This window comes from Nocardioides daedukensis (assembly GCF_013408415.1).
Taxonomy (GTDB): Bacteria; Actinomycetota; Actinomycetes; order Propionibacteriales; family Nocardioidaceae; genus Nocardioides; species Nocardioides daedukensis.
Map to the genome: position 1 here is coordinate 1,184,046 of NZ_JACCAA010000001.1, position 114,498 is coordinate 1,298,543.

Genomic DNA, 114,498 nt, shown 5'->3' on the forward strand with positions numbered 1-114,498 from the left:
AGAAGCGGCCGTCGGTGATCAACAGGACGTCCTTGCCGAGACCGGCACCCTTGATCGCACCGGTGATGGCGAGCATCTCGCGCATCCCCGGACCACCCTTGGGTCCCTCGTAGCGGATCACGACGACGTCGTTGGCGACGATCTTGCCCGCGGCCAGGGCGTCGAGCGCGGCGCGCTCGCCGTCGAAGACTCGCGCGGTGCCGGTGAACACGTCGTTGTCGAACCCGGCGCTCTTCACGACCGCACCCTCGGGGGCCAGCGAGCCCTTGAGGATGGTCAGGCCACCGGACTTGTGGATCGCGTTGTCCATCGTGTGGATCACGTCGCCGTCGAGTGCCGGCGGCTCGATCTCGGCCAGGTTCTCGGCCATCGTCCTGCCGGTCACGGTCATCACGTCGCCGTGCATCAGGCCGGCCTCGAGCAGCGCCTTCATCACCATCGGGATGCCACCGACCCGGTCGACGTCGGTCATCACGTACTTGCCGAACGGCTTCAGGTCGGCCAGGTGCGGGACCTTGTCGCCGATCCGGTTGAAGTCATCGATGGTCAGCGGCACCTCGGCCTCACGAGCGATCGCGAGCAGGTGCAGCACCGCGTTGGTCGAACCACCGAGCGCCATCACGACGGCGATGGCGTTCTCGAACGCCTCCATGGTCATGATCTGGCGGGCGGTCAGGCCCTTGCGCAGCATCTCGACGACGGCCTCGCCCGACTTCACCGCGAAGGCATCGCGACGGCGGTCGGGGGCCGGCGGCGCGGCCGAGCCCGGGAGGCTCATCCCCAGCGCCTCGCCCACCGAGGCCATCGTGTTCGCGGTGTACATGCCGCCACACGCTCCCTCGCCCGGACAGATCGCCTTCTCCACGCGGGTCACCTGGTCGCGCGAGATCTTGCCGGCCAGGCAGGCACCGACGGCCTCGAAGGCGTCGATGATGGTGACGTCCTCACCGTCGAGCTGGCCCGGAAGGGTCGAGCCGGCGTAGAGGAAGACGGAGGCCAGGTCGAGGCGCGCCGCGGCCATCAGCATGCCGGGCAGGGACTTGTCGCAGCCGGCGAGCAGGACAGAGCCATCGAGGCGCTCGGCCATCATCACGGTCTCGACGGAGTCGGCGATGACCTCGCGCGAGACCAGCGAGAAGTGCATGCCCTCGTGACCCATCGAGATCCCGTCCGAGACGGAGATGGTGCCGAACTCGAGCGGGAACCCGCCGGCGGCGTGCACGCCCTCCTTGGCTGCCTTGGCCAGGCGGTCCAGCGAGAGGTTGCACGGGGTGATCTCGTTCCACGACGAGGCCACACCGATCTGCGGCTTCACCCAGTCGTCGTCCCCCATCCCGACGGCACGGAGCATTCCGCGGGCAGCGGCCTTCTCCAGTCCATCGGTGACGTCGCGGCTACGGGGCTTCATGTCAGGGGTGTCGCTCATGCCCCCAGATTAGTCCCGCGTCCGTGCCGGCCGGTCGGGTGTCCGGACCTCAGTCCGGACCTCAGGCCGGGTTCACGCCGGGGTTCACTCGGCAAACGCCGGCGCGGTCCTCAGCGGGTGCGGGCCCCAGCGCCGGGTGAGCTCGGCGGCGAGCGATCCGGCGTACGTCGTCAGGGCGGCGGGTCCACGCAGCCGTGAGGCCAGCTCGAGACGGCTGAGCACCATCGTCCGGCGGCCCGGTCGCTTCGCGGAGTCCTCGTTGTCCGCCTCGTCATCCAGGGCGCCGGGCAGGAACATCGTCGAGCTGATCAGGCACCACAGCAGGGTGGCCGCGACCAAGTCGTCGTCGAAGCCGGGCTCGGCGATCCAGGGCAGGTGCGCGGCTGCGCCGGTGCGGTACGTCGCCAACGCGGCCTCGGCCCGGCGCTGCGGCACCTGCCACGCACACCAGCAGGTCGGCCACGGCACGGTGAGATAGGCCGCGTCCCAGGCCGGGTGCCTGACCTCGGCGAACTCGAAGTCCAGCAGGTGTACCACGCCGTCGACGAGCAGGTTGTTGTCCGGGCAGGTGTCGCCCGGCGTGACCACCCACCGTTCCTCGCGCTCCAGCGGCGCCGCCACCTCGACGAGCAGCGCGGCCAGGTCGTCGACCACGGGCAGGTCGTGCTCGGCGGCCAACCCGGTCAGTCGTTGCGGCAGCCCGGCGATCTCTCCCGCGATCACCGAGCCGGGCAGGTCATCACCGAGGTGCGCACGGAAGGTCTCGGTCCGGTCGGTGGTGTGCACGTGCAGGTGGGCCAGCGCCACCGCCCAGGCGCGCAGCGCGCCTGCGGCTGCCTCGGGATCCCGGCCCAGCAGGTGATCGGCCAGGCTCCAGCCGTGACCCAGGTCGCTCATCACCACGAGGGCGGGCTCCTCGACGAGTGCCAACAGCTCGGGACATCCGGACCCGCGGACGGCAGCGAGGCCGGCCCCCTCCCGACGCCAGGCGTGGCCCTCGGAATCGCGATAGGCCTTGACCACGAACTGCTCGGCCCCATCGGTGACCCGCCACAGGTCGGTACGGGCTCCGCCGAAGCGTCTCCCGATCGACCGCAGCCGCGGCACGCCCAGTGCCCGGGCCGCGACCTCGAGCGCCGCGCCCTTGTCGATTGCCGGTCCGGAGGTCATCACAGAGCCGTCATCTGGGAGCCGTCATCTGGGAGCCGTCATCGCTCAGGCGGGTTGCTCGGCAGCCCGCTTGAGCTGGGCGAGCCCCTTCTCGAAGTCCTTGCCGATCATCTTGTCCATCGGGAAGAACCTGGCGAGCAGGCTCATCGGGAACTTCTGGTTCCCCACCATCGTCCAGGTCACCTCGGTGCCGCTGGCCACCGGTCTGAGGTCGAACCTCACCTGGTTCGTCGCACGGAACGGCGTCTGGAAGACGAGCGAGACGTCGATCCGGTCCGGCGTCGAGGCAGTGATCTCCATGCTGCCGGCCCCGGCCCTCCTGTTGCCGACCCAGGCATAGCGGGCACCCTGGCCCGTCTGGGCACCGCTGTAGTCGCGCTTCATCGAGGGATCAACCCCCTCCCAGGGCGACCACCGCTGCCACTCGCGGAAGTCGTCGATCAGCCGGTGGATCTGCTGGGGGTCGGCCACGACATCGACCGACCGGGAGACCTCGAACGTCGACATGGTGGGATCGTGTCAGATCCACGGTCCGACGGGAAGGAGGCAGATGCGTCGCGCAGTCTGGCTGGTGCTCGCCAGCATCGCCTCCGTCCAGCTCGGGGCAGCGATCGCCAAGGACCTCTTCGATCGCATCGACCCGACCGGGATGGTGCTCCTGCGCCTCGCCACCAGTGCGGTCATCCTGCTCGCCCTGGCCCGGCCGAGCCTGCGCGGCCGGTCCCGCACGGACTGGCTGGTGGTCGCCGGATTCGGTCTCAGTCTCGGCACGATGAACTGGGCGATCTACCAGTCGTTCGCGCGCATCCCGCTCGGTGTCGCGGTGACGATCGAGTTCGTCGGACCGCTCACCCTGGCCGTCCTGGGATCGCGCCGGCCACGCGACCTCGCCTGGGTCGGCCTTGCCGCCCTCGGGGTGCTCCTGCTCGGTTTCGACCCGTCCGGCCTCAACCTGGCCGGCGCCCTCTTCGCGCTCCTCGCCGGCGCGGCCTGGGCGTCGTACATCCTGCTCAGCGCCAGCACCGGACGGCGCTGGCCGGGCCTGGACGGACTGGCCGTCGCCAGTGTGGTGGCCGTGACGGCGCTGATGCCGTACGCCGTGGCCGCGGGCGGGCGCGACCTACTGCACCTCGACATCCTGCTCATCGGAGCCGCGGTCGGGCTGCTCAGCTCCGTGATCCCCTACAGCCTCGAGCTCACTGCCCTGCGCAACCTCAAGCCCGCGGTCTTCGGCATCCTGATGAGTCTCGAGCCGGCCGCGGCCGCGCTCGCCGCGGTGATCGTCCTGCGCGAGCTGCTCAGCCCGCTCCAGGTCGTCGCGATGCTCCTGGTGATCGTTGCCTCCGTGGGCGCGACCCGGACTGCCCCACCGCAGGTGGAGCCGGTCCCCGACTGAAGCGAGCTGAACCGGGCTGAACGCGACTGAGCCACGCTGAACCGCCGCGCACCAGTTCACCCATGCTTCACACGACGTTGACCACCAGGACACGGCGGCGGCCTAGGTTCGAGGCTGACCACATAAGAGCCAGCCAGCGAGATCGGGGTCGACCATGCTCCTGCGTTCCGCCTTCCGGATCTTCGACGACTGGTCCGTCCGCTCCCAGCTCCGCGCGCGGCGCAACGCGATGGTCGCGGCCACCGCGCTCGCCCAGCGAACCGCGGAAGCGCGCGAGGTCGACGCCTACCTGGCTTGTCGGCACCGGCACCCGAGCCTCACCGCCGAGCAGGCTCCCATCACTCTGCGCGCCTGAGGCTTGCGTCACGTTTCCATCTGCTGGGTGACCTGGTGGGCGAGAATCCGCGCATGGCTGCCGTCGTCCCTCCCGGGCCCACCACCGAACTCTCCTCAGTCCCCGAGGTCTTCTACTTCGACGTCGTCTCCGCCGACGGCACCAAGCTGCGCGGCTGGACCAATGACCCCGACTGCCTGATCGACGGACCGACGGTGCTGCTCTGCAACGGGCTCGGCACCAACCCGTGGACCACGCCCTCGGTACTGGCACCCGACTCGGGGATCCGGGTCGTGTCCTGGAACCACCGGGGCACCGGCGGCTCGGAACGGCCGCAGGATCGCACCCACGTCGGGGTCGACTCGTTCGTCGAGGACGCCGTGGCAGTGCTCGACCACATCGGCGTCGAGCGAAGTGTCCTGATGGGCTGGTCGATCGGCGTCAACACCATGTTCGAGCTCGCCTTCCGGCACCCCGAGCGGGTCGCCGGACTGTTCGCCTTCGCCGGGGTCCCCGGTGACACCTTCGCCACCATGCTGGCGCCGCTGCGACTGCCCCGCGTCGTCGCCCGCGGGATCTCGGTGAACATCACCCGCGCGGTCGCGCTGGCCGGCCGGGCGATCACCCCGATCACCACCCGACTGCCGATCTCGGAGCGGACCGTCGGCCTGCTCAGCCGCACCGGCTTCATGTTCCCGGTCGCGGACCCCGCACTGGCGGCCCACGCCGTACGTGAGTTCCTGTCCACCCCGGTCGACTGGTACTTCCACCTGGCCCTGACCACGTCTCGCCACGGCCGGGTCTCGCTCAGCTCGATCAAGGTGCCCACCGCGTTCGTCGCAGGCAAGTGGGACATCCTCGCCGGGAGCCGCGACATGGCCACCGCCGCGGAACGCATCGAGGGAGCGACGTACGTCGAGCTGGTCGGCTCACACTTCATCGCGATGGAGCAACCGCAGCGATTCCACGAGCTCCTCCTCGAATTCCTCGACCGGGTCGAGCAGGCCGAGGCTTCGTCGACCCCGGCCTGAGTCACCCGCACTAGAGTCGGGCCCATGAGGTCCGTCGCCACAGCCCTGGTCCTGTCCCTCGCTGTCCTGGCGGCATGCTCGTCCGAGGGGGACGACTCGCCCACCGATGGCCGGTCCGGGTCCTCGCCGACGGGCCAGTCCTCCAACCAGTCGCCCAGCCAGTCGCCCTCCGACGTACTAACCGCGACCCCCGCTCCCAGCGACCCCAAGTCGGCCACGGTCACCCGCACCGTGGTGAGCGGTCTCGAAGCCCCCTGGGGCCTGGACTTCCTACCCGACGGCACCGCCGTGGTCACCGAGCGCGACTCGCGCCGGGTGCTGGTCATCGAGGACGGCAAGGCCCGGGAGATCGGTACCGTCACCCAGGCCGCTCCGGGCGAGGAGGCCGGCCTCCTCGGCGTCGCGGTCTCCCCCGACTTCGAGCAGGACAAGACCCTCTTCCTCTACCTGACCACGCAGGAGGACAACCGGATCGTGCGCACGACGTACGACGGGAAGCGCCTCGGCGAGCTCGACCCGATCGTGACCGGCATCCCTCGGGGAATGATCCACGACGGTGGCCGCCTGGCCTTCGGACCGGACGGGCTGCTGATCGCCTCCACCGGTGACTCCGGCGACCAGGGCACCGCCCAGGACGAGGACTCGTTGGGCGGCAAGATCCTGCGGATGACGCCCGAGGGGAAGCCGGCACCGGGCAATCCCAATGACGACCTGGTTCTCTCGCTCGGTCACCGCAACGTCCAAGGCTTGGCCTTCGACTCGACCGGGCAGCTGTGGGCCAGCGAGTTCGGCTCCCAGGAGTTCGACGAGCTGAACCGGATCGAGGCGGGCAGGAACTACGGCTGGCCGCAGTTCGAGGGCGAGGGCGGCACCGATCAGATGACCGACCCCCAGGTCGTGTGGAGCACCGACGAGGCTTCCCCGTCCGGGCTGGCGTTCGCCGAGGGGCACCTGTGGATGGCGTCGCTGCGCGGTGAGCGCCTGTGGCGCGTCGACGTCGCAGGCGGCAAGGCCTCCGCGCCGAAGGACTTCTTCGTCGGCGACTACGGCCGGCTGCGCACCGTGGCGCTCGCACCCAACGGCAAGCTCTGGCTGACCACCTCGAACCGGGACGGTCGTGGAGACCCGGCCAAGGGCGATGACCGCATCCTCGAGGTCACCCTCAAGTGAGCTGACCTCTTCGCGCGGTGACGTGCGGGGCTCGACTGCTGACGTCTGGACTTCAAGACATCACGCAGGATCGAGCTCCCGCACGGCACTGCCTGACACCTGGTGTCAGGTGAGCTTCTCCAGGATGAGCTCGCGCACGCGACCAGCGTCGGCCTGACCGCGCATCTCCTTCATGACCGAGCCGATCAGCGCCCCGGCCGCGGCGAGCTTGCCGTCGCGGATCTTGTCGGCCACACCCGGGTTCTCGGCGATCGCCTTGTCGACCGCGGCGCCCAGGGCACCGTCGTCGGAGACGATCTCGAGCCCGCGGGCCGCGACGATCTCCTCCGGCGTTCCCTCGCCGGCAAGCAGGCCGTCGAAGACCTGGCGGGCCAGCTTGTCGTTGAGCCGGCCCGCGTCGACCAGCGCCTGTACGGCGGCCACGTCGGCCGGCGTCACGCCGAGGTCGGCGATCTCGACGCCCGAGTCATTCGCGCGTCGTGCCATCTCCGAGAGCCACCACTTGCGCGCCGACTGCGGGGAGGCACCGGCGGCGATGGTCTCCTGGACCAGCCCGAGTGCGCCGGCAGCGACGGTGTCGCGCATCTCCAGGTCGGTGAAGCCCCACTCCGCCTGGAGCTCGGCGCGCTGCTCGCGAGGCAGTCGGGGCAGCGTGCCACGCAGCTCCTCGACCCACTCCCTGCTCGGGGCCACGGGCACGAGGTCCGGCTCCGGGAAGTAGCGGTAGTCGTCGGCGTCGGACTTGGGGCGACCGCTGGTGGTCACGCCGGTGTCCTCGTGCCAGTGCCTGGTCTCCTGCAGGATCGATCCACCGCCGTCGAGGATTGCCGCGTGGCGCTGCATCTCGTAACGGACGGCACGCTCGACCGAGCGCAGGGAGTTCACGTTCTTGGTCTCGGTGCGGGTGCCCAGCTCGCCGGTCCCGACAGGCGCCATGGACAGGTTCACGTCCGCACGGATCGAGCCCTGGTCCATCCGAGCATCCGAGACACCGAGGGCGACGATCAGCTCGCGCAGCTGCGCGACGTAGGCCTTGGCGATCTCGGGTGCCTTCTCGCGAGCGCCCATGATCGGCTTGGTGACGATCTCGATCAGGGGGATGCCGGCGCGGTTGTAGTCGACCAGCGAGTGCGAGGCACCATGGATACGTCCGGTGGCGCCACCGACGTGCAGTGACTTGCCGGTGTCCTCCTCCATGTGGGCGCGCTCGATCTCGACCCGCCAGATCTCGGGACCGTCCTCGCCGGCGATCTCGACGTCGAGATAGCCCTCGAACGCGATCGGCTCGTCATACTGCGAGGTCTGGAAGTTCTTCGGCATGTCGGGATAGAAGTAGTTCTTCCGCGCGAACCGGCACCACTCGGCGATCTCGCAGTTCAGGGCGAGCCCGATCCGGATCGCCGATTCCACGGCCTTCGCGTTGACCACCGGCATCGCGCCCGGCAGGCCCAGGCAGGTCGGGCAGACCTGGCTGTTCGGCTCGCCGCCGAAGACGGCCGGGCAACCGCAGAACATCTTGGTGTTGGTGTTCAGCTCGACGTGGACCTCCAGGCCCATGGCGGGGTCGAACTTCTCCAGCGACTCCTCGAGGGAGAGCAGGGTGTCGGTGCTCATGCGTCAGCTCCATCCAGGGCCGGGGCGCGATCCAGCAACGGACCGCCCCACTTCTTCTCGAGCAGGGTCTCCAGGGCTGCGCCCACGCGGTAGAGCCGGTCGTCGGCCAGCGCGGGGGCCAGGATCTGGAAGCCCGCGGGCAGGTCGTCCTCATCGGCCAGGCCACTGGGCAGCGAGATTCCCGGGACACCGGCCAGGTTCGCGGGGATCGTGGCGAGGTCGTTGAGATACATCGCCACCGGGTCGTCGAGCTTCTCCCCCAGCTTGAACGCGGTCGTCGGCGCGGTCGGCGACACGAGCACGTCGACCTGCTCGAAGGCCGCCTCGAAGTCGCGGCTGATCAGGGTGCGCACCTTCTGCGCCTGGCCGTAGTAGGCGTCGTAGTAGCCGCTGGACAGGGCATATGTGCCGAGGATGATCCGGCGCTTGACCTCGTCACCGAAGCCGGCGTCGCGCGAGGCGCGCATGACGTCCTCGGCCGACGGCTCTCCGTCCGGGACCACTCGCAGGCCGTAGCGCATCGCGTCGAACTTGGCGAGGTTCGAGGACGCCTCCGACGGCATGATCAGGTAGTAGGCGGCGAGCGCGTGGACGAAGCTCGGGCACGAGACCTCGACGACCTCGGCGCCGGCCTCGACGAGCAGGTCGAGCGACTCCTGGAACCGGGCCAGCACGCCTGCCTGCCACCCAGATCCGGACTCGGCGTCGCCGCCGAGCTCCTTGATCACACCGACGCGTACGCCGCTCAGGTCTCCGCTCGCGCCGGTTCGGGCTGCTTCGACCAGGGCCGGGAGGGGCTGGGCGATGCTGGTGGAGTCGCGCGGGTCGTGCCCGCCGATCAGCTCGTGGAGCAGTGCGGAGTCCAGCACGGTCCGGGTCACCGGGCCGACCTGGTCGAGCGAGTTGGCCATCGCCACCAGGCCATAGCGCGAGATCCCGCCATAGGTGGGCTTCACGCCGACCGTTCCGGTGACGGCGCCGGGCTGGCGGATCGAGCCGCCGGTGTCGGTGCCGATGGCGAGGGGTGCCTGGAAGGCCGCGACCGCTGCGGCCGAGCCGCCGCCGGAGCCGCCGGGGATCCGGTCCAGGTCCCAGGGGTTGTGGGTCGGGCCGTAGGCCGAGTGCTCGGTGGAGGACCCCATCGCGAACTCGTCCATGTTGGTCTTGCCCAGGATGGGCAGGCCGGCTTCCTTGAGACGGGTGACGACGGTGGCGTCGTACGGCGGGATCCAGCCCTCGAGGATCTTCGACCCGCAGGTGGTCGGAAGTCCCTCGGTGGCCAGGACGTCCTTGACCGCCACGGGTACGCCGTCCAGCGGGGAGGCAGGGCTGCCAGCGGCACGGCGCTCGTCGGAGGCCTTCGCCTGAGCCAGGGCGCCCATGGCGTCGACGTGGAGGAAGGCGTTGACCTGTCCGTCCACAGCGGCGATGCGGTCGAGGAAGAGCTGGGTCAGCTCGACGCTGGTGACCTCACCGGCCTCGAGGGCGGCAACCAGGTCGGCTGCGGAAGCGCGCAGGTAGTCGACACTCATCAGTCCTCCTCCAGGATCCGCGGCACCGAGAACCGCTGCTGCTCCGACTCGGGAGCGCCGGCAAGTGCCTGCTCGGCAGTCAGGCCGGGGACCACGACGTCTTCACGGAAGACGTTGGTCAGCGGGAGCGCGTGCGAGGTGGGCGGGATGTCCCCGGCCGCGACCTCGCTGATCGAGGCGACCGACTCGAGGATCACCGAGAGCTGCGGCGCGATCTGGCTCAGCTCCGCTTCTGACAGGTCGATGCGGGCGAGGTCGGCAAGATGAGCCACCTCGTCACGGGAAATCTCAGGCATGGCCCCGATCCTATGCTGGCCCCATGACCCACTTCGACATCGCCGTCATCGGTGCAGGTTCCGGCAACTTCCTGATGAACCGCTCGCTGTCCGACCAGCAGTTCGCAGTGATCGAAGAGGATCGTTTCGGAGGCACCTGCCTCAACGTCGGATGCATCCCGACGAAGATGTTCGTGCACGCCGCCGAGGTCGCCGCCCAGGTGCGCGACGCCGCCCGGTTCGGCGTCGATGCGACCGTCGACCAGGTGCGTTGGACCGACATCCGGGACCGGGTCTTCGGCCGGATCGATCCCAACTCCGCATCGGCTCACCAGCACCGGGAGAACGGTGAGAACACCACGGTGTTCACCGGGCACGCCACCTTCACCGGCGACCACTCGCTCAGTGTCACCACGGCGGGCGGGTCCGAGGAGGTGATCGCCGATCGGATCGTGGTCGCCGCGGGGGCCAGGCCCACCGTACCCGCCGAGATCGCGCAGGTGCCGCACCACACCAGCGACACGATCATGCGGATCGATGCGCTGCCTCGGTCACTGACCATCCTGGGTGGCGGGGTCGTGGGCACCGAGTTCGCGCACATCTTCTCGGGCCTGGGTGTGGAGGTGCGCATCGTCAACCGTGGCACCAGCATGCTGAGGAAGATCGACACCGAGATCTGTGACCGGTTCACCGCGCTGGCACGCGAGCAGTGGGACTGCCACCTCGGCCAGGGCGTCGCGCGTGCCGAGACCACCGACGTCGGAGTGTCCCTGGTCCTCGCGGACGGCACCCGGGTGGAGAGCGAGATGCTTCTGGTCGCGACCGGGCGAGTTCCGAATGCCGACCGTCTCGGGCTGGAGAACACCGGGATCGAGCTCCACGACGACGGCCGGATCCACGTCGACGAGTTCGGTCGCACGACGGCCGACGACGTCTGGGCCCTGGGCGACATCTCCTCTGCGCACCAGCTCAAGCACATCGCGAACCACGAGGCCCGGACCATCGCCCACAACCTGGCCCACCCCGAGGACCTCCAGGCCTTCGACCACCGGTTCGTCCCCGCCGGGATCTTCACCAACCCCCAGATCGCCACCGTTGGTCTGACCGAGGACGAGGCGCGTCGTGCCGGCCACAGGATCACGGTTTCCAGCCGCGCCTACGGCGACACCGCCTATGGCTGGGCCCTCGAGGACACCACCGGGATCTGCAAGGTGGTCGCCGATCAGGAGACCGGGCTCATCCTGGGCACGCACATCCTCGGCCCGGATGCCTCCACCCTGATCCAGCCGGCCATCCAGGCGATGAGCTTCGGTCTGACCGCGCGCGAGATGGCACGCGGCCAGTACTGGATCCACCCCGCGATGACCGAGGTCCTCGAGAACGCCCTGCTCGGCCTGGGCCGCTGACCGGCTCGACGAGGCGGACTCGCCACGGGCGCAACAGGTTCACTGGCATGCTTGTGCCCATGCACATCCTGCGTCCCGCGACGGCCTGCCTGCTGGCCGCCGCATTCCTGTTGGGTGGTTGCACGCAGGAGGATCCCGAGCCCCCCAAGCGGACCACTTCGTCCTCGGAGTGGCGCGAGAGTGGTTCGCCGGGCACCACGGAGTACGTCGCCCTCGGCGACTCCTACGCGGCCGCCCCCGGAGTGCCGACCACCGACGTGAACAACGCCTGCTTCCCGTCCTCCAACAACTACCCTGCGCTGGTTGCCAAGGCGCTCGAGGTCGATCGGCTGATCGATGCGAGCTGCGGAGGGGCAAGCACCGCAGACCTGCTCGGCTCCCAAGGTCCCGGCCGACCCCCACAGCTCGATGCCCTCAGCACCGACACGACGCTCGTGACACTCACCGTGGGCGGCAACGACAACGGCGTCTTCGCCAAACTGCTCACCGACTGCGTGGCGGCCGCGGACCTCGATCCCACCGGGTCCCCGTGCCGCGACGGCAAGGAGTCGCAGGCCGACCAGAGCCTGCTCAAGCGTCTCGACAGGTCGGCCGACAACGTGGACCGGGTCCTCGCGGAGATCGAGGAGCGAGCCCCGGAGGCGTTGGTCGTGGTCGTGGGATATCCGCAGATGCTGCCGGCCAAGGGGACCTGTCGTGACCGGTTCCCGATTGCCGAGGGCGACTTCGCCTATGCCCGGGAGATCAACCAGACCTTCAACGAGAACCTGAAGCAGGCCGCCAAGGAACACGACGTCGAGTTCGTCGACATGTGGTCCCTCAGCCGCGGGCACGACCTGTGTTCGGACGACCCGTGGGTCAACGGCTCGACCAACCTCCCGGACAAGGCAGCGCCGTACCACCCGTTCGCAGCCGAGCAGGAGGCTGCCGCACAGGCGGTCGTGGAGCTGGTCAGGAAGTCGGGCTGACCCCTTCGGGTCCTTCGGCCAAGAGCTTCTCGAAGCCCTCCTCGTCGAGGATGACCAGACCGAGCTGCTCCGCCTTCTCCGCCTTCGAGCCGGCGTTTTCCCCGACCACGACGAAGTCGGTCTTCTTCGAGACCGACCCCGAGGCCTTGCCGCCGCGGGCGATGATCGCCTCCTTGACCGAGTCGCGTGTGTAGCGCTCAAGGGACCCGGTGACCACCACGGTGAGCCCTTGCAGGGTGCGCTGCACCGACTCGTCGCGCTCGTCCTCCATGGTCACGCCGGCAGCGGCCCACTTGTCGACGATCGCGTTGTGCCACTCGGCGTCCTCGCCGTCGAACCAGGCACGAACGGAGGTGGCGATGGTGCCGCCGACGCCCTCGGTGTCGGCAATGCGCTCCTCGTCGGCGTCGCGGATGGCCTGCAGGGAGCCGAACTCGGTGGCCAGGGCGCGGGCTGCGGTCGGACCGACATGCCTGATCGAGAGCGCGACCAGGACTCGCCACAGTGGGACGGCCTTGGCCTGGTCGAGGTTGGCCAGCAGCCGCACACCGTTGGCGGACAGGACCGGGTGGTCCCCCTCGCCCTTCTTGGGAGCGCGGGTGAAGAGCGGTGCCTTCAGGAGCGCCGCCTCGTCGAGATCGAAGAGGTCGCCCTCATCGATGATCGATCCAACCTCCAGGAGTGCGCCGGCTGCCTCGGACCCGAGGCCCTCGATGTCGAAGGCACCGCGGCCGGCGACGTGGAAGACCCGGTCGAGCAGCTGAGCAGGGCACTTCCGGTGGTTCGGGCACCGTCGGTCCTTGTCACCCTCCTTCTGCTCCACCAGCGGGGTGCCACAGGACGGGCAGCTCGTGGGCATCGTCCACTCGGCCAGGTTCTCGGGCCGCAACGCCAACACCGGACCGACGACCTCGGGGATCACGTCGCCGGCCTTGCGCAGGATGACCGTGTCGCCGGGACGGACGTCCTTCCGCTTCACCTCATAGCCGTTGTGCAGCGTGGCGCGCTCCACGGTCGAGCCCGCAACCTTCGTCGGTTCCATCACGGCGAAGGGGGTGACCCGACCGGTCCTGCCTGTGTTGACCTCGATGGCCAGGAGCTTCGCGTTGACCTCCTCGGGGGGATACTTGAACGCGATCGCCCACCGGGGCGCACGGCTGGTCGAGCCCAGGCGCCGTTGGAGCGTGACGTCGTCGACCTTGATCACGATGCCGTCGATCTCGTGCTCGACGTCGTGGCGGTGCTCGCCGTTGAACTCGATGAACTCCCGCACTGCGGCCAGGTCGGGCAGCACCTTGACCCGCTCCGAGGTGGGCAGACCCCAGGCGCGCAGTGCCGCATATGCAGTGGATTGCGCACCCGGCTCGAAGCCCTCACGCGCACCGATCCCGTGGCAGACCATGCCCAACGCGCGACTGGCGGTCACCTTCGGGTTCTTCTGGCGCAGCGATCCAGCCGCCGCGTTGCGCGGGTTGGCGAAGGGCGGCTTCCCGGCGTCGAGCATGGAGTCGTTCAGCCGTTCGAAGGCCTCGACCGGGAGGAAGATCTCACCCCGGACCTCCATCAGCGCCGGAACCGGGAACTCCTCGGTCCCGCTCAGCCGGTGCGGGATGGAGGAGATCGTCTTGACGTTGGGAGTGACGTCCTCGCCGGTACGGCCGTCACCGCGGGTCAGCGCACGGACCAGTCGTCCCTGCTCATAGAGGAGGTTGATCGCCAGGCCGTCCACCTTGAGCTCGCAGAGCAGATCGGGATTGTCGATCCCGTCGCGCGCCAGGCGGGCGTGCCAGGTGGCCAGCTCGTCGTAGGAGAACGCGTTGTCCAGGCTCTCCATCCGCTGCAGGTGGTCGACGGCGGTGAACTCCGTCGAGACCGCTCCCCCGACCTTCTGGGTGGGCGAGTCAGGAGTGCGCAGCTCGGGGAACTGCTCCTCGAGCGACTCCAGCTCACGCATCCGCTGGTCGAAGTCGGCATCGGACAGCGTCGGGTCGTCAAGGACGTAGTAGCGCCACCGGGCATCCTCGAGTTCCTCGGAGAGTTCGCGGTGGCGATCACGCGCCTCGCTCGTGGCGCTGGAGACCTCGTCTGTGCTCATGGTGCCTATCTTGCCGTGCACCGCTGACACCCACGAGGTCCCACACCCATCCAAAGGACCACTTGGCTCCGAAGCGCATGATGGGGACAGCGCTGAGCAAGCCGCACGGAGGGCGAGCGCCCGACTTGTGTGCCCCACACCCGAGAAGGAGCACCATGCCCAACCCGTCCCTCACCCGCGCCGGCACAGCCGAGTCCGCGCGGGCCGTGGTCCTGATGCTGCACGGCGGCACCCAGCGCTCCCACGACGCAGTCACCGCCCGGAGCGCCTCGTGGCAACGAATGCTGGCGATGCAGCGGGCGATCTCTTCAACCCTGGCCAAGGAACAGACCAGCACCTGGCTGCTTCGCTACGCGCAGCGTGGGTGGAATGACCCGAGCGCGCCGTCGCCGGTTCCCGACGCCCGATGGGCACTGGGCAGGGTGCGTGAGGAGATCGGAGACGTCCCGGTGGTGCTGCTCGGCCACTCGATGGGCGCACGGACTGCGGTGCGCGTCGCGAACGACCCCAACGTGGTCGGTGTGGTCGCCCTCGCCCCCTGGTTCTCCGCCGGAGACCCCGTCGTCGGCCTGAAGGGCAAGAGTCTGTACGCCGCACACGGGTCGACGGATCGGATCACCAGTGCACGGGAAACCCAGCGCTACATCAGTCGTGCTGCCGGCGTCGCGGAGCTGAGTGAGTTCACCGACATGGGGCCTGTGGGCCACTACATGCTGCGCCGTGTCGGAGCGTGGAACTCATTCGCTCTCCGCAGCACGTCGTCTCTCCTGGAGACGCACTGTCGTCGCTGACAAGCGATGCACGGCCCCGACCGGGCTGCGAAAAGCGTTCAGAAATGCGTAAAGGCCACCCCCGAGGGGGTGGCCTTTACTGAAGTGTTGTCCGGCGACGTCCTACTCTCCCACAACCTCCCGGTTGCAGTACCATCGGCGCTGAGAGGCTTAACTTCCGGGTTCGGAATGGGACCGGGTGTTTCCCTCTCGCTATGGCCGCCGAAACTCTATGGAGTTTTGATCAGTCAAGCACCACACACCAGCCCAACAGTGTTGGGGGGTGTATGGGTTTGTGTTCCCGATCATTACTCGGGAGCCACACAGTGGACGCGCAACATCTTTGAGGGACAAGCCCTCGGTCTATTAGTACCGGTCAGCTAGGCATTACTGCTGTACACTTCCGGCCTATCAACCCAGTAGTCTACTGGGGACCTTACCCGGTTAACCCGGTGGGAAACCTCATCTTGAAACGTGCTTCCCGCTTAGATGCATTCAGCGGTTATCACTTCCGAACGTAGCTAACCAGCCGTGCTCCTGGCGGAACAACTGGCACACCAGAGGTTCGTCCACCCCGGTCCTCTCGTACTAGGGGCAGCCTTTCTCAAGTTTCCTGCGCGCGCGGCGGATAGGGACCGAACTGTCTCACGACGTTCTAAACCCAGCTCGCGTGCCGCTTTAATGGGCGAACAGCCCAACCCTTGGGACCTACTCCGGCCCCAGGATGCGACGAGCCGACATCGAGGTGCCAAACCATCCCGTCGATATGGACTCTTGGGGAAGATCAGCCTGTTATCCCCGGGGTACCTTTTATCCGTTGAGCGACGCCGCTTCCACATGCCAGCGCCGGATCACTAGTTCCGACTTTCGTCCCTGCTCGAGTTGTCACTCTCACAGTCAAGCTCCCTTGTGCACTTACACTCGAAACCTGATTGCCAACCAGGCTGAGGGAACCTTTGAGCGCCTCCGTTACATTTTAGGAGGCAACCGCCCCAGTTAAACTACCCATCAGGCACTGTCCCTGATCCGGATAACGGACCTAGGTTAGATATCTAGTACGACCAGAGTGGTATTTCAACGTTGACTCCACCCAAACTGGCGTCTGAGTTTCACAGTCTCCCACCTATCCTACACAAGCCGAACCAAACACCAATACCAAACTATAGTAAAGGTCCCGGGGTCTTTCCGTCCTGCCGCGCGTAACGAGCATCTTTACTCGTACTGCAATTTCGCCGAGTCCATGGTTGAGACAGCGCCCAAGTCGTTACTCCATTCGTGCAGGTCGGAACTTACCCGACAAGGAATTTCGCTACCTTAGGATGGTTATAGTTACCACCGCCGTTTACTGGGGCTTAAGTTCTCCGCTTCGACCCCGAAGGATCTAACAGGTCCCCTTAACCTTCCAGCACCGGGCAGGAGTCAGTCCGTATACATCGTCTTACAACTTCGCACGGACCTGTGTTTTTAGTAAACAGTCGCTTGGGCCTGGTCTCTGCGGCCATCAACGCTTCCCCCAGCAAGTGGGTTCACGCATCAGGCCCCCCTTCTCCCGAAGTTACGGGGGTATTTTGCCGAGTTCCTTAACCATGGTTCACTCGATCGCCTTGGTATTCTCTACCTGATCACCTGAGTCGGTTTGGGGTACGGGCGGCGCATAGCTCGCTAGAGGTTTTTCTCGACAGCATAGGATCATCCACTTCGTCCCTACGGACTCCCCATCAGGTCTCAGGCACATGAACGGCGGATTTGCCTACCGTTCGCCCTACACCCTTAGCCACGCAACAACCATCGGCGTGGTTGGACTACCTTCCTGCGTCACCCCATCGCTTGACTACTACTAGATCGGGTCGTGCGCTCTGCTGCCATCGTCCCCGAAGGGATCACAGGCAGTTTCGGGCACTTAGCATCACTAGCCTCGTCATGGGCGCTATTTTGCCGGTACGGGAATATCAACCCGTTGTCCATCGACTACGCCTGTCGGCCTCGCCTTAGGTCCCGACTTACCCAGGGCAGATTAGCTTGACCCTGGAACCCTTGATCATTCGGCGCACGTGTTTCTCACACGTGATTCGCTACTCATGCCTGCATTCTCACTCGTGTGGCCTCCACGACTGGATCACTCCGCCGCTTCACTGCCCACACGACGCTCCCCTACCCATCCATACACCTGAACCAACCTCAAGGGCGGCTTAGCTAACGTATGAATGCCATAGCTTCGGTGGATAACTTGAGCCCCGCTACATTGTCGGCGCGGAATCACTTGACCAGTGAGCTATTACGCACTCTTTCAAGGGTGGCTGCTTCCAAGCCAACCTCCTGGTTGTCTATGCGACTCCACATCCTTTTCCACTTAGTTATCGCTTAGGGACCTTAGCTGATGGTCTGGGCTGTTTCCCTCTCGACAATGGAGCTTATCCCCCACTGTCTCACTGCCGCGCTCTCACTTACTGGCATTCGGAGTTTGGTTAACGTCAGTAACCTTGTCGGGCCCATCGGCTATCCAGTGCTCTACCTCCAGCAAGAAACACGCGACGCTGCACCTAAATGCATTTCGGGGAGAACCAGCTATCACGAAGTTTGATTGGCCTTTCACCCCTATCCACAGGTCATCCCCTCAGTTTTCAACCTAAGTGGGTTCGGTCCTCCACGCGGTCTTACCCGCGCTTCAACCTGCCCATGGATAGATCACTTCGCTTCGGGTCTTGAGCGTGCTACTCAAACGCCCTATTCGGACTCGCTTTCGCTACGGCTACCCCACACGGGTTAACCTCGCAACACACCGCAAACTCGCAGGCTCATTCTTCAAAAGGCACGCTGTCACAAGACACAAGGTCTCGCTCCAACGGTTTGTAGGCACATGGTTTCAGGTACTATTTCACTCCCCGCCAGGGGTACTTTTCACCTTTCCCTCACGGTACTTGTCCGCTATCGGTCACCAAGGAGTATTTAGGCTTAACGGGTGGTCCCGCCAGATTCACACGGAATTTCAGGGGTTCCGTGTTACTTGGGGTAACGTCACAGAGCCATCGCCTTACATATACGGGGGTATCACCCTCTATGCCGGGACTTTCCAATCCACTTCAACTTCAACGATGGTTTCTTACTCTGCGTTCCAACGGCAGTCAGAACAAGACGGCCCCACAACCCCCACATCGCAACGCCTGCCGGCTATCACACGACCTGGGTTTGGCCTCTTCCGATTTCGCTCGCCACTACTCTCGGAATCACTTTTGTTTTCTCTTCCTGTGGGTACTGAGATGTTTCACTTCCCCACGTTCCCTCCAACTGTCCTATGTGTTCAGACAGCGGTAACTGGACATGACTCCAGCTGGGTTTCCCCATTCGGAAATCCACGGATCAACGCTCGGTTGCCAACTCCCCGTGGCTTATCGCAGGCTCCAACGTCCTTCATCGGCTCTTGGTGCCAAGGCATCCACCATGTGCCCTTAGTAGCTTGTCTTGCTACAAAGATGCTCGCGTCCACTGTGTAGTTCTCAAACAACAATCGGCACCACCCCACACCCCACACCCACCCCCAACAAGGAGCGGTATATGGAAGGAGCAGCCCACCAAGCAACCAAACCATACGGTCTGATCCCTCAGGACCCAACAGTGTGCCAAGCAAAACCCACCACCAACACCCACGTTCCACACCACACCGATCCAAAGGACCAGGGGTAGTACTGAAAGACGCTGATGAGACGTTCCACCAACTAATCGACGTTCCACTAATGAGCAATGCCTGCCGCGACACACACGGCCACGAAACAGACACCATGAACAACCACCAACACACAAAGTGTCGAGGTTGCTACGAGCTCCTTAGAAAGGAGGTGATCCAGCCGCACCTTCCGGTACGGCTACCTTGTTACGACTTCGTCCCAATCGCCAGCCCCACCTTCGACGGCTCCCTCCCACAAGGGGTTGGGCCACCGGCTTCGGGTGTTGCCGACTTTCGTGACGTGACGGGCGGTGTGTACAAGGCCCGGGAACGTATTCACCGCAGCGTTGCTGATCTGCGATTACTAGCGACTCCGACTTCATGGGGTCGAGTTGCAGACCCCAATCCGAACTGAGACCGGCTTTTTGGGATTCGCTCCACCTTACGGTATCGCAGCCCTTTGTACCGGCCATTGTAGCATGCGTGAAGCCCTGGACATAAGGGGCATGATGACTTGACGTCATCCCCACCTTCCTCCGAGTTGACCCCGGCAGTCTCTTATGAGTCCCCACCATTACGTGCTGGCAACATAAGACGAGGGTTGCGCTCGTTGCGGGACTTAACCCAACATCTCACGACACGAGCTGACGACAGCCATGCACCACCTGTATACCGACAAAAAGGGGCACCATCTCTGATGCTTTCCGGCATATGTCAAACCCAGGTAAGGTTCTTCGCGTTGCATCGAATTAATCCGCATGCTCCGCCGCTTGTGCGGGCCCCCGTCAATTCCTTTGAGTTTTAGCCTTGCGGCCGTACTCCCCAGGCGGGGCGCTTAATGCGTTAGCTGCGGCACGGAACTCGTGGAATGAGCCCCACACCTAGCGCCCAACGTTTACGGTGTGGACTACCAGGGTATCTAATCCTGTTCGCTCCCCACACTTTCGCTCCTCAGCGTCAGGTAATGCCCAGAGAACCGCCTTCGCCACCGGTGTTCCTCCTGATATCTGCGCATTTCACCGCTACACCAGGAATTCCGTTCTCCCCTGCATACCTCTAGTCTGCCCGTATCGGAAGCAGGCCAGGTGTTAAGCACCTGGTTTTCACTCCCGACGCGACAAACCGCCTACGAGCCCTTTACGCCCAATAATTCCGGACAACGCTCGCACCCTACGTATTACCGCGGCTGCTGGCACGTAGTTGGCCGGTGCTTCTTCTGCGGGTACCGTCACTTGCGCTTCGTCCCCGCTGAAAGAGGTTTACAACCCGAAGGCCGTCATCCCTCACGCGGCGTTGCTGGATCAGGCTTTCGCCCATTGTCCAATATTCCCCACTGCTGCCTCCCGTAGGAGTCTGGGCCGTGTCTCAGTCCCAGTGTGGCCGGTCACCCTCTCAGGCCGGCTACCCGTCGAAGCCTTGGTGAGCCATTACCTCACCAACAAGCTGATAGGCCGCGAGCTCATCCTCCACCGCCAAAACTTTCCACCATCACCCCATGCAGGGAATGGTCGCATTCGGTATTAGCCACCGTTTCCGGAGGTTATCCCAAAGTGAAGGGCAGATTGCTCACGTGTTACTCACCCGTTCGCCGCTCGTGTACCCCCGAAAGGGCCTTACCGCTCGACTTGCATGTGTTAAGCACGCCGCCAGCGTTCGTCCTGAGCCAGGATCAAACTCTCCATTGAAGAATCCAAACCCCAGCAAAAAACAAACCCCGACAAAAAATTGTCAGAATTATTGTCTCTTACCAAAGGAACCATCAAACCAACCAAACAACCAACCACCCAAAGGCAGAAGACCATCCAGAAAGCCCGACGGGTACAACAATATTAATTCGTCGACTTTTGACACACTGTTGAGTTCTCAAGAATCACACACACCCACCACCAACCCGAACCGGGCATCGCTGCGGGGCAACCTGCAAAAACTTACCGGAGTGATTTCGGCCTGTCAATTCGGCCTCAACCTCTCGGTTTCCCCCTCACGTCACGCTCCAGTGGAACCGTCCAGGGCCGCATCGTGGCGCACACCCAGAAGTTCTTCGGAACCGAGAGAGGGATGGCCGCCGGGCCCTGGCTCCGGACCTTTCGGTCTGGCTCCCGGCGCTTGCGGCGACAGAGAGAACATTATGCGAAGCCCCCCAGACGGTCAAATCGAGATGACGTAACCGCGACCACACTTGTGTTTTCGCAGGTCAGGACAGGTTTTGTGCACATCGCGTCAGATGGGCGAGGGTCCGCCTGGCCTGCTCGGGGCCTACCGTGGCGAGTCCGCAAGCGGGCGTGAGGAGCAGGTTTTCGCCCGGTTCGAGGCCCAGGAGGTCGAGCAATCGCAGCACCCGCTCCGTCGTACGCGCCTCGTCCAGCTCGGCGGCTCGAGCGGGCACCACGCCGAGAAGCACGTGCTCCCCCGCATCCATGGCGGCCGCGAGCTCATCGAACCCACGTGCGTCGAGCAGGTCGAGATCCACCGCGATGCCCTGGGCGCCGGCGGTGCGGACGAGGTCGATCGGGAAGTTGGGTGCGCAGCAGTGGACGACAGGGACCGCGCCCTGGGCCGTGATTGCTGCCAGCACCGGTTCGAGTCCGGCCGAGATCTCCGGCGGGTGCACCGCCCGGTGCTTGCCCCACCCGGAGGTGGTCGGGATCTGCGCTGCCATCACCGCGGGCAGGGCCGGCTCGTCGATCTGGACGATCAGTCGAGCCGCGTCCGGCACCCGACGCTGCAGGTCGGCGACGTGGGCAACGATCCCCTCCGTCATTGCCTCGGACAGCTCGCGACGCGCACCGTGGTCGGAGAGCAACTTGTCGCCGCGCGGCTTCTCGACCATCGCGGCCATGGTCCACGGCCCGGCGAGCTGGGTCTTCAGGGTGCCGGTGAACCCCTGCGTCAGCTTCTCCACGCAGTCAAGGTCCTGGGCCAGCAGCGAGCGGGCCCGTCGCTGGTCCATCCCCGAGGCCGAGGTCAGGCGCCAGCCGAACGGCTGCAGGTCGGCTGGCAGGGCGTCGAGTACGCCGAGGGTGCGGCCGATCATGTCGGCGACAGCACCGCGGCCGGGCAGCTCGGGGACAGCGATCACGTCTGGGAGCTCCCCCACCACGATCGCGGTCGCATCGCGGTAGGCGCGAGTGTTGTCGGCCTCGGGGTCGCGCGCTCCGCCTCCCGGCATGGAGCCGATCCCGGTCGCCCTCACCATCGTGGTGTCACACCAACGCTTCGCTGCGTGCCGTCGCCGAGATCGTGGCGGATCCGACCACGCGCGAACCGTCATAGATCACTGCGGCCTGGCCCGGGGCGATCCCCTCGGCCGGGTCGAGGAGCTCGATCTGGACGAGGTCACGGACCGTGCCGTCGCTGGAGGAGGTGGTGATCCGGGCTCGGTGCTCGGCACCGTGGGCCCGCAGCTGCACGGTCCCGTCGAGCCGCTCGGGCACGGTGCCGCACCAGCGTGCGCGCACTCCGCTGATCCGGTCGATGCGCAGCGCCTCACGCGGTCCCACCGTGACGGTCCCGGAGACCGGCTCGATGTCGAGCACGAACCTCGGCTTCCCGTCCGGCGCAGGACGCCCGAGTCGCAATCCCTTGCGCTGGCCGATCGTGTAGGCCGTGGTGCCCTCGTGCTGTCCCAACACCTCGCCGGTGCCCTGGTCGACGATGTCGCCGCCCTGGTTGGGAGCCCGGTCGCCGAGCTTCTCCTTGAGCCAGCCGGCATTGTCACCGTCGGCAATGAAGCAGATGTCGTGCGAGTCGGGCTTGTTGGCGACCATCAGCCCGCGGCGCTCCGCCTCTTCTCGCACATCCCCCTTGACCGAGTCGCCGAGTGGGAACAGCGAGTGCGCCAGCTGCTCCTGGGTCAACACCCCGAGCACGTAGGACTGGTCCTTGGCCATGTCGACGGCCCGGTGCATCTCGATCAGTCCGTCGGGGCCGGTCTCGAGCTGCGCGTAGTGGCCGGTGACCACCGCGTCGAACCCCAGCGCCATCGCCCGGTCCAGCACGGCTGCGAACTTGATCTTCTCGTTGCAACGCAGGCAGGGATTGGGCGTGCGGCCGGCAGCGTACTCGTCCATGAAGTCCTCGACCACCGCCTCGTGGAACTCGTCCGACATGTCCCACACGTAGAACGGGATGCCGATCACGTCGGCTGCACGCCGAGCATCGTTGCTGTCCTCGATGGTGCAGCACCCTCGGGCACCGGTCCGGTAGGACTTCGGGTTTCGTGACAGGGCCAGGTGGATGCCGGTGACGTCGTGGCCGGCCTCGGCGGCGCGGGCCGCGGCGACTGCGGAGTCCACTCCACCCGACATGGCTGCAAGCACTCTCATCTCACAGCCCCCGCTTCGCGCCCGCGGCCCGAGCGCGCTCGACGACCGGGCCGATCGCCTCAACCACCGCGTCCACGTCTGCCTCGGTGCTGGTGTGCCCCAGGGAGAACCGCAGGGAGCTGCGGGCCTCGGTGTCGGTGCAGCCCATCGCGAGCAGGACGTGCGATGCCTGCGGCACGCCGGCGTTGCAGGCGGAGCCGGTGGAGCACTCGATCCCGCGCGCGTCGAGCAGCATCAGCAGCGAGTCGCCCTCGCATCCGGGGAATCGGAGGTGGGCATGGCCAGGAAGACTGTGCTCGGGGTCGCCGTTGACGATCGCCTCGGGAACCGCGCCGCGGATCCCCGCGACCAGTCGCTCGCGCAGGGCGCGCAGGCGGGCCTCGTGCTCAGCCTGGTGCTTGACGGAGGCCTCGACCGCGGCAGCGAAGCCGACGATGGCCGGGGTGTCGATGGTGCCCGAGCGGATGTCACGTTCCTGCCCGCCACCGTGCAGCAACGGGGTCACCTCGAGCTCACGGCGTACGACCAGGGCACCGACGCCGAACGGGCCGCCGATCTTGTGGCCGGTCAGGGTGAGCGCGTCCACTCCCGAGCCCGCGAAGTCGACCAGCACCGAGCCCACTGCCTGCACCGCATCCGTGTGCACCGGAATGCCGTGGCGCGCTGCGATCGCGACGACGTCCTCGATCGGCTGGAGGGTACCGACCTCGTTGTTGGCCCACATCACCGAGATCAGGCTGACCGAGTCGGGATCCCGCTCGACCGCGCCGACCAGTGCGTCGAGGTCGAGGCGACCGAGCCGGTCGACCCCGAGCAGCTCCACCGCGGCCGTGCCGGACTGCACCAACCAGTCGAGCGGATCCAGCACTGCGTGGTGCTCGATCGCGGAAGCCAGCACGCGGCCGCGGCCGCGGGCCCACTGGATGCCCTTGAGGGCAAGGTTGTCGGCCTCGGTGCCACCGGAGGTGAAGACCACCTCGCCGGGGCGGCAGCCCAGTGCCTGGGCGATTCTTTCGCGCGACTCCTCGACCACCCGGCGCGCGTGGCGCCCAGAGGCGTGCAAGGAGGACGGGTTGCCAGTGCGCCCGAGCTGCTCCGACATGGCCTCGATGGCCGCCGGGAGCATCGGAGTCGTGGCTGCGTGGTCAAGATAGACGGTGGTCATTGCATCCCCAAGCGTACGGCGTTCCTCGTGACGGCCGGCATTCGTGCCCACCCGCCGTACACCTGCTCAGCCGAGCAGGACCAGGTCGTCGCGGTGGATGATCTCGCGCTCGTAGGCGGCGCCCAGCTCGCGCTTGAGTGCCGCGGACGACTTGCCGGCCAGGTCGGGGATTTCCGTCGAGTCGAAGTTCACCAGTCCGCGGGCCACTGCGACACCGTCGGGTCCGACGAGATCCACCGGGTCTCCCCCGACGAACGAGCCGGTGGCGCCGAGCACTCCGGCAGCGAGCAGGGACGCGCGTCGTTCCACCACGGCAGCAACAGCCCCCGCGTCGAGCAGGACCTGACCCTTCGGCTCGGTCGCATGGGCCAACCAGAGCAGGCGCGTGGGGCGGCGCTTGCCCCGGGCGTGGAACAAGGTCCCGACCGGCTCACCGGCCAGGGCGTCGGCGGCCTGTGCGGCGGAGGTCAACACCACCGGGATGCCTGCACCGGTTGCGATCCGGGCTGCCTCGACCTTGGTGGTCATCCCACCCGTGCCCACGCCGGCCGAGCCGACGGAGCCGATCTTGACGTCCGCCAGGTCCGCCTTCGACCTGACGTCGGAGACCAGTGAGGTGCCCGGGGTGGCCGGGTTGCCGTCATAGAGGCCGTCGACGTCGGAGAGCAGGACCAGCAGGTCGGCACGGACGAGGTGCGCCACGAGTGCGGCCAACCGGTCGTTGTCGCCGAAGCGGATCTCGGACGTGGCGACGGTGTCGTTCTCGTTGACGATCGGGATCACACCGAGCTCGAGGAGCTTGGCGAAGGTCTGGAAGGCGTTGCGGTAGTGGGCGCGCCGGGTGACGTCATCGACGGTGAGGAGCACCTGGCCGGTGACCAGTCCGTGGGCTGCCAGCTCCTCGGTGTAGTGCCGGATCAGGAGACCTTGGCCGACCGACGCGGCGGCCTGTTGGGCAGCCAGCCCACGGGGGCGCCTCTTCAGGCCGAGCGGCGCGAGGCCGGCGGCGATGGCACCGGAGGAGACCAGCACGACCTCGGCGCCGCGGGCGCGTGCGGCCGCGAGCACCTCGACCAGGGCGGTCAGCCGGTCAGGATCGATTCCACCCGCAGCCGTGGTCAGGGACGAGGAGCCGACCTTGACCACGATCCTGCGTGCAGCGGTGACCTCGCCGCGCGTGCTCATGCCTGGCTGTCCCCTGACTCGCTCCCATCGGATGCAGCGTCGGGATCGGACTCGTTCCAGTCCGGGTCCTCGGCAGAGCCGACCTCATAGGACACCGGTCCGGAGTGACCACCGCGAGTGATCTTGCGGGCCACGTCGGCACGCGTCTCGTTCTCACCGCGGTGCGGCATCCCTTCCTCGATGTCGCGCCGGCGAGTGGCGGACGGCCGCTCCTCACGGAGGCGCTCGTCCTCACCGCGTCGTCCGAGCATCTCGGCGCCAGCCTCGATCCCGGGCTTGAAGTCGAAGACGACCGCGTTGTCGGGATCGCCGATGAGGACCGTGTCCCCCTCGTTCGCACCCAGCTCGACGAGCTTCTTCTCCACACCGAGACGGTTGAGTCGATCGGCGAGGAAGCCCACGGCCTCCTCGTTGCCGAAGTCGGTCTGGCGCACCCAGCGCTCGGGCTTCTCGCCGCGCACGCGCCAGCCGTCGCCGGTGAGCTTGACGCTGAACTCGCCGTCGCCGTCGGCCGACCCGGGACGCAGGATGATGCGCTCGGCCTGGACCACGGGCTTGTCTGCTCGGGCGCGGGAGACGATCTCTGCCATCGCGAAGGTCAGCTCACGCATTCCCTCACCCGAGGCCGCGCTCACCTGGAAGACCCGAAGGCCCTTCTCCTCCAGCTCGTCGATGACGAAAGAGGCGATGTCGCGTCCGTCGGGGACGTCGATCTTGTTCAGTGCCACCAGCCGGGGACGGTCTTCGAGACCGCCGTAGCGGGCCAGCTCGTTCTCCATGATCTCGAGGTCCTCGACCGGGTTCCGGCCGGGCTCGATGCTCGCGGTGTCGACGACGTGGACCAGGGCCGCGCAGCGTTCGATGTGGCGCAGGAACTCGTGGCCAAGGCCGCGTCCCTCGGCTGCTCCCTCGATCAGGCCCGGGACGTCGGCGACGGTGAAGGTGGTGTCACCGGCACGCACGACACCGAGGTTCGGGACCAGGGTGGTGAACGGGTAGTCGGCGATCTTGGGCCGCGCCCTCGAGATCGCGGCGATCAGCGACGACTTGCCCGCGCTCGGGAACCCGACCAGGCCGATGTCGGCGACGACCTTCAGCTCCAGCCGGATCTCCAGCTCGTCCCCCGGCTCTCCCAGGAGGGCGAAGCCGGGAGCCTTGCGCTTGGCCGAGGCCAACGCAGCATTGCCGAGGCCCCCGCGGCCGCCTTGGGCGATGACCATCTCGGTTCCCGCGCCGACGAGGTCCGCAAGCACGTTGCCCTTGGCGTCGGCGACGACGGTGCCGTCCGGCACGGGCAGCACCAGGTCGGAGCCGTGGCCACCGTTCTTGTGGCTGCCGGCTCCGTGACCGCCGGACTCCGCACTGCGGCGCGGGCTGTGGTGATAGTCGATCAGCGTGGTGACGCTGGGGTCCACGCGCAGGATCACCGAACCACCGGGGCCACCGTTGCCTCCGTCGGGTCCGCCGAGGGGCTTGAACTTCTCCCGGTGCACCGAGGCGACGCCGTTGCCGCCCCGGCCGGCGGCGATGTGCAACCGGACCTCGTCGACGAATGTCGGGACTGCCATGGGTTCTCCTGCGTGTGGGATAAATGCCGAAGGCGCCCCTAGAGTCTAGGGACGCCTTCCGGGCGTGGCCGGAACTCGGCCACTGAGTCAGTGCTGTGGTGTCACTGGATGAGCGTCAGTTCACTCACCGGGGACGATGTTCACCACGCGGCGACCGCGACGGGTGCCGAACTCGACCGCACCGGCGGCGAGGGCGAACAGGGTGTCGTCGCCACCGCGGCCGACGTTGGTGCCGGGGTGGAAGTGCGTGCCGCGCTGGCGGACGATGATCTCGCCCGCGTTGACGCTCTGGCCGCCGAAGCGCTTGACGCCGAGACGCTGGGAGTTCGAGTCGCGACCGTTCTTGGTCGAGGCTGCGCCCTTCTTGTGTGCCATCTGTTCAGTCCTTTGGGTTCAAAAAGTTCGGGTGGCTGGAAGTCACGCGTTGATCGCGGTGACCTTGACCTGGGTGTACTTCTGGCGGTGACCCTGGCGCTTCTTGTAGCCGGTCTTGTTCTTGTACTTCTGGATGATGATCTTCGGCCCCTTGGTGGCGCCGAGGACCTCGGCGGTCACGGTGGCCTTGTCCAGGGCCGCGGCGTCAGTGGTCACGGCTTCACCGTCGACCATGAGCAGCACGGGGAGCGTGACCGAGTCTCCGACGGCCGTCTCCAGCTTGTCGATCTCGATGACGTCGCCCACGGCAACCTTCTGCTGAATGGCGCCTGCGCGCACGATCGCGTACACCGCGGTCTCCTTCGTCGATTCCAACTGCTTGAAGTTCAAGTCCTGGGGCCCGCACCACTCGCTCGGGCGCTGGGCCACACAGATGGGCACACGGATGCATGCCGAGGTTCGATACTACGGGGACGGTGGGGTTTGGTGCAAAACGGCATCGGGAAGGCATCTGTGATGACCCCCATCGCGCCCGTCGAGGGCCTCACCAACGTGCGTGATCTCGGCGGACTTCGCCGTACCGGCGGCGGCCACACACCCCACGGCGTCTTCTGGCGCTCGGAGAATCTCGACCGGGTGACCGCACGCGGTTGGGACCAGCTGCACACCGCCGGGATCCGCACTGTCATCGACCTGCGCCAACAAGCCGAGCGGGAGCGTACGCCGTACTCCGCGCCGTCCTGGCTGAGCCTGGTGCACGTGGACCATGACGGGTTGGCGAACCGAGGGTTCTGGACGGACTACTGGGACAACGGGCTGGTGGGCACCGCGCTCTACTACCTTCCGCACCTGGCCGCGATGCCCGAACGCACCCTGGCCGTGCTGGACGCGTTGGCATCGGCACCGCCGGGCGGAGTGCTCTTCCACTGCATGGGCGGTCGCGATCGCACCGGCTTGATCGCGATGCTCCTGCTGAGCGCCGCCGGCGTGGACCCCGAGGACGTCGTCGGCGACTACATGGCCTCGATCGAGAACAACGTCGCGCGCGCGGCCTCGGAGAACCGGAACTGTCCGGAGGGCGAGCTCGAGCAGCTGTGTCACAGGCATGGCACGAGCACGGAGGGCGCCTTCCGGAACGCCCTGGCGGGCGCCGACCTGGCCGGGTTGCTCGCGCAAGGTGAGCCCGCCACTCGTGCGGCGGTGCTCACCTGGCGCGGCAACCTGTGAGCTCAGTGCTTGCGTGAGCCCTTCTTCTTGATCGGGACGTGCACATCGACCTCGGGCGTCTCCGGGGCGTCCTGCTCCTGGGGAGCGGGAGCCTCGGCGGACTCGGCACCAGCGGGACGGCTGGCCCCACCACGGGTGCGTGTCCGGGTGACGACCTTGGGGGCCTCCACCGGGGCGACGGGCGCCTCGGACGCGGGGGCGGCTGCAGGCGCCACGACGGTGATCGCGTCCACCGGAGCTGCGGTGGTCACGCCCGCCGGGCGGCTGGCCCGGCGACGAGTCCTGGTCACGACCTTCGTAGTCGGCTGCGCAGGCGGCTGAACATCCCCCGGCGCTTCGGCTCCTTTCGGAGCGGATGCCTCGGAAGGGGCCTGGGTCTCAGCGGACTTCGCGGTGTCGTCAGCAACTCGGGCATCGGAAGGCTGCGCGTCGGAGTCCTGGTCGCCGCGCGACTGCTTGTCGCCCTGGTCGCCTCGCGACTGCTTGTCGTCCTGGTCGCCGCCTCCGGCGCCGGACTCGTTCGACTGGTTGCCACGGCCACGGCCACGACCGCGACCGCGGTTGCGACCGGATCCGCTGCGGCCCGACTCACCAGTTTCCGATGACGATCCGGCCTGGTCCGTCGATTCCTGCGACCCGGCGTCCGTGGCGTCGTGGGATGCGGCGTCCTCGGCTGCTGCCTTGCCGCTCTGTCCCGACTTGCCGGACTGCTCGGACTTGGCGGACTGCTCCGATTTGCCGGACTGCTCCGACTTGTCGGCATTCTCCGTCTTGGCGGCCGCAGCGACGTCCTTGGGCGACGGCGGACCGGAGCGGGAGTTGTCGTTCTGGTTGCCGCCGTTGTCCTCACCCTTGCGACCACGTCCACGGCGACCGGCACGGCCTCCGCGATCATCGCCGTTGTCCTTGGGCTCGATCGGCATGTCGTGCACGACCAGACCACGTCCCTGGCAGTGCGGGCAGTCCTCGCTGAATGCCTCGAGCAGGCCGGTGCCGATGCGCTTGCGCGTCATCTGGACCAGACCGAGCGAGGTCACCTCGGCGACCTGGTGGCGGGTCCGGTCACGGCCCAGGCACTCCACCAGGCGGCGGAGGACGAGGTCGCGGTTGCTCTCGAGGACCATGTCGATGAAGTCGACGACGATGATGCCGCCGATGTCGCGCAGGCGGAGCTGGCGAACGATCTCCTCGGCTGCCTCGAGGTTGTTCTTGGTGACGGTCTCCTCGAGGTTTCCGCCGGAGCCGGTGAACTTGCCGGTGTTGACGTCGACGACCGTCATCGCCTCGGTGCGGTCGATGATGAGCGACCCGCCGGAGGGCAGCCAGACCTTGCGATCCACGCCCTTCGCGATCTGCTCGTCGATGCGATAGGCCGCGAACGAGTCACGACCGTTCTCCGACTCATAGCGCTCGAGGCGCTCCTCGAGGTCGGGTGCGACGTGAGAGACATAGCCCTGGACGGTGTCCCAGGCGTCGGTTCCCTCGATGACCAGCCTGGAGAAGTCCTCGGTGAACAGGTCGCGGACGACCTTGAGGGTCAGGTCCGGCTCGCCGTACAGCAGCTTCGGGGAGCCGCCGCCGCTCGCCTTCGCCTCGATGTCCTCCCAGCGGGCCTTGAGCCGCTCTACGTCCTGGGTGAGCTCGTCCTCGGAGGCACCTTCGGCCGCGGTGCGCACGATGACGCCGGCGGTGTCCGGAACGATCTCCTTGAGAAGCGACTTGAGTCGAGCCCGCTCGGTGTCGGGCAGCTTGCGGGAGATGCCGCTGGTGGTGCCGTCCGGCACATAGACCAGGAAGCGTCCGGCAAGGGAGACCTGGCCGGTGAGCCGGGCGCCCTTGTGGCCGATCGGGTCCTTGGTGACCTGCACCAGGATCGACTGCCCACTGGAGAGGACAGACTCGATCTTGCGGGGCTGGCCGTCCTTGTGGCCGAGTGCGGCCCAGTTGATCTCGCCGGCATAGATGACCGCGTTGCGGCCCTTGCCGATGTCCACGAACGCCGCCTCCATGGAGGGCAGCACGTTCTGTACGCGTCCGACGTAGACGTTGCCGATCAGGGATGTCTGGGACTCACGAGCGACGTAGTGCTCGACGAGGACCTTGTCCTCAAGCACGGCGATCTGGGTGAGGTCCTCCTTCTGCCGGATGACCATGACCCGCTCGACCGACTCGCGGCGGGCCAGGAACTCGGCCTCGCTGACGATCGGTGCCCGGCGACGGCCGGCTTCGCGACCCTCGCGACGGCGCTGCTTCTTGGCCTCGAGACGCGTCGACCCGGCAACTGCCGTGATCTGGTCCTCACCGGTGCGGCTCTGGCGAACCCGGGTGACCGTGTTCTCGGGGTCGTCATCGTGCGACCCGCCGTTGTCACCGGCGCGACGGCGGCGACGGCGACGACGCGAGCCGCTGCCTTCGCTGGAACCGTCGCCGTCCTCGTCGCCCGATTCCTCGTCGTCATCGTCGGAGTCGTCGGACTTGTTGTCCGAGGAGCCGGAGTCTCCGCCCTTGCGACGACGGCGGCCACCGCGACGGCGGCGACGGCGCGGGCCGCCCTGCTCATCGCTGTCGCTGTCGTTCTCGCTGTCGGCGTCGTCCGCCTCGTCGTCTTCTTCCGAGTCGTCCTCGGTCGCAGACTCTGCCTTGCCGGACTTCTTCTTGCCGCCCTGTGTCCGCTTGCCCTGACCCCTGTCGTTCTGGGCCTGGTCGCCCTCGGAGTCTGCGGCATCCGGAGCATCGCCGTCCGCCTGGTCGCTCTCGACCGCCTGGTCGTCCGCGTCGTTGGCGTCGGGCTTCTTCTTGGCGTTGCTCTTGCGCTTGCGGGTCGTCGTCTTCGGCGCCGCCTCGGCGTTCACCTCATCCGCAGCGACCTCGCCGGCAGGAGCGTCCTGGGAGCCCTCGGTCGGCGTCTCGGCTGCGGCGCTGGTGGCAGCAGCGGGTGCTGCCTTCTTGCGGGTCGCGCGCTTGCGCGGGGCCGGCGTCTCGGCACCGGTCTCGGCGTCACTGGTCTGGTCGGCACTGGCCTGGACAGCACCGGTGTCGCCGGCACCCGTCTGGTCGCTACTGGGCTGGTCGGCACTGCTCTGGTCGGCGAGGGCGGGAGCCGCCTTCTTGCGGGTACGCCGCACCGGTGCCGCCTTGTCGGGTGCCTGGAAGAGCACTGCGGGAGCACCGGAGGCGCTGTCCGCGGAGGGCTCGTCGGCAACCGACGACTCGGCTGCTGCCTCGCCGTCCTCGATCGGCAGGGCGGACTGAGCGTCGTCGGCCGCGGGAGCGGTCTTCTTGGCGGGTGCCTTGCGGGTCCGCTTCGCGGGCGCCTTCTTGGCCGGAGCTGCGTCGCTGCCCGGCGCCTCGCTGGTGGGCGCCTCGAGTGAAGTCTCGGCGTCGTCGGCAGCCTTGGCGGTGGCCTTCTTCGCCGTCGTCCGCTTGGCAGCTGCCTTCTTGGCGGGCGCCTTCTTCGCGGCGGTCTTGCGGGCCGCGGCCTTCTTCGCCGGGGGCGCGTCCTGCTCCGCAGCGGCCGAGGACTCGGTGCCCGGGCCATCCGTGGCCGAGGCGGCAGGACCGGAGATGTTCAGGTCCTGGCTCTCGGAGTCCTGCGGGGTGTTGCTGGTCTGTTCGTCGTCGAGCATGTTCGCTCCTCGGCACCTGACCGATTCCTAGCGGTTCGGTGCCAGTCCGACGCTGGGCACTCCGCGGAGCGCCAGCGCAAAGCCTTCGGGTGGCGACGAGAATCTCCGCTGGGCGTCATTGAACGATCATTCGCCACCTGCCGCGGTCGCTGGGCTGGTCGCATCCCTCTCACGGATGGGGGCCGCGTCGCGGTCTGGTGACGACATCCACTCACTGTGCCGAAGCCTTGGAAGACCACGGCGAGAAACGTCGTCGGGTCGGTGTGTACGAACGGGCCGTATCACGATGACCTGAGTGGAGTATCGCACACCGGGCCCGGATCACGGTCAACGTCGTCAGACGAGCGGGTCGCCGACAGTCCCGTCCTCCAGCAGCGGCCCCTGGGCCACGCGGGTGAGCAGCACGCCGCCGACGGGCGTCTCGAGCTGGGCCACCTGCCGCAGGCCGGTGAGCACGTCGTCGGGGCGCACGCTGGGCACGCCGTGCCGCAGGAGCACGTCGATCTGGCTCCCCCGGTCGCCGGGTTCGACGCTCATCGTGCCCACCGCTGCGCGACAGTCGAAGGTGCGCAGGCCCTTCTTCGTCATCCGCTCGACGGAGATCTCCTCCGCGGCCAGGAACTTAGCCACCGCGTCCTCGGCGACGCTCAGCTCGAGGTCCAGGTCGATCAGCCAGCGACTCGCCTGCAGGTGGTCGGCCAAGGACCCCGGACCTGCGATCACGACCTCGAGGATGTCGAGGCCGTCCGGGAGGGATTCCTCGAGGAGCTGGTGGATGGCGACAGGGTCGACCACCTCGGCCAAGGCGATCTCGAGGTATTCGGCCTCGCTCGCCGAGCCCGTGGGTGCGGCACCGGCGTACGAGATCCGCGGGTGCGGGTTGAAGCCCGAGGAATAGGCCATCGGCACCCGTGCCCGGAAGACGGCGCGCTCGAAGGCGCGACTGAAGTCGCGATGACTGGTGAACCGGAGGCGACCACGCTTGGCATAACGGATCCGCAGTCGCTGGACGGGTGGGGCTTGTTGTTCTGGCTGTTCACGCACCTGCGCACGATATCGGCATCAGGGCAGTCGTTCCGATTTCATCTGCTTCGAAGCATAGAGGGAGTTGACGATCTCGCCGTCCAGCCATGCGGTCAGACGCTCCGCCTCGGCCGCCAGTGCCGCCTCGGCGTCGGCTGGCAGGGTGTGTCGGGACACGACTCGCACCTTGCCGGCAGCGTCCTGGACCCAGCACCCGACGATGCGCCCGTTCCACCATGCCGTGGTCCCCGCGTTGCCGTTGCTGTCGAAGAGATAGGGCACGTCGGCGGGGTCCAGGTAGAAGCCGCGCTCCTTCCAGCCCATCGTGGTCGGATCGAGGACGGGCAGGAGCGCGGCCCAGGGGCCGGGCTCCTCCACCTCGTCGACGTCATCGGCAAGAAGCCAGCCCGTCCCACCGCCGTCGAGGGACACCTCGACGGCGTCCACTGCGGCCAGGGCGCGGCGTACGGCCGTGAGCGTCGCCCCCAGCCACCACTGGATGTCCCGGGTCGTGCCGGGACCGAAGGTGTGCAACCAGCGCCGCACCAGCTCGGCATATGCCTCGTCCTCGCTGGGCCGCGCGGGCAACTCGCCCAGCCAGGTCTCCATCGGGGTCCACTCGGCCCGCGAGATCCGCCAGTGGCCGCCGTTGCGTCCCCGCACGATGAGGCCGCGGGCGCCGAGCCAGGTCAGCACCCGGGGACCGATCGGAGTCGGACCACCCCACTTGGAGTTCACGCCCCCGGTGGGCACCTTGGCGTCCATGTCCGGGACCTGCTTGCGGATGTCGGAGGTCTGGAGCCCGCCACCGGCGAGGAGGCCGAGGACCTCCTGCTCCCGTTCGGCCAGCCAGGCCGCCCCGTCAGGCGCAAGCCCGCCTCGGACCGCATCACGGGCGAGCCTGGTGGCCTCCTGGATCGCCACCCGCGCGGACGCACTGGCCCAGGCTGCAGGAAGGAGATCGCGCGGGAAGACGAACAGGGTGCGTCGCATGGCCAGCTGCTTCACGAGGGACCGGTGGACGTAGAGCTCACGGTCGATGTCCTCACGTGCCAGACCATCGACGCGAGCAGCCAGCGACAGGTAGACCGTCGGCGGTTCGGTCGCGTGCAGAACTGTCATCGCCCTGGTGGCGCTCACGGCGTCCGGCGCCCTGGCTCCCGGCATGATCCGGTGGCGCGCGGCCAGACGCGCCCGGCGTTCCTCATCCGTGACATGCCTCATGGTTCAAGCATGGCCGACACCGGTGACAGTCCGACACCCGCGGCGGAAGTTTGAAGAGGGTCCAGGTCGGATAGTCTGCAGCGGAATCACCAAGTGTCGCAGGCTGCGCCCAGCCGACTCGGAAGGTCACAGACATGTCCTCGAACCAGCCCCCTGCCGGTCCGCCGGAGGAACCGACGCGCCAGCCCGGCGCCCCCGACCAGGGTGGTGCGCCCCAGCAGGGCGGCCAGTACGGTCAGTCCCCCTATGGCCAGCAGCCGGGCGGTCAGCCGAACCCGTATGGCCAGCCCCAGCAGGGCAACCCGTATGGCCAGCCCCAGCAGGGCGGTCAGCCGAACCCCTACGGACAGCCCCAGCAGGGCAACCCGTATGGCCAGCCCCAGCAGGGCCAGTCCCCCTATGGACAGCCCCAGCAGGGCGGTCAGCCGAACCCCTACGGCCAGCCGCAACAGGGCCAGTCCCCCTACGGCCAGCCCCAGCAGGGCCAGTCCCCCTACGGTCAGGGCGGCTATCAGCAGCAAGGCCAGCAGGCGGGCCAGCAGTATGGCGCCGGCCAGTACTCCCCTTCGCCGTACGGCCAGCAGGGCGCCCAGCCCGGCTATGGCCAGCAGGGCCCCGGTGGATACGGCCAGCAAGGGACCACAGATGGCAAGCAGGGCGGCGCGAAGGTATGGCTGATCGTCGTCCTGGTGGTCGTCCTGATCGCCGCGATCGTCGGCCTGGTCTTCGGGATCATGGCGCTCGCCGGCGGTGACGACGAGACCGACGGTGTCGCGATCAACGACCTCAAGTCCGGGGAGTGTGTCGTCAGCGAGGACATCGCGGAGGGTGCCGGAACGATCGACTCGATCGAGACGATCGGGTGCGGCAAGGACCACGACGCCGAGGTGTTCGCCATCGTCGAGATCAGCGATGAGCTGGCCAAGGACTTCGACGTCGATGCCGCCGGCTCGACCTGCGTCGACGAACTCGTGAAGCAGGGCAAGTCCCTCGCCGACCTGACCAGCGCCGGCCAGGAAGTCCGCCCGCTGGTTGCCAGCGACGAGCCGACCTCGGACGACAACCTGGTCTGCTTCATCCGCAACAGCAACGGTGACGAGCTCACCTCGAAGATCGTGGAGTGATCCGTCGATGACCACCCCTCCCCACTACCCCGGCCCGAGCGACTCCGGCGACTCTGGCGACAGCGGCAACGAGGACGCCACGAGGCATGCGCCCCAGCAGCCTCAGCAGCCGCCCACGCACTCGGCCTACGGGCAGCAGCCGCCGGCGGGTCCCTATGGCGAACCGATGCAGCCGAACTACGGGCAGCAGGGATATGGCCAACAGGGTGGGTATCAGCAGGGTGGATATCCCCAGCAGCCGGGCAATCAGTGGCAAGGCGTCGATGAGTCCAACAAGGGCACCAGCGGCACTGCTATTGCCTCACTGATCCTCAACGCGACCTGCTGCGGCCTCGCCATCCCGGGAATCATCCTCGGATTCATCTCCCTGCACCAGATCAAGCGCACCGGCGCCAAGGGCAAGTGGATGGCCGTCACCGGCATCGTCCTGGGCTTCGTGTGGGCGCTCGTGCTGGCCGGCATCATCATCGCGGTCCTCGTCGTGGCCGGCAACACCGTCACGACCGACAACGCCGAGGTCGGCATGTGCATCAACGTCGAGGAAGAGAACGACGAGAACACCGTCCACCTCAACAAGAGGGACTGCAGCGACGACCACGACGCCGAGATCGCCCTGGTCAGCACCTATGGGGATGTCGAGGGCAAGATCAACCCGCTCGAGATCAACGAGGGCGCAACCGAGGAGACCGAGGCGGCCGCCGTCTGCCGTCAGCTCGTCGGGGAGCCCTACTCCGCCCTCGGCGACGACTACGAGTGGGGGTTGGCCTCCGAGGACACCTCCAACCCGGACAAGGACGACAAGTTCGTCTGTTACGTCGGCCCGGTCAACGGAAAGGCCGACAGCAAGATCGGCTGAGCGAACGCACGAAAGGGCCGTCGGAGCATTCGCTCCGACGGCCCTTTCGCACCTTCGGGCGTTGCGCCCGGACGGCTCAGACCACGGACAGTGGCAGGAGCTGCTGGCCCGTGGGGCCGATCTGGATCTCGGTGTTCATCTCCGGGCAGACGCCGCAGTCATAGCAGGGAGTCCAACGGCAGTCCTCGACCTCGATGTCGGTGTTCGGGTCGATCGCGTCCTCCCAGTCGGCCCACAACCAGTCCTTGTCGAGCCCCGAGTCGAGGTGGTCCCACGGGAGCACCTCGTCATAGCCGCGCTCGCGGGTGGTGAACCAGGCCAGGTCGACGCCGGTCCCCTCGAGGGCCCGGTGGGTGGCCTCCGCCCAACGGTCGTAGGAGAAGTGCTCGCTCCAGCCGTCGAAACGGCCTCCGTCGCGCCACACCTCCTCGATGATCCGGCCGACCCGACGGTCTCCACGCGAGAGGAGTCCTTCGACGATTCCGGGCTTGCCGTCGTGGTAGCGGAACCCGATGGCGCGGGCGAACTTCTTGTCGGCGCGGATCGCGTCGCGCAGCTTCAGCAGCCGCGAGTCGGTGGTCTCCTGGTCGAGCTGCGACGCCCACTGGAAGGGAGTGTGCGCCTTGGGCACGAAGCCACCGATCGAGACCGTGCAACGGATGTCGTTGCGGCCGGACACCTCGCGACCCTTGGCGATCACCTTCTTGGCGAGGTCGGCGATCTCGAGGACGTCCTCGTCGGTCTCGGTGGGAAGCCCGCACATGAAGTAGAGCTTCACCTGGCGCCAGCCGTGCGAGTAGGCCGCAGCGACCGTGCGGATCAGGTCTTCCTCGGTGACCATCTTGTTGATCACCTTGCGCATCCGCTCGGACCCGCCTTCGGGAGCGAAGGTGAGGCCCGAACGGCGGCCGTTGCGGGAGAACTCGTTGGCGAGCGAGATGTTGAAGGCATCGACCCTGGTGCTCGGCAGTGACAGCGAGACGTTCGAGTCCTCGTAGCGGTCGGCCAGGCCCTTGGCGACCTCACCGATCTCGGTGTGGTCGGCACTCGACAGCGAGAGCAGGCCCACCTCCTCGAAGCCGGACTTGCGAATGCCGTTCTCGACCATCGCACCGATGGTCTCGATGGAGCGCTCGCGCACCGGGCGGGTGATCATGCCGGCCTGGCAGAACCGGCAACCACGGGTGCAGCCTCGGAAGATCTCCACGGAGAAGCGCTCGTGCACGGTCTCGGCCAGGGGCACCAGCGGCTTGGCCGGGTAGGGCCAGGCATCCAGGTCCATCAGCGTGTGCTTGCGGATCCGGGCCGGGACGCCGGGACGGTTGGGCGTGACCGAGGCGATCTCGCCGCTCGAGTCGTCGTACGCCACGTCGTAGAACTTGGGCACGTAGACCCCGCCGGACGCGGCAAGACGGAACAGCAGCTCGTCGCGACCGCCCGGGGAACCCTGCTCCTTGAACTCCTTGATCACCTCGGAGATCTTCAGCACGATCTCCTCACCGTCGCCCAGTGCCACGGCGTCGACGAAGTCCGCGATCGGCTCGGGGTTGAAGGACGCGTGTCCTCCGGAGAGCACGATCGGGTCGTCGTCGGTGCGGTCGACGGCGTGCAGCGGGATCTGCGCCAAGGAGAGGGCGTTGAGCATGTTGGTGTAGCCGAGCTCGGTGGAGAAGCTCAGGCCGAAGACGTCGAAGGCCCCCACCGGACGGTGGCTGTCGACGGTGAACTGCGGAATCGGGCCCTGGGCGTCGCCGGCACGCATGACCTTCTCCATGTCCGGCCAGACCGAGTAGGTCCGCTCGGCCAGGATCCAGTCGCGCTCGTTGAGCACCTCGTAGAGGATCGCGACACCCTGGTTGGGCAGGCCGACCTCATAGGCGTCGGGATACATCAACGCCCAGCGCACGGTCTCGCCGTCCGGCGCGCAGTCCCACTCCTTGACGGTCGAGTTGAGCTCGCCGCCGACGTACTGGATCGGCTTCTGCACCGACGGCAGACGGGGCTCGAGGCGGGCGAAGACGGACTCCGGTGACACGACAGGGACCTCAAGATGTTCGGGGATGTGGGACGGCAGTCAAGGATACGGGCTGAGTGGCGGATAGACACCTTGTCGCGACCACCCCCGCCACCGGCACCGGGCCCGGGGTCCGATCACCCGCCAGGCGCGGAGCCGTAGGTCAGCGAGGACGGGTCAGCGAGGTACGAGCACCCGGGAGGGGACGAAGCGTGTCGGGAGCGACGAGGTGGAGCGCAGGTGGATGTTCTGCACCAGGCCGAGCGCGAGCATGCCCGCGAACATCGAGGATCCGCCGTAGGACACGAACGGCAGCGGGACCCCGGTGACCGGCATGATGCCCAGGCACATGCCGATGTTCTGGAAGGACTGGAAGCCGATCCAGCAGGCGATGCCCGCGGCGGTGACCCGGCCGAACATGTCCTCGGCGTGCATGGCGATCGCCAGGCAGCGCCACACGATGATTGCCAGGAGCGCGATCATCGCGCCGGCACCGATCAGGCCCAGTTCCTCGCCTGCCACGGTGAAGATGAAGTCGGTGTGCTGCTCGGGCACGAAGCCCGACTTGGTCTGGGACCCGTCGAAGAGGCCTTGCCCGAAGATGCCGCCGTTGCCGATCGCGATCCGGGCCTGCTCCACGTTGTAGCCCGCTCCGCGCGGATCGAGATCGGGGTTGGTGAAGGCCATGAACCGGTCGAGCTGGTAGGGCTTGAGGAAGCCCAGCCCGACCGCGAGCACCGCGGCTCCGACGCCGGCGCCGGTCAGGCCCACCAGCCAGCGTCGCTGCGCCCCCGCCACGGCGAGCACGCCGAACACGGTGGCAGAGAGCACGAGCATGGTGCCGAGGTCCGGCTGGAGCAGGATCAGGGCCGCGGGGACACCGGCGATGGCGAGCATACCGAGCACGTCGCCGGAACCGACCCGGCGGCGCCACGATCCCTCGGAGCGCTCGGCGACGAGGAGGCCCATGCCGAGCACCACGGCGAGCTTGGCGAACTCCGAGGGTTGGATCGACATCCCTCCGAGCATCAGCCACGACCGGGATCCGTTGACGGTGGTCCCCATCACCAGCACGAGCACGAGTCCGACGATCGAGGCGAGATAGGCGAGCGGGGCAACGATGCGCAACCAGCGGTGGTCGGTGGCCAGCACCATCACCAGCAGGACCAGGCCGATCGCGACGTTGACGAGCTGCTTCTTGAGGTATGCCGTGGGGTCGTCGCCGGTGAGTGCCGGGCGAGCCGACGTCGCTGACCAGACCAGGAGGGTGCCGAGGACGACGAGCGCCATCGCCGCTCCCATCAGGATCCAGTCGAGACCGGGGGCACGGCGTCCCATCACTTCTCCCTCGAGGGCGGAAGGATCGAGCCGTCCTCCGCGAAGATCGGCAGGTCATCGCCCTGGACGACTCCGGGGATCGCAGCCCGCTTGGGGTCGACGGTCTCCTCCTTGACGCCGTAGAGCGTCTCCCAGATCTTGCGGACCGCCGGGCCTGAGGTGCCCGACCCGGTCCCGCCCTGGGAGACCATCATCACGACGACGTAGTCGTCGGAGTAGGACGCGACCCATGACGTCGACTGCTTGCCATAGACCTCGGCAGATCCGGTCTTGGAACGGATCGGGACCTCGTCGAGCGGGAAGCCGCCCATCCGCCAGGACATCGTGCCCTGCCGGGTGACGCCCTTGAGAGATTCATCGATGTAGCCGAGCACGCCCTTGGGTACGTCGACCTCGGCCTGGACCGTGGGCTCGAACTCCTTGACCAGCTTGCCCTCCGCATCCACGATCGCCTTCGCGACCCGGGGCTCGTAGAGCGTGCCACCGTTGGAGAAGGCGCCGTAGGCGCGCGCGAGCTGGAGCGGCGTCACGATCGTGTCGCCCTGCCCGATGGAGAAGTTGACCGCGTCACCTGCGCGATAGGCGAAGCCCTCGATGCAGAACTCGCGGGAGAACTTCTTCAAGAACGCCGACGCGTCCTTGGGCGGGTTCTTGGCGAGGTCGCAGTAGTAGTCCTTCTGCGACTCGTAGTACTGCTTCTTCCACTTGCGGTCCGCGATCCGACCGGGGGCCTCCCCCGGGATGTCGATGCCGGTCTCGGCACCGAAGCCGAACTCCTTGGCCTCGGCGACGAGCGGGTCCTTGGCGTTCACGTCGGAGACATCGCGCCCGTATCGGCTCCAGAAGTCATAGCCGATCCGATAGAAGAAGGTGTTGCAGGAGACCTCCAGCGCCTTGTCGAACCCGATCGAGCCATAGGCACCCGACTCGTAGTTCTTGAAGGCACGGTTGCCGACCTGGAAGGACGAGGAGCAGTTGAGCCGCGTGTCCTTGCCGTAGCCATTGGTCATCGCGCCGGCGGTCATCATCGGCTTCCAGGTGGACCCGGGAGCGAACTGGCCCTGGGTGGCACGAGAGAGCAGGGGGGTTCCGGCCTTCTCGGAGTAGAGCCGGGTCAGCTCCTTCTGCGAGATCCCGTTGACCCACACACCCGGGTCGTACGTCGGCTCGCTGGCCATGGCCACGATGCGTCCGGTCTTGGCTTCCATCACGACGACCGCGCCGGAGTCGGCGACGTACTTCTTCCCGGTCACCGTGTCCGTGGTCGCGCGCGCGGTCTTGATCGTCTCCTTGAGCTGCTTCTCGACCACCGACTGGACCCGCGCGTCGAGGGAGGTGACCACCGTCGAGCCCGGGGTGCCTGCGTCGAGGCTGTGCTCGTCCATCACCATGCCCATCGAGTTCACCTCGACGCGCTGGTAGCCGGGCATGCCGCGCAGGTAGGCGTCGTACTCCTTCTCGACGCCCGCCCGGCCGACCCTGGAGGCACCGTTGACCGAGGAGTCGAGACGGGTCTGGGCCTCGTCGAGCTCACCCTCGGTGATCGGGCTCAGGTAGCCGAGCAGGTGGGCTGCATTGACGTCATAGGGGCGCGGGTACGCACGCACCGACTCGCGCTGCGCCAGCACGCCCGGGTAGTCCTCGGCCTGCTCCCTGATCTTGAGCGAGACCTTGGGGTCGACATCGTTCGCGACCGGGACCGGCTGGTAGGGCGACCCGTTCCAGCACGTGCCGGAGACGGACTCGGGTGCGCCACAGTTGAGCAGACGGGCACGGATCGACTCCGGCGAGACCTCGACGACCGAGGCGACGCGTCGGATCAGGGTCGCGCGCTCCTCGGCGGGCAGCTTGCCGAGGGTGGTGCGGTCGATCGAGACCACCCATGAGCTGCGGTTGTTGACCAGTGGGCGACCCTGCGCATCAACGATCAGGCCACGGTCGGGTTGCAGGACGATCTCCCGCACCGACTGCGAGGCGGCCTTGGCCTGGTAGACCTCGCCACCGGCCACCTGGAGGTACCACAACCGGGCGAAGAGGGTGACGAAGAGGCTGAACACCAGCGCCTGCACGACGATCAGGCGCAGGCGGCTGCTGGTCCGGGTGTCCATCAGAACGCAACCTGAGCCGGCTGGACACGCCGGAAGAGGGCCATCACCGGCGGGAGCACGAACGGGGTGAGCAGGACGTCCCACACGACGGCGATCAGGATCACCTGGATCATCTCGGGCACCGTGAGCACCGGGTCGTCGAGGATCGGGCCGGTGAGCGCGAAGATCGACGTACCGATGAAGGACGCGGCTGCGACGGTGAGCACGACGGCGCTCGCGCTCGGCCTGGTGTCCTGGCGGACCTTGCCGGCGATGAATCCGACCAGGAGCAGGGCCAGCGCCCAGCGGCCGGCGACGTGATCCGCCGGGGGCGCGAGGTCGATCATGGCGCCGGCCACGAAGCCCAGGGTGGCGGCGAACTCCGGCCCACGAACCAGTGCGGAAGCCACCACGACGAGCAGCGCGAGGTTGGGTACGACGCCCTGCCACGCGAAGTGCGGGAAGAGGCTGACCTGGAGGATCAGGGCGAGGGCCAGGACCAGCAGAGCGATCACGCCGCGGACGAGGCTCATCGGTCCTCCCCCGCCTCGATCACACTGCGGTCGGACTTGGCGCCCTTGGGCACCACCACCCCGACCAGGTCGAGGGCGGTGAAGTCGACGAAGGGTTCGATCACGGCTCGGCGCGCGGTCTCGCGCGGGCTGTTGTAGACCGAGACGACCTTGCCGATCGGAATGCCGGCGACGTAGGGAGTGCCGTTCTCGCTGCCCCAGGTGGAGACCACGTCTCCGGTGCTGGCCACGATCGTGTCGTCCATCAGGTCGAGGTCGAGACGCGGCTCCCCGTCCAGCACGCCACGGCCGGAGAGGAAGCCCATCTCCATGCTCGAGGCCAGTCGGGCGCCCACCACCGAGTCGGGGTCGAGCACCAGCACGACGGTCGAGGTGGTGCTGGTCACGCGCACCACGCGGCCGACCAGTCCGTCGTTGTTGATCACGGTCATGTCGGCGTGCAGGCCCGCCTCGCTGCCGGCGTCGATGGTCACCGTGTTGGAGAAGGACTGGCGAGCGCCCACCGCGATCACCCTGGCCGGGACCAGGTCATATCCGGTGTCCGAGGCGGCCTTCACCAGGCCGTCGTACTCGGCCAGGCGGTTGCGGTCGAGGTCGGAGGAGTTGACCGTACGACGCAGCGCGGCGTTCTCGGACTCCAGCCGGGTCACCTCGTCGCGCAGGTTGTTGCGGGTGGTGAAGTAGTCCGGGACCGCGGCGAACGGGCGGACCACGCCGGCGGTGAATGTCTCCACCGGCCCGAAAGCCTCGCCCGTGGCCCGGCGCAGCGGCTCGAGCGGCGAGTCGGATCCGCCCTGGGCGTCAAGGGTGATCATCGTGGCCGCGGCCAGCAGCAGGGCCACCAGGACCGACCCGGAGGAGCGGCGGCCCTTGTCCCGGGCCCCTGCCCCCTTCCAGCGTTTCTCCATCACGTCCAGCCCCTCAGAAGCGTCGCGGGTCGGAGACGAGGACCTGCTGGAGGGCGTCGAACTCCTCGACGCACTTGCCCGCACCGAGGGCGACCGAGCTGAGCGGTTCGTCGGCCACGTGGACCGGCATCCCGGTCTCGTGCCGGATGCGCTCGTCCAGACCGCGCAGCAGGGCTCCGCCCCCGGTCAGGACGATGCCGCGGTCCATGATGTCGCCGGCGAGCTCGGGCGGAGTCTGGTCCAGGGTGGTGCGGACGGAGTCGACGATGTTGTGCAGGGGCTCCTCGAGCGCCTGGCGAACCTCGGCGCTGGAGACCACGACGGTGCGCGGGAGTCCGGAGACCATGTCGCGGCCACGGACCTCGGCCTCGGGCTCCTTCGGGAGGGGGAAGGCAGAGCCGAGGGTCATCTTGATCTCCTCCGCCGTGCGCTCCCCCAGCATCAGGGAGTATTCCTTCTTCATCCACGCGATGATCGCCTGGTCCAGGTCGTCACCGGCGGTGCGCGTGCTCAGGCTGGTCACGATGCCGCCCAGCGAGATCACGGCGACCTCGGTGGTGCCCCCACCCACGTCGACGACCATGTTCCCGGTCGCCTCGTGCACGGGCAGGCCGGCACCGATGGCGGCAGCCATCGGCTCCTCGATGATGTAGACCCGACGGGCTCCGGCCTGGTAGCCGGCTTCCTTCACCGCACGCTGCTCGACCGCGGTGATGCCGCTCGGCACACAGATCACCAGGCGTGGCTTGGCGAAGTAGCGGCGGCGGTGCACCTGCTGGATGAAGAAGCGCAACATCTGCTCGGTTGCGTCGAAGTCGGCGATGACGCCGTCCTTGAGCGGACGGATCGCGGTGATGTTGTCGGGGGTGCGCCCGATCATCCGCTTGGCCTCGTGGCCCACCGCGAGGATCTCGTTGGTGGTGGAGTTCAGGGCGACCACGGACGGCTCATCGAGGAGGACGCCCCGGCCCCGGACATAGACCAGCGTGTTGGCGGTGCCGAGGTCAACGGCCATGTCACGACCGATCAGGCTGTTCGCCATCACCAGAACCCTTGCTCGTGCGGTGTTTTCGGGGAAGTGAGCACCCCGGAGGCGCGCCCGCAACGAGCCTAAGAGCGTGTCCTGCCCGAATCGGGCAGGACACGCGGATCGTCAATCAGTCCTCGAGGCCGGCCAGGACCGCGTCGGCGAAACCCGGGGTGTCGTTGACGAGCTGCCGGGCGAAGTTGGCTCCGCCCTGCGGGGCGAGATGGATGGCGTCACGGCTGTCGCCGTCACCCCACCAGTCACCGAACGACTTGACCTGGAAGAGCTTGACCCCGGCGGTGTCCGCCATGGTCTTCGCCGAGCGCTGCCGCTTGAGGTCGTAGTCGCGACCGACCTCGTCGAGGTTCGCCTGGTGAGGGGGCGAGTAGGGAAGCTCGAAGGCGATCACCGTCGCGCCGGCCTTCTCGAGGATCTCCTTGGTCTCCTCGAACTGCTCGACGGCCTCGTCGTGCACCGTCGGGAAGCCCGGGAAGCCCCGCTTCATCCGCTTGTCGCTCGCTGCACGGGACTGCTTCTCGGAGATGCCGGGGTGGATCATCATCCCGTCGGAGCGCAGCCAGCTGTCCTTGTCGATGGCGAGGCTGGTCTGGACGCCCTCACCGTCGAGTCCACGCTGGACCTGGCTGCCGCCGGCACGGAACCGGTGTCGCAGGTCTGAGACGTCCTTCTCGCAGTTGGCCTGGTCCTTCTTGGTCCAGAACTCGGTGAACTCGCGGTCACAACCCTCGGCGAGGGAGGAGAAGGGGAACTTGGAGGCGTCGTTCTTGTAGAACTGGTCGCTCTCGGCCGCGCGGGTGGAGATGGCGAGCAGCGCCACGTCGGGCACTCGATCCGCCTTGACCAGGTAGCGGGCGAGCATCCGGTTGATCCCCCAGCGGGCACGGCTGCTGGCGCCGTTGAAGGCCAGGACGTCCGAGCCCGCCTTCTTGGCGAGCTCCTTGCCGAGCACCTCGGGGTCGACGCCCTGCTGGGTCATCGAGTCGCCGAACAGCATCACGTCCGGCGCCGAGTCGAGGTTGGTGACGGCGTTGACCATCGTCTCGAAGGCGCCGCCGTGGGCGGGTGCGATCGGCACTGCTCCCTCGTCGAGGAGCTCCTGCAGCTGCTTCTCGGTGACGTCCGGGCTCAGCGGCTGGTTGAACTTGACCGTCGGCGTCCCAGCCGGGGGCGCGCTCTCCGCGACCTGCTCCGTCTTGGTCGACGGCGACCCGGACGATGATGCAGAGGGTTCCTTGGACGCCGAGTCGCCGTCATCCTGGGAACAGGCAGCGAGGGTGGTGACGAGGGCTGCAGCGGACAGGATTGCCGTCAGACGGCTGGGTCGAAGCATGCCGCGCATGCTAACAACGCCGCCCGGGTTCACAGATTCGGGAACCAGATGCCGATCTCACGCGCGGCGGACTCGGGCGAGTCGGAGCCGTGGACGATGTTCTGCTGCACCTTGAGGCCCCAGTCACGCCCGAGGTCGCCCCGAATCGTGCCGGGCAGGGCTGCTGTCGGGTCGGTCGCACCGGCGAGAGCGCGGAAGCCTTCGATGCAGCGCTCGCCCTGGATCACGATGGCCGTGACCGGTCCCGAGGACATGAACTCGATGAGCGGCTCGTAGAACGGCTTGCCCTCGTGCTCGGCGTAGTGCTCGGCGAGCTGCTCGTGGGTGGGCGTCACCACGGCGAGCGCGACGGGCACGTAGCCCTTCGCCTCGATCCGGCGGAGCACCTCCCCGCTGAGGCCGCGACGGTATCCGTCGGGCTTGACCAGGACCAGGGACTTCTCGGTTGATTCGCTCACGGGCTCAGCGTAGCGACCCACACACCCGCGCTCGTTCGCCGCCTCCGCGAGCCGAGTTCCACCCCAGGCCCCTCAGCAAGGGGCAAGGAGTCAGTTGCCGGCCTCGTAGGCGGCCCAGGCCTCGGCCCGCTCACGCTCGATCTTGCGTCCGAGCAGGTGGCCAGCAGCCCAGAGGATCGCGAAGATGCCACCGAGGAAGAACATCGCCGGGATCAGGAATCCCAGGAGCACGGCGGCCACCTGGATCGCCCAGCCCAGGCCGTAGGCCCATTCGGCGCGGAGCATGCCGGCGACCACGATGCATGCCACGGCGAGTCCCAGGCCGATGGCCAGTGCGACCCACTTGTCCACGTCGGAGACCGTGATCAGCACCGGTGTGGTGAGACCCAGGGTGATCGCCTCGAGGGTCAGGATGCCTGCGCACATCGGGCGCCGCGGGGAACGCTCACGGCTGGGGGCCTTCGCGCCCTCCTCGGTCAGCCCGTCCTCGGTCAGCCCGTCCTCGATGGATCTGTCCTCGGTGGGCCTGCCCTCGTCGCTCATCGTCCGCGTCCCTTCAACATCGCGCGAGCCTCACCGACGGTCACCACGGACCCGGTGACCAGCACCGCACCAGAGCCGATCGCTGCTCCGAGCGCCTCGCCGGCCTCGGCGAGGGTGGCGGCGCGGTCGATCGCCTCGGCAAGCTGCGGTACGACGCTGACCCGGTCCTCACCGAACACCTCGATCGCCACCTCCGCCAGACGGTCGGCGGAAAGGGAGCGGGGAGTGGATCCCTGGCTGCAGATCAGGTGGGCCAGCTGCGGCTCGAGCTCCACCAGGAATGCCTCGTAGTCCTTGTCGGCCATCACCGCGACCACGCCGATCAGTGGATCGAAGGTGAACGAGTCCTCCAGCGCGGAGGCGAGTGCCTTGGCGCCGTGCGGGTTGTGCGCCGCGTCGAGCACGATCGTGGGACTGCGCCGGATGATCTCGAGGCGACCGGGGCTGGTGGTCGACCCGAACGCCTCGCGGACCAGCTCCTCGTCGAGCGGGTCCTCTCCGAGCAACGACTCCACCGCGGCCAGGGCGACCACCGCGTTCTGCGCCTGGTGGGCACCGTGCAGGGGAAGGAACACATCGTCATAGCGCGCCCGCAGGCCCTGCAGGGAGAGCATCTGGCCGCCGACGGCCGGCACCCGCGAGACGACCCCGAACTCCATGCCTTCGCGGACGATGGTGACGTCGCCGACCTCGACCGCGCGCTCCAGCAGGACGGTGGCGACGTCCTCGGACTGCGCGGCCAGCACCAGCGTCGAGCCCGGGTTGATGATCCCGGCCTTCTCGTGGGCGATCGCGGTGGCCGAGTCGCCTAGATACTTGGCGTGGTCGATGCCGACCGGAGTGATCACCGAGACCTGGTTGGTCACGACGTTGGTCGCGTCCCAACGACCACCCATCCCCACCTCCATCACGGCCACGTCGACGGGCGCCTCGGCGAACTTCGCATAAGCCATCCCGACGACCGCCTCGAAGAAGGACAGCGGGTGCTCCTGGTCCGCGTCGACGAGGTGCATGTAGGGCGCGACGTCGTTGAACGCCTCGACGAACTCCTCGTCGGTCAGCTGCTCGCCGTCGATCGAGATCCGCTCGGTCATCGACTCCACGTGCGGGCTGGTGAAGCGCCCGGTGCGCAGTTCGAGCGTGCGCAGCAGCGTGTCGATCATCCGGCTGGTCGAGGTCTTGCCGTTGGTGCCGGTCAGCTGGATCGTCGGATAGGCGTGCTGTGGGTCCCCGAGCAGCTCGAGGAAGGCACGGATCCGGTCCAGCGACGGGTCCAGCTTCGTCTCCGGCCAACGGGACAGCAGGGCATCCTCCGCCTCGGCGAAGGACTGCGCGGGGCGGGCCGCGGACTGGGCAGTCGAGAAGTCGTCATTCATCGCCTGCAGTCTAGGCGTCGGTGCGCAGCGCGGCCCGTTCGGTCAGGCGTTCCCCGCACTCCGTCCGGTCGCCGGTGCCCCGCAGTCCAGTGGGTGATCACCGACGATGACAGTCATGCTGTCATCGTCATAGGTTGACGGCATGCCAGAAGTCCGCGACAGATTCCGGGAGCTACGCGATGCGCCCTCCCCCACACCTGACGACCTCGACGCACTCTGGGCCGACCTCGCGCCGGTCGACGTACCCGACATCCTGGGTCACTGGACCGGTGGCGACTTCGCCACCGGGCACGTGGTCTCCACGGTGCTGACCAAGTCGCGATGGCACGGCAAGTGGTTCGACTCACCGCTCGAGGTGACGCCCATCGTGTGCCGCGACGAGGCAGGCCAGCTCGTGGCCAACGAGAAGGCTGCCGGCGGCGGGGGTGCCAGCCTGTGGAACCTCGAGTTCCGCGGAGAGGTCACCGCGACCATGGTCTATGACCGGCTGCCCGTCTTCGACCACTTCAAGGCCGTGGACGAGAACACCCTGATGGGCATCATGAACGGCAAGTTGCAATCGACGTACGGCATCTCCGATCTCTACTACTTCTGGCTGGAGCGCGAATGAGGACCACCGCAGCACTTGTCGAGTCCCCGGGTGGCGACTTCGTCCTCGAGGAGGTCGAGCTCTCCGAACCGCGCGCCGACGAGGTCCTGCTCCGCGTCGTCGCGACCGGCCTGTGCCACACCGACCTCTCGGTGCGCGACACGCTGCCGGCCGAGATGTTCCCGCGCGTCTTCGGGCACGAGGGCGCCGGCGTCGTGGAGGCGGTCGGGGCCGAGGTCACCGGCATCGCCGTGGGTGACCACGTGGTGGCCAGCTTCAACTCCTGCCGGACGTGCGAGAACTGCACGACCCTGGGTCCGGGCTACTGCTCGGAGACCGTGGTGCTCAACTACATGGGCTTCCGGCCGGACGGTTCGACCACCTACAGCCGCAACGACGCGCCGCTCTACGGCTCGTTCTTCGGTCAGTCAACCTTCGCTCGACACGCGATCGCCAGTGCCGACAACCTCGTCGTGGTCGATAAGTCGCTCGACCTGGCCCGGCTCGGCCCCTACGGATGCGCCTTCCAGACCGGGGCCGGCACCGTCCTCAACGTGCTGCAGCCCGGCCCCGAGGACTCGCTCGTGGTCTATGGCGTGGGCGCTGTCGGCGTCGCTGCCCTCGCAGCCGCCCGCGCCGAGGGCGTCGGCACGGTGATCGCCGTCGACCTGCAGCCGGCGCGTCTCGACGTCGCCGCCACACACGGGGCAATCCCGCTCAACCCCGCCGACCTCGGCGAGACCTCGTTGGTCGACAAGATCAAGGAGCTCACCGGCGGTGGCCCGTCACACTCGGTCGACACCACCGGTGTCGCTGCCGTGATCAAGGACGCCGTGGCAGCCCTGCGACCCCGAGGCGAGATGGTGGTCCTCGGCCTCGGCGCACCCACGTTCGAGCTCGACGCCGTCGACCTGATGATGAACGGCAAGGTCGTGCGCGGCTCGGTCGAGGGCGACTCGGACCCCAAGGTGATGATCCCGCGCCTGCTCGAGCTCGCCGCGAGTGGCGCGTTCGACGTCGACTCGCTGATCACCACTTATCCGTTCGATCGGATCAACGACGCAGCAGCCGACGTACTCGCTGGCAAGGTGGTCAAACCAGTCCTGGTCTGGTGATCGACGGGGAACTGGTTTTCCTGCCCACGAGGCGCGCAACTAAGATCACGCGCATGAACCAGAACCCGCAGAACGCCGACCTGTCCGAGACGACGTCCGCCCAGGCACGCGGCGTCGTCGTACCGGACAAGCCGGCGCTCGAGGGTCTGGAGACCAAGTGGTCCGAGCGGTGGAAGGCCGACCAGGTCTATGCCTTCGACCGCACCCAGCCGCGCGAGAACGTCTACTCGATCGACACGCCGCCGCCCACGGTCTCCGGATCGCTGCACGTCGGACACGTCTTCTCCTACACCCACCCGGACCTGATCGCTCGCTACCAGCGGATGCAGGGCAAGACGATCTTCTACCCGATGGGTTGGGACGACAACGGGTTGCCCACCGAGCGCCGGGTGCAGAACTACTTCGGTGTGCGCTGCGACCCGTCGCTGCCCTATGACGCCGACTTCACTCCTCCCGAGAAGCCCGACCCGAAGAAGCAGGTCCCGATCTCGCGACCCAACTTCATCGAGCTCTGCGAGCAGCTGGTCGTCGAGGACGAGAAGACCTTCGAGGAACTGTGGCGCCGCGTCGGCGTCTCCGTGGACTGGTCGCAGGACTACACGACCATCGGCCCGAAGGCCCAGAAGGTCAGCCAGACCGCGTTCCTGCGCAACCACGCCCGCGGCGAGGCCTACCTGCAGGAAGCCCCGACCCTGTGGGACGTCACCTTCCAGACTGCCGTCGCCCAGGCCGAGCTCGAGGCCCGCGAATATGCCGGCGCCTACCACCGCGTCGCGTTCCACCGCCCCGACGGCTCCCCCATCCACATCGAGACCACCCGACCCGAGCTGATCCCGTCGGTCGTCGCGCTGATCGCGCACCCGGACGACGAGCGCTATGCCGACCTGTTCGGCAGCACCGTCACCTCGCCGGTCTTCGGCGTCGAGATCCCGGTCCTGGCCCACGCCGCCGCCGAGCCGGACAAGGGCGCCGGCATCGCGATGTGCTGCACCTTCGGTGACCTCACCGACGTCCAGTGGTGGCGAGAGCTCAACCTCCCGGTCCGCACCGTCATCGGCCGCGACGGCCGCTTCCTGCGCGAGACCCCCGAGTGGCTCGCCGCCGACGACGCCGCAGCGGCGTACGCCGATCTGGCCGGCAAGACCGCGTTCAGCGCCCGCGAGGCTGTCGTGGCCAAGCTCCGTGAGAGCGGCGACCTGGACGGCGAGCCGAAGCCGACGCAGCGGATGACGAACTTCTACGAGAAGGGCGACAAGCCGCTCGAGATCGTCGCCACCCGGCAGTGGTACATCCGCAACGGTGGCCGCGACGCGGACCTGCGCACCGAGCTGGTCGACGAGGGCAACGCGATCACCTGGATCCCGGCCCACATGAAGCACCGCTACGACAACTGGGTCGGCGGCCTGAACGGAGACTGGCTGATCTCGCGCCAGCGGTTCTTCGGCATCCCGTTCCCGGTCTGGTACCAGCTCGACGCCGACGGCGAGCCCGACTACGAGCACCCGCTGCTGCCCACCGAGGACCAGCTCCCGGTGGACCCGTCGACCGATGCCCCTCAGGGGTATGACGAGACCCAGCGCGGCCAGGCCGGCGGCTTCATCGGGGACCCGGACGTGATGGACACCTGGGCGACGTCGTCGCTGACCCCGCAGCTCGCGGGCGGTTGGGGCTCGGACGAGGACCTGTTCTCGCGGGTCTTCCCGATGGACCTGTGCACCCAGGCCCACGACATCATCCGCACCTGGCTCTTCTCGCGCGTGGTCCGCTCGCACCACGAGAACGGCGTCGTGCCGTGGTCCCACGCCATGATCTCCGGCTTCATCATGGACCCGGACCGCAAGAAGATGTCGAAGTCCAAGGGCAACGTGGTGGTCCCCAACGACATCCTCGACAAGTTCGGTGCCGACGCCGTGCGCTGGCGTGCGGCCATGGCACGTCCCGGCATGGACTCGCCCTTCGACGAGACCCAGATGAAGGTCGGCCGACGACTCGCGATGAAGGTCCTGAACGCCTCGAAGTTCGTCCTGGGCAACGTCGGGGCGACCGAGCGGGACCTGCTCGCCGTCACCGAGCCCGTCGATCTCGCCCTGATCGGCAAGCTCGCCAACGTGATCACGGCCGCGACCGACGCGTTCAACGCCTACGACTACACCACCGCCCTCGAGACGGTGGAGAAGTTCTTCTGGGAGTTCTGCGACGACTACCTCGAGCTCGTCAAGGAGAGGGCGTACGACGAGGAGGGCGGCGCTGCCACCGCGTCCGCGCAGGCCACCCTGGCGGTCGCGCTGCACACCCAGCTGCGGCTCCTCGCCCCGTTCCTGCCCTATGTCACCGAAGAGGTCTGGTCGTGGTGGCAGGACGGGTCGATCCACCGGGCCGCGTGGCCGAGCGCAACCGAGCTCGGCTCGGCCGCGTCGTCGACCGCCGACCTGCTCGACCACGTTGCGGCAGCCCTTGGCGGCCTGCGTGGCGCCAAGTCCCGGGCAAAGGTCAAGCAGCGGCACCCGGTCGCACGGGTCGAGTTCACCGGCCCCGCAGGCATGATCGCCTCGGTGCAGAAGGCCGAGAACGACCTGGTCCGGGTTGCCAGCATCACCGGCGAGTTCGTCGCCACGGTTGATGAGCAGGCGACCGAGCTCGCCGTCGACGTGGAGCTGGCCGAGCTGCCGGACGAGTCCAGCTGAACCGAGCCTGCGAAAAGCAGAAGGTCCGGTCACCGCGAGGTGGCCGGACCTTTTTCGTGTCGAACTGTAGAGACCGGAAGCGTCCCGGGCTGAGGATCAGCCGTGCCGCTTGGCGTGGCCCCGGGCGTGACCCATCTTCGCGTGGCCCCGGGCGTGACCCATCTTCGCGTGGCCCCGGGCGTGACCCATCTTCGCGTGGCCCCGGGCGTGCCCCCTGGCCTTGCCCTTCGCGTGGCCCTTCGCCTTGCCGATCTTGGCGTGACCCTTGGCCTTGCCGACCTTGTGGTGGCTCTTCGCGTGGCCGTTGGCGTGGCCCTTGGCCTTGCCGTTCTTCGCGTGGCCCCGGACGTGCCCCCTCGCCTTGCCCTTCGCGTGCCCCTTCGCCTTGCCGACCTTGGCGTGCCCCTTGGCCTTGCCGTGAGCGTGCTCCGGCAGAGCCACCGGCGTGGAGCCGTTGCTGGCGACGCGGGCTGCATGGATCGCCCGGGGACGAGCACTGGTCGCGCGGGCGTCAGAGGCCCGCGCCGCGGCACTGGGGACAGGCTGTGTCGTGGCGGCGGCAGATTCCGTCTGGGTGCTCGCGTCGCGCGCAGGCGCCGGCGAGTCCTCCACCTCGAGCAGTCGCAGCACGGGTGCCACGCCCACCTGGGCCACGATGCTCGACCCGTCGAGGAGACTTTCGACCAGCGCCTGTGCCTTCACGCTGTAGCCCATGAAGACGCCACAGACGAGTGTGAGCACCACAAAGGCGTAGAGCGGCCTCTTGTGCTCAGAACTCATGACTCTCCCGGGACAGATGACATGGACGTTGGCGCCCATTGTCCACCAGTCCACCGGTCATTGCCGCATCCACGCACAAATATGACCCGAAAGGACTAGTCCGCACCGAGCTGGCCGAGCGAGCGGGTCAGGCGGACTTCTTCTTCTTGGTCTCGCGCGGGATCAGGGTCGGAGCCATGCCGTCGGTGACGACCTCGCCGGTGACGACGACCTTGGCCACGTCACCGCGGGACGGAACGTCATACATCACGCTGAGCAGGACTTCCTCGATGATCGCGCGGAGCCCTCGGGCGCCGGTCCCGCGCTCCATGGCACGGTCCGCGACTGCCTTGATGGCGTCCTCGTCGAACTCGAGCTCGACGCCGTCGAGCTCGAAGAGCTTCTGGTACTGCTTGATCAGGGCGTTCTTGGGCTCCACGAGGATCTGCACCAGCGCCTCCTGGTCGAGCTTGGTGACGCTCGCGATCAGCGGCAGCCGCCCGATGAACTCGGGGATCAGACCGAACTTGGTCAGGTCCTCAGGACGCACCTGCGCGAGCAGGTCATCGGCGTCGCGCTCGGACTTGCCGCGCACGTCGGCGGTGAAGCCGAGGGTCTTCTTGCCGACCCGCTGCTCGACGATGTGCTCCAGGCCGGCGAAGGCACCACCCACGATGAAGAGGATGTTGGTGGTGTCGATCTGGATGAACTCCTGGTGCGGGTGCTTGCGGCCACCCTGCGGCGGCACCGAGGCAGAGGTCCCCTCGAGGATCTTCAGCAGGGCCTGCTGGACGCCCTCGCCCGAGACGTCACGGGTGATCGACGGGTTCTCGGCCTTGCGGGCGACCTTGTCGATCTCATCGATGTAGATGATGCCGGTCTCGGCCTTCTTGACGTCGTAGTCAGCGGCCTGGATCAGCTTGAGCAGGATGTTCTCGACGTCCTCACCGACATAGCCGGCCTCGGTCAGTGCCGTGGCGTCGGCAATGGCGAACGGGACGTTGAGCATCCGGGCCAGCGTCTGGGCCAGGTAGGTCTTGCCGCAGCCGGTCGGGCCGATCACGAGGATGTTGGACTTCGCGACCTCGACCGCCTCGTCCTTCGCGTGCTTGCCGGTCTCGCTGGCCTGGGCCTGGACCCGCTTGTAGTGGTTGTAGACCGCCACAGCGAGGGACTTCTTGGCCTGCTCCTGGCCGATCACGTAGGAGTTGAGGAACTCGAAGATCTCCTTGGGCTTGGGCAGTTCTTCCAAGCCCACCTCGGAGCGCTCACTGAGCTCTTCCTCGATGATCTCGTTGCACAGGTCGATGCACTCGTCGCAGATGTAGACGCCGGGACCGGCAATCAACTTCTTCACCTGCTTCTGGCTCTTCCCACAGAACGAGCACTTGAGCAGGTCGCCTCCGTCACCAATGCGTGCCACGGGCGGTCATCCTTCCTGAGCTGATCAACTTCTTGACGGTACCCCGTGTCCAGCGCCAACCGGGCGAGGACACGGGGCAACCGGGTCATGCAAGGGCAGGGATTCCCTTGCGGGACTCCAGGATGGCGTCCACCAGGCCGTATTCCACGGCAGCATCGGCGGTGAGGATCTTGTCGCGCTCGATGTCGCGGCTGACCTCTGCAGCGTCCTTGCCGCTGTGCTCGGAGATCATCGTCTCGAGCAGGGTGCGCATCCGGATGATCTCGTTGGCCTGGATCTCCAGGTCGGAGATCTGGCCGCCGGTGCCCTCGGTGTAGGGCTGGTGGATCAGGATCCGGGCGTTGGGCAGCGCCAGGCGCTTGCCCGGGGCACCCGCGGCGAGCAGGACCGCGGCAGCCGAGGCGGCCTGGCCCAAGCAGACGGTCTGCACGTCGGGCTTGATGAACCGCATCGTGTCGTAGATCGCGGTCAGCGCCGTGAACGAGCCACCGGGGCTGTTGATGTAGATGGAGATGTCGCGATCCGGGTCCATCGACTCCAGGCAGAGCAGCTGGGCCATCACCGCGTTGGCGATGTCGTCGCTGATCGGCGTGCCGAGGAAGATGATCCGGTCCTCGAAGAGCTTGCCGTAGGGGTCGATCCGACGGAAGCCGTAGGACGTGCGCTCTTCCCACTGGGGAATGTAGTAGTTCATCTCAGGCGTCCTCGGTCTCTCGTGCGTTGGTGATCACCTTGTCGATCAGGCCGTATTCGAGGGCCTGCTGCGGGGTGAACCAGCGGTCGCGGTCGGAGTCGCGCTCGATCTCCTCGATCGAGCGGCCGGTGTGCTCGGCGATGAGCTCGCCCAGCTGCTTCTTGAGCAGCAGGCTCTGCTCGGCCTGGATCTTGATGTCCGAGGCCGAACCGCCGATGCCACCGGAGGGCTGGTGCATCATGATCCGCGCGTGGGGCAGCGCATAGCGCTTTCCCTTGGTGCCGGCGCAGAGGAGGAACTGGCCCATCGAGGCAGCCAGGCCCATTCCGACCGTGGCGACGTCGTTGGGGATGTAGTTCATCGTGTCGTAGATCGCCATGCCGGCGTCGACGGAGCCACCCGGAGAGTTGATGTGCAGGAAGATGTCGGCCTCGGGGTCCTCGGCCGACAGCAACAGCAGCTGCGCGCAGATCGCGTTCGCGTTGGAGTCCCGCACCTCGGAACCGAGGAACACGATGCGCTCTCGCAGGAGGCGCTGGTAGATGTGGTCATCGAGCCCATAGGACCCACCGCCGCCGTTGGACTCGACGGAGCGCCGGGGCTCATTCATCTCGCTCTGATTGGGGTTCACGAGAGCGACATTAGCCCGAGGAACCGACGGTTCCACGCGTTCGGGCCCCCTGTTCGCCCACAGCGGATTCGACCGGGAGGTCGCTCAGGCCTCGACCGCGGCCTTCAACCGGGCAAGCGTCTGCGCCATACCCGCCTCGAGCTCGTCCGCGTGTTGCTCGCTGCCGCCGAGGGCCAGCGGCGCGAAGGCACGGCTGAGCAGGCTCAGCTTCCCCGACGGGACCGGTCGGCGGTGTACGACGCGGGTCACCCCGTCCGCGCCGGTGAGCTCGAAGATCCAGCGCGCACCGCTCGACTTGGTGTCCCAGGCCAGGACCCTGCCGGGTTCCACGGCGGCCACGACACTGCGCGTCGGCCACACCGCATACTTGCGGCGGTTGATGCCGAGATACCACTGGGAGACCCGCAGCCCTCCGCGCTTGAGCGGGACCATGCGCACGGTCTCCGGACTGAACTCGCTCATCCGGTCCAGGTCGGCGAGCACGGCCCAGACACCCTCGGGTGTCGCGTCGATCGTGGTCTCGGCCCTCAGCTCGCGCTGTGCACTCATTGCAGCCATTCCTTCAGTTGCCGATGGATGTCGGGGTGGTTGAGCAGTCCGAAGTGGTCGGTCCCGGGCACGTGCAGGACATCTGCGTCCGGGAACAGGTCCGGCCGTGACCGCGACCGTCCGTGGGCAGAGGGCACCTGGACGAGCAGGTCGCCCACGATGCGGCCGACCGGGTGCTCAGGCGAGGTCGAGAGCGTGGCGGCGACCAGGCGGTAGCGGACGCCGGGCATCGCCGGGACGTCCTCCCCCAGGCCCTCCACGAGGTCCTCGATCCCCACCGAGCGGTGGTCCAGGATCTTGCCGAAGCCGGAGGTCTCGGGCAGGTGGGCCAGCAGCCGGCTGCCGTGGCCGAGCGCGACCGCGATCGGAGCCCCCGCATGGGGACTTCCGAGGGTGACCACGTCGCTGATCAGGCTCGTCCAGGGATCTTCCTCGTCGGTGACCACGGCACAACCTGCGCGCGCGATCAGCCCACCCATCGAGTGACCGATCAAGGCGATCTGCTCCACGCCTCCGGGCCACTGGGCGGCAAGTGTGCGCAGGAGCGCGGCGAGCTCCACACCATTGTCGCGCAGCGACCGCCCGGTGTTGGCCCGAAGCATCACCGGCGTCCACCCGAGCCCCGCCAGCGTCTCGGCGTACGTCGTACCCAGCTCGTCCTTGTGCAGGTTCCAGTAGCTCTCGTTCTCGGAGAGGCCGTGGATGAAGACGGCGATGCGCGGGGTGGCATCGGGGAAGGCGGTCGAGAGCCGGTCCCGGTGCAGCGGCACGTCAGCGCCACCAACGCGCACGCCCATGTCGATCGCCATGGACGACCCCTCGGACACGAACCGGTCCCCGATCAAACCGTTCACGGCGGCCCGGACGAACCGGCCCCGCGGAGAGTCGTCCAGGCGCGGTCCCATGCCGAGGCGTCCCGCGGTCTTGAGCGCCATACCGGTGGTGGCGAGGCCGAACGAGATCGAGCCGTACACGCCAGCGGAGATGCCGTCATGGACCACCTGCACGCCTCGGGTGCGGTCCTTGGAGGCCCGGTTCAGGGCGCCGTGGACCCGACCGGCCCACGCCTTGTGGGTGTCGCGGACGGTGGCCAGCACGATCTCGTTGCCGACGATCGTGGGAAGAAGGCCCAGTGCGTCGACGACGCCCGGGGTGCCCCTGGGGGCGGTCGTAACGCTCACTGCACAACTCCGAGTCTCGGGGGACCAGCCACTGAGTGTACATCTGTTCACTGATTGGCGAGCGTGATCCCGGGCACGAGCCGACCCTCAAGCGAGCCAGCCCAGCATGGCCTGGTGGACGTCAGGGTGATTGCGCAAGGAGAGCTGCCCCGTCTCCACGTGGTGCAGCGAAGCCGTGGGAAAGAGCTCGCGGGCCTTGCGCGGGCGGGTCGGCAGCCGACGGCGCCACCAGAGCAGGTCGCCCACCAGTCCCCCGAGGCGACTCTCGCTCATCCGGTGCTTGCCGGTCACCACGGCATAGCGGACCCCGGCCAACGCAGGCAGGTGCGGATCGGCGAGGTCCTCGGTGGTGATGCCTGCACACTCCTCCTCGACCCGGCGGGACAGGTTCGTCCCGGAAGCGGGCACGGCCAGGTGAGGGGTGCCGAGCAGGACCACGTCGCTGACCAGGTCCAGCCACGACTCACCGCCGAAGGCCTCGACCGCGACCGCGGCACGGAGCACCAGCCCACCCGAACCGTGGCCGACGAGAGCGATGCGTCGGACATCGACCGGCCAGGCACTGACCAGCGCCTGCACCGAGGAGACCACGTCCACTGCCAGCTCGGCGGGTCGCAGCCCGGGGTCGGCGAGCATGTGGACCGGCGTCCAGTCCAGCAACGACGCCAACCGGGAGGGATAGGTGCCACCGATCTGGTCGAGGTGCTCGGCCCAGCAGCTCTCGTCGTCGGCGCCGTCGGGGACGAAGAGGACCAAGCGGTCGGTGGCGTGCGGGAAGGCCTGCTCCACGCTGTCCGGATCGAGTACGACGTCATGGCCCGCGCTACGGAACGTCACCGGGGCGCTCGAAGGAGCCGGTCGCGTCAACGGCGCGGTCAGCGCTCGCGGCGCGCGCTCGAGGCCCAGCAGGCGGAACGGCAGGTCCACGAGGTCACGGAAGATCCCGATGGCCGGCGACGTGGTGGACATGGGAAGAGTCTCCGTTCCGGCGGGCCTGCACTCAACCAACCACGCCGTCACGACGAGCAGGTGGTGCCCCCACGGGCTCGCAGGGCGTCAATTCGCGACGGCTCGGCGAGGGTCGGAGTGTGAATTCGCGACGGGTGGGCGAAATGCAGAAGACGCCCGGCGGCCGGAGCCGCTGGGCGTGTTCTTCGTGCGTGTTCGTGCGTGGTGTGACGGGGTGGGTCAGGCCTTGTCGGCCGCAACCTCGTCGGTGCCAGCCTCGTCAGCGTCAACCTCATCGGCTGCTGCCTCGTCAGCGTCGGCCTCGGCGGCCTCGGCCTCGGGGTCACCGATGGTGCCGTCGGGACGCAGGTTCTTCAGCTCGACCACGTTGCCGCTGGCGTCCTTGACGGTCGCCGACTCGACGATCACCGAGAGCGCCTTGCCGCGCAGGATCTCCTGGACGAGCTCGGGGATGTGGTTGTGCTCGAACATGTGGTTCGCGAATTCCTGCGGGTCCTGGCCGGACTGCTGGGCGCGGCGCACGAGGTGCTCGGAGAGCTCCTGCTGGTCAACGCCGAACTCCTCCTTCTTGGCCACCTCGTCGAGGATGAACTGCGCGGTGATCGCGTCACGGACCCGGCGGTCCAGGTCGGACTCGAACTCCTCGACGGTCTGCTTCTCGTCCTCGAGGTACTTCTCCATCGTGAGGCCAGCCATCATCAGCTGCTGCTCGATGTTCTCGCGGCGCGAGTTGAGCTCCTCGGTGACCAGGGTCTCGGGAAGCGGGATGGTGACCTTGTCGAGGAGGACCTCCAGGACGGCGTCACGAGCGGCGGCAGCCTGCTCGAGGCGCTTGCCCCGGCCGAGACGCTCGCGCACGTCGGCGGTGAACTCCTCGGCGGTGTCGAACTCGGAGGCGAGCTGGGCGAACTCGTCGTCGAACTCCGGAAGCTCCTGCTCCTGGACCTGCGACACGGTGACCTCGACCTCGACGGCCTGGCCGACCAGGTCGCCACCGACCAGCTCGGAGGAGAAGGTGGTGGACTCGCCTGCGGAGAGGCCGAGCAGCGCCTCGTCGAGGCCGTCGAGCATGCCGCCGCGACCGACCTGGTAGGACATCCCGGCTGCCTCGGCGCCGTCGACGACCTCGCCGTCCTGGCTCGCCTTGAGGTCGATGGTGACGTAGTCACCGTCGGCCGCCGCGCGCTCAACCGTGTTCAGGGTGCCGAAGCGCTCGCGGAGGGCCTTGATCTGCTCCTCGAGGTCCTCGTCGGTGACCTCGGTGTCCTCGACCTCGGCCTCGAGGCCGTCGTAGTCGGGGAGCTCGAACTCGGGCTTGATGTCGACCTCGGCGGTGAACTCCAGCACCTCGTTGTCCTCGAGGCGGGTCACCTCGATCTCGGGCTGGGCCAGCGGCTCGAGGTTGTTCTCCTGGAGCGCCTCGATGTACTTCTTCGGAAGGGTCTCGTTGATCGCCTCGTCGAGGACCACGCCACGGCCGACCTGGCGGTCGATCACCATCGCGGGCACCTTGCCACGGCGGAAGCCGGGGACGTTGATCTGCTGGGCGATCTTCTTGTACGCCGCGTCGAGGCTCGGCTTGAGCTCCTCGAAGGGCACCTCGACGGTCAGCTTGGCCCGGGTCGGGCTCAAGGTCTCGACGGCGCTCTTCACAGGTTTTCTCCTCAGTGTCAGTGGATGGTGCAAGCGGTCCAACCAGTCGCGTGACCGCTCGGACAGTCGGGGCGACAGGACTCGAACCTGCGGTCTCCTGCTCCCAAAGCAGGCGCGCTAGCCACTACGCTACGCCCCGCCAAGATGCCCGCAGAACGTGCGTTTGTGGACACTTGGAGCGGATGACGGGAATCGAACCCGCGTAATCAGTTTGGAAGACTGAGGCTCTACCATTGAGCTACATCCGCGCGCACCTATTCGTGCCGTGACATGGTGCCACACACCGTGGGACGGCTCCCAATCAGGCCAGTTTCCCGCACCGCTCCAGCACGACTCGCAACCGACGCGTTCAGCGCCTGTGCAGCAGCAGGAGGGCCCGGTCGTCGTCGGCGGATCCGAGCGCATCGATCAGCCGGTCCGTGTAGTGCTGGAAGCCACCCAGGATCTCTCGCTCCGCTTGGCCCTGGAGCCTGTCGATGCCGAGGCTGATGTCGCGGGTCGGGGTCTCCACCAGGCCGTCGGTGTAGAGGAGCACAGCGTCGCCCGGGCGGATCACGGAGTGCACCGGGATGAACTCGACCCCTGGCATCAGCCCCAGGATCGGGCCCTCGGACTCGTGCACGATCCACTTGCCCGAACCGGACCGGAGCTGGACGGCCGGCGGGTGACCTGCCGAGCGGATCACCACCTCGCCCGTGGCCAGGTCGGCCGAGAGGTGTACGGCGGTCGCGAAGCCCTCGACCCAGTTCTGCCGGAGCAGGTAGTCGTTGGCCGCAGGCAGGAAGTCCGCCGGGGCCAGCGCACCCAGCAGTCCCCCGAACGCACCGGAGAGCAGGAGCGCGCGGGTGCCGGCGTCCTCGCCCTTGCCCGACACGTCGACGACGACCAGGTCGAGTCGGCCCTCGGGCTCGTTGATCGAGGTCACCATGAAGTCACCGGCGAACGGGGTGCCACCAGCCGAACGCAGCGCCGACTCGGCGTACCACTCGGACGGCAGCTCGGGCAGGGTGCCCTGGCGCAGGATCCGGTCGCGCAGGTCGACCAGCATCGACTCCCCCTGCGCACCGGCGACGCCGAGCCGGGACCGTCGGAAGGAGGTGACCAGGATCAGGAAGCCCAGCATGAAGAGCACCAGGACGCCCACGACGATGCGAGGTGTGACGCTCTGCTGGGTGACGGCGAAGGCCAGCACCGCGAGCACGAAGATCACGAACCAGGGCAGCTGTCGCGGTCCGAGGAAGACACTGCCCAGGACCAACGGCAGCACGACGATGGTGAGCGGCCAGAATTCTGGCCAGAGCCAGAAGAGCAGGCACAGCCCCGCGGTCAGCACGGAGAGTGCGATCAGCGCCAGGTTCTCGGTGGCCACTGCCCGTCGCCGCCAGTGCTGATAGGTGCGGCGCACCCGGCGTCTCAAGGTGGGCCGCGATTGCGTCACCGCGCCCCCTCGTCTCGATTGAACATGCCGACGCGCCTACTTTAGGGCTCGGGAGCGGAACGTGGGTTGACAACGCGGACACCAGAAGGAATTGCGTCCCGCGAGCGCCTCGGTGCGCACTCCGGTCCCGCACACCAGGCACGGCTGGCCGGTCCGTCGATAGACATAGACCTCACCCCCGTGGTCGTCCTTGCGCGGCTCGCGTCCCATCGCCTCGGGCGTGTGCTCCTCGCGCACGGTGTCGATGCGACCGCTGATCACTCCCTCGGCCATCAGCGTCACGAGGTCTGCCCAGATCGCGTCGAACTGGCTGCGGCGCAGGGTCTTGCCGGGCCGCAGCGGGTGCATCCGGTGCCGGAACAGGACCTCGGCGCGATAGACGTTGCCGACACCGGCGATCACCGTCTGGTCCATCAGCAGCTCGCCGATCGGGCGCTGGCTCCGGCTGATCCGCTGCCATGCCCGGTTCGGGTCGGCGTCCGCACGGAGCGGGTCCGAGCCCAGGTCGGCGATCACGTCGGCACGTCGGGTGCTGCCGATCAGGTCGCACCGGGTGGCACCGCGCAGGTCGGCGTACGCCGTGGGTCGGCCGTCACCTGCTGCGAAGAGGCGCAGGCGCACCTGTCCCACCGGCAACGGGATCTCCTCGACCCCCTCGGTGACGTCGAACTTGCCGATCAGCCCCAGGTGGACGTGGATGAACCGGTCCCCCTCGAACTCGAGGAAGAGGTGCTTGCCGGCGGAATCGGCCTCCACGAGCACCGAGCCGTCGATGGCGGCGGCGTCGGCCGCGAACCGACCCGTCGGGCTCTGCACCCGCACCCGCCTGCCGGCGAACGCCGTACCCAGGTCGTTGGCCAGCTTGCGGAGGGTGTGTCCCTCAGGCATCCGTCTCATCGGCCGCGTCGGCCGGTACGGCGCCCCGGAGCGCGGACTCGGGCAGCGGCGGCAGCTCGCCGGTCGCGTCGTAGGTCGACAGCTGCCCGATGCGGCGCACGTGGCGCTCGTCGCCCGGGAACGGGGTCGACAGGAAGACCTCGACGAACCGGGTCATCTCTTCGAGCGAGTGCATCCGGCCCCCGACGGAGAGGACGTTGGCGTTGTTGTGCTCGCGAGCCAGGACCGCGGTCTCCTCCGACCATGCCAGGGCCGAGCGGACACCGGTGACCTTGTTGGCCGCGATCTGCTCCCCGTTGCCGGAGCCACCGATCACCACACCGAGGCTGTCGAGGCCCTCGGCCTGCTCGGCGGCCACGCCCTCGGCGGCACGCAGACAGAAGACCGGGTAGTCGTCGAGTGCGTCGTAGACGAACGGGCCGTGGTCGACGACCTCGTAGTCGTGCTCGACGAGCCAGTTGATCAGGTGATCCTTGAGTTCGAGGCCGGCGTGGTCGGATCCGAGGTGAACGCGCATGGGTAGATCTTGTCAGGGTCGCTGGCTGCGCAGATAGCCGGCCACCTGCCACAGCAGCGGCTCTGCGGCGTCGAACGTGTCCGGGTGCCGCCAGAAGCCGTGCACCTGGCCGAGGTAGCGGGTGGCCACGACGCTGACCCCGGCATCGGCCAGCCGGTGGGCCAGGTGCTCACCCTCGTCGCGCAACGGGTCGTGCTCCGCGGTGACCACCAACGTCGGCGGCAGGGTCCCCAGCCGGTCGGAGAGCAGCGGCGCGAGGTCGGGGTCGACCAGGTCGTCCGGCGTGGCCGCATAGCTCTGCCAGTACCACTCGGCCTCGGCGCGTTCGAACCCCTGGCCGGGCTCGTCGTGGCTCGGGAAGCCGCCGGTCGGGTCCAGGAACGGATAGATCAGCACCACCGCGCGGAACCGGCCCGGGTGCCGCAGTGCGGCCACCAGCGCCAGGTTTCCGCCGGCACTGTCGCCGTGCACGTACGTCGGACCCGCCAGGTCGCTGTCCTCCAGCCAGGACATCACCGCGTCGATGTCCTGGACCGCGGCCGGGAACTTGTCCTCCGGCGGACGTCGATAGTCGACACTGAGCACCGCCATCCGAGCACGGTTGGCGAAGGCGCGGCACACCGCGTCGTGCACGTCGACGTCGTTGAAGACGAAGCCGCCACCGTGGAAGTGGATGATCAGGCCGGGGTCTGCCTCGCGGGGTCGATAGAGCCGGACCGGCACCCCACCCGCATCGAGGTCGACGACCTCGGCCACTTCCTCGCGTGGCGCGCGCAAGGCCACGGCTCGGGCCTGGGCCCGCGCCGCGGCGATGTCGTGGGCCGGATCAGTGACCGACAGCTCGCCGGCCGCAGCTTGCAGGGCCTGGATCGCCTGGGGAAAGAGCACGCCGCAAGGCTAGCTTCGTCAGCGAGCCATCAGGGCGTCGAGGCCGACAGCCATTGCGGCAGCGACTCGGAAGTCCACCCGCTGGTCTTGGACGGTGACGGTGTACTTGTCGCGCAGCGATCCCTGACGCTCACTCGACATCACGACGTTGCCGGCCTGGTCGGTGAAGTCGAAGTGGAAGCGCAGGAAGGGGACGTCGGTGAAGCGACGCAGCAAGGCGACGAGCTGGCTGCGCTCCTGGCCGGTGGCGGAGAAACCCGGTCCCTCCATGTGGAAGGTCGAGCGCATCAGGCTGGCGCCGAAGTCCTTGCGGAAGAAGCCGATCGGCTGCCCGCTCTCGTCGGTGACGTCATAGCCGGCGTTGAGGTCGATCTTCTTGCGGGCCTTGAACCCGAAGACCGGTCGGGTCTTGGTGGCGTCGGCGAAGAAGGTAACCTGCTCCTTGAACGCGAACTTCTTCTGCTCGGCGAAGGCCATCAACTGCCCTTCGCTCCCGTCAGGGTTCGCGGCGATGACGTCGTAGCGGTTGGTCATCATGGTGATCTTCTGGCGGACGAAGAACTGGGGGACGTGCATCGGGGTTGTCATGGTCCGAAGCCTTCCACGCAGGGCCGGGCGCAAACTCCCTCGCGGGAGTCGATTCACGCCGATCCCCCAGCGATGCCTACTCTCGGGACGTGACCGAGCAGTCCCCCTCCCCCGCAGGTCGACGGCTCGCCCTGTTCGCCCTGGTCGTGCTGGCCCTCAACATGCGTCCCGCCGCGGTGTCGGTGGGCCCGGTCCTGGCAGAGGTCCGCGACGGCCTGGACATGTCGACCACCGTGGCCGGTGTGCTCACCTCCCTGCCGGTGGTCCTCTTCGCCCTCGTCGGCGCGGTCGCCCCGTGGCTCTCGCGCACGGTCGGGATCCATCGCACGATCCTGGCCTCGTTGCTGGCCGTGACCGCAGGCCTGGCCCTGCGCTCCATGGTCGACTCCCCCGGTCCGTTCCTGGTTCTCTCCGCCGTGGCGCTGGCGGGGATGGCCACGGCCAACGTGCTGCTGCCCTCGCTGGTCAAGCTGCACTTCCCGGACCGGGTCGGCACGGTGACCGCGCTCTACACCACCGCGATGGCGATCGGGCTGACCTGCTCGTTGCTGCTCACGGTTCCCGTCGCCGAGCAGTTCGGTGGATGGCGGGTCGGCCTCGGCGTCTGGGCCGCACTGGCCCTGCTCTCCGCGCTGCCGTGGCTGTTGATGGCTGCCCACGACCGCCACGTCGGTCCCGCCGGGAGCACGATCCGGCTCGGCGCCGTCGCCCGCACCCCGCTGGGCATCGCGATGGCCCTGTTCTTCGGCCTCCAGTCGACGGCGGCCTACACGATCTTCGGATGGTTCGCGCAGCTGTGGCGCGACAGCGGCTATTCGCCTGCCCAGGCCGGCGCGCTGGTCGGCCTGGTGGCCGGGGTGAGCATCCCGCTGTCGTTGTGGATCCCGCGGGCCGCGGCGGCACGAGAGGACCAGCGCGTGGTCCTGCTGGCGGTGATGGCGTGCTATCCGGTGGGCTACGTCGGGCTGATGGTGGCGCCCTACTCCGGGGCGATCGCGTGGGCCGTGCTGATCGGCGTCGGGGCCTGCACGTTCCCGCTGATCCTCAGCCTGATCCCGATGCGGGCGCGCACAGCCGAGGGCACCGCGGCCCTGTCCGGCTGGACGCAGTCGGCCGGCTACCTGATCGCCGCCATCGGACCGCTCGCCGTGGGTGCGACGTACGACGCGACCGGCGGTTGGACGCTGCCGCTGGGGCTGCTCCTGGTGCTGGCCGTGCCGCAGCTCCTGCTCGGTCTCTACTGCTCGCGACCCGGCTACATCGAGGACCAGCTGGCCCGCTGAGGCGTGGCCCCGGCGAGCAACACGCCCGATCAGTCGTTCAGTCGGCCAGACGGGACAGTTCCTCGTCCACCACGGCGGTGTCGAGCTTGACGAAGACCGGGCTCGGCTTGGCGATCGGGGTGCCCACCGTGACCGGGTGACGCGCCCAGCTGCGGGCGGTGGTGTAGTCACCGGTGATGATCGGATAGCCCGCGCCACCGTCGAGGTCGTCAGCCTCGCGGATCTCTGGCATCGGCTGCACGTCCCCGGCACCGCCGTAGACCACGTCGACCGCATTGGCCGAGAACGGCAGGAACGGCGAGAGGATCAGGTTCAGGTCCGTGACGCACTGGGCCAGCACGTGCAGGACGGTGCCGAGCCGCTCGCGCTGCTCGTCACCCTTGAGGGTCCAGGGCGCGGTGTCGGTGATGTACTTGTTGACGTCGGCCACGGCTCGCATCGCCTCGCCGATCGCCTGCTTCTGCCGGTGTGCACCGATCAGGTCACCGACCACGTCGAAGGTCTTCTCCACCCGCTCGAGCAGGACGATGTCCTCCGGTGCCAGCTCGGCCGCTTGGGGGATCTCACCGAAGTTCTTGTTGATCAGGGTCGCGGTGCGGTTGACCAGGTTGCCCCAGCCGGCAACGAGCTCGTCGTTGGTACGCCGTACGAACTCGGCCCAGGTGAAGTCCGAGTCCTGGTTCTCCGGACCGGCCGAGGCGACGAAGTAGCGGAACGCATCGGGCTGGTAGCGGCTCAGCAGGTCACGCACGTAGATCACCACGCGCTTGGAGGAGGAGAACTTCTTGCCCTCCATCGTCAGGAACTCGCTGGAGACCACCTCGGTCGGCAGGTTCAGCACGCCGTAGTCACCCGGGTTGCCTGCCTTGTCCCCCTTGCCGGAGTAGGCGAGCAGCTCTGCCGGCCAGATCTGGGAGTGGAAGGTGATGTTGTCCTTGCCCATGAAGTAGTAGGACAGGGCCTCCGGGTCGTTCCACCAGGCGCGCCAGGCGTCCGCGTCCCCGGTCCGTCGGGCCCACTCGATGCTCGCGGAGAGATAGCCGATGACCGCGTCGAACCAGACGTAGAGTTTCTTGGTCGGGTTGTCGACCCAGCCCTCGAGCGGGATCGCGATGCCCCAGTCGATGTCGCGGGTCATCGCCCGCGGCTTGATCTCCTTGAGGATGTTCTGGCTGAACCGGATCACGTTCGGGCGCCAGGTGCCCGAGGCCTCACGCTCGTCGAGCCACTCGCCCAGCGCCTCGGCCAGCGCGGGCAGGTCGAGGAAGAAGTGCTGGGTCTCGATGAACTCCGGGGTCTCTCCGTTGATCTTCGAACGGGGGTTCTTCAGCTCGTGCGGGTCGAGCTGGTTGCCACAGTTGTCGCACTGGTCACCGCGGGCACCCTCGGCGCCACAGATCGGGCAGGTGCCCTCGATGTAGCGGTCCGGCAGGGTGCGGCCCGTGGACGGCGAGATGGCGCCGTACGTCGTCTGCTCGACGAAGTAGCCGTTGTCGTGGACGCCCTTGAACATCTCCTGGACCACCGAGTGGTGGTTGCGCGTGGTGGTGCGGGTGTAGAGGTCGTAGGAGATGCCGAGTGCCGTGAGGTCCTCCGCGATCATCCGGTGGTTCTGGTCGGCGAGCTGCTGCGGGGTCAGGCCGGCCTCGTCGGCTGCGATCAGGATCGGCGTGCCGTGCTCGTCCGTCCCGGAGACCATGAGCACGTCGTGTCCGGACATCCGCATGTATCGACTGAAGACGTCGGAGGGCACGCCGAAACCGGCAACGTGGCCGATGTGGCGGGGACCGTTGGCATAGGGCCAGGCGACGGCAGACAGGATGTGGCTCATGCCTTGATCCTAGGAGTACGCCGAGTCCCCGCGCGCATCGGTTTCCTGCGATGGTCCCTGGCGGAAGCGACATCGGCTGCGCGCTACGGTGCAGGACATGGTGACCCTGCTCGCAGAAGACCTCCTGCTGCTCCTCACCGATGACGAGACCGGCAAGCGCGCGGACAGTTATCTGGACGTCCTGCTGGGTGGATCGATGCTGATCGAGCTGGCCGGCGACGGATTGCTCGAGGTCCGCAGGACGGGCCGCTGGTCGCAGGCCAAGGTGCACGTGCTCACCGATCCCGCGCCGCCCGCTGACCCACTGCTGGCCGAGGCGTTGGCGACCGTGCGGGAGAAGGAGCGGACCGCGCAGGACCTGGTCGGTCGGCTCGGCAAGGGCCTTCGGGACAAGCTCTTCGCGCGGCTGGTCGACAAGGGCATCCTGCGGCTCGAGGAGGGCAAGATCCTCGGCCTGTTCCCGACCCAGCGGTGGCCCGCGGTGGACTCCTCCCACGAGAACGAGGTACGCCGCCAGCTGTCGGCGACCCTGCTGCACGGCGTCAGCGCCGACCAGCGCACTGGAGCACTGATCTCGTTGCTGCACTCAGCGGACAAGGCGCACAAGGTGCTCGACAACCAGGGTCGGCCGGCCAAGGAGATCAAGGCCCGTGCCAAGGCGGTCGCCGAGGGTGACTGGGCCGCCGACGCGGTCAAGGACGCGATCGCCGCCGCTCAGGCCGCGACGATGACCGCGGTCATGGTCGCCACCACTGTCACCACAGGTGCGGGCGGCAGCTGAACCTGCTCAGCTGTACATCCGGTGGTAGATCATGTTGCGCAGCTTGGGCAGCTCGGCATAGAGGTAGCGGCCCGGGCACGAGGTGTCGTTGGTGTTGCGGTGTCCGTCGACCTTGTAGAGGTAGACGCTCTTGCCCTTGGGGAACTTGTCGCTGCCGGTCGACGTCATCCAGATCTTGCCGACCGGATAACGGTTGCCCCGGTCGAACTTCCACGCCGAGATGTCGGCCAGGGCGCGCAGGACCGTCCTGGAGGCGGTGCGGGTCTCGTAGTTGCCGATCACGGCGACACCGACGCTGTTGTGGTTGAACCCGAGCGTGTGTGCGCCCTGCACCAGGTTGCCGACCCCACCGGACCTGCCCTCCCAAATCCGGCCGAACCGGTCGACCAGGAAGTTGTAGCCGATGTCGAACCAGCCCAGGGTCTTGGTGTGATAGCGATAGATGCCGCGCAGGATGCCGGCCGTCTGCCAGGACCTGTAGTCGTTGGCGTTCACGGTGTGGTGGACGTGGACCTGCTTCATCATGTCGGTGTAGCGCGGCGAGCCGTTCTTCCACGACTCATCGGCGCCCCACTGCTTGCGACTGTAGATGGTCGGTCGCGGGACCGTCCTTCGGGTCGCGGACGTGGTCACCGTGGGCGTCTGGTCAGTGGTCTCCGGGGACTCGACGCCCGGGCTCTCGGGTGCCGGTGCCGGGGGCACCGGATCGTCATCGGCGGCCGCGACTCCCGGGTTGATCAGGACCATCTCGAGGTCGTCAGCCGTGCGCTCGGTGCGCACCTGCAACCTGTCGGAGTCCCCGACCCAGATCAGGTCCGAGGCCCCGTCCGGGGCCTCGTTGCCCTCACCTGAGGACGGACCGTCGGCCAGGCTCTCCAGCTCGACCCAGCCGGTCCAGCGGCCCTCGGTGCGGGTCCTGACCTCGACGCCGGGGTCCTCACCTGCCCACGTCGCAGCCACCATCGTGAACCGGTCGGTGGTCACCGTGCGGCGGGTGGGAAGCTTGACCTCGGCCGAGGACAGGGGTGTGCCGGCCTCCCGCTTGAGCTCGACCTGCGGTCGTTCGGCAGCGGCTTGGGGAAGTCCCCCAACCAGCAGCGGAGCAACGAGGATGCTGGCGGCGAGGGTGAGCACGGACAGGTGGGCGCGAGACATCCGAGAAACAGTCATGGCCCGACCCACCATGCCTCACGATCGGGCTCAGGTGAAGTCCAGGTCTGCCGTCCTGCTCCGCTTCAGCTCGAAGAAATAGGGGTAGGCGGCGAGCCCGACCGCGGCGTCCCAGAGCTTGCCGGCCTCCTCGCCACGCGGCGTCTTGGTGATCACCGGGCCGAAGAAGGCAGTGCCCTCGATGGAGATCACCGGCGTTCCCACCTCTTCGCCGACCTGGTCCATCCCGGAGTGGTGGGAGACCTTCAACGCCTCGTCGAACTCGGTCGATTCCATGGCGTCGGCCAGCTCGGCCGACAGCCCGGCCTCCTCGAGCGCCTTGAGCACCATGTCGCGGTCGAGGTCCTTCTTGGCGAGGTGGATCTGGTTGCCCATCGCGGTGTAGAGGGGCAGCAGCACCTCGTTGCCGTGAGCCTGCTCGGCTGCGATGCAGACCCGGACCGGGCCCCAGGCCGGCTTCAGCATCTCGCGGTAGTCGTCAGGGATGTCCTTGTCCTGGTTGAGGTAGGCAAGGCTCATCACGTGCCACGTCACGTCGATGTCGCGCACCTTCTCGACCTCGAGAACCCATCGCGAGGTGAGCCACGCGAACGGGCACAGCGGGTCGAACCAGAAGTCGGCAGTGGTCTTTGTGGGGTCGGTCATGAAACCAGTCAAGCACTCCTCACCACAGGAGGAGGCCGAGAGCCGCTCCCCCGGCGATCAGCCACGCGCTGTTCAGCCTCGTGGTCAGCAGCAGGGCGAGCGAGGCGACTGCGATCGCCACCGTCGCCACGTCCACCAGGGCCGTGCGGCCGAGTTGCCAGGTCACCCCCGCCATCAGGGCCAGAGCGGTGACGTTGAGCCCGTCGAGCATCACCGCACTCCATCGTGCCGACCTGATCCGGTCGGTGATCCTGGTGAGCAGCCCGACGAAGACGAACGAGGGCAGGAAGATCGCCATGGTCGCCAGGAACGCGCCCCACCACCCGGCGACCAGGTAGCCGATGAAGGTCGCCGTGGTGAACACCGGCCCGGGCGTCACCTGGCCGATCGAGACGGCATCCAGGAGCTGTTGCTGGCTGATCCAGCCGAGCCGGTCCACGAAGTCGCCCTCGAGGAAGGCCAGCAGGACGTAGCCGCTGCCGTAGAGCACGGCTCCGATCTTCAGCATCGTGGTGAACAGCTCGGTCAGGGTGGCGGTGTCGGTGCCGACCAGGAGCGGCGCCACCAAGAAGGAGGCGCCCCGCTCGCCCGAATGACCCGGGTGGCGCAGACGGCGTACGCCGTGAGCCAGCCCCGCCAGAGCCGCGCCGCCGAAGAGCACGACGAGCTCGTTGACCCCCAGTAAGTATGCCGTGAGCGCGATCACCGCGAGCGCGATCAGCCACGGGGTCTTGAGTACCGTCCTGGACAGTCCCACCAACGCGTGCGCGATGATTCCGATGACCGCAGGGACGACGCCGCGCAGGACGGCCTCGAACTGCGGGGTCCCGCCCTTCTCGACATGGAGCCAGGCCAGGCCCGTCACCATCAGCGCGGCGGGGACGATGAAGCAGACCCCGGCCAGGACCAACCCCTTCCACTTCGCCCGCTCGTGGCCCAGGTGGATCGCCAGCTCTGTCGAGTTGGGGCCGGGGATCAGGTTGGTGGCCCCCATCAGGTCGACGAACCGCTCGTCGGTGACCCATCCGCGGCGCCGGACGAGCTCGTCGCGCATCATCGCGGTGTGGGCCACCGGGCCTCCGAAGGCGAACGTGCCCAGGCGCAGGAAGACGACGGCGACCTCACGCAGCTGCATTCCCGCATCCCACCACGTGACGGTGAACGGCAGGTGGCGGCAGTTGCTCCGGGTCGGCACCGGGTGGGCAGGCGGCGGACCTCGGGGGGCACCCGGTAACGGTTGGATCAACGTGTGACGCCAGTGACATGATGCGGCACATGCCTGGAACCAATCTCACCCGTGACGAGGCGCAGACCCGTGCCTCCCTCATCAGTGTCGAGTCCTACACCGTGGACCTCGACCTCTCCGCTCCCATCGATGCGGGCGACACCTTCGCCTCCACAACGACCCTGAGGTTCTCGTGCACCGATCCGGGGGCAACGACCTTTGCCGACCTCGTCGACGCCACCGTTCACGAGATCACCCTGAACGGCACCCCCCTCGACCCTGCCACGGCGTACGCCGACAGCCGGATCACGCTGTCCGGCCTTGCGGCCGAGAACGAGCTCGTCGTGAAGGCGGACTGCACCTACTCGCACTCGGGTGAGGGCCTGCACCGCTTCGTGGACCCGGTCGACGACCGTGTCTACCTCTACTCCCAGTTCGAGGTGCCCGACGCGCGTCGCGTCTTCACCACCTTCGAGCAGCCCGACCTCAAGTCGGTCTTCACCTTCAACGTCACCGCCCCCTCGAGCTGGGTCGTCGTCTCGAACGCACCGACTCCGCAGCCCGAGGACCTCGGGAACGGGAATTCGGTGTGGAACTTCCCCGAGACCAAGAGGATGTCGACCTACATCACCGCCATCGTCGCGGGTGAGTACCACGCTGTCTTCGACACCTACGAGGGCAAGTTCGGCACCATCCCGCTGGGCCACTACTGCCGCCAGTCGCTGGTGGAGTTCCTGGACCGTGACGAGCTGGTGAAGCTGACCCGACAGAGCTTCGAGTTCTTCGAGGAGCAGTTCGACTTCCCTTACCCGTTCGAGAAGTACGACCAGCTCTACGTCCCCGAATACAACATGGGCGCCATGGAGAACGCCGGCTGCGTGACGCTGCGCGACGAATACCTCCCGCGCTCGCGCCAGCCGCGCTCGTTCTACGAGTTCCGCACCTCGGTGATCACCCACGAGATGGCCCACATGTGGTTCGGCGACCTGGTCACCATGAAGTGGTGGGACGACCTGTGGCTCAACGAGTCGTTCGCCGAGTGGGCCTGCTACTGGTGCGAGGCCGAGGCCACCGACTTCACCGACGCCTGGACCGGCTTCGCCAACGCCCGCAAGCAGACCGGCTACCGCGCCGACCAGCTGCCGTCCACGCACCCGATCGCCGCCGACAACCACGACCTCGAGGCCGTCGAGGTCAACTTCGACATGATCACCTACGCCAAGGGCGCCTCGGTGCTCAAGCAGCTGGTGGCCTGGGTCGGTCTCGAGCCCTTCGTGGCCGGCATCCGCCAGTACTTCAAGGACCACGCCTACGGGAACTCTGAGTTCTCCGACCTGCTCTCCGCACTGGAGAAGTCGTCGGGTCGCGAGCTGAAGACCTGGGCCACCGAGTGGCTCCAGACCGCCGGTGTGAACACGCTCGCTCCGTCCTTCGAGCTCGACGCCGACGGCGCCTTCACCTCCCTGCAGGTCAAGCAGACCGCCCACCCGGACTGGCCGACCCTGCGCCGGCACCGCCTCGGCATCGGCTTCTACAACAAGGTCGACGGCAAGCTGGTCCGCGAGGACTACCTCGAGGTCGATGTCGAGGGCGAGTCCACCGACATCACCCAGGCCGTGGGCCGTCGCCAGCCCGACCTGCTGCTGCTCAACGACCAGGACCTCGCCTACGCGAAGATCCGCCTCGACGAGCGGTCGCTGGCCACCGTCACCGACGGCCTCTCCTCGCTCGAGGACTCCCTGGCCCGTGCCCTGTGCTGGGGCGCCGCCTGGGACATGACCCGCGACGCCGAGATGGCTGCCAGCGACTTCGTGCGGCTGGTGCTGGCCAACATCGGCACCGAGACCGACGCGTGGGGCGTGAGCCGGATCCCGACGTACGCCGCACAGTCGGTCAACAGCCTCTCCGCCCCCGCCAACCGGGCCGCGCTGTCCGACCAGTGGGAGGAGGGCCTGCGCTCGCTCCTGGCCTCCGCCGAGCCCGCCAGCGACCACCAGCTGACGTTCGCCCGGAGCTATGCCGCGGCGGCGCACAACACGTCGGCGCTGGACGACCTGGAGGCGTTGTTGGACGGTTCGCTCACCTTCGACGGCCTCGCCGTCGACCAGGACCTGCGCTGGGTCCTGATCGGAGCCCTGGCTCGCGCCGGCCGCTTCGACGAGGAGCAGATCGCCGCCGAGCTCGCCCAGGACAACACCATCTCGGGCCAGGAGAACGCCGCCGCAGCCCGCGCCGCGCGCCCCGACGCCGACGCCAAGGCAGCGGCCTTCAAGGCGGCGATGCTGGACGGCTCGACCCCGAACGAGACCCAGCGCAGCATCGCCCTCGCCTTCGGCCAGCACGGCCAGGACGCGATCCTGCTCCCGTTCGTCGAGCAGTACCTCACTGCCGCGGAGTCGGCATGGAGCACGCTCGGTGCACACAAGGCCTCGGTGGCGATGGAGGCGATGTTCCCGCGCGAGCTCGCCTCTGCGGAGCTCGTCGAGCGGATGGACGCCTGGTTGGAGTCGAGCGACGCGAACCCCGGTGCCAAGCGCTACGTGCTCGAGGGCCGGGCGGACGTCGAGCGCTACCTGGCCGCCCAGGAGCGCGACGCCCGCTGACACAGCGCCGACCCGGCGGTTGTTGACGCCCGTGAACACCTCGAGCCGGCAGTTGTTGACGTAGCTACGTCAACAACTGCCGGCTCGTTGGGTTCTGAAGCGTCAACAACTGCCGGGTCGGCGAAAGATCAGGCCTGGGTGTGGGCGTGCTCGGCGATGCGCTCGATGCCCTGCTTGACGCCCTCGGCCAGCTGGCCCTCGGCGAACTGCGACTGCATCGCAGCGACCGTCAGCTCGATCTCGGAGTCGGTGACCTTGCGGCGCACCTGGGCGCCGGTGACCACCTCGAGGATCCGCGCGGTCGGGTCGACCAGGATCAGGATGCTGCGGGCCGGGGCCACCAGCGTGTTGTGCAGGCGCGTCGCGAACGGACGCGAGGCACCGTTGATGTCACCGACATAGACGGAGAACTCGAAGCGGCACAGCTGCTCGGACCTGCGGATCGTGGTGTCGATCGCGAGGCGCTCGGCGTTGCTGAAGAAGTCACCACTTGCCACTTGCGCCACCCGCCTGCGAGGCCTCGGTGTCGGGCGCGGCGAGCTCGTCGGTGGTCTTTCGCGGACCGCCGAACCATTCGCTGTCCCTGCCGTCCGTGCCGCCCAGCTTCTCGCCACGCGCCAGCGCGGGGAGGAAGACGGCCAGGGCGATCAGCAGGAACAGGCCCAGCGGTGCGCCGACATAGACGAGCAGTGCGGTCAGGGTGTCGACAGGCTTGGGGTTGCTCCAGTCCTCGGGAACGTTCGCCGAGGCGGGAGACGCGAGGACCACTCCGGAGACGGTGCAGGCCACGATCGTGGAGAAGGCAGCAGCCCGGGCTGCGCGACGTACAACGCGAGACTTCGAAGAGGTGATCACGGCCGACATCGTATCCGCTCCTGTTTTGTCCCGTTACCGAGGCCGCCGTACCCTCCGTCACATGTCCCTCGTGGTCAACGCAGTCAAGGAATATGAAGAGTGCAGCCCGGACCAGGCGGTCTCCTGTCGGGTGGTCTGGAAGCTCACCGGCAACGAGACCGCGGCCGACGTCGCCGAGTGGGTGATCGGCAAGCCGACGGCGATCCTGGTCCTGATCATCATCGGCCTGGTCGCGCGCTGGATCGTGCATCGCCTGATTGACCGGATGGTCAAGCACGCCGAGGAGCCCGTCGCCGGCAAGGTCGGTGGACGCTTCGGTCTGGGCAGCACCCCCCTGGGCAGCGCCCTGAAGCGTGCCGATCACACGCACAGCCGGCGGCTGCAACGCACCCGCACCCTCGGATCCCTGCTCAAGAGCATCAGCACCGGCGTCATCTTCACGATCGTGGTGATGATGACCATCGCCGAGCTCGGCTACAACGTCGGTCCCCTGCTGGCCAGCGCCGGGATCCTCGGTGTCGCCCTCGGCTTCGGCGCCCAGGCACTGGTGCGCGACTTCCTGTCCGGCATCTTCATGATCTTCGAGGACCAGTACGGCGTCGGCGACTTCGTCGACGTCGGTGAGGCCAGCGGCACCGTGGAGGCCGTCGGCCTGCGGGTGACCCGACTCCGCGACACCGAGGGAACGGTCTGGTACGTGCGCAACGGCGAGATCCTGCGCGTCGGGAACATGAGCCAGAACTGGGCCCGGACCGTGCTCGACGTCGCCGTCGCCTACACCGAGGACCTGGTGAAGGTACGCCGTGTGCTCGCCGAGGTCGCCCACGAGATGTGGGAGAGCCCGGACTTCGAGGACCGGATGATCGAGGAGCCCGAGGTCTGGGGCGTGCAGTCGATCAGTGCCGACGGAGTGTTGATCCGGGTCGCGGTGAAGACCGCACCGCAGGAACAGTGGGCCATCGGCCGCGAGCTGCGGCAGCGGATCAAGGCCCGTTTCGACGCCGAGGACATCGAGGTCCCCTACCCCGAGTGGGTGGTGCGGACCGGTGCCGGCGGGCCCGGGATGAACCCGGTGCCGACACAGGACGACGGCCCGGGCGAGGCCTGAGCGTCGACCTCGCGAGAGCCGACGCCGGGCTCGGTGAGGGCTGCCCGAACCCATCACCGGCCGCCGGGCACAATGGCCCCATGAGCACCGAGGCAGTCACCTTCTACGACGAGATCGGCGGGTTCGAGACGATCCGCCGGATCGTCGACACGTTCTACCAGGGTGTTGCCACCGACCCGCTGTTGCGACCGATGTATCCCGAGGAGGACCTCGGGCCGGCGGCCGAGCGGTTCACCCTCTTCCTCGTCCAGTACTGGGGCGGCCCCACGACGTACTCCGACACTCGCGGGCACCCGCGGCTGCGGATGCGCCACGCGCCGTTCGAGGTCACCCCTGCCGCGGCCCAGCGGTGGTTGGTCCACTTCCGGGCAGGCTTGGACGAGGTCGCCCTGAGCGAGGAGCAGGACGCCCGCTTCTGGGACTACGTCACCCACGCGGCGCAGTTCATGGTGAACACGCCGGAGTGATGGCTCAGGCCTCGAGTTCGCGCAGGAGGACCTGACGTGCGATCTCGGGGGCCGGCGCCGCCTTCTGGGTGGTGGGGTCGAAGGTCACCATGACCACGCGGGCCCGGCTGAGCACCTCGTCGCCGTCGAGGATCTCGGACTCGACCACGAACGACGAACGGCCGACCTTCGAGACCCACGAGTGCACGTCGTAGGGCTGGGAGCGGAACATGATCGGGCGGACGTACTCCACGTCCATCTGGGCCAGCACGACCGAGACCTGCGGATAGTCCTCGCCGCCGCCCCAGAGGTTGGCCATGTAGCCGATCCGGCCCTCTTGGAAGTATTCGAAGTACTTCACGTTGTTGACGTGGCCATAGGCGTCGACGTCGGAGAAGCGCACACGCAACGGGTAGTGGCCGCCGCTCACGCGACGGGCGGGCGTCCGCTCGGGCGTCACCTGCAGCGGGTCCTCGCCCAGGAAGCGGGTGAGCACCTCGCGCTCGTCCGCAGAGATCCGGCGCGGCCGCTCCTCGGCGAAGACGAAGGGGGTCAGCACCGACTTGGCACGCAGGTAGACGACGCGGCCCTCGGGAGTCTCGTCATAGACCTCGTAGGCCAGCGTGAAGGTCGCGGCCTTGACCTCGGTCACCCAGGTGTCGACCTTCACCGGGTGGGAGCGGAAGGTGAGCGGGACGAGGAACTGCACGTCGTGGGCGACCACGACCACGCCCTCGGCCAGGTCGTTCGCCCGCGAGTCCGGAGCATGCGTGAGCAGCATGTCGATCCGGGCTTCCTGCAGGTAGTCGATGTAGATCACGTTGTTCACGTGACCGAGGAGATCGAGGTCGGCCCAACGCACGGGGCACTCGTAGACATGGCGCACCGCGTCAGTCTCCCAGAGCGCCCTGGTCGTCCGATCAGTGGCTGAAGGCAAGGGCTCCGTAGTAGGCGGGGATCGACTGCTGACGCCCGACCCGGACCCTGCGGTTGGCGAGCAGGGCGGTGGCTGCACTGGTGATCGCGAGGAGGGTTGCGAGGACGGCAAGGACCAGATAGCCGATGACCCAGGGCTGGATGCCCGGGAGGAGTTCGAAGGACATGGGAACAACCTTTCTACAGATGTAGAATCTCTACATATGTAGAAACTACATCCGTAGTAACCTGCGGGCAAGCCACCGCGACCGTGCTCGTGACCACACCAGGAGATCCGTGCCCAGGCCAGAGCTAACACCCCGCCGCCAGCAACTGCTCCTCGCGGCGATGGAGGTGGTCGCCGAGAACGGACTGCGCGGCCTGACCCATCGAGCCGTCGACCGCAAGGCAGGTCTGCCCGAGGGCTCGTGCTCGGGCTACCTGCGCACCCGCAGCGCCCTGCAAGGCGCGCTCGCGTCCTTCGTGGCCGCCCGGCTCGAGGACGATGTACGTCGCCTCGCCGACGAGATCGCCCACCATGGTGAGGACCTGGCCAAGGCTCAGGCAATGACCCAGTCGCTGTTCCAGCAGTGGCTGGGCGCACCCGCCCTGCTGGTGACCAAGCTCGAGCTGGCGATGGAGGGCTCGCGTGACCAGGAGCTGGCATCGATCTTCGCCACCTCGCGCCGTGAACTCGTCGAGGTTGTCGAGGAGACCATGGCCCTGGCCGGCCGTGAGCACAGTGATGAGCGGGCGGAGGCACTGGTCGCCGCGCTCGACGGCGTACTGCTCGGCGCCCTGCAACGCCCCGCTGAGGACCAGTCGGCCTATCTCGCGGACTGCCTGACCCATCTCATGGGACAGCTTCTCGCTGACAGGCGAGGGGCGCACTAGGCTGGACGGAGTTTCGCGTCAACCCTGCACCCCTCTGATCGGAGAAAAATGCCCGAGGCAGTCATCGTTTCCGTTGCCCGCTCCCCCATCGGTCGCGCCAACAAGGGGTCCCTGAAGGACTTCCGTCCCGACGACCTGGCAGCGCTCATCGTCAAGACCGCCCTGGACAAGATCCCCGCCCTGGACCGCAACACGGTCGATGACCTCTACCTTGGCTGTGGTCTTCCCGGTGGCGAGATGGGCAACAACATGGGCCGGATCATCAACGTGATCAACGACATGGACCAGGTCCCCGGCGCGACGATCACCCGTTACTGCGCCTCGTCGGTGCAGACCACGCGGATGGCCTTCCACGCGATCAAGGCCGGCGAGGGCGACGTCTTCATCTCGGCAGGCGTCGAGACCGTCTCCCGGTTCAAGAACGGCACCTCCGACCACATCCCGAACACTCGCAACCCCATCTTCGACGACGCCATCGCGCGCACCGACGCCCAGGCCAAGGGTGACGGCACCACGACCGCCGACTGGCACGACCCGCGCGAGGACGGCCTGCTCCCCGACGCCTACATCGCGATGGGCCAGACCGCCGAGAACGTGGCCCGCATGCGTGGCCTGAGCCGCCAAGAGCTCGACGAGTTCGGCGTCCGCTCGCAGAACCTTGCCGAGAAGGCGATCAACGACGGCTTCTGGGCCCGCGAGATCACCTCGGTCACCGCCCCCGACGGCACCGTCGTCTCGGCCGACGACGGCCCGCGCGCGGGCGTGACCTATGAGGCCGCCTCCCAGCTCAAGCCGGTCTTCCGCCCCGACGGCGTCGTCACGGCGGCCAACTGCTGCCCGCTCAACGACGGCGCGGCTGCCGTCGTGATCATGTCCGACACCAAGGCGGCCGAGCTGGGCCTCAAGCCGCTGGCCCGGATCGTGTCCACCGGCGTCTCCGGGCTCTCCCCCGAGATCATGGGCCTCGGCCCGGTCGAGGCGTCCAAGCGCGCCCTTGCCAACGCCGGGATGAGCATCGGTGACATCGACCTCGTCGAGATCAACGAGGCCTTCGCTGCGCAGGTCGTGCCGTCCTACCAGGACCTCGGCATCGACATCGACCGCCTCAACGTCAACGGCGGCGCCATCGCTGTCGGACACCCGTTCGGCATGACCGGTGCCCGCCTGCAGAACACGATGATCAACTCGCTGGACTGGCACGACAAGTCCACCGGCCTGATCACGATGTGCGTCGGCGGCGGCCAGGGCATGGCCCTGATCCTCGAGCGCATCTGAGCGACCGCAACGATCCGGACCACGCAGTGGTCCGCTCACAGACCCCGGGCACACGCCGTGCCCGGGGTCTGTGCGTTGTGCAAACGAGCGGTCCGTTGCGTCTAGACTCCTCGCCATGAGTGACGCCGCCTCGCACGCAACCGTGACCGGGACGCGTTGGCTCGACCCCGATCAACAGCGCGCCTGGCGCGCCTACATGGTCGGCACCATCCTGCTCACCGATCGTCTCGACGACGAGCTCCGTGGCAGTTTCGGCATCGGGCTCAACGAGTACGAGGTGCTCGTCCGCCTCTCCGAGCGGGAGGATCACTCTCTTCGGATGTCGGCGCTGGCCGACGCGATGCGGTTCAGCCGAAGCCGGGTCACCCACACCATCAAGCGGATGGAGACCGCTGGCCTCGTACGGCGCAGCGAGGCCAAGGACGACGGCCGCGGGATCTTCGCGCACCTCACCACCAAGGGCCACGAGCTCCTGGTCAAGGCCGCGCCCACTCACGTGGACGGCGTCAGGTCCCACCTGCTCGACCTCGCCTCGGACGACGACTTCGCAGCCCTCGGCCGGGTGATGAACGCAGTGGTCGACAAGCTCGCGCAACAGCACCCGGAGGCAGACCTCCGCACTCCGGGCAGCTGAATCGGCCGCTCACTCGCGACCGACCCCTTTCGGGATCAGTCGCGAGTGGCACGATGTCGCGGGATCAGTCGCGGGTGAGGCGACGGTGCGTGACCCGGTGCGGGCGCGCGGCCTCGACGCCGAGGCGCTCGACCTTGTTCTCCTCGTAGGCTGCGAAGTTCCCCTCGAACCAGAACCACTTGGCCGGGTCCTCGTCGTCGCCCTCCCAGGCGAGGATGTGGGTGGCGACGCGGTCGAGGAACCACCGGTCGTGGGAAGTGACCACGGCGCAGCCGGGGAAGTCAAGGATCGCGTCCTCGAGGGAGGAGAGGGTCTCGACATCAAGGTCGTTGGTGGGCTCGTCGAGGAGCAGCAGGTTGCCGCCCATCTTCAGGGTCAGCGCCAGGTTGAGACGGTTGCGCTCACCTCCGGAGAGCACGCCGGCCTTCTTCTGCTGGTCGGGTCCCTTGAACCCGAACGACGCCACGTAGGCGCGTGAGTTCATCTCGAAGTTGGCGACCTTGATGAAGTCCAGTCCGTCGGAGACGACCTCCCAGACGTTCTTGTTCGGGTCGATTCCGCCGCGGCTCTGGTCGACGTATGACAACTTCACGGTCTGCCCGACCTTGAGCTCGCCCTCGTCGGGCTGCTCGCCACCAGTGATCATGCGGAACAGCGTGGTCTTGCCGACGCCGTTGGGGCCGATGACGCCGACGATTCCCGCGCGAGGCAGCGTGAACGACAGGTCGTGGAACAGAGTGCGGTCATCGAAGCCCTTGGTCAGGTTGTGGGTCTCGAGGACGATGTCACCCAGTCGCGGCCCGGCCGGGATGTTGATCTCGGAGGTGTCGATCTTGCGCATCCGGTCGGCCTCGGCAGCCATCTCCTCGTAGCGCGCGAGACGGGACCGGCTCTTGGTCTGCCGGGCCTTGGCGTTGGAGCGGACCCACTCGAGTTCCTTCTCGAGCATCTTGGCGCGCTTGGCATCCTTCTGACCCTCGATCTTGAGGCGCGACTGCTTCGTCTCGAGGTAGGTCGTGTAGTTGCCCTCGTAGGGGTGCGCCTGACCGCGGTCCAGCTCGAGGATCCAGGTGGCGACGTTGTCCAGGAAGTAGCGGTCGTGGGTGACTGCCAGGACTGCGCCGGGGTAGTCCTTGAGGTGGCCCTCGAGCCACTGCACGGACTCGGCATCGAGGTGGTTGGTGGGCTCGTCGAGGAGCAGTAGGTCGGGCTGCTGGAGCAACAGCTTGCACAGGGCGACCCGGCGCCGCTCGCCACCGGAGAGGTTGTCGACGATGGCGTCCGCCGGCGGGCAGCGCAGAGCGTCCATCGCCTGCTCCAGGCGGCTGTCGAGATCCCACACGTTCGCGGCGTCGAGCTCACTCTGCAGGTTGCCGGCCTCCTCGTTGATCTTGTCCAGATCAGCGTCGGGGTCGCCCATCGCCATGTAGAGGGCGTCGAGACGCGCCATCTTGGCCTTGGTCTCGGCCACGGCCTCCTCGACGTTCTCGAGGACAGTCTTGCCCTCGGACAGCGGCGGCTCCTGCTGGAGCATGCCGACGGTCGCGCCGGGGGTCAGCAACGCGTCACCATTGTTGGCCTTGTCGAGCCCAGCCATGATCTTGAGCAGGGACGACTTACCGGTTCCGTTGGGTCCGACGACGCCGATCTTCGCGTCAGGAAGGAAGGAGAGGGTGACGTTGTCGAGGACAACCTTGTCACCGTGCGCCTTGCGGACGTTGCGCAGTGTGAAGACATACTCAGCCATGGGCGCGAGCCTACGGTGCCGGGGGCGCCTGACTCCAACCGGATGAGGGTTACTGGTCTGGGCACTGCTCTCGGACATGCCCGGGTTGCCCCGCCGGGACCAGGTCACGATCGCGCAAGATGGTCAACGGGGCCCGCTCTCGGCTCCGGCACAGATCGGCGAAGGAACGCGGCAAGTTGTCTGCATATTCGATCTGCAGGACGTGCGCGTCATAGGCATCGCGGAAGCCTGCGCACTCGTCGTAGGCCCCGCACTCCTCGACGACGGCGAAGTCGAATCCGATCTCGGGTCCGGTGGCCGCCAGCTCGAGGGTGTTCTTCTGGGCGATCGCCAGTCCGTGTCGGTGTGCCAGGTCCGCATAGTCGCGAGCGAGCTGCACCGCGTCCGCCTTGGAGATCACTCCGGTCTCCGCGTCGGCGAACCGAGTCCAGGTGTCCAAGTTGTCGATCTCGACGCCATCGAAGCCGGCTGCGGCACAGTCGGCGATGGTGGGCCCGATGATGTCCAGGATCGCTGCACGCTGTGAGGCTGACGACGGGTCGAGGACATATTCGTCGGGCCAGTCGGGATCGACTGCGAGCCTTCCCGCGCCGTCGTGGAGCAGCAGCTCGGCATGGTCCGCGGCCCAGGTCGCGGATTGCTCGGGCTGGGTCTGGAAGCCGTTCACGTAGCAGACGTTGTAGGCCCCTGGCACGGGTCGGGAGCTGGCGTCACGGACCACCACCGCCAGGTCGGTCTCGTCGTCGGCACCGCCCAACTGGTAGTCGAACTGCCCGGTGACGGGCGGCAGCAGCACGCGACTCGGGTCCTGGCGCGGAGCCGAGTCTGCGGCACATCCCGACAGGGTCAGGACCATCGCCACCGCTGCCGCCCATCCGCCTCGCATGGACACATCCTGCCCGGGTTCCCCATCCGGGAGTGCCCGGGGATGCGCCCGTGGGTCAGGCGGCGCTCTCCTCGCGGATCTCCCCCGTCTCGGTGTTGACCACCATGTCCTCGATCAGCTCTCCGTCGCTGCTCACCTGCGGCCCGTCGACCCCGAAGTCGGCATTCATCGTGCGCACTGACTCGTTGGTGTCGGCGTTGCGGCTGGTCTTGGTGAACTCGCACGTCCCCCGGTTCAGGTCCGGACCGACGGCCAGTGCCTCGATCACCACCGACTGCACCCCGCGACCGTTCGAGTCGGTGTAGGAGTTGGTGGTCTGCTTGCCGATGACCACCACCGGGTCGCCCTTCTGCAGGGACTTGGCGACATTGATGCCCAGGGCGCGCCAGGCGTTCACGGTGAACCAGTTGGTCTCGAGGTCGTGCCACTGGTTCGAGTCCTTGTGGAAGCGCCGCGGGGTCGAGGCGACCCGGAAGCTGACCACCGGCGCAGTCCCGGCGAGGCGCTCCTCGACGTCGGTGCCGATCCAGCCCTGGATGGTGACGATGGTGTCGTACATGTCGGTGTCCTTGTCTGTGTGTGGAATGAACACGACAAGACTGCAGGGGGGCGCGGACCGAGTACGTCGTCGCACGGGAGCCCTGTGGACAACGGTCGGAACGACGACCCCTGTGGAGGGAAAGTGGGCTGGAGCCGGCCTACTTCAGCGCGACCGCGAGGCCCTCGCGGACCCGCTCATAGGCGTCCAGCTCGCGCTCGATCGGCTGGATCACCAGGTCTTGGGTGGTCTGGCGGATCCCCGAGCGCAGCTCACGATCGGCCGCACGGGCGCGCGCCTTCGCAGTGAGCGAGACCAGCACTCGGCAGATCAGCGCGAGCACGATCCCCAACGCCACGCCGCCCAACAGCATCAACGTCGGCAGCGGGAAGCCACCGACATCCGGTGCCGTCGGCTCGGGCATCTTCAGGTAGCCCATCACCGCGTAGGCCGCCAACCACAGACCACCGGCGAGCGCGGTCAGGATCAGAATCCACTGCAGCACGCGGACGACTGAGGCCCACCAGGGCAGCTTCGTCGTGCCCAGGTCGGCCGTGGCCAGGGAGACATCGAGCTGGTCGGAGATCTCCGCGGACCGCGACACCGAGGCCTGGCGGATCGACGCCTGCCACGGGGTGGCCAAGTTCTTGGAGATGCCGTCGGCAACGCCACGCACCGCGGCGTCCACACGCGCCCGCTGCACCTTGGTGGCCGGCGGGACCGAGGTCCGCGACGCCTTGGTGAGCGCCCGACCCTCCGCCCCGAGGTTGAGGTGCAGTCGCTTGAGCGGGTCGGGCTTCAGTTTCGAGAACCAGGAGGTCACCGGCCAGCCGGTGGCCCGGCGGGCACGGATCTGGGTGGACTCGCGCACTGCGTCGACCACGATCGGCACGCCTGCCGCGTCGGCGAACGCGTCCTCGAGCTCGGCAATGACCGCCTTGTCCGGGGACTGCGACTTCACCGAACCGCTGGCGTGCGCGAACCGCTCCGCGGTGGCGCGTACGTCGGCCTCGATGCGGGCCTTGGTGGCCTTCTTCGAGGCGACCCGCTTGGCCATCTCGTCCTTCAACGCATCGATGCCGATGCCCTGGCGCGCACTGACGGCGAGCACCGGGACCTCGCTCAGGCCGTCCTCGACGAGCAGGCGGCGTACGTCCTCCACCATCGAGGCGCGCCGGTCTTCCGGCACCGTGTCGATGTGGTTCAGCACGACCACCATCACGCCCTGGTGGGTGGTGAGCTTCTTGAGGTAGCGGTCGTGGATCGCGGCGTCGGCATACTTCTGCGGGTCGAGCACCCACACGAGCAGGTCGGCCAGCTTCACCAGGCGATCCACCTCGAGGTGGTGGGAGACCTCGGTCGAGTCGTGGTCGGGCAGGTCGAGCAGCACGGTGCCGTTGAGGCGGTTGTCCTCGCGGCCGGTGTCGAGCATCGAGTCACGCGTGGTCTGGTGGCGCGCAGGGATGCCGAGCCACTCCAGCAGCTCGTCGGCACCTTCTCGCCCCCATACGCAGGCGCTCGCCCACGACGTGGTGGGACGGCGTACGCCGACCGCGGAGAGCTCGATCCCGGTCAGGGCGTTGAAGGTCGACGACTTGCCCGAGCCGGTCGCACCCGCGATCGCGATCACGGTGTGCTCGGCGGAGAGCTTCAGCCGGCTGGACGCGCGGTCGACGATCTCCTGTCCGTCGTCGACGAGACCGTCTTCGAGCCGGCCGCGCGCGTGTGAGACCGCGGCCTCGAGACCACTGACACGGGCTCCGAGATCGGAGCCCCTGGAGACCAGTTTCTTGGCCCCCTCGATCAAGGACGTCATCTTCTCCCTCGGAGAGGTCTTCGGTGTGTTGGCGTCACTCTATGCGGAGTGGTCGCCGTGGACTCCACGGCCTTGCGTCGCGAAACGCTCGTCCGTGACCCGGCGTGCAGCGCTGCGGACCCGCTCGGGGGACCCGGTGTCGACGCCGAGCGCATCGACCAGGCCGGTGAAGCGCGCCTGCTCGCGCTGGAGCAGGACCTGGACCCGCTGGTCGAGGTCCTTGCGAGCCCGCTCGGCGAGTCGACGGACGGCCTGGTCGCCGAAGACGGCCTCGAGCAGCTTCTGACCGACCACGGCGCTGCCGCCGGCGATGCCGACCTCGGCTCCGGTGACTCCTGCGGTCGAGGCGAACACGATCACCATCAGGGCGACGGAGAGACCGTTGACGCCGAAGGCCAGGAACCGCGCGGTGCCGCGCTTGTCCTGTCCCTCGCTGCGCACCATGTCGAGGACGCCCTGCTGCCACTCGCGCACCATCCGCTCCGCCTCCCGGCGGAACTCGCGCGATGCCCGGCCGAGGTCACCGGACCCCTCGGCGAGCAGAGCCTTGCCCTGGGCGGTCGAGCCCCACGAGGCAGCCGCCTGCTCGGCCGCAGTCTCGGCGTGCTCGAGCAGCAGCGTCTCCAGTCCGGACTCGACCGCGACGGTGACGCGCTCGGCCTGACGCGGCTTGCCCTTGACTGCGTTGACGATGCGGTCGCGCACGCGGCCGACGTTGGACTCCAGGCTCTTCAGCAGCTGGCCGGTGCCGACGAACTCCTGCCAGCGGGCCAGCACCTCGCCGCGCAGGAGCGTGCCGTCTGCACTGGCCTTGTGGATCGACTCCGCGGCCTGTGCATAGGCGCGCTCGGCGTCCTCGCGCAACCAGGTGGTCGCCTTGACCTGCTCGTCGACCGCGTCGGCCACGGCGTACGCCCGGCTGGAGACGCTGCGGATCGCGCCCTCGAGGGTCTGCTTGACCACCGCGGCACGTGCATCGGCGTCAGCCGCCAGCGACGCCAGCCAGCCGCGGATGTCCTTGACGGCTGCGGCCGGAAGTAGTCCGTCGGCGTCGACGGTGCCCTCGGTGACGATGAAGAGCGGTGAGTCCTTCAGCCCCCGGCTGGCCAGCATCCGGGCCAGGTGGGCGGCGACGGTGTCGATGGCCTCGGGCGGGGTCCGGTCGAGCACGATCGCGACAGCGGTGCTCCGGTCGGCGGCCTGCTTGAGGAAGTCCCACGGCACCTGGTCGGCATAGCGCGCGGCCGAGGTGACGAAGAGCCAGAGGTCGGCCGCCGCGAGCAGCTGGGCTGCCAACGTGCGGTTACGTTCCTCGACGGAGTCGATGTCGGGGGCGTCGAGGACGGCCAGCCCGGCGGGGATGGTGGTCGCGGGCACCAGCTGGAGCGCCGACGGGTCGCCGGTGGCGCGTTCGGTGCGCTCGAGGTCGGGCAGGATCCGGTCCTGGCCGAACCACCCGGCATCTGCCGGGTTGTGCACCAGGACGGGAGAGCGTGTGGTCGGTCGGAGCACGCCGGGCTCGGTGACGCGACGCCCGACCAGTGAGTTGACCAGGGTCGACTTCCCGGCGCCGGTCGATCCACCCACGACGGTCAGCAGGGGTGCATCGATCGTCATCAGTCGCGGGATGACGTAGTCCTCGAGCTGGTCGACCATCTCGGCGCGGGCCGCTCGCTGGTCCTCGACGCCGGGCACATCGAGCGGGAGCGAGATCTCCTGCAGTGCGCTGCGCAACCGCACGAGGGCGGTCAGCATCTTCGTCGACTCTTTGGACGGTTCCGTGCTCATCGGTGTCGGCCTCCTGCAACCATCGGCACCGGAAAGGCTATCCGGGGACGGATCGCGTGCATCCGCTCCACGAACATCTGCCCTCGCTCTTCATAGTTTTTCGGCGCCGTGCCACGGAGCACCCGGTGGTGAAGGTATCCCAGTTCCACGGCAGCCTGCTGATAATCACGCATAGTGTCCGCGGCGACCCTGCCGCCGTGCCGGTGCGCGAACGCACGGGCCTGGCGTCGGGCACGCAGATCGACCACATGTCGTACGTCGTCGCGCGCGATCAGTCCGCGCAGCGCAGCGTCGTCGAGGGCTCGGGTCAGGATGGTCCGCTCCTTGCTGCGCACCCAGATCGCGATGATCACCATGCTGACGAAGGTCGGCACCATGACCAGGGCATAGCCGACCAGGAAGCCCACCCCGTCCGCGACGAGGGTCGAGCCGTTCCAGGCTGCGTGCAGTCCGACCGCGAGCAGGTAGCCCACGACCGGTGAGAGCACCCTGACCAGGGTGGAGCGGCTGCTGAGCGCCAGGCCCAGGCCGATGCCGATGAACGCAGTGAACAGGGGGTGCGCGAACGGGCTCGCCAGGCAGCGGACCACGAACAGCACCCCGAGCCCGGCCAGGCCGCCGGGCGCGGAGCCGTCGGTCCCGTTGTAGGCGGCGCTGAGATAGAGGATGTTCTCGGTGAACGCGAAGCCGATGCCGACGAAGCCGGCATAGACGATTCCGTCGAGGACGCCGTCGAACTCCTGTCGCTTCCAGATCACGAGAAGCACCAGGAACAGGCCCTTGGTCGCCTCCTCCGTGATCGGCGCGACGATCGCCAGGGACTGCTCGTCGGTCAAGTCCGCAAACCACCCGCCCAGGCCCTGGACCAGGATCGCCAGCATGGTGGCCACGAACGCGCCCCATGCCAGGGCGGTGACGAGCAGCGACCTGGGCTCCGGCTCATAGCGGTCGAGCCACAGGTAGCAGGCCACCAACGGTCCGACCGGAAGCAGCGCGAAGAGTGAGGCGATGACCACCGAGGGGCCCTCCCCCGCGAGCAGCATCAGGATCGCGAACGGGACGGCCGCCAGGGCCGCGATTGAAGAGACCACGACCGTGAAGACAAGGCTGTCGTGGCGTCGCGAAGGCATGGATACGAGCCTATCGGCTCGGGGTCGGCATCGACGTATGGTGGAGGGGTGAGCGAGATCGAGAACACACAGCAGACCGAAGACCTCCAGACCGAGTCCCACGACCCGTCCGTGCCCGAGGCGTGGTCGGCGTTCATGCGCCGGGGGTGGGGCGACCGCGAGCTCGACCTGCCCGCGCACCCGGTGTCGTCGTACGCCGCGGCTCGTCGTGAGCGTCTGGCCGAAGCGTTCCCCGGCGACCGCCTGGTGATCCCGGCCGGCAACTACAAGGTGCGTTCCAACGACACCGACTACCGGTTCCGGCCCGACACCGCCCACACCTACTTCTCCGGCAACCAGACCTCCGACGCGGTGCTGGTGATCGAGGGCGGCGAGGCGACCCTGTTCGCCCGTCCCCGCTCGAGCCGCCAGAGCGACGAGTTCTTCCGTGACCGTCAGTATGGCGAGCTGTGGGCCGGTCGCCGTCCCTCCCTCGCCGAGATCTCGGACTCGCTCGGCCTGCCGACCCGCCACATCGACGACCTCGAGGAGCACCTGGGCGGCACCGGCAAGACGCGCGTGCTGCGCGGCGTGGATGCCCGCGTCGACTCACTCGTCCCAGGTGACGCCGAGCACGACCGGGACTTCGCCCGCGTCGCCTCCGAGATGCGCCTGCTCAAGGACGAGTGGGAGCTCGGCGAGCTGGCCCAGGCCTGTGACATCACCGCGCTCGGCTTCGAGGATGCCGTCCGCGACTGGGACAACGTCCTGAAGTATGGCGAGCGCTGGATCGAGGGCACCTTCTTCCGCCGCGCTCGCGCGATGGGCAACGACATCGGCTATGACTCGATCGTCGGCAGCGGCAAGCACGCCACCACGTTGCACTGGATCGAGAACTCCGGCCCGGTCACGCCCGGCGAGCTGCTGCTGCTCGACATGGGCGTGGAGGGCACCAACCTCTACACCGCCGACGTCACTCGCACGATCCCCGTCGACGGCCGGTTCACGCCGCTGCAGCGCGAGCTCTACGACCTCGTCCACGCCGCCCAGGAGGCCGGCATCCAAGCCGTGCGTCCGGGCGTCCCCTTCCAATCAGTCCACCAGGCGTCGATGGAGGTGCTCGCCCACGGCCTGGGCGACATGGGCCTGCTGCCGGTCTCCGTCGAGGAGGCGTTGGACCCGGAGTCGAAGGTCTATTCGCGCTGGACGCTGCACGGCACCAGCCACATGCTCGGCCTCGACGTGCACGACTGCGGCCAGGCCTCCACCGAGGCCTACCCCAAGGGTGATCTGGCGGAGTCGATGGTGCTCACCGTGGAGCCGGGCCTCTATTTCCAGGAGGACGACCTGCTGGTCCCCGAGGAGCTGCGCGGCATCGGCATCCGGATCGAGGACGACATCGTGGTGACCGCCGACGGCTCACGCAATCTCTCGGCATCGCTGCCCCGCACGGCCGAGGACGTCGAGGCTTGGATGTCCTCGCTGCAGCGCTGAGAAAGTCGGGGAGAATTGTAGGTTTGAAAGCCTGCGAGGTGGGTCATGGTGTGTCGTGGGCATGGCAGTATCTGTGCCTGACACCAACGACTACCCCTTGGGAGCCACTCCATGTCGAATGACAACCCGCCCCCCGGCTATGGCGAGAACCCGGACCCGAACTACGGCGGTCAGCCGAACTACGGTGGCCAGCCCAACTACGGCGGCGCCCCGCAGCCCAACTACGGCGCAGGCCCGGGCGGCGCGAAGCCCGACTCGAACCTCGTCTGGGGCATCCTGGTCACGCTGCTGTGCTGCCTGCCGCTCGGCATCGTGTCGATCATCAAGGCCACCAAGGTGGACAGCCTCTGGAACCAGGGCGACTACGCCGGTGCGCAGCAGGCTTCCGAAGACGCCAAGAAGTGGGCGATCTACGGCATCATCGGCGGCGTCATCGTGATGGTTCTCTACATCATCTTCTTCGTGGTCGTCGGCGCATCGAGCATGTGATCGGTTTCGACCTCTCGACGCGCACCCGGTCCTCGGACCGGGTGCGCGTCACCATTTTGGGGCTGGGCGCTGCGGCAGCCGGCGCGGCGCTGGTCCTCAGGGACCCCCACGCCGAGGGCTCGTTCGCGGTCTGCCCCTCGACCCTGCTCGGGTTCTACTGCCCCGGCTGCGGCAGCCTGCGCGGCACCCACGACCTGCTCACCGGTCACCCCCTCGAGGCGATCGGGCACAACCTGCTGCTCCTCCCCGCGCTTGCCTGGCTCACGTGGTGGCTGGTCTCGCAGGCGGCCTCCAGCTGGGGCAGGCGCATCACCGGTCCTCCGGACTCGTCGCGCTTCGCGATCGGGCTGCTCGTGGTGATCGCGGTCTTCGTGGTGCTGCGCAATGTTCCGGGCTCGCCGCTCGCACCCTGAACGGCGCATCCTCTGCCGCTGTTCGGAGCGACGGCGTCGAACTGACTGCCGGTCGCGATGAGTCGGGAAAGTCGCCCGTGGGTCCACCCCGGCATGGTGCATAATCCTCCGCGGGCGACGGCTATGCAGCTAGGCACACAACTCGGGGCGTTGCCCCGATGTTTGTCCCGACTGCAATCTCGCCCCACGCCCCCGTAGCTCAGCTGGATAGAGCACCGGACTTCTAATCCGATGGCCGCAGGTTCGAGTCCTGCCGGGGGCGCTCAAGTTCGATCCGCACTCGCGTGGGCGCCGAACAGACCGGCTCAGAGGGTTGCGTGCTTCGCGATCTCCTTGATGAGCTCGACCTTGACCAGGTCCGGCGCGAAGGACGCATCGACGGCGGCTCGGGCCAGGTCGACCACGCCTGATTTGTCGAGCTCGAGCAGGTCGGCTGCGATCTCATATTCGCGGTTCAGCGTCGTGCCGAACATCGGCGGATCGTCGGAGTTGATCGAGAACTTCACGCCGGCGTCGCGGAACGCCCGCAGCGGGTGCACGGCGAGCGATTCCACTGCGCGGGTGGCGATGTTGGAGGACGGGCAGACCTCGAGGGAGATCCCGGTCTCGGCGAGATGGGCGAGCAGCTCGGGGTCCTGGACGGACGACGTACCGTGCCCGATCCTCTCGGCACCGAGAAGCCGGACGGCGTCCCAGACGGTCTCGGGCCCGGTGGTCTCCCCCGCGTGCGGCACGCTGCGCAGGCCTGCGGCACGCGCCTTGTCGAAGTGCGGCTTGAACTGCGGACGGGGTACGCCGATCTCCGGCCCGCCGAGTCCGAAGCCGACCAGTGCGTCGGTTCGGTGCTCCAGCGCATAGCCGATTGTTGCGTCCGCTGCAGGGATCCCGCTCTCCCCGGGGATGTCATAGATCCAGCGCAGCACGATCCCGAAGTCGCGCTCCGCCCGACGCCGGGCCTCCTCCAGCGCCTCGGTGTAGGCCTCGATCGGAATGCCGCGGATCACGGAGGTGTAGGGCGTGCAGGTGAGCTCCGCATAGTGCACGTTCTGGCCCGTGGACATTTCGCGGGCGATCTCGTAGGTCAGCAGCTCGATGTCCTCGGGCGTACGCACCAGGTCCACGACGGTGAGATAGACCTCGATGAAGTGCGCGAAGTCGCGGAAGGCGAAGAAGTCCTTCAGCTCCTCGGGGTCGCTGGGCACGGTCCCGGGGTGTCTCTCGGCCAGCGTGCTCACGATCCGTGGCGAGGCGGAGCCGACGTGGTGCACGTGCAGCTCGGCCTTGGGCAGGCCAGCGATGAAGGCGGACAGGTCACGAGGGGTCTGTGCGGTCACTCTCGCAGTGTGCCAGCGCCCCGGCGCCCAACCCAAGACCTCAGCGGTCGACGTCTGCGAGCGCGGCACGTCCCCGCGCGCACGCCTCGACGACCTCGCGACTCCTGTCCGCCGCGTCGCGGCCGTCCGCGAGCCGGGTCGCAGTGTCATAGGCGTCGAGCACCCGGTGCCATGCCTGGAGATCGTCATCACCCCGCATCGGGTGCGCGTCGATGGCCGCACCCAGACCGAGCAGATCGGACTGTGCCTGCTCGGCGAGGTTCCTGCTCGCCGCCACGTCCGCGGCACTCGTCAACACCTCGGTCCGCCGGCGGCGACGCCACCAACCGAGCACCGCCAGACCCCGAAGCATCAGAAACCAGACCACAAGGCCGCCTGCGAGAGCGATGGCCGCGAACTGGACCCCACGCACGGTCCGGCTGGGTTCCACGATGCGTTGCGGCGCGACGTCCTCACCAGCCCGGTCGGCCCGATCCGCGCGGGACTTCTCGATCGCCGCCTGGACGCCGGCGTCGCCGCTGTCGTTGAGCACCATGTCGACCAGGGCCACGAACTCGTCCGCGGCAGGATCGTCAGTGAAGTCCGTGGCTTGCAGCGCCGAGCTCGTGTTCGTCGAGCCGTCAAAGCCTTGCCTGGTCGCCACCCCGAACGCGGGGAGTGAGTCCGCGCCATACACGAGGACGACCTTGACCCCGGGGGATGCCTCGGCCAGCATCTGCGAGGCGAGCAGGTGCGGTGAACGCCTGGCCTCGCGCGGCAGGCTCTCCAGCGCGACGACGGTCGCGGAGACGTCGGCCTCCTCGACCAGCTCCCTGATCTCGGTCTCCCGCTCGGCACCCAGACCGGCTCCACTCTCGATGCGAACCTCCGTGTCCGCGTGAGCCGAGACCGCCAGCACCACCGGGACCAGGACGCCCAGAATGCCGAAGACGATCGTGTGCCCCCTCATCGTTCGAACCCCGCCAGGTAGGACCTGTTGCGGCGCCGGGTCCAGCGCACGAACCTCACGGCGTTCCACAGCAGCACGGAGAGCAGGGCGCCGAGGAACAACCCGTTGAGGACGTCGAAGGCGAGGTCCTGCTCCTCGTCGTCCACGTGGTCCGCCGCATGTTCCACGGTGTCCAACATGGTCTCGGGAGTCTGGGTGCCGAACGTGCGATCGAGGATCACAGCGTCCGACTTGTGCACGTGGTCGGTGACGAGTCGGTTCTGGTCCAGGGCGAAGAAGACCGCTTGCTCATCCAGCTCGTCCGCGATCCTGGTCAGCAGCACTCGTGTCTGCCCCGCACCTCCCCGCAGATCGGGGATGACCAACAGGTACGTCGTCAGCTCACTGTCCTCGACGGCCTCGCGCACCTGGGGAGTCACCAAGTCCTTGCCCACGGTGTCGGCGAGCAGCGGGTCGACGTACACCGGGTCCTCGCGCAGGTGATCGGCAAGCTCGGTCACATATGACGTGCGCACCGAGGTGTCAACGACCGGTCGGTTCTCCGTCGAGTAGTGCGGGGTGAAGAGCCCGACCACCCAGCCCACGGCCACCAGGACGCACCCGACACTTGCGATCTCCTTCCAGCCAAAGCGTGCCTGGCCCTTCCCGGTGCTCACCGGCGCTCCAGTGCGTCCAGGTGAACCCTGCGGGCCCAACGCTCGTCGACCGCGCCATAGCCGGTGGCGGTCCAGATGTCATCGGTCTCGTAGTAGGCGCGCACCCACCCGTCGGCATCGGGCAGCAGCAATGAGTCCGGACGGCCACCACTGCGCACTGCACTGGCACAGGCCGCGCAACACGGAAGCACGGACTGCTTGCGGCGCAGGGTGGTCGTGCCGCGGTGGGCGGGGTTGAAGAAGCAGCGGCTCTCCCGGCTCCATCCACCGAGTGCGCGAACACCGTCGGCAACCAGGAAGTGCACCCCGAGCAGGTCCCGCACGTCCTCGGAGCTGGCATGGGCGTTGGCCGCGTCGGCGAAGGCGAGCGCCTTGTCGTAGGCCGGGTCCCCCGGCACCCGGTCCGAAGTGGAGATCGCCTCGGCGAGATCGGTCAGCTCCTCCTCGACCATGAGCGGAGTGAGCCTGGCAGCCAACGGGTCCACCTCGTCGGCTACTTCCTGTCTGCGAGCGGCAAGGTGGTCGGCACGGACCCGGCGCACGATCATCAGGCAAGTGCCGAGGACCACGAGGCCCATGGTCGCCACGCTGAGCGGGCGGAAGTCATTCGGCGACCAGGAGTCGGGGCGCAACGCCGGATAGGCGGAGTCGACCAAGAGGCTGGTGTCCCCGGCGAGCTCGTCCACCAGGTCCTTGGGTTCCGGCGGGTCGGCGGAGGCGAGGCGGAGGTAGATCCATGCCTGGGCGACGGCACTCACCTGCGAGAACCGGTCGGGGTCGGGGCTGCGCTCCACGAGCGGCGCCACCACCGCACGGGCGCCCATCAGGACGGCGTCGATCAGAACCTTGCGTTTCCCCGACTGCAGGTGCAGGACCTCGAGCGATGCCCCCGAGGAGCCGATCAGGACACCATCCTCGGCCCCGACGGCGGTCAGGGTCTCGGCCGGGTCTGCGTACATCGACGGCGGGACATCTGCGATCTCGCTCCACAGTCCGACCTTGATCGGGACACCCAGGTCTGCCTCGGCCAACGCGGATTCCAGCCGCTCTCGCCACAGGTCGACCTCACCCGCTGCCGGCCCGGCTTCGAGATAGACCCCGGACTCGGCCAAATCGGCTCGCACCTGTGCGAGGCGCGGCCCGTCCCCGGTCGGGTCCGCCGACGCCGGTGCGACCCCGGCGAGCCCAAGCAGGCACATGCCGGCGAGCAGCAGTCGCACGCGGAGTCCCATGACCGGAATCTAGCCCCTCGCAGGCCGGCCCAAACTCCGCTGGCTTCCGGGCTCAGCCCGCGTTGATCCCCTTGAAGGTGTTTGCCGTCAGCTCGTCGATCGTCTGACCACCGACCGGCTTGCCGTTGATGAAGACGGTGGGGGTGCCGGTCACACCACGCTTCGAGGCGTCGTCGGTGGCGTTGACGACCCACTGCCGGAAGGAGAGATCCTCGATGCCCTTGCGGACGTCGGACTCGCTCGCGCCGGCCTGAACGGCCAGGGCGACGATCTCGTCGTCGGAGGGCACGGTGCCGCTGGGCTGGTTGGCGAACAGCAGGTCGTGCAGCTTGAGCGCGGCCTGACCGCCAGCCTCGTCGAGCACGACACCCAAGGCGTTCATGGCGCGCACCGACCACTCGTTGAGGAAAGCCATCGGCCGATAGACGACGTACGCCGACCCGTCCTGCGCAGCGGCGAGCAGCTCATCGTTGGCAACCTTCTTGAAGTCGGCACAGTGCCCACACTGGAAGTCCTCGAAGATCTCCACCTTGACCGGCGCCTCAGGATCGCCGACGCCGAGCCCATAATCGCCCTCGGCAGCGACCTTCACGTCGATCGCAACCGTCTCGGACGAGTTGTCGCCCGGCCGGTCCCCCGCCTCCCCGGAGGTGTCGCGATTCGACTGGATCGCCCAGCCGATGCCGACGATCACCACGAGTACGACGGCGATCACACCTGCGATCAGTGCGTTGCGCTGCTTCTGGGTCATGGACGTGCTTCCTCCGTGGGTGTGGGGAACAGGACGGGGTCGAGGGCCAGCCGGGTCCGCGGACGCCAGACCAGCAGTGCCGAGGCCACCAGGAGCGCGACGTCCCGGGCGATCTCGAGGGGATACTTCGACGTCGCGTCGGCAATCTGGCCGCCGCCGCCGAAGCAGCCGCAGTCGATCTGGAGTCCGCGCTGCCAGGCGGAGGCGATGCCGATGATGAACACGACGAACAACAGCCCGGACAAGACTGCGCTCCACCGCGTGAAGAGGCCGACGACGAGGCAGGCACCGATCACGATCTCAACCAGCGGCAGCACGTGGCCGACGGTGGGGACGATCGACTCGGGCAACAGGTCATAGGCGCGCACGGCGCGCACGCTTGCCGCCGGATCCGGCAGCTTGAGCGCGCCGGCCACGATCCACACGCCGCCGACCACCAACCGGATGATCAACCCCGCCCAACCCCACATACCTCGATCCTATGGGTCGATTCTGAGACGCTGCTGAGCCCTCCCACCACGTCGTTGTGGGCGCCATGCCCTAGTGTCGACAGACGTGAGCGACAGACTGGTGTGGATCGACTGTGAGATGACCGGCCTCGACCTCGGCGCGGATGCGCTGATCGAGGTAGCGGCCCTGGTGACCGACTTCGAGCTGAACGTGCTCGGGGAGGGGGTCGACCTGATCATCAGGCCCCCGGCCGAGGCACTGGAGCAGATGACCGACTTCGTGCGCGAGATGCACGTGAAGTCGGGGCTGCTCGAGGAGCTGGCCGACGGAATCACGATGGCCGACGCCGAACAACAGGTGCTGGCCTACATCAAGCAGCACTGCCCCGATGGCTCGCGCCCGCCGCTGGCCGGCAACACCGTGGCGACCGACCGAGCCTTTCTGGCGCGCGACATGACCGAGCTCGAGTCGTTCCTCCACTACCGCATCGTCGACGTCTCCTCGATCAAGGAGCTGTCGCGACGGTGGTTCCCGCGTGCCTACTACGCATCTCCCCCGAAGCTCGGCAACCACCGGGCCCTGGCCGACATTCAGGAGAGCATCGAGGAGCTCCGCTACTACCGCGAAGCCGTCTTCGTCGCCCCTCCCGGCCCCACTTCCGAGGTGGCCCGCGAGATCGCCTCGCGTCACGGCGGCTCGATCACCGGACTCGGGGCAGGCCCCGATTCGACTAGCACCCCCTGAGTAGGGCTAGAATCCCGTTCGGTCATGGCGCCTCGGCGTCTGACGCATGGTGGGTATAGCTCAGCTGGTAGAGCGCCGCCTTGTGGTGGCGGATGTCGCGGGTTCAAGTCCCGTTACTCACCCCAAGGGACTCCCGGATCCGCAGGTCGGATCCGGGAGTCTTTCTTTTCCGGGGCACCCGCGCCTCGGCTAGCGTGACCAGCATGGACTCCGCGCACGGCCCCGTCGGTCAACCCAGCCTGTCCACCTATGACGTCGTCATCGTCGGTGGTGGTCACAACGGCCTCACCGCGGCCGCCTACCTGGCCCGGTCGGGATTGTCGACGCTGGTGCTGGAACGGCTCGACGTCACCGGTGGCGCAGCGGTCTCCAAGCAGGCATTCGAGGGGTACGACGCCCGGGTGTCGCGGTTCTCCTACCTGGTCTCGCTGATGCCCGAGCAGATCGCCACGGACCTGGGCCTGGACCTCGAGCTCCGCTCCCGTTCCACCGCGAGCTTCACCCCCTATGCGCGCGACGGCCAGGCCCTCGGCCTGCTCGTCGAGCGCCCCGAGGGCGGCGCCACTCGCTCCTCGTTCGAGACCCTGACCGGGTCCGCTGAGGAGTACGAGACGTGGCAGACCTTCTATGCCGACGTCGAGAAGATGGCGGGCGTCATCGCACCGACCCTCCTCGACCCGTTGCTCCCCGAGTCCGAGATCGCCGCGCAGATCGATCCCACCACCTGGCGCCAGGTGGTCAAGGACCCGCTCGGCGCCGCGATCGAGAGTCGGTTCGGCGACGACCTGGTCCGGGGCGTGGTCGGCACGGACGCCCTGATCGGCACCTTCGCCGATCTGAACGACCCCAGCCTGATCCAGAACCGTTGCTTCCTCTATCACCTGATCGGCAACGGGACCGGCGAGTGGCGGGTTCCCGTCGGCGGCATGGGGGCACTCACCGATGCGCTGCGCAGGTCCGCGACCGAGGCCGGCGCCGAGGTGATCACCGGTGCCGGCGTCAGCGGCATCTCCAGCGACGGCTCGCACGCCGAGGTCACCTGGCACGACGGGTCGACGTACCACTCGGTGGCCGCGGGCCACGTCCTGTCCAACGTGGCGCCGTGGGTGCTGCGGATCCTCCTGGGCGAGGACGCCGAACCAGGGATCAAGCCGAGCGGCTCGCAGCTCAAGATCAACCTGCTCCTGGACCGTCTGCCGAAGCTGAAGTCCGGGGTGGACCCCGAGGTCGCCTTCGCCGGCACGCTGCACCTCTCGGAGGGCTACGAGCAACTGCGCAGGGCGTACGCCGAGGCCGCTGCCGGGCAGGTGCCCACCGAGATGCCGGGCGAGGTCTATTGTCACTCGCTCAGCGACCGCTCGATCCTCGGCTCGTTCCCGGGCCACACGCTGACCTACTTCGGGCTGCACACTCCGGAGGCACTCTTCGAGACCCCCGGGAACAAGGAGCTGGCCGTCGAGCGGGCCCTGGCCTCCCTGCAGCAGCACCTGGCCGAACCGCTCGAGGACTGCCTGGCCCGGGACCGCGCGGGCAACCCGTGCATCGAGGCCAAGGTCCCCCAGGACATCGAGGCGGAGCTCGCCATGCCCGGAGGCCACATCTTCCACGGCGATCTGGAGTGGCCATGGGCGAGCAACCGAGCCCTGCTCGACACTCCCGCGCAGCAGTGGGGCGTGGCCACGCACATCCCCAACGTGCTGCTGTGCGGCTCCGGAGCCCGCCGCGGTGGTGCGGTCTCCGGCCTCGGCGGCCACAACGCAGCACGGGCGGTCCTGGCGGTCCGCTGACCTCAGGCCTGGCGGGACATCACGGCTAGGGCAGCTCGCCGCTGAGGCGGCGGTGCCGCTCGGCACTGGACTCGTTGAGCCCGGTGATCTCCACCGTCTTGCCTTTGCGTTCATACTTCGTGGTGATGGCGTCCAGCGAGGCGACCGTGGACGCGTCCCAGATGTGGGAACCACGCAGGTCGATGACGACCCGGTCGGGGTCGTGGGCATAGTCGAACTGGGTGTAGAGGTCGTTGCTCGAGGCGAAGAACAGCTCTCCGGTGACCCGATAGACCGCAGTGGCGCCGTGCTCGTCCTCGACGATCTCGCGGTGGGTCTGGGTCAGGTGCGCCACCCGCCGCGCGAACAGGGTCATCGCGACCAGGACCCCGACAGCGACGCCGATGGCGAGGTTGTGCGTGGTCACGGTCACCACGACGGTGGAGAGCATCACGAGGGTCTCCGACCTGGGCATCCGTCGCAGCGTGCTCGACCGGATCGAGTGCCAGTCGAAGGTGCCGACCGAGACCATGATCATCACCGCAACCAGGGCTGCCATCGGGATGATCGCGACGACGTCGCCGAACCCGACGACCAGGATCAGCAGGAAGACACCGGCCAGGAACGTGGACAGGCGGGTGCGGGCACCCGAGACCTTCACGTTGATCATCGTCTGGCCGATCATCGCGCAACCGCCCATGCCGCCGAAGAAGCCGGTGATCAGGTTGGCGCCGCCCTGGCCCCAGGCCTCGCGGGTCTTGTCCGAGTGCGTGTCGGTGATGTCGTCGACGAGCTTGGCCGTCAGCAGCGACTCCAGGAGGCCGACCAGGGCCATCGCGAGGGCAAAGGGAGCAATGATCTGCAGCGTCTCCAGGTTCCACGGCACATCGGGGAAGAACCAGGTGGGAAGGCTGTCGGGCAGCTCGCCCTCGTCCCCGACATCGGGTACGTCGAGTGCGGCCAGGACCGTGAAGGCGGTGAGTGCCACGATCGCGACCAGCGGGGCGGGGACGACCCTGCTGACCCGCGGGAGCCCGACGATGAGCGCGAGCCCGACCGCGATCATCGGATAGACGGCCCACGGTACGTCGACCATGTGGTCGATCTGGGCCTCGAATACGAGGATCGCCAACGCGTTGACGAAGCCGACCATGACCGAGCGCGGGATGAACCGCATCAGCTTGGCCACGCCGGCCAACGCCAGCACGACCTGGATCACTCCACCGAGGAGCACAGTGGCAATCAGGTAGTCATAGCCGTGCTCGCGCATCACCGGCGCGATCACCAGCGCCACGGCACCGGTGGCGGCCGAGATCATTGCCGGGCGCCCGCCGAGGAACGAGATCGCCACGGCCATCGTGAACGAGGCGAACAGGCCGATGCGCGGATCGACACCGGCGATGATCGAGAACGAGATCGCCTCGGGGATCAGCGCGAGCGCCACGACCAGGCCACCGAGCACCTCGATGCGCAGCAGCCTCGGAGAGCGTAGGGCGGCGCGCACCGTGGGCTCCGACTCGCGGGACGACGTTGCGCTCAAGGGATCGGACTCCGTTCGTGGCAGGCGCTCGGGCAGCCACCGGCGCGCGGACTGGGCCGGCACACTCGACGACGGCCGAAATGCACCAGAGGCCGGCCCCGATCGGGACCGACCTCCGGTGGTCTGTACGGCATCAGGGACTCGAACCCCGAACCCGCTGATTAAGAGTCAGCTGCTCTGCCAATTGAGCTAATGCCGCTTGAAGCGAGAGCAACATTAGCAGTCAGTGGCCGAACGCAAAAATCGGGGCGACCACGGGTGTTCATCCGCCCTTCACGACCCGCTTCGTCACCTGCTGGGCAGCGATCTCTCGAGCCGTGAACGGGAACCTGACCCACTGCTCATTGGCGAACATCCGGGTCTGGTCCTGCGACCACTTCGACCGCGGGTTCTCCGACTGCGAGTAGGTCAGGATCGTCCTGGCGTCCACGCCGGTCGCGGTGAACGTGACGGCCTGGATGTGCGAAGAGCCATAGGTCACCGGCCGGTAGGCGTCGCTGTTCTGCTCCGGCGTCACCGAGCTCAGCGCGTTGGCGTTGCCGGCCGCATGCGACCCGCCACCGATGCCGATCGGTGAGGCACCACGGTCGGCGGCGACCTGGAGCGAGCCCCAGGTCGCGTCCATCGGCGTGCCGGACTTCTGCAGCGCCTCGATCGCCTGCGTCATGGCTCGCACGACCTTGGCGTTCTTCGGGTCGAGCCCACGCGGCGTGTTCAGCGCGTCGTCGGCGGAGAAGGGGACCTTCCAGATCCCGGTGGCGGGCAACCGCTCGACGAACTCCTCGAAGATGTGGGTGCCCACGGAGCCCTTGTCGCTGCGTCCGTCCCAGGCCCTCAGGACCCGGCACGCCTCTCCCCCGCCGGCAGCCTGGCAGGTGGCGTCCAGGGCACCATCGGCGCGCGTCACCTCGGCCGTACGGGCGCGGTTCTCGTACTGGAACGCCGCGAACTTGGTGAACGAGAGCTTGCGGCCACCGGCGAGAGCCTCCTGCGGATAGGCGTTGACCATCTGGGTCCGGAAGCTGCGCACGCACCGCTCGCAGCCGATGATCTTGGAGAACCCCTCGAGGCGCTGCTGGGGGTTGGGCAGCCAGTAGGAGTCGTTGGCGTTGATCACCCAGTCCCGCCGATAGGCGTCGGGGAGGTTCTCGGGCCCCATCGCCCCGGGACGGACCCCCGGCGTGTTCGCCCAGGCGCACTGCTTGCCGGCCAGGGCACCGTTCAACCCCGGCAGGCCCGCCACCAGGAGCAGCAGGCTGCCGACCGGGGTGACGCAGCGGTTGATCATCGCGTTGGACACGTTCGGGACGACCGAGTGGTCGGCATAGACCACCGCGCCCTTGCGGTCGGCGGCGATCGTGTTCACCCACGGCATCCCGCCCTGCTTGTCCTGGCGCCGGATCAGGTCGCGCACGCTCGTGGCGCTGCCCATGTCCAAGAAGGTGTCGAGGGTCCGCAGCTGTTCGGCGTTGGCGTCACGGATCGCCCACAGGGTGGCCGCGCCCCAAGGCATCAACATGTCGGGGGCGTCGATGACATAGCCCTCCGTGGTGCGGAAGAGGTCTTCGCGCACCGTCGTGATCGAGCCGTCCGGCGCTCGCACCTTGACGTCCACGACCCGGCGCTCGAGCGGCTTGAGCCCCTTGCTGCCGAGATACATCTGGGTGCCCGGGATGGTGACATATTCGTATGGCGTGAACCGGTAGGCCGTCGAGACCGTGTGGCTCCATGCCACGTTCTTGTTGAAGCCGATGTTCACCGCGGGCGATCCCACCAGCGATGCACCCGCGACGTCGTACTCGCCGGGGATGGTCAGGTGCTGCTGGGTGAACCGGAAGCGGCCACGCCACGGGAAGTGCGGGTTGCCCAGCAGCATGCCGCGCCCGGTGCTGGACTTGTCGCCCCCGACGGCCGTGGCGTTGGAGCCGAAGGTGTGGGCCGGATCCTTGCCCAGCGCCGCGAGCACGGCGTCCTGGTCCACCCCACGGGCGGCCGCGGCGAGATCGGCCGGGGTCGGCAGCTTGGGCAGTCCCGGGACCTCCGGCAGGCCGGGATCGAGGATCGACGCCGGAGCGGCCGAGACGATCTGGTGGGTGAAGTGGCCGGTGGAGGCCATGATGTTGGCCAGGTAGAGGCCGTACCAGAGGTCGACCGGCGAGGCCTTGATGTCGAGGTACCGGGCGCCTCTGCACTCCGGGTCCGTGACCCCGTTGCGGCCACGCTCGGCGATCCAGGTGTTCAGGCCCGCGGTGTAGCCCTCGACCATCCGCTTCATCCGGGCACTGGGACCGCGCACCGGGTCGGTCAGGAGCTTCTCGACGACCTTGCGGTTGCGCATGTCGCCGACCAGCGTGTCGACCTCGAGGTTGCTGGCCGAGATCGCGACCTGGTCGTCGTAGTCGCCCGCGCCGAACCACAGCGAGCGCTCACCGCGCCCGGTGACCAAGGTGTCGGCGAGCGTGCAGATCGACGCCGAGGCGGCGGCGTACCCGCTTCCGAAGCCCAGCGATCCCCAGTCCTTGGCGACGATGTGCGGGATGCCGTGCTCGGTGGTGGTGATCGTGGCGGTGTACGCCGGACCGGCGGCCTCGGCGCCCGACGGTGGGAGGGTGCCCAGCAGGGGCACGACCAGGGCGATGGCCACGCCCGTGAACAGGGTCCTGCGCGAACCCGGGCGAACCTGCCAACGACGAATCTGCATGCTGCAACAACGACGGCCTGGCGGCCGACGTTATGCAGGTCACAGATAGAGGCCGGCGCCCTCGTCGGCGAGCCGGTCCGCGGCGACGGCGTGGACGTCGCGCTCCCGCATCACCACATAGACCTCGCCGTTGACCTCGACCTCGGCCTTCTCGTCCGGGTCGAACAGGACCCGGTCGCCCTTCTCGACCGCACGCGCGTGCGGTCCGACACCGACGACCCTCGACCAGGCCAGCCTGCGGCCGCCCATGGCAGCCGTTGCCGGGATGACGATGCCGCCGGCCGAGCGGCGTTCCCCGGACTCCTGGTCGAGCTCGACCAGGATCCGGTCGTGAAGCATCTTGATGGGGGTCTTGTCACTCACCGTCAGCGAGCGACCTTGCGCACGACCACGAACAGTGCGACCACACCGACCACACCGCCGACGACCTTCAGGATGTTGTCGGTGCGCGGCGCACCGGTCTGCGGGTCGACGAAGTGCGCCTTCACCGACGCGACCTCACGGCTGACGATGGTCTTGGGGCTCGCCCGGTGGACGAGCTGGTCGATCGTCTGAGCGAGGCGCTCGCGCGTCTCCTCGAGCTCGAGCTCGATCGCACTGATCTCCTTGGCCACGGTCAAACTCCTGGTTCGGCGGGGTGGGTCATTGCGGAAGGTTACCAATGGTGCGGGGATCGAATCCGAACGGCAGCTCCAGCCGGTTGGCGCGCATCAGCGCGTCGTCGGTCAGGACGTCGTACGTCGCCCCGTCGGCGACCACGACTCCCCCGTGCAGGATGACACTGCGCGAACACAGCTCCAGCGCATAGGGCAGGTCGTGGGTGACCATCAGCAAGGTCACCTCGAGCGAGCGCAGGATGTCGGCGAGCTCGCGGCGCGACGCGGGGTCGAGGTTGGAGGACGGCTCGTCGAGGACGAGGATCTCCGGCTCCATCACCAGGACCGTCGCCACCGCGACCCTGCGACGCTGACCGAAGGACAGATGGTGCGGTGGCCGGTCGACGAAGTCGGCCATGCCGACCCGGTCGAGGGCCTCCATCACCCGGCGGTCGAGCTCGGCGCCCTTGATCCCCAGGTTCGAGGGACCGAAGGCGACGTCCTGGCGGACGGTCGGCATGAAGAGCTGGTCATCGGGATCCTGGAAGACGATGCCGACCCGGCGACGGATCTCCTGCAGGTTCCGCTTCTCGACCGCCATTCCGCTGACCTGCACCGAACCGGCGCCTGCCGTGAGGATCCCGTTGAGGTGGAGGACCAGGGTGGTCTTGCCCGCACCGTTCGGTCCCAGCAGGGCAACGCGTTCACCCCGATGCACGTGCAGGTCGACACCGAAGAGGGCCTGGTGGCCGTCGGGATAGGCATGGGCCAGGCCACGCACGTCGAGGACAGGCGTGCTCACAGCTCCGGCATCCGTCCGGTGTAGCCACGCGAGAGCATCGCCAGGTGCATCCGCTCGCCGCGCTCGTAGGACCGGATGAACAAGGCGCCGAGGGTGCGGGCCAGGGTCGGCCAGTGCCGCGGCGACTTCGGGTCGCAGCCTCGTGAGCGCATGCCGACGACCATACGGCTCAGCTCGCCGGTGATGACGTCGAGGTAGCGGATCATGAAACCCATGATCGAGACCAGTTGCTCGGGCATGTGCAGTCGTCGCAGACCGCGCAGCAGGTCGACCGGGTCCGTGGTGGCGGCCAGGCTGAGCGAGGCCATCACGCCGAGGGTGGCCTTGACCAGGAAGGTGGCGCCTGCGACCAGGCCGGGCTGGGAGACGCTGACGCCCAGCACGTCGATGCGCTCACCGGTGGCGATGAACGGCATCAGCACGGCGAAGAGGACGAACGGCACTTCGATCAGCATCCGGCTCAGCATCCACAGCGGACGGATCCGGGCGGTGGCGATCACGCCCAGGACCACGGCGAGCCACACGACGTACAGCGGCCACCACTGGTGTGGCGTCGCCACGACGACGAGCATGAACCCGACCAGCACCAGCACCTTCAGGTGCGCGGGGACGCGGTGCACCGGCGTCGAGTGGTGGTGTGCGTCAGGCCCGTTGCCCAGCAGCCGGCCGTCGTGTCCGGCCGCCATGCTCAGGCCCTGCTGTCGGCGGAGCGTACGTCGTCGCCCGGGGCGTCTGCGTCGGCCTCGGCGTCAGCGTCCTCATCGTTGCCTCTGCGGCGCAGCACCAAGAAGAGGCCACCGGCCAGGGCGAGGACGACCAGGCACCCGATCACTCCGGCCAGCCCGCCGCTGAGCCGTTCGTTGTCGACTCCCTCGACGCCGTAGTCGGCGAGCGGGCTGTCCGCGGTCGCGGAGTCCTCGCCGGAGTCGAGGAAGCCGGTCTTCTCGGCGACGTGTTCGAGGCCGTCGGGGTGGGAGCTGGCATAGAAGCTGGCGACGCCGGCCAGCAGCAGGGACACCACGAGGAGGGTGACTAGGACGGAGCGGGACTTCATGCGGTGCTCGCCTTCCGGATCTCGAGGCTGCGCTCGGCCGTGACTCGTTTGGCACCGTGGACCAGGTCCGGTCGGGCCGCGGCAACCGCAGCCACCACGAGTCCGGTGATCACGGCCTCACCGATGCCGATGACCAGGTGCCAGGCGAGCATCGCGCCGAGCACCTTGTCGGTCTCCACCGGGGCGGTCCCACCGATGGCGAACAGGATGGTGAACGCGAGGGCTGCGGCCGGAACGCTGACCAGCGCGCCGATCGCGGCAGCCGGGGCGATGCTGGAGACCCGCTTGGGCAGCACTGCCCGGACGCCGGCGAAGACCAGCCACCCGGCGACGACACCGACCAGCGCCATCAGCGTGATGTTGGTGCCGAGCGCGGTGATGCCACCGTCGGCCATCAACAGGGCCTGCACGAGCAGCACGACGCTGATGCACAGTACAGCGGTGTAGGGCCCGGCCAGGACCGCGGCGAGCACGCCTCCGAGCAGGTGGCCGCTGGTGCCGCCGGCGACCGGGAAGTTGATCATCTGCCCAGCGAAGACGAAGGTGGCGACGAGTCCTGCCAGCGGGGCGGTACGGTCATCGAGTTCCCGACGCGCACCGCGCAGGGCCACCGCGACGCCGGCAACGGCTATCACTCCGGTGGCCACCGAGGTGGGTGCGTCGAGGAAGCCATCTGGAACGTGCATGCTGAGCACATTACGTCATTGCAAATCGTTTGCAACAAGGAGATCCCATGACCGAGCGCCTCTCCCCCGGAGACACCGCCCCCGACTTCACCCTGACCTCCGACACGGGCGAGCAGGTGTCCCTCGCCGACTATCGCGGTCGCAAGGTCATCGTCTACTTCTACCCGTCGGCGATGACCCCTGGCTGCACCAAGCAGGCCTGCGACTTCACCGAGTCCCTCGACTCGCTGAAGGTGGCCGGCTATGACGTCATCGGCATCTCGCCGGACAAGCCCGAGAAGCTCGCCAAGTTCCGCCAGCGCGACTCGCTGACCATCACGCTCCTCTCGGACCCCGAGAAGTCCGTGCTCACGTCGTACGCCGCATTCGGCGAGAAGAAGCTCTACGGCAAGGTCGTCGAGGGAGTCATCCGTAGCACCTTCGCGATCGACGAGGAGGGCGTGATCACCCTCGCCCTCTACAACGTGCGTGCCACCGGCCACGTCGCCAAGCTGCACAAGGACCTGCACCTGGCCTGAGGTTCACCGGGAGAGGGTTTCACTGGGCGCCGGGACGGGCAGATGCCTGTCAGCGCCTGCCTGCGCGCCAACTAGGATGTCGCAGTGCGCCGGAGTGGTGGAATTGGCAGACACGCAGGTTTTAGGTACCTGTGCTCTAGGGCGTGGGGGTTCAAGTCCCCCCTCCGGCACCAGAACCAAAACAGGAGTGAATCGTGAGTTATCAGCAGCCCCAGCCCAGCAAGACGAACACCGGCCTGATTGCCGCTCTCGTCGCCCTGGTCCTCGTCATCGCCGGGGTGGGCATCGCCCTGGTGGTCACCTTGTCGGGCAACGACAACGACGACAAGGGCTCTGACGACAACACGAGCAGTGAACCGTCGAGCGACTCGACGCCCTCGCCCAGCGAGTCCCCCTCGACCCCGAGTCCCACCCCGGACGGTCCGGCCGTGACCGGGCAGGACTATTCCTATGCACTTCCCGACGGCTGGTCCGACGTCTCCGACGACCCGAAGGCCGCCGCCGCGCCCACCATCGACACCGTCTCGGCATGGGGTGAGTCCCTCACCGGCTCCCGCGCCAACGTGATCGTGGAGGCCGGGTCGGCGATGGGGGCCACCGATCCCGAGCAGGCTCGCGAGAAGTGGAAGGCGACCATGGAGGCAGCGGTCAGCTCCAAGGGCGTCGAGATCCCCGACATCACGATCGCCGGGAAGAAGGCGATCGGCTATAAGTTCGAGACCACGAACGCCGGCGGAGTGGAGATCGTGCAATACGCCTACTACGCGATCAACGGTTCGATCGCCCACAGCATCGCCCTCTCGGCGCCTGAGAACGACGCCGACGCGGCGCGCTCAGCCTTCGACAAGATGCTCGCCTCCTGGACCTGGACCCAGTGAGCTCGAACCAGCCCCCTCCCGGTGGCGGATGGGGACATCCTCCCCAAGGCGGTCAGCCGGGTCAGCCGGCGTGGGGCTCCTCGAGCCAGCCGGGCCAGGGTCAACCCGGCCCGGGCCAGCCCGCGTGGGGACAGCCAACTCCTGGACAGTCATCGTGGGGTCAGCCAGCTTGGGGCCAACCCGGACAGCAGCCGCCGTACCCCGGTCCCTCTGGTCCCGGTGGCCCCGGTGGTCCCGCCCCGCGCGGGACCTCGAAGGTCGGCCTGGTCGTCGCCATCGTGGCCCTCGTGCTCGTCGTCGTCGCGGTGATGGTCGCCCTGGTGGTGACCCTGACCGGCGACGACAGCGACGACTCCGCCCGCGACCCCGGGCAGGACTCCAGCCAGACGCCGACCGACCCAGACAGTGCGCCGGACGGTGCGTCAGACAACGCCTCCGACGGCGCGAGCCCGTCGCCCGCGCCGGAGTCGTCTGCACCCTCGGACGGGCCGACCTCGACCAGCGCAGACGGCCGAATGACCGGCACCCTCTACAGCTATCAGATCCCGTCGGGTTGGAACGACATCACCAAGGACATGGCCGACCAGCCCACGGTCGACACCGTCTCCGGCGATGGTGAGGGCCTCTACTCGTCCCAGGAGAGCCTGATCGTCGAGCTGGGCTCGACCTTCGGCAAGCCCAATGCCCAAGCGCTGAAGGACACCTGGAAGAAGACGCTTACCGGCGGCAACTCCACGGTCAAGGTCGTGGACACCAAGGACGCGACCATCGACGGCAAGCCCGCGGTCACCGTCCGACTCGAGCACGAGAAGGTCGGTGACATGCAGACGGTCCAGTACGGCTGGCTGCTGATCGTGGACGGGAAGGCGGTCAGCATCGTGCTGACCACCACCGATCCGGACAAGTCCCAATCGATGCAGACCGGCCAGGACATCCTGAAGTCCTGGACGTGGAACTGACAGATCTGCGAAGTTCGCCCGGCAGCGTCCGGATTGCCCTAGTGTCTGGCAATGGACTCCGCGCTGACCACGATCGGCCTGCCCATCGCCCTCGGCATCATCATGCTCGGGCTGGGACTGGACCTCACCCTGGCCGACTTCCGACGGGTCGCCCGTCACCCGCGGGCCGTCGCGGTGGCGCTGGGCTGCCAGATCCTGCTCCTGCCCGCGCTCTGCTTCGGCCTGGTCGTGCTGCTCGACCTGCCGGCCCTGCTCGGCATCGGCATGCTGCTGCTCGCGGCCTCCCCCGGCGGCACCACGGCGAACCTGTTCAGCCATCTCTTCAAGGGCGACGTCGCGCTCAACATCACCCTGACCGCGCTCAACTCCGTGATCGCAGTGATCACCCTTCCGGTGATCACCGGCCTGGCGATCAACTACTACGACCGCGGTGACTCGGTCTCGATGCCGCTGATCGAGGTGGTGAAGGTCTTCGCCCTGATCCTCGTCCCGGTCGGGATCGGGATGCTGATCAAGGCCCGGCTCCCGGAGTTCGCAGCGTCCATGGACAGGCCTGTGCGGATCGGCTCGGCCGTGATCCTCGCAATCCTGATCGTCGGCATCCTGGCCGACCAGGCCGAGAACGTCGGTGACTACCTGGCCAAGGTCGGGCTGGCCGCCGGCCTCTTCTGTGCCCTGAGCCTGCTGATCGGGTACGCCGTACCTCGCGCGTTCGGGATCGTCGAAGGTCAGGCGATCGCCTCGTCGATGGAGATCGGCGTGCACAACGCCACCCTCGCCATCTTCGTTGCCGTCGAGGTGCTCGACGAGGTCGAGATCTCGATCCCTGCGGCGGTCTACAGCCTGTTCATGTTCGCTTTCGCCACCCTGTGGGGGATGTTCATCAGCCGCCGCGTGGGCACCCGCAAGGACCCGGTCAGGGCCTGAGCCGATCAGGCCTGGAGCACCCGTGCCATCACCGGCGCGAGCTCGCGCATGGCCCTGCCCCGGTGCGAGATGGCGTCCTTCTCCTCGCGCGACAGCTCTGCCGTGGTGACGTCGTACCCCTCGGCGACGAAGAGCACGTCATAGCCGAAGCCACCCTCGCCGCGCACCTCGCGGATGATTCGGCCGTCCATCCGGCCCTCGACCACGTGCTCGCTCAGTGCCCCGTCGGCGCCCGGGACGCAGAACGCCACCGCACAGGTGAAGTGCGCTCCGCGACGCTCGTCGGGTACGTCGTACAGCTGCGCCAGCAGGAGCTCGTTGTTGCGCTGATCGCTCTTCGGGGGACCCGACCAACGCGCCGAGAGCACACCCGGCATGCCGTTGAGGGCATCCACGCAGAGCCCGGAGTCATCCGCGACCGCAGGCAGGCCGGTGGCAGCCACTGCCGCGCGAGCCTTCAGCAGGGCGTTCCCGGCGAAGTCGGGCTGGTCCTCCACCGGCTCGTCATAGGTGTCGACGTCGTCGAGGCCGAGCACTCTGATCCCCGCAACGAGCGGGGACAGGATGCGCTCCATCTCGGCGAGCTTCTTGGCGTTGCGCGAGGCGAGGAAGACCTGCCGCTGACTGGCCTCAGCCATTCGCAAGGGCCTCGGCCTGCAACCGGGTCAGGTCCGCGCATCCCTTCTCGCCGAGGCCGAGGAGTGCGTCGAGCTCGGCGCGATCGAACGGCGCCCCCTCGGCGGTGCCCTGGACCTCGATGAACGAGCCGGTGCCGGTCATCACGATGTTCATGTCGGTCTCGGCGCGCACGTCCTCCTCATAGGGCAGGTCGAGACGTGGGACGCCGTCGATGATGCCGACGCTGACCGCCGCGACCGAACCGGTCAGGGCGGCCTGGACACCGAGGTGGGCGCAGGCGTCAGCCAGTGCCACATAGGCGCCGGTGATCGCGGCCGTGCGGGTGCCGCCGTCTGCCTGGAGCACGTCGCAGTCCAGCTGGATGGTGTTCTCGCCGAGGGCCTCATAATCGATGACCGCGCGCAGTGAGCGGCCGATCAACCGGGAGATCTCGTGGGTGCGTCCACCGATCCGTCCCTTGACGGACTCGCGGTCGGAGCGGGTGTTCGTCGAGGCCGGGAGCATGGCATATTCCGCGGTCACCCAACCGAGGCCGGAACCCTTGCGCCAGCGCGGCACCCCGGTGGAGGCCGAGGCGGCACAGAGCACACGGGTGCGACCGAACTCGACCAGCACCGACCCGGCGGGGTGGTCCAGCCATTTCCGGGTGATCTTGATCGGGCGGAGCTCGTCGTCGGCGCGGCCGTCGGCACGTGTAGTCATGCCGCGGACACTACCGACCGCGTTGAGGTCGCAACCACCGGGCGTGGCTGCGGACGCGCGACGGCCGGTCCCCTCTGGTGGCGGACCGGCCATCGCCTCGTCGCTGTGACCCTCAGGTCACTTGATCTCCATACGGGTCACCCGGAACCAGCCGAGAGCCATCGGAAGTGCGATCCAGAGCAGGGCCCCGACACCGATCTGGGCCCAGTCCTTGCCGCTGACGCCGTTGGGATCGAAGAGCATGCTGGATGAGGTGCTGAGATCGAACCACAGGAGCGCGTCCCTGGCGGAGGTCCAGATCGCCGTCACGATGCTCACGACGGTCGGCACGGCGAAGTAGGCAACGATCGCGAAGGCACTGTTCAGCAGCGCCACACCGAAGGCATAGCCCCACAGCCCACCGATGACCAGGGCCAGGATGACGCGAGCCATGTAGGGAAGCGTGACGTCCTGCCACGGGTCGTCGGCGCCGGCGATCGGGGTCAGCACCGCTGCCACGGCCACTGCGATCGCGAAGGCGGCCAGCACGAACAGGACCGCGGCGAGCAGCTTGGCGCCCAGCACCTTGCTCCGGTGCGGGACCTGGGCGAAGGTGACCAGGCCGGTGCGCTGTCCCCATTCCTGGGTGACCAGGAGGACGGCCAGCACCGGCAGCAGGATCCCCTGCGGCATCGCGGAGAACTGCAGGAACGCCAGGAACGGCAGGTCATCGCGGTCCCCGAAGATCAGGAACAGCGTGTTGATCAGGACGGTGATCACGCCGATGGCGATCAGCAGCCACAGCCCGGCTCGGGTGTCGGTCATCTTGCGGATCTCGACGCCGATCAGCGTCATCATCGACGGGCGTCGGCTCTGCGAGATGTCGATGTGGCCGGGCTCCAGCTCTGGTGTGGCAGTCGTCGCCGTGCTCATGCCTGGGCTCCTTCGGGGTAGGTCTCACGCTGGGTGTCCGCGGTCAGCTCGAGGAACAGATCCTCGAGGCCACCGTCGGCCAGCTTCAGCTCGACAAGGGTGATCTGGTGCTCGGCGGCGATCTTGCCGACCTGGACGCTCTCCGCCTCGACGCGGAATCCGTCGGCGACCGGGGTCGGGTCGAAGCCCGCGGCCTGCAAGGCCTCCACCAGCCGATCGGCCTCGAGGGCCCGGACGAAGGTGCCGCTGTCCTGCAGCAGCTCCTGGGGCGTGCCCTGTGCGACGATCCGGCCGCGGCCGATCATCACCAGCTCATCGGCGATCATCTGCACCTCGTGGAGCAGGTGGCTGGAGAGCAGCACGGTGCCGCCGCGGTCGGCGTACCCCTTGAGCAGGCCACGCATCCACCGGATCCCGGCCGGGTCGAGCCCGTTGGCGGGCTCGTCCAGGATCAGCACCTGCGGGTCGCCCATCAGGGCGTTGGCGATGCCGAGTCGCTGTCGCATGCCGAGGCTGTAGTTCTTGACCCGACGCTTTGACTCGACCTCGGTCAGGGACACGAGGGAGAGCATCTCGTCGACTCGCGTCGACGGCAGGCCCATCGTTGCGGCGCTCAACGCGAGCACCTCGCGACCCGTCCGGCCAGCGTGCTGGGCCGAGGCGTCCAGCAGGACGCCCACGTGTCGCGCGGGGTTGGGGATGTCCATGTAGTCGTGGCCGCCAATGGTCACGGAGCCGCGGTCCGCCTTGGTGAGCCCCACCATGATCCGCATGCTGGTGCTCTTGCCGGCACCGTTGGGACCGAGGAAGCCGGTGACGCGGCCGGGTTGGGCCACGAAGCTGATGTCGTCGACGGCGGTGAAGCCGCCGTACTTCTTGGTGAGATTCTCGACCTTGATCATGGCACCCAGCCTGTCGCAGATCGATGCCAAGGGCATCAGCCGCCGGGATGCACTCTGTTCGACCAAAGTAGGGGGCGTTGCGCGACTGCAGGAGCGGGCGTCGCCACACCGCCGCACCCTAGTCTTGCCGGGTGCCCACCCCGTCCTCCTACCAGCCGGCGTTGACCCGATGGTCCAGCTTCTGGCGCTACCTGGGCGCGCTCGCGATCTCCGCGGTGGCGACGGCCACCTACGTCGAGGTCGACCTCGGCGACACCCTCAAGTGGCGGCTGTGGGTCGATGCGTCCCTGGGCCTGGTCAGCCTGCTGCTGGTCCACCGGCGTCGGAAGAATCCACTGTTCGTCGGGGTCGTCACCGGCCTTCTTGCCTCGTTCTCGGCGTCGGCCGCGGGACCGGCCACCCTGGCGGCGGTCTCGGTGGCCACCTCGCGCCGGTGGACGCCGATAGTCGCGGTCGGCATGGCGAACCTGGTCGGGGCACACGTCTTCTTGTGGTACCTCTCCGTGCCGGATGAGATCCCGCTCTGGATCAACGGCGTCATCAACGTCGTCGCCATCTCCGCGATCATGGGTTGGGGCATGTTCATCGGCTCCCGCCGCGAGCTGCTCTGGACGCTGAGGGACAGGGCCGAGCGTGCCGAGGCCGAGCGCGACCTGCGCTCAGACAAGGCCCGCGGGGACGAGCGGGCCCGGATCGCCCGGGAGATGCACGACGTCCTGGCCCACCGGATCTCGCAGGTCTCCATGCATGCAGGTGCGCTCGCCTTCCGCGAGGATCTCTCGGCCGCGCAGATGCGCTCCAGTGCAGGGGTGATCCAGGAGCAGGCCAACCTCGCACTGACCGACCTGCGCGCGGTGCTCGGCGTACTGCGCGATCCCGGCACCGGCGAGCTGCTCAGCAAGCCGCAGCCCGGCTTCGGCGACATCGAGGAGCTGATCGACGAGGCGCGTCTTGCCGGGATGAGCGTGGAGTACGCCGTCTCGTTGCCCGCCGAGGCGCAACTGCCCGAACGGGTGGGACGCACGCTCTATCGGATCGTCCAGGAGGGCCTGACCAATGCCCGCAAGCACGCTGCGGGCACCACGGTGTTCGTGCAGATCAGTGCCGACCCGGAGCAGGGCATCGACTTCGTGATGCGCAACCCACTCGGTTTCGGGACCTCCCCCGCGCCGGGCTCGCGGCTGGGCCTGATCGGGCTGACCGAACGCACCGAGTTGATCGGCGGCGAGCTCGAGCACCGCAAGGACGGTTCCATGTTCGTACTGCACGGATGGATACCGTGGTCCACGTGATTCGAGTCCTGATCGTCGACGACGACCCGCTGGTCCGCTCCGCGCTGGGGCTGATGATCGGAGGGCAGGGCGACATCGAGATCATCGGCGAGGCGGCCGACGGTGCCGCGGGAGTCCGCTCCGCGCGCAGGCAGCGACCTGACGTGGTGCTGATGGACATCCGGATGCCGACCCTCAACGGGCTCGAGGCGACCCGCCAGCTGCGTGACGAGAACGACCCACCCCACGTGATCGTGCTGACCACGTTCGACGCCGACGACTACGTCCTCGAGGCCATCGCCGCTGGTGCGGACGGGTTCATCCTCAAGGACACTCCCCCGGCGGAGATCGTCGCAGCGATCCGCAAGGTCGCTGCCGGGGAGCCGATGCTCTCACCGTCGGTGACGGCGACCCTGATCCGACAGGTCCGCAGCGAGTCCCCCGACCGCCGGTCCACCCACGCCCAGGTGCGTCTCGACAAGCTCACCGAGCGCGAGCGCGAGGTCGCCGTGGCCGTCGGGCGTGGATTGAGCAACGCCGACATCGCTCGTGAGCTCTATCTGTCCGTCCCTACGGTCAAGGCGCACGTCTCGCGGCTCTTCGACAAGCTGGAGGTCAGCAACCGGGTGCAGATCGCGATCTGTGTCCATGACGCCGGCCTGGGTTGAGGACGCGGGCCGACTGGGTCCCGATGCGGCCCGAGTTCGCCGTACTTCCTGTCCCGAGTCCGCGACCGGCGAGTTGATAGCGTTTCGGTGTGATCGATCCAGGACCCGTGCTGGTGGACCACCGCGAGCGGAACAGCCCGATTCCAGAGGCCCTGAGCGC

The 114,498-nt window shown here is 67.9% G+C and carries 105 protein-coding genes, 6 tRNA genes and 3 rRNA genes (2 of these 114 running past the window's edge); 36 read left to right on the top strand and 78 right to left on the bottom strand.

Going from position 1 to position 114,498, the window contains the following annotated elements; translation table 11 throughout:
* From ilvD to BJ980_RS05860, 3 genes are all read right to left on the bottom strand, one after another.
* A protein-coding gene (ilvD, locus tag BJ980_RS05850; protein ID WP_179501425.1) for a dihydroxy-acid dehydratase crosses the window boundary here: on the bottom strand, positions 1–1,426 show its 5' portion. It extends 257 nt beyond the left edge of the window; only the first 1,426 of its 1,683 coding nucleotides appear in the window; the start codon lies at positions 1,424–1,426; its stop codon lies beyond the left edge, outside the window.
* An 84-nt stretch (positions 1,427–1,510) separates the two neighbouring features.
* A complete protein-coding gene (locus BJ980_RS05855; RefSeq protein WP_179501426.1) occupies positions 1,511–2,596 on the bottom strand; it encodes a phosphotransferase family protein in 1,086 nt (361 codons plus the stop codon).
* Between the two features lie 45 nt (positions 2,597–2,641).
* Positions 2,642–3,103, bottom strand: a complete 462-nt coding sequence (locus tag BJ980_RS05860; RefSeq protein ID WP_179501427.1) for an SRPBCC family protein — start codon at positions 3,101–3,103, stop codon at positions 2,642–2,644.
* A gap of 43 nt (positions 3,104–3,146) precedes the next feature.
* Between BJ980_RS05860 and BJ980_RS05865 the strand changes: the two genes are divergently transcribed.
* The 4 genes from BJ980_RS05865 to BJ980_RS05880 all read left to right on the top strand — a co-directional run bounded on the left by BJ980_RS05865 (position 3,147) and on the right by BJ980_RS05880 (position 6,527).
* Positions 3,147–3,992, top strand: a complete 846-nt coding sequence (locus tag BJ980_RS05865; RefSeq protein WP_218855422.1) for an EamA family transporter — start codon at positions 3,147–3,149, stop codon at positions 3,990–3,992.
* A gap of 154 nt (positions 3,993–4,146) precedes the next feature.
* Positions 4,147–4,347: a hypothetical protein gene (locus tag BJ980_RS05870; protein WP_179501429.1), complete on the top strand. Its 201-nt coding sequence runs from the start codon at positions 4,147–4,149 to the stop codon at positions 4,345–4,347.
* Between the two features lie 53 nt (positions 4,348–4,400).
* On the top strand, positions 4,401–5,357 hold the full coding sequence (locus BJ980_RS05875) for an alpha/beta fold hydrolase (protein ID WP_179501430.1): 957 nt from the start codon (positions 4,401–4,403) through the stop codon (positions 5,355–5,357).
* Between the two features lie 24 nt (positions 5,358–5,381).
* A complete protein-coding gene (locus tag BJ980_RS05880; protein WP_179501431.1) occupies positions 5,382–6,527 on the top strand; it encodes a PQQ-dependent sugar dehydrogenase in 1,146 nt (381 codons plus the stop codon).
* A gap of 105 nt (positions 6,528–6,632) precedes the next feature.
* On the opposite strand, the gene gatB is transcribed toward BJ980_RS05880, so the two are convergent.
* From gatB to gatC, 3 genes are read right to left on the bottom strand one after another with little or no spacing between them, the layout of a single operon-like run.
* On the bottom strand, positions 6,633–8,141 hold the full coding sequence (gene gatB, locus BJ980_RS05885) for an Asp-tRNA(Asn)/Glu-tRNA(Gln) amidotransferase subunit GatB (protein ID WP_179501432.1): 1,509 nt from the start codon (positions 8,139–8,141) through the stop codon (positions 6,633–6,635).
* A complete protein-coding gene (gene gatA / locus BJ980_RS05890) occupies positions 8,138–9,673 on the bottom strand; it encodes an Asp-tRNA(Asn)/Glu-tRNA(Gln) amidotransferase subunit GatA (RefSeq protein WP_179501433.1) in 1,536 nt (511 codons plus the stop codon). Before gatA ends, gatB begins: the two co-directional genes overlap by 4 nt.
* A complete protein-coding gene (gene gatC, locus BJ980_RS05895; protein ID WP_179501434.1) occupies positions 9,673–9,969 on the bottom strand; it encodes an Asp-tRNA(Asn)/Glu-tRNA(Gln) amidotransferase subunit GatC in 297 nt (98 codons plus the stop codon). Before gatC ends, gatA begins: the two co-directional genes overlap by 1 nt.
* Positions 9,970–9,992: 23 nt before the next feature.
* Between gatC and BJ980_RS05900 the strand changes: the two genes are divergently transcribed.
* A complete protein-coding gene (locus tag BJ980_RS05900; RefSeq protein ID WP_179501435.1) occupies positions 9,993–11,354 on the top strand; it encodes a mycothione reductase in 1,362 nt (453 codons plus the stop codon).
* Between the two features lie 59 nt (positions 11,355–11,413).
* Positions 11,414–12,322 carry an SGNH/GDSL hydrolase family protein gene (locus tag BJ980_RS05905; RefSeq protein ID WP_179501436.1) on the top strand — a complete coding sequence of 303 codons (909 nt, stop codon included), beginning with the start codon at positions 11,414–11,416 and terminating at the stop codon, positions 12,320–12,322.
* On the opposite strand, the gene ligA is transcribed toward BJ980_RS05905, so the two are convergent.
* A complete protein-coding gene (gene ligA / locus BJ980_RS05910) occupies positions 12,306–14,417 on the bottom strand; it encodes an NAD-dependent DNA ligase LigA (protein WP_179501437.1) in 2,112 nt (703 codons plus the stop codon). The two genes, BJ980_RS05905 and ligA, sit on opposite strands and share 17 nt — an antisense overlap.
* Before the next feature lie 155 nt (positions 14,418–14,572).
* On the opposite strand from ligA, the gene BJ980_RS05915 reads away from it, so the two are divergent.
* On the top strand, positions 14,573–15,208 hold the full coding sequence (locus tag BJ980_RS05915; protein WP_179501438.1) for an alpha/beta hydrolase: 636 nt from the start codon (positions 14,573–14,575) through the stop codon (positions 15,206–15,208).
* 89 nt (positions 15,209–15,297) lie between these two features.
* Here the strand turns inward: BJ980_RS05915 and rrf are convergent.
* The 10 genes from rrf to rplU form a co-directional block, all read right to left on the bottom strand.
* Positions 15,298–15,414 (bottom strand): 5S ribosomal RNA (gene rrf / locus BJ980_RS05920).
* A 119-nt stretch (positions 15,415–15,533) separates the two neighbouring features.
* Positions 15,534–18,647, bottom strand: a 23S ribosomal RNA gene (locus BJ980_RS05925).
* Between the two features lie 366 nt (positions 18,648–19,013).
* Positions 19,014–20,533: ribosomal RNA gene (locus BJ980_RS05930) — 16S ribosomal RNA — on the bottom strand.
* Together the 16S, 23S and 5S rRNA genes form the textbook arrangement of a ribosomal RNA operon.
* Positions 20,534–21,042: 509 nt before the next feature.
* Complete coding sequence (locus BJ980_RS05935; protein WP_179501439.1) at positions 21,043–22,017, bottom strand: uroporphyrinogen decarboxylase/cobalamine-independent methonine synthase family protein; 975 nt, start codon at positions 22,015–22,017, stop codon at positions 21,043–21,045.
* A gap of 34 nt (positions 22,018–22,051) precedes the next feature.
* Complete coding sequence (gene mnmA, locus BJ980_RS05940) at positions 22,052–23,173, bottom strand: tRNA 2-thiouridine(34) synthase MnmA (RefSeq protein WP_179501440.1); 1,122 nt, start codon at positions 23,171–23,173, stop codon at positions 22,052–22,054.
* A 1-nt stretch (position 23,174) separates the two neighbouring features.
* Positions 23,175–24,338 (bottom strand): cysteine desulfurase family protein, encoded by a 1,164-nt coding sequence (locus tag BJ980_RS05945; protein WP_179501441.1) that lies wholly within the window; start codon positions 24,336–24,338, stop codon positions 23,175–23,177.
* Positions 24,339–24,404: 66 nt separating this feature from the next.
* Positions 24,405–25,523: a glutamate 5-kinase gene (gene proB, locus BJ980_RS05950; protein WP_179501442.1), complete on the bottom strand. Its 1,119-nt coding sequence runs from the start codon at positions 25,521–25,523 to the stop codon at positions 24,405–24,407.
* On the bottom strand, positions 25,520–27,091 hold the full coding sequence (obgE, locus tag BJ980_RS05955) for a GTPase ObgE (protein ID WP_179501443.1): 1,572 nt from the start codon (positions 27,089–27,091) through the stop codon (positions 25,520–25,522). Before obgE ends, proB begins: the two co-directional genes overlap by 4 nt.
* 120 nt (positions 27,092–27,211) lie before the next feature.
* On the bottom strand, positions 27,212–27,466 hold the full coding sequence (rpmA, locus tag BJ980_RS05960; RefSeq protein ID WP_179501444.1) for a 50S ribosomal protein L27: 255 nt from the start codon (positions 27,464–27,466) through the stop codon (positions 27,212–27,214).
* Positions 27,467–27,508: 42 nt separating this feature from the next.
* The gene (gene rplU / locus BJ980_RS05965) at positions 27,509–27,817 is read right to left on the bottom strand and encodes a 50S ribosomal protein L21 (protein ID WP_179501445.1); all 309 of its coding nucleotides are present in this window, start codon (positions 27,815–27,817) and stop codon (positions 27,509–27,511) included.
* Positions 27,818–27,982: 165 nt separating this feature from the next.
* Between rplU and BJ980_RS05970 the strand changes: the two genes are divergently transcribed.
* Complete coding sequence (locus BJ980_RS05970) at positions 27,983–28,693, top strand: tyrosine-protein phosphatase (RefSeq protein WP_179501446.1); 711 nt, start codon at positions 27,983–27,985, stop codon at positions 28,691–28,693.
* Positions 28,694–28,695: 2 nt separating this feature from the next.
* Here BJ980_RS05970 and BJ980_RS05975 read toward each other — a convergent pair whose 3' ends face one another.
* From BJ980_RS05975 to BJ980_RS05985, 3 genes are all read right to left on the bottom strand, one after another.
* Positions 28,696–32,319 carry an Rne/Rng family ribonuclease gene (locus BJ980_RS05975; RefSeq protein ID WP_218855424.1) on the bottom strand — a complete coding sequence of 1,208 codons (3,624 nt, stop codon included), beginning with the start codon at positions 32,317–32,319 and terminating at the stop codon, positions 28,696–28,698.
* Positions 32,320–32,655: 336 nt separating this feature from the next.
* Entirely contained in the window at positions 32,656–33,363 is a 708-nt protein-coding gene (locus BJ980_RS05980; protein WP_179501447.1) for a TIGR03936 family radical SAM-associated protein, read from the bottom strand.
* An 18-nt stretch (positions 33,364–33,381) separates the two neighbouring features.
* The gene (locus BJ980_RS05985) at positions 33,382–34,566 is read right to left on the bottom strand and encodes a winged helix DNA-binding domain-containing protein (protein WP_179501448.1); all 1,185 of its coding nucleotides are present in this window, start codon (positions 34,564–34,566) and stop codon (positions 33,382–33,384) included.
* A gap of 134 nt (positions 34,567–34,700) precedes the next feature.
* Here BJ980_RS05985 and BJ980_RS05990 point away from each other — a divergent pair, with 134 nt between their 5' ends.
* Both BJ980_RS05990 and BJ980_RS05995 read left to right on the top strand, forming a co-directional pair.
* Positions 34,701–35,690: a hypothetical protein gene (locus BJ980_RS05990; RefSeq protein WP_179501449.1), complete on the top strand. Its 990-nt coding sequence runs from the start codon at positions 34,701–34,703 to the stop codon at positions 35,688–35,690.
* Between the two features lie 7 nt (positions 35,691–35,697).
* Positions 35,698–36,546 (top strand): DUF4190 domain-containing protein, encoded by an 849-nt coding sequence (locus BJ980_RS05995; protein ID WP_179501450.1) that lies wholly within the window; start codon positions 35,698–35,700, stop codon positions 36,544–36,546.
* Between the two features lie 76 nt (positions 36,547–36,622).
* On the opposite strand, the gene BJ980_RS06000 is transcribed toward BJ980_RS05995, so the two are convergent.
* The 10 genes from BJ980_RS06000 to BJ980_RS06045 form a co-directional block, all read right to left on the bottom strand.
* Complete coding sequence (locus BJ980_RS06000; RefSeq protein WP_179501451.1) at positions 36,623–38,581, bottom strand: TIGR03960 family B12-binding radical SAM protein; 1,959 nt, start codon at positions 38,579–38,581, stop codon at positions 36,623–36,625.
* 156 nt (positions 38,582–38,737) lie between these two features.
* A complete protein-coding gene (rodA, locus tag BJ980_RS06005; RefSeq protein ID WP_179501452.1) occupies positions 38,738–39,898 on the bottom strand; it encodes a rod shape-determining protein RodA in 1,161 nt (386 codons plus the stop codon).
* Positions 39,898–42,006 carry a penicillin-binding protein 2 gene (mrdA, locus tag BJ980_RS06010; protein WP_179501453.1) on the bottom strand — a complete coding sequence of 703 codons (2,109 nt, stop codon included), beginning with the start codon at positions 42,004–42,006 and terminating at the stop codon, positions 39,898–39,900. The genes rodA and mrdA overlap by 1 nt, the downstream gene beginning before the upstream one ends.
* The gene (gene mreD / locus BJ980_RS06015) at positions 42,006–42,518 is read right to left on the bottom strand and encodes a rod shape-determining protein MreD (RefSeq protein ID WP_179501454.1); all 513 of its coding nucleotides are present in this window, start codon (positions 42,516–42,518) and stop codon (positions 42,006–42,008) included. The genes mrdA and mreD overlap by 1 nt, the downstream gene beginning before the upstream one ends.
* On the bottom strand, positions 42,515–43,426 hold the full coding sequence (gene mreC / locus BJ980_RS06020; protein WP_179501455.1) for a rod shape-determining protein MreC: 912 nt from the start codon (positions 43,424–43,426) through the stop codon (positions 42,515–42,517). Before mreC ends, mreD begins: the two co-directional genes overlap by 4 nt.
* 13 nt (positions 43,427–43,439) lie before the next feature.
* Positions 43,440–44,468 (bottom strand): rod shape-determining protein, encoded by a 1,029-nt coding sequence (locus tag BJ980_RS06025; protein WP_179501456.1) that lies wholly within the window; start codon positions 44,466–44,468, stop codon positions 43,440–43,442.
* A 115-nt stretch (positions 44,469–44,583) separates the two neighbouring features.
* Positions 44,584–45,804 carry a hypothetical protein gene (locus BJ980_RS06030; protein ID WP_179501457.1) on the bottom strand — a complete coding sequence of 407 codons (1,221 nt, stop codon included), beginning with the start codon at positions 45,802–45,804 and terminating at the stop codon, positions 44,584–44,586.
* 29 nt (positions 45,805–45,833) lie between these two features.
* Positions 45,834–46,262, bottom strand: a complete 429-nt coding sequence (gene ndk, locus BJ980_RS06035) for a nucleoside-diphosphate kinase (protein WP_179501458.1) — start codon at positions 46,260–46,262, stop codon at positions 45,834–45,836.
* Between the two features lie 90 nt (positions 46,263–46,352).
* Complete coding sequence (locus BJ980_RS06040; RefSeq protein ID WP_246279931.1) at positions 46,353–46,805, bottom strand: DUF4233 domain-containing protein; 453 nt, start codon at positions 46,803–46,805, stop codon at positions 46,353–46,355.
* Positions 46,802–48,181, bottom strand: a complete 1,380-nt coding sequence (locus BJ980_RS06045) for a bifunctional folylpolyglutamate synthase/dihydrofolate synthase (RefSeq protein ID WP_179501459.1) — start codon at positions 48,179–48,181, stop codon at positions 46,802–46,804. Before BJ980_RS06045 ends, BJ980_RS06040 begins: the two co-directional genes overlap by 4 nt.
* A gap of 142 nt (positions 48,182–48,323) precedes the next feature.
* On the opposite strand from BJ980_RS06045, the gene BJ980_RS06050 reads away from it, so the two are divergent.
* From BJ980_RS06050 to valS, 3 genes are read left to right on the top strand one after another with little or no spacing between them, the layout of a single operon-like run.
* Positions 48,324–48,791 (top strand): DUF4334 domain-containing protein, encoded by a 468-nt coding sequence (locus tag BJ980_RS06050; RefSeq protein WP_179501460.1) that lies wholly within the window; start codon positions 48,324–48,326, stop codon positions 48,789–48,791.
* Positions 48,788–49,885: an NAD(P)-dependent alcohol dehydrogenase gene (locus BJ980_RS06055; RefSeq protein WP_179501461.1), complete on the top strand. Its 1,098-nt coding sequence runs from the start codon at positions 48,788–48,790 to the stop codon at positions 49,883–49,885. Before BJ980_RS06050 ends, BJ980_RS06055 begins: the two co-directional genes overlap by 4 nt.
* A 53-nt stretch (positions 49,886–49,938) precedes the next feature.
* Positions 49,939–52,569, top strand: a complete 2,631-nt coding sequence (gene valS / locus BJ980_RS06060; RefSeq protein ID WP_179501462.1) for a valine--tRNA ligase — start codon at positions 49,939–49,941, stop codon at positions 52,567–52,569.
* A gap of 96 nt (positions 52,570–52,665) precedes the next feature.
* On the opposite strand, the gene BJ980_RS06065 is transcribed toward valS, so the two are convergent.
* From BJ980_RS06065 to BJ980_RS06135, 15 genes are all read right to left on the bottom strand, one after another.
* Entirely contained in the window at positions 52,666–53,349 is a 684-nt protein-coding gene (locus BJ980_RS06065; protein ID WP_179501463.1) for a hypothetical protein, read from the bottom strand.
* A 127-nt stretch (positions 53,350–53,476) separates the two neighbouring features.
* Complete coding sequence (gene clpX / locus BJ980_RS06070) at positions 53,477–54,751, bottom strand: ATP-dependent Clp protease ATP-binding subunit ClpX (RefSeq protein ID WP_179501464.1); 1,275 nt, start codon at positions 54,749–54,751, stop codon at positions 53,477–53,479.
* 85 nt (positions 54,752–54,836) lie between these two features.
* Positions 54,837–55,445, bottom strand: coding sequence for an ATP-dependent Clp protease proteolytic subunit (locus BJ980_RS06075; protein WP_179501465.1), 609 nt, complete (start codon positions 55,443–55,445; stop codon positions 54,837–54,839).
* 1 nt (position 55,446) lies between these two features.
* Complete coding sequence (locus tag BJ980_RS06080; protein ID WP_179501466.1) at positions 55,447–56,055, bottom strand: ATP-dependent Clp protease proteolytic subunit; 609 nt, start codon at positions 56,053–56,055, stop codon at positions 55,447–55,449.
* Between the two features lie 105 nt (positions 56,056–56,160).
* A complete protein-coding gene (locus BJ980_RS06085) occupies positions 56,161–56,625 on the bottom strand; it encodes an SRPBCC family protein (protein WP_179501467.1) in 465 nt (154 codons plus the stop codon).
* Positions 56,622–57,806, bottom strand: a complete 1,185-nt coding sequence (locus tag BJ980_RS06090; RefSeq protein WP_179501468.1) for an alpha/beta fold hydrolase — start codon at positions 57,804–57,806, stop codon at positions 56,622–56,624. Before BJ980_RS06090 ends, BJ980_RS06085 begins: the two co-directional genes overlap by 4 nt.
* An 87-nt stretch (positions 57,807–57,893) precedes the next feature.
* Complete coding sequence (locus BJ980_RS06095) at positions 57,894–58,775, bottom strand: PGAP1-like alpha/beta domain-containing protein (protein ID WP_179501469.1); 882 nt, start codon at positions 58,773–58,775, stop codon at positions 57,894–57,896.
* A 219-nt stretch (positions 58,776–58,994) separates the two neighbouring features.
* Complete coding sequence (gene tig, locus BJ980_RS06100; RefSeq protein ID WP_179501470.1) at positions 58,995–60,428, bottom strand: trigger factor; 1,434 nt, start codon at positions 60,426–60,428, stop codon at positions 58,995–58,997.
* A gap of 66 nt (positions 60,429–60,494) precedes the next feature.
* Positions 60,495–60,567, bottom strand: a tRNA-Pro gene (locus BJ980_RS06105).
* Between the two features lie 35 nt (positions 60,568–60,602).
* Positions 60,603–60,676 (bottom strand) — tRNA-Gly (locus BJ980_RS06110).
* A 101-nt stretch (positions 60,677–60,777) separates the two neighbouring features.
* Positions 60,778–61,833: a PP2C family protein-serine/threonine phosphatase gene (locus BJ980_RS06115; protein WP_343047711.1), complete on the bottom strand. Its 1,056-nt coding sequence runs from the start codon at positions 61,831–61,833 to the stop codon at positions 60,778–60,780.
* A 69-nt stretch (positions 61,834–61,902) separates the two neighbouring features.
* Positions 61,903–62,754, bottom strand: a complete 852-nt coding sequence (locus tag BJ980_RS06120) for an Fpg/Nei family DNA glycosylase (protein ID WP_179501472.1) — start codon at positions 62,752–62,754, stop codon at positions 61,903–61,905.
* On the bottom strand, positions 62,747–63,280 hold the full coding sequence (locus BJ980_RS06125) for a ribose-5-phosphate isomerase (RefSeq protein WP_179501473.1): 534 nt from the start codon (positions 63,278–63,280) through the stop codon (positions 62,747–62,749). Before BJ980_RS06125 ends, BJ980_RS06120 begins: the two co-directional genes overlap by 8 nt.
* 12 nt (positions 63,281–63,292) lie before the next feature.
* Entirely contained in the window at positions 63,293–64,168 is an 876-nt protein-coding gene (locus tag BJ980_RS06130; protein WP_179501474.1) for an alpha/beta hydrolase fold domain-containing protein, read from the bottom strand.
* A gap of 18 nt (positions 64,169–64,186) precedes the next feature.
* On the bottom strand, positions 64,187–64,756 hold the full coding sequence (locus BJ980_RS06135; protein WP_179501475.1) for an LURP-one-related family protein: 570 nt from the start codon (positions 64,754–64,756) through the stop codon (positions 64,187–64,189).
* A gap of 89 nt (positions 64,757–64,845) precedes the next feature.
* On the opposite strand from BJ980_RS06135, the gene BJ980_RS06140 reads away from it, so the two are divergent.
* Positions 64,846–66,039, top strand: coding sequence for an MFS transporter (locus BJ980_RS06140; protein ID WP_343047712.1), 1,194 nt, complete (start codon positions 64,846–64,848; stop codon positions 66,037–66,039).
* A 37-nt stretch (positions 66,040–66,076) separates the two neighbouring features.
* Here BJ980_RS06140 and metG read toward each other — a convergent pair whose 3' ends face one another.
* On the bottom strand, positions 66,077–67,870 hold the full coding sequence (gene metG, locus BJ980_RS06145; RefSeq protein WP_179501476.1) for a methionine--tRNA ligase: 1,794 nt from the start codon (positions 67,868–67,870) through the stop codon (positions 66,077–66,079).
* Between the two features lie 97 nt (positions 67,871–67,967).
* Between metG and BJ980_RS06150 the strand changes: the two genes are divergently transcribed.
* Positions 67,968–68,651, top strand: coding sequence for a GOLPH3/VPS74 family protein (locus tag BJ980_RS06150; RefSeq protein WP_179501477.1), 684 nt, complete (start codon positions 67,968–67,970; stop codon positions 68,649–68,651).
* 6 nt (positions 68,652–68,657) lie between these two features.
* Here BJ980_RS06150 and BJ980_RS06155 read toward each other — a convergent pair whose 3' ends face one another.
* Genes BJ980_RS06155 through chrA form a run of 3 tightly spaced genes read right to left on the bottom strand, consistent with a single transcriptional unit; the run spans position 68,658 to position 71,601 of the window.
* Positions 68,658–69,806: a peptidoglycan recognition protein family protein gene (locus BJ980_RS06155; RefSeq protein WP_179501478.1), complete on the bottom strand. Its 1,149-nt coding sequence runs from the start codon at positions 69,804–69,806 to the stop codon at positions 68,658–68,660.
* Positions 69,807–69,851: 45 nt separating this feature from the next.
* Complete coding sequence (locus BJ980_RS06160) at positions 69,852–70,466, bottom strand: mycothiol-dependent nitroreductase Rv2466c family protein (protein ID WP_179501479.1); 615 nt, start codon at positions 70,464–70,466, stop codon at positions 69,852–69,854.
* A 19-nt stretch (positions 70,467–70,485) separates the two neighbouring features.
* The gene (gene chrA / locus BJ980_RS06165; RefSeq protein ID WP_179501480.1) at positions 70,486–71,601 is read right to left on the bottom strand and encodes a chromate efflux transporter; all 1,116 of its coding nucleotides are present in this window, start codon (positions 71,599–71,601) and stop codon (positions 70,486–70,488) included.
* A 140-nt stretch (positions 71,602–71,741) separates the two neighbouring features.
* On the opposite strand from chrA, the gene pepN reads away from it, so the two are divergent.
* Positions 71,742–74,294 carry an aminopeptidase N gene (gene pepN, locus BJ980_RS06170; RefSeq protein ID WP_179501481.1) on the top strand — a complete coding sequence of 851 codons (2,553 nt, stop codon included), beginning with the start codon at positions 71,742–71,744 and terminating at the stop codon, positions 74,292–74,294.
* A gap of 128 nt (positions 74,295–74,422) precedes the next feature.
* Here the strand turns inward: pepN and BJ980_RS06175 are convergent, their stop codons facing one another.
* Positions 74,423–74,791 carry a DUF5130 family protein gene (locus BJ980_RS06175; RefSeq protein ID WP_179501482.1) on the bottom strand — a complete coding sequence of 123 codons (369 nt, stop codon included), beginning with the start codon at positions 74,789–74,791 and terminating at the stop codon, positions 74,423–74,425.
* Complete coding sequence (locus BJ980_RS18855) at positions 74,778–75,149, bottom strand: hypothetical protein (protein ID WP_179501483.1); 372 nt, start codon at positions 75,147–75,149, stop codon at positions 74,778–74,780. Before BJ980_RS18855 ends, BJ980_RS06175 begins: the two co-directional genes overlap by 14 nt.
* A gap of 61 nt (positions 75,150–75,210) precedes the next feature.
* Here BJ980_RS18855 and BJ980_RS06185 point away from each other — a divergent pair, with 61 nt between their 5' ends.
* Positions 75,211–76,257, top strand: a complete 1,047-nt coding sequence (locus BJ980_RS06185) for a mechanosensitive ion channel family protein (protein ID WP_179501484.1) — start codon at positions 75,211–75,213, stop codon at positions 76,255–76,257.
* Positions 76,258–76,337: 80 nt separating this feature from the next.
* Positions 76,338–76,724: a globin gene (locus tag BJ980_RS06190; RefSeq protein WP_179501485.1), complete on the top strand. Its 387-nt coding sequence runs from the start codon at positions 76,338–76,340 to the stop codon at positions 76,722–76,724.
* A gap of 4 nt (positions 76,725–76,728) precedes the next feature.
* On the opposite strand, the gene BJ980_RS18860 is transcribed toward BJ980_RS06190, so the two are convergent.
* Together BJ980_RS18860 and BJ980_RS18865 are read right to left on the bottom strand one after the other, a co-directional pair.
* Entirely contained in the window at positions 76,729–77,589 is an 861-nt protein-coding gene (locus BJ980_RS18860) for a thioesterase family protein (RefSeq protein ID WP_179501486.1), read from the bottom strand.
* Between the two features lie 34 nt (positions 77,590–77,623).
* A complete protein-coding gene (locus BJ980_RS18865; RefSeq protein ID WP_179501487.1) occupies positions 77,624–77,806 on the bottom strand; it encodes a hypothetical protein in 183 nt (60 codons plus the stop codon).
* A gap of 109 nt (positions 77,807–77,915) precedes the next feature.
* Here BJ980_RS18865 and BJ980_RS18870 point away from each other — a divergent pair, with 109 nt between their 5' ends.
* The 3 genes from BJ980_RS18870 to BJ980_RS06215 all read left to right on the top strand — a co-directional run bounded on the left by BJ980_RS18870 (position 77,916) and on the right by BJ980_RS06215 (position 80,421).
* Entirely contained in the window at positions 77,916–78,512 is a 597-nt protein-coding gene (locus BJ980_RS18870) for a TetR/AcrR family transcriptional regulator (protein ID WP_179501488.1), read from the top strand.
* 48 nt (positions 78,513–78,560) lie between these two features.
* Complete coding sequence (locus BJ980_RS06210) at positions 78,561–79,787, top strand: acetyl-CoA C-acetyltransferase (RefSeq protein WP_179501489.1); 1,227 nt, start codon at positions 78,561–78,563, stop codon at positions 79,785–79,787.
* Positions 79,788–79,902: 115 nt separating this feature from the next.
* The gene (locus BJ980_RS06215; RefSeq protein WP_179501490.1) at positions 79,903–80,421 is read left to right on the top strand and encodes a MarR family winged helix-turn-helix transcriptional regulator; all 519 of its coding nucleotides are present in this window, start codon (positions 79,903–79,905) and stop codon (positions 80,419–80,421) included.
* Between the two features lie 64 nt (positions 80,422–80,485).
* Here BJ980_RS06215 and ettA read toward each other — a convergent pair whose 3' ends face one another.
* The 6 genes from ettA to BJ980_RS06245 all read right to left on the bottom strand — a co-directional run bounded on the left by ettA (position 80,486) and on the right by BJ980_RS06245 (position 88,326).
* Entirely contained in the window at positions 80,486–82,168 is a 1,683-nt protein-coding gene (gene ettA / locus BJ980_RS06220; RefSeq protein ID WP_179501491.1) for an energy-dependent translational throttle protein EttA, read from the bottom strand.
* A gap of 49 nt (positions 82,169–82,217) precedes the next feature.
* A complete protein-coding gene (locus BJ980_RS06225; protein ID WP_179501492.1) occupies positions 82,218–83,054 on the bottom strand; it encodes an endo alpha-1,4 polygalactosaminidase in 837 nt (278 codons plus the stop codon).
* A gap of 55 nt (positions 83,055–83,109) precedes the next feature.
* On the bottom strand, positions 83,110–83,613 hold the full coding sequence (locus tag BJ980_RS06230; protein ID WP_179501493.1) for a single-stranded DNA-binding protein: 504 nt from the start codon (positions 83,611–83,613) through the stop codon (positions 83,110–83,112).
* A 139-nt stretch (positions 83,614–83,752) separates the two neighbouring features.
* A complete protein-coding gene (locus BJ980_RS06235; protein WP_179501494.1) occupies positions 83,753–85,408 on the bottom strand; it encodes a GTPase in 1,656 nt (551 codons plus the stop codon).
* Between the two features lie 39 nt (positions 85,409–85,447).
* A complete protein-coding gene (locus tag BJ980_RS06240; RefSeq protein ID WP_246279933.1) occupies positions 85,448–87,196 on the bottom strand; it encodes a dynamin family protein in 1,749 nt (582 codons plus the stop codon).
* Positions 87,193–88,326: a PrsW family intramembrane metalloprotease gene (locus BJ980_RS06245; protein WP_179501495.1), complete on the bottom strand. Its 1,134-nt coding sequence runs from the start codon at positions 88,324–88,326 to the stop codon at positions 87,193–87,195. Before BJ980_RS06245 ends, BJ980_RS06240 begins: the two co-directional genes overlap by 4 nt.
* A gap of 48 nt (positions 88,327–88,374) precedes the next feature.
* Between BJ980_RS06245 and BJ980_RS06250 the strand changes: the two genes are divergently transcribed.
* From BJ980_RS06250 to BJ980_RS06265, 4 genes are all read left to right on the top strand, one after another.
* Entirely contained in the window at positions 88,375–89,799 is a 1,425-nt protein-coding gene (locus tag BJ980_RS06250) for an aminopeptidase P family protein (RefSeq protein ID WP_343047713.1), read from the top strand.
* 111 nt (positions 89,800–89,910) lie between these two features.
* Positions 89,911–90,288, top strand: a complete 378-nt coding sequence (locus tag BJ980_RS06255; RefSeq protein WP_179501496.1) for a CD225/dispanin family protein — start codon at positions 89,911–89,913, stop codon at positions 90,286–90,288.
* Complete coding sequence (locus tag BJ980_RS06260) at positions 90,285–90,701, top strand: DUF2752 domain-containing protein (protein WP_179501497.1); 417 nt, start codon at positions 90,285–90,287, stop codon at positions 90,699–90,701. The genes BJ980_RS06255 and BJ980_RS06260 overlap by 4 nt, the downstream gene beginning before the upstream one ends.
* Positions 90,702–90,889: 188 nt before the next feature.
* Positions 90,890–90,963: transfer RNA gene (locus BJ980_RS06265), tRNA-Arg, on the top strand.
* A 43-nt stretch (positions 90,964–91,006) separates the two neighbouring features.
* Here BJ980_RS06265 and BJ980_RS06270 read toward each other — a convergent pair.
* Genes BJ980_RS06270 through BJ980_RS06295 form a run of 6 tightly spaced genes read right to left on the bottom strand, consistent with a single transcriptional unit; the run spans position 91,007 to position 96,093 of the window.
* Positions 91,007–92,035, bottom strand: a complete 1,029-nt coding sequence (locus tag BJ980_RS06270; RefSeq protein ID WP_343047714.1) for an adenosine deaminase — start codon at positions 92,033–92,035, stop codon at positions 91,007–91,009.
* 40 nt (positions 92,036–92,075) lie between these two features.
* Positions 92,076–92,984 carry a hypothetical protein gene (locus tag BJ980_RS06275; protein ID WP_179501499.1) on the bottom strand — a complete coding sequence of 303 codons (909 nt, stop codon included), beginning with the start codon at positions 92,982–92,984 and terminating at the stop codon, positions 92,076–92,078.
* Positions 92,981–93,640 carry a hypothetical protein gene (locus BJ980_RS06280; RefSeq protein ID WP_179501500.1) on the bottom strand — a complete coding sequence of 220 codons (660 nt, stop codon included), beginning with the start codon at positions 93,638–93,640 and terminating at the stop codon, positions 92,981–92,983. The genes BJ980_RS06275 and BJ980_RS06280 overlap by 4 nt, the downstream gene beginning before the upstream one ends.
* Positions 93,637–94,872, bottom strand: coding sequence for a hypothetical protein (locus tag BJ980_RS06285; RefSeq protein ID WP_179501501.1), 1,236 nt, complete (start codon positions 94,870–94,872; stop codon positions 93,637–93,639). The genes BJ980_RS06280 and BJ980_RS06285 overlap by 4 nt, the downstream gene beginning before the upstream one ends.
* Positions 94,873–94,924: 52 nt before the next feature.
* Positions 94,925–95,623, bottom strand: a complete 699-nt coding sequence (locus tag BJ980_RS06290; RefSeq protein WP_179501502.1) for a DsbA family protein — start codon at positions 95,621–95,623, stop codon at positions 94,925–94,927.
* Entirely contained in the window at positions 95,620–96,093 is a 474-nt protein-coding gene (locus BJ980_RS06295) for a MauE/DoxX family redox-associated membrane protein (RefSeq protein ID WP_179501503.1), read from the bottom strand. The genes BJ980_RS06290 and BJ980_RS06295 overlap by 4 nt, the downstream gene beginning before the upstream one ends.
* 85 nt (positions 96,094–96,178) lie before the next feature.
* Between BJ980_RS06295 and orn the strand changes: the two genes are divergently transcribed.
* The 3 genes from orn to BJ980_RS06310 all read left to right on the top strand — a co-directional run bounded on the left by orn (position 96,179) and on the right by BJ980_RS06310 (position 98,604).
* Positions 96,179–96,817: an oligoribonuclease gene (orn, locus tag BJ980_RS06300; protein ID WP_179501504.1), complete on the top strand. Its 639-nt coding sequence runs from the start codon at positions 96,179–96,181 to the stop codon at positions 96,815–96,817.
* Positions 96,818–96,866: 49 nt separating this feature from the next.
* A tRNA-His gene (locus BJ980_RS06305) sits at positions 96,867–96,942 on the top strand.
* A 78-nt stretch (positions 96,943–97,020) separates the two neighbouring features.
* Positions 97,021–98,604: a phytoene desaturase family protein gene (locus BJ980_RS06310; RefSeq protein ID WP_179501505.1), complete on the top strand. Its 1,584-nt coding sequence runs from the start codon at positions 97,021–97,023 to the stop codon at positions 98,602–98,604.
* A gap of 25 nt (positions 98,605–98,629) precedes the next feature.
* On the opposite strand, the gene BJ980_RS06315 is transcribed toward BJ980_RS06310, so the two are convergent.
* The 9 genes from BJ980_RS06315 to BJ980_RS06355 form a co-directional block, all read right to left on the bottom strand.
* Positions 98,630–100,123, bottom strand: a complete 1,494-nt coding sequence (locus BJ980_RS06315) for a SulP family inorganic anion transporter (RefSeq protein ID WP_179501506.1) — start codon at positions 100,121–100,123, stop codon at positions 98,630–98,632.
* A 126-nt stretch (positions 100,124–100,249) separates the two neighbouring features.
* Positions 100,250–100,322, bottom strand: a tRNA-Lys gene (locus BJ980_RS06320).
* 63 nt (positions 100,323–100,385) lie between these two features.
* Positions 100,386–102,824 (bottom strand): penicillin acylase family protein, encoded by a 2,439-nt coding sequence (locus BJ980_RS06325; protein ID WP_179501507.1) that lies wholly within the window; start codon positions 102,822–102,824, stop codon positions 100,386–100,388.
* Positions 102,825–102,863: 39 nt separating this feature from the next.
* On the bottom strand, positions 102,864–103,163 hold the full coding sequence (locus tag BJ980_RS06330; RefSeq protein ID WP_179503785.1) for a GroES family chaperonin: 300 nt from the start codon (positions 103,161–103,163) through the stop codon (positions 102,864–102,866).
* Positions 103,164–103,189: 26 nt separating this feature from the next.
* Positions 103,190–103,438, bottom strand: coding sequence for a DUF3618 domain-containing protein (locus BJ980_RS06335; RefSeq protein ID WP_343047715.1), 249 nt, complete (start codon positions 103,436–103,438; stop codon positions 103,190–103,192).
* Between the two features lie 28 nt (positions 103,439–103,466).
* Positions 103,467–104,222 carry an ATP-binding cassette domain-containing protein gene (locus BJ980_RS06340; protein WP_179501509.1) on the bottom strand — a complete coding sequence of 252 codons (756 nt, stop codon included), beginning with the start codon at positions 104,220–104,222 and terminating at the stop codon, positions 103,467–103,469.
* Positions 104,219–104,908, bottom strand: coding sequence for a cobalt ECF transporter T component CbiQ (cbiQ, locus tag BJ980_RS06345; protein WP_179501510.1), 690 nt, complete (start codon positions 104,906–104,908; stop codon positions 104,219–104,221). The genes BJ980_RS06340 and cbiQ overlap by 4 nt, the downstream gene beginning before the upstream one ends.
* Before the next feature lie 2 nt (positions 104,909–104,910).
* The gene (locus BJ980_RS06350; RefSeq protein ID WP_179501511.1) at positions 104,911–105,276 is read right to left on the bottom strand and encodes a PDGLE domain-containing protein; all 366 of its coding nucleotides are present in this window, start codon (positions 105,274–105,276) and stop codon (positions 104,911–104,913) included.
* Positions 105,273–105,962 carry an energy-coupling factor ABC transporter permease gene (locus BJ980_RS06355; protein ID WP_179501512.1) on the bottom strand — a complete coding sequence of 230 codons (690 nt, stop codon included), beginning with the start codon at positions 105,960–105,962 and terminating at the stop codon, positions 105,273–105,275. The genes BJ980_RS06350 and BJ980_RS06355 overlap by 4 nt, the downstream gene beginning before the upstream one ends.
* A gap of 47 nt (positions 105,963–106,009) precedes the next feature.
* On the opposite strand from BJ980_RS06355, the gene bcp reads away from it, so the two are divergent.
* The 5 genes from bcp to BJ980_RS06380 all read left to right on the top strand — a co-directional run bounded on the left by bcp (position 106,010) and on the right by BJ980_RS06380 (position 109,244).
* Positions 106,010–106,480, top strand: a complete 471-nt coding sequence (gene bcp / locus BJ980_RS06360; RefSeq protein ID WP_179501513.1) for a thioredoxin-dependent thiol peroxidase — start codon at positions 106,010–106,012, stop codon at positions 106,478–106,480.
* Between the two features lie 88 nt (positions 106,481–106,568).
* Positions 106,569–106,653: transfer RNA gene (locus BJ980_RS06365), tRNA-Leu, on the top strand.
* A 21-nt stretch (positions 106,654–106,674) separates the two neighbouring features.
* Complete coding sequence (locus tag BJ980_RS06370; protein WP_179501514.1) at positions 106,675–107,358, top strand: hypothetical protein; 684 nt, start codon at positions 106,675–106,677, stop codon at positions 107,356–107,358.
* Between the two features lie 287 nt (positions 107,359–107,645).
* Positions 107,646–108,317, top strand: a complete 672-nt coding sequence (locus BJ980_RS06375) for a hypothetical protein (protein ID WP_179501515.1) — start codon at positions 107,646–107,648, stop codon at positions 108,315–108,317.
* Between the two features lie 51 nt (positions 108,318–108,368).
* Positions 108,369–109,244 carry a bile acid:sodium symporter family protein gene (locus tag BJ980_RS06380; RefSeq protein ID WP_179501516.1) on the top strand — a complete coding sequence of 292 codons (876 nt, stop codon included), beginning with the start codon at positions 108,369–108,371 and terminating at the stop codon, positions 109,242–109,244.
* A gap of 5 nt (positions 109,245–109,249) precedes the next feature.
* Here BJ980_RS06380 and rdgB read toward each other — a convergent pair whose 3' ends face one another.
* The 4 genes from rdgB to BJ980_RS06400 all read right to left on the bottom strand — a co-directional run bounded on the left by rdgB (position 109,250) and on the right by BJ980_RS06400 (position 112,399).
* Positions 109,250–109,882, bottom strand: coding sequence for an RdgB/HAM1 family non-canonical purine NTP pyrophosphatase (gene rdgB, locus BJ980_RS06385; RefSeq protein ID WP_179501517.1), 633 nt, complete (start codon positions 109,880–109,882; stop codon positions 109,250–109,252).
* Entirely contained in the window at positions 109,875–110,585 is a 711-nt protein-coding gene (rph, locus tag BJ980_RS06390) for a ribonuclease PH (protein ID WP_179501518.1), read from the bottom strand. The genes rdgB and rph overlap by 8 nt, the downstream gene beginning before the upstream one ends.
* 117 nt (positions 110,586–110,702) lie before the next feature.
* The gene (locus tag BJ980_RS06395; RefSeq protein ID WP_179501519.1) at positions 110,703–111,497 is read right to left on the bottom strand and encodes an ABC transporter permease; all 795 of its coding nucleotides are present in this window, start codon (positions 111,495–111,497) and stop codon (positions 110,703–110,705) included.
* A complete protein-coding gene (locus BJ980_RS06400) occupies positions 111,494–112,399 on the bottom strand; it encodes an ABC transporter ATP-binding protein (protein WP_179501520.1) in 906 nt (301 codons plus the stop codon). The genes BJ980_RS06395 and BJ980_RS06400 overlap by 4 nt, the downstream gene beginning before the upstream one ends.
* Positions 112,400–112,530: 131 nt before the next feature.
* Between BJ980_RS06400 and BJ980_RS06405 the strand changes: the two genes are divergently transcribed.
* The 3 genes from BJ980_RS06405 to BJ980_RS06415 all read left to right on the top strand — a co-directional run.
* Positions 112,531–113,691, top strand: coding sequence for a histidine kinase (locus BJ980_RS06405; RefSeq protein ID WP_179501521.1), 1,161 nt, complete (start codon positions 112,531–112,533; stop codon positions 113,689–113,691).
* Positions 113,688–114,338, top strand: a complete 651-nt coding sequence (locus BJ980_RS06410; RefSeq protein WP_343047716.1) for a response regulator — start codon at positions 113,688–113,690, stop codon at positions 114,336–114,338. The genes BJ980_RS06405 and BJ980_RS06410 overlap by 4 nt, the downstream gene beginning before the upstream one ends.
* An 89-nt stretch (positions 114,339–114,427) precedes the next feature.
* Positions 114,428–114,498, top strand: the beginning of a protein-coding gene (locus tag BJ980_RS06415) for an ERCC4 domain-containing protein (protein WP_179501523.1). 778 nt of this gene lie beyond the right edge of the window; the window shows 71 of its 849 coding nt (coding positions 1–71); the start codon lies at positions 114,428–114,430; its stop codon lies off the right edge, out of view.

Coding starts and splice junctions, on each gene's coding strand:
- BJ980_RS05855 (WP_179501426.1), bottom strand. CDS start 2,596: ATGACCTCCGGACCGGCAATCGACAAGGGCGCGGCGCTCGAGGTCGCG.
- BJ980_RS05860 (WP_179501427.1), bottom strand. CDS start 3,103: ATGTCGACGTTCGAGGTCTCCCGGTCGGTCGATGTCGTGGCCGACCCC.
- BJ980_RS05865 (WP_218855422.1), top strand. CDS start 3,147: ATGCGTCGCGCAGTCTGGCTGGTGCTCGCCAGCATCGCCTCCGTCCAG.
- BJ980_RS05870 (WP_179501429.1), top strand. CDS start 4,147: ATGCTCCTGCGTTCCGCCTTCCGGATCTTCGACGACTGGTCCGTCCGC.
- BJ980_RS05875 (WP_179501430.1), top strand. CDS start 4,401: ATGGCTGCCGTCGTCCCTCCCGGGCCCACCACCGAACTCTCCTCAGTC.
- BJ980_RS05880 (WP_179501431.1), top strand. CDS start 5,382: ATGAGGTCCGTCGCCACAGCCCTGGTCCTGTCCCTCGCTGTCCTGGCG.
- gatB (WP_179501432.1), bottom strand. CDS start 8,141: ATGAGCACCGACACCCTGCTCTCCCTCGAGGAGTCGCTGGAGAAGTTC.
- gatA (WP_179501433.1), bottom strand. CDS start 9,673: ATGAGTGTCGACTACCTGCGCGCTTCCGCAGCCGACCTGGTTGCCGCC.
- gatC (WP_179501434.1), bottom strand. CDS start 9,969: ATGCCTGAGATTTCCCGTGACGAGGTGGCTCATCTTGCCGACCTCGCC.
- BJ980_RS05900 (WP_179501435.1), top strand. CDS start 9,993: ATGACCCACTTCGACATCGCCGTCATCGGTGCAGGTTCCGGCAACTTC.
- BJ980_RS05905 (WP_179501436.1), top strand. CDS start 11,414: ATGCACATCCTGCGTCCCGCGACGGCCTGCCTGCTGGCCGCCGCATTC.
- ligA (WP_179501437.1), bottom strand. CDS start 14,417: ATGAGCACAGACGAGGTCTCCAGCGCCACGAGCGAGGCGCGTGATCGC.
- BJ980_RS05915 (WP_179501438.1), top strand. CDS start 14,573: ATGCCCAACCCGTCCCTCACCCGCGCCGGCACAGCCGAGTCCGCGCGG.
- BJ980_RS05935 (WP_179501439.1), bottom strand. CDS start 22,017: ATGCCGGGAGGCGGAGCGCGCGACCCCGAGGCCGACAACACTCGCGCC.
- mnmA (WP_179501440.1), bottom strand. CDS start 23,173: ATGAGAGTGCTTGCAGCCATGTCGGGTGGAGTGGACTCCGCAGTCGCC.
- BJ980_RS05945 (WP_179501441.1), bottom strand. CDS start 24,338: ATGACCACCGTCTATCTTGACCACGCAGCCACGACTCCGATGCTCCCG.
- proB (WP_179501442.1), bottom strand. CDS start 25,523: ATGAGCACGCGCGGCGAGGTCACCGCTGCACGCAGGATCGTGGTCAAG.
- obgE (WP_179501443.1), bottom strand. CDS start 27,091: ATGGCAGTCCCGACATTCGTCGACGAGGTCCGGTTGCACATCGCCGCC.
- rpmA (WP_179501444.1), bottom strand. CDS start 27,466: ATGGCACACAAGAAGGGCGCAGCCTCGACCAAGAACGGTCGCGACTCG.
- BJ980_RS05970 (WP_179501446.1), top strand. CDS start 27,983: ATGACCCCCATCGCGCCCGTCGAGGGCCTCACCAACGTGCGTGATCTC.
- BJ980_RS05975 (WP_218855424.1), bottom strand. CDS start 32,319: ATGCTCGACGACGAACAGACCAGCAACACCCCGCAGGACTCCGAGAGC.
- BJ980_RS05985 (WP_179501448.1), bottom strand. CDS start 34,566: ATGAGGCATGTCACGGATGAGGAACGCCGGGCGCGTCTGGCCGCGCGC.
- BJ980_RS05990 (WP_179501449.1), top strand. CDS start 34,701: ATGTCCTCGAACCAGCCCCCTGCCGGTCCGCCGGAGGAACCGACGCGC.
- BJ980_RS05995 (WP_179501450.1), top strand. CDS start 35,698: ATGACCACCCCTCCCCACTACCCCGGCCCGAGCGACTCCGGCGACTCT.
- rodA (WP_179501452.1), bottom strand. CDS start 39,898: ATGGGACGCCGTGCCCCCGGTCTCGACTGGATCCTGATGGGAGCGGCG.
- mrdA (WP_179501453.1), bottom strand. CDS start 42,006: ATGGACACCCGGACCAGCAGCCGCCTGCGCCTGATCGTCGTGCAGGCG.
- mreD (WP_179501454.1), bottom strand. CDS start 42,518: ATGAGCCTCGTCCGCGGCGTGATCGCTCTGCTGGTCCTGGCCCTCGCC.
- mreC (WP_179501455.1), bottom strand. CDS start 43,426: ATGGAGAAACGCTGGAAGGGGGCAGGGGCCCGGGACAAGGGCCGCCGC.
- BJ980_RS06025 (WP_179501456.1), bottom strand. CDS start 44,468: ATGGCGAACAGCCTGATCGGTCGTGACATGGCCGTTGACCTCGGCACC.
- BJ980_RS06030 (WP_179501457.1), bottom strand. CDS start 45,804: ATGCTTCGACCCAGCCGTCTGACGGCAATCCTGTCCGCTGCAGCCCTC.
- BJ980_RS06040 (WP_246279931.1), bottom strand. CDS start 46,805: ATGAGCGACGAGGGCAGGCCCACCGAGGACAGATCCATCGAGGACGGG.
- BJ980_RS06045 (WP_179501459.1), bottom strand. CDS start 48,181: ATGAATGACGACTTCTCGACTGCCCAGTCCGCGGCCCGCCCCGCGCAG.
- BJ980_RS06050 (WP_179501460.1), top strand. CDS start 48,324: ATGCCAGAAGTCCGCGACAGATTCCGGGAGCTACGCGATGCGCCCTCC.
- BJ980_RS06055 (WP_179501461.1), top strand. CDS start 48,788: ATGAGGACCACCGCAGCACTTGTCGAGTCCCCGGGTGGCGACTTCGTC.
- valS (WP_179501462.1), top strand. CDS start 49,939: ATGAACCAGAACCCGCAGAACGCCGACCTGTCCGAGACGACGTCCGCC.
- BJ980_RS06065 (WP_179501463.1), bottom strand. CDS start 53,349: ATGAGTTCTGAGCACAAGAGGCCGCTCTACGCCTTTGTGGTGCTCACA.
- BJ980_RS06075 (WP_179501465.1), bottom strand. CDS start 55,445: ATGAACTACTACATTCCCCAGTGGGAAGAGCGCACGTCCTACGGCTTC.
- BJ980_RS06080 (WP_179501466.1), bottom strand. CDS start 56,055: ATGAATGAGCCCCGGCGCTCCGTCGAGTCCAACGGCGGCGGTGGGTCC.
- BJ980_RS06085 (WP_179501467.1), bottom strand. CDS start 56,625: ATGAGTGCACAGCGCGAGCTGAGGGCCGAGACCACGATCGACGCGACA.
- BJ980_RS06095 (WP_179501469.1), bottom strand. CDS start 58,775: ATGTCCACCACGTCGCCGGCCATCGGGATCTTCCGTGACCTCGTGGAC.
- BJ980_RS06120 (WP_179501472.1), bottom strand. CDS start 62,754: ATGCCTGAGGGACACACCCTCCGCAAGCTGGCCAACGACCTGGGTACG.
- BJ980_RS06125 (WP_179501473.1), bottom strand. CDS start 63,280: ATGCGCGTTCACCTCGGATCCGACCACGCCGGCCTCGAACTCAAGGAT.
- BJ980_RS06135 (WP_179501475.1), bottom strand. CDS start 64,756: ATGACAACCCCGATGCACGTCCCCCAGTTCTTCGTCCGCCAGAAGATC.
- metG (WP_179501476.1), bottom strand. CDS start 67,870: ATGAGCCACATCCTGTCTGCCGTCGCCTGGCCCTATGCCAACGGTCCC.
- BJ980_RS06150 (WP_179501477.1), top strand. CDS start 67,968: ATGGTGACCCTGCTCGCAGAAGACCTCCTGCTGCTCCTCACCGATGAC.
- BJ980_RS06155 (WP_179501478.1), bottom strand. CDS start 69,806: ATGTCTCGCGCCCACCTGTCCGTGCTCACCCTCGCCGCCAGCATCCTC.
- BJ980_RS06160 (WP_179501479.1), bottom strand. CDS start 70,466: ATGACCGACCCCACAAAGACCACTGCCGACTTCTGGTTCGACCCGCTG.
- chrA (WP_179501480.1), bottom strand. CDS start 71,601: ATGCAGCTGCGTGAGGTCGCCGTCGTCTTCCTGCGCCTGGGCACGTTC.
- pepN (WP_179501481.1), top strand. CDS start 71,742: ATGCCTGGAACCAATCTCACCCGTGACGAGGCGCAGACCCGTGCCTCC.
- BJ980_RS06185 (WP_179501484.1), top strand. CDS start 75,211: ATGTCCCTCGTGGTCAACGCAGTCAAGGAATATGAAGAGTGCAGCCCG.
- BJ980_RS06190 (WP_179501485.1), top strand. CDS start 76,338: ATGAGCACCGAGGCAGTCACCTTCTACGACGAGATCGGCGGGTTCGAG.
- BJ980_RS18865 (WP_179501487.1), bottom strand. CDS start 77,806: ATGTCCTTCGAACTCCTCCCGGGCATCCAGCCCTGGGTCATCGGCTAT.
- BJ980_RS06210 (WP_179501489.1), top strand. CDS start 78,561: ATGCCCGAGGCAGTCATCGTTTCCGTTGCCCGCTCCCCCATCGGTCGC.
- BJ980_RS06215 (WP_179501490.1), top strand. CDS start 79,903: ATGAGTGACGCCGCCTCGCACGCAACCGTGACCGGGACGCGTTGGCTC.
- ettA (WP_179501491.1), bottom strand. CDS start 82,168: ATGGCTGAGTATGTCTTCACACTGCGCAACGTCCGCAAGGCGCACGGT.
- BJ980_RS06225 (WP_179501492.1), bottom strand. CDS start 83,054: ATGCGAGGCGGATGGGCGGCAGCGGTGGCGATGGTCCTGACCCTGTCG.
- BJ980_RS06230 (WP_179501493.1), bottom strand. CDS start 83,613: ATGTACGACACCATCGTCACCATCCAGGGCTGGATCGGCACCGACGTC.
- BJ980_RS06235 (WP_179501494.1), bottom strand. CDS start 85,408: ATGACGTCCTTGATCGAGGGGGCCAAGAAACTGGTCTCCAGGGGCTCC.
- BJ980_RS06240 (WP_246279933.1), bottom strand. CDS start 87,196: ATGAGCACGGAACCGTCCAAAGAGTCGACGAAGATGCTGACCGCCCTC.
- BJ980_RS06245 (WP_179501495.1), bottom strand. CDS start 88,326: ATGCCTTCGCGACGCCACGACAGCCTTGTCTTCACGGTCGTGGTCTCT.
- BJ980_RS06255 (WP_179501496.1), top strand. CDS start 89,911: ATGTCGAATGACAACCCGCCCCCCGGCTATGGCGAGAACCCGGACCCG.
- BJ980_RS06275 (WP_179501499.1), bottom strand. CDS start 92,984: ATGAGGGGGCACACGATCGTCTTCGGCATTCTGGGCGTCCTGGTCCCG.
- BJ980_RS06285 (WP_179501501.1), bottom strand. CDS start 94,872: ATGGGACTCCGCGTGCGACTGCTGCTCGCCGGCATGTGCCTGCTTGGG.
- BJ980_RS06290 (WP_179501502.1), bottom strand. CDS start 95,623: ATGACCCAGAAGCAGCGCAACGCACTGATCGCAGGTGTGATCGCCGTC.
- BJ980_RS06295 (WP_179501503.1), bottom strand. CDS start 96,093: ATGTGGGGTTGGGCGGGGTTGATCATCCGGTTGGTGGTCGGCGGCGTG.
- BJ980_RS06310 (WP_179501505.1), top strand. CDS start 97,021: ATGGACTCCGCGCACGGCCCCGTCGGTCAACCCAGCCTGTCCACCTAT.
- BJ980_RS06325 (WP_179501507.1), bottom strand. CDS start 102,824: ATGCAGATTCGTCGTTGGCAGGTTCGCCCGGGTTCGCGCAGGACCCTG.
- BJ980_RS06330 (WP_179503785.1), bottom strand. CDS start 103,163: ATGCTTCACGACCGGATCCTGGTCGAGCTCGACCAGGAGTCCGGGGAA.
- cbiQ (WP_179501510.1), bottom strand. CDS start 104,908: ATGGCGGCCGGACACGACGGCCGGCTGCTGGGCAACGGGCCTGACGCA.
- BJ980_RS06350 (WP_179501511.1), bottom strand. CDS start 105,276: ATGAAGTCCCGCTCCGTCCTAGTCACCCTCCTCGTGGTGTCCCTGCTG.
- BJ980_RS06355 (WP_179501512.1), bottom strand. CDS start 105,962: ATGCACGTTCCAGATGGCTTCCTCGACGCACCCACCTCGGTGGCCACC.
- bcp (WP_179501513.1), top strand. CDS start 106,010: ATGACCGAGCGCCTCTCCCCCGGAGACACCGCCCCCGACTTCACCCTG.
- BJ980_RS06380 (WP_179501516.1), top strand. CDS start 108,369: ATGGACTCCGCGCTGACCACGATCGGCCTGCCCATCGCCCTCGGCATC.
- rdgB (WP_179501517.1), bottom strand. CDS start 109,882: ATGGCTGAGGCCAGTCAGCGGCAGGTCTTCCTCGCCTCGCGCAACGCC.
- rph (WP_179501518.1), bottom strand. CDS start 110,585: ATGACTACACGTGCCGACGGCCGCGCCGACGACGAGCTCCGCCCGATC.
- BJ980_RS06395 (WP_179501519.1), bottom strand. CDS start 111,497: ATGAGCACGGCGACGACTGCCACACCAGAGCTGGAGCCCGGCCACATC.
- BJ980_RS06400 (WP_179501520.1), bottom strand. CDS start 112,399: ATGATCAAGGTCGAGAATCTCACCAAGAAGTACGGCGGCTTCACCGCC.